Origin of the sequence: Streptomyces sp. NPDC046805, from assembly GCF_040645355.1 — a bacterium.
Taxonomy (GTDB): domain Bacteria; phylum Actinomycetota; class Actinomycetes; order Streptomycetales; family Streptomycetaceae; genus Streptomyces.
The window spans coordinates 57,672-143,842 of record NZ_JBEYYC010000021.1 but is presented as its reverse complement, the minus strand read 5'-3'; the positions used below and the strand labels follow the sequence as shown (position 1 = coordinate 143,842).

Sequence of the window (86,171 nt, the reverse complement as noted above, 5' to 3'; positions counted from 1 at the left end):
TCGATCATCACGACCGGGTCGTTGTGCTTGACCGAGATCTTGATGTCCCGGAAGTCGTGCTCCTCGAAGAGCGACGCCTCCCACAGGGCCGACTCCACCAGCGCCTCAGGGGTCGCCTTGCCGTACTTCTCCAGCAGACGCCGGTCCAGCGAACCCGCGTTGACACCGATGCGGATCGGGGTGCCGTGGTCCTTGGCCGCCCGCGCGATCTCCTTGACCTTGTCGTCGAACTGCTTGATGTTGCCGGGGTTCACCCGCACCGCCGCGCAACCGGCCTCGATCGCCGCGAAGACGTACTTCGGCTGGAAGTGGATGTCCGCGATCACCGGGATCTGCGACTTCCGGGCGATCGTCGCCAGCGCGTCCGCGTCGTCCTGCGTCGGGCACGCCACGCGCACGATCTGGCAGCCGGACGCGGTCAGTTCCGCGATCTGCTGCAACGTGGCACCGATGTCCGACGTACGGGTCGTCGTCATCGACTGCACCGACACCGGCGCCCCGCCCCCGACCGCCACCGGACCGACGTGGATCTGCCGCGACACGCGCCGCTCGGCGAGCGGCCGGGCAGGTACCTCGGGAACTCCCAAGGAGACGGCGGTCATTGAGTCACTCCCGGTTTCCGGAGATCGTCTCGCTCAGGGCGCGCAGCGACTCCTTGAGGGAGCCCATGGTGGCGAGGACGGCGGTGGGCTCGTAGCCGCAGTGCGCCATGCAGTTGGCGCAGCGCGGGTCCTTGCCGCGGCCGTACTTGTCCCAGTCGGTCTTCTCGATGAGCTCGCGGTACGTCGGCACGTATCCGTCGCTCATCAGGTAGCAGGGGCGCTGCCAGCCGAAGAGCGAGTAGTTCGGGATCGCCCATGCGGTGCACGGGAAGTCGACCTTGCCTTCCAGGAAGTCCAGGAAGAGCGGGGAGTGGTTGAGCCGCCAGCGGCGGCGGTTGTTGCCCGCGAAGGCCTTCCGGAACAGCTCGCGGGTCTGCTCGACGCCGAGGAAGTGCTCCTGGTCGGGGGCCTTCTCGTAGGCGTAGGCGGGCGAGATCATCATCTCGTCGACCTTGAGGTCGTCGTTGAGGAAGTTGAGCACCTCGACGACGGTCTGCGGAGTGTCGGTGTTGAAGAAGGTCGAGTTGGTGGTGACCCGGAAACCGCGCCGCTGGGCCTCCTTGATGGCCGCCACCGCCTCGTCGAACACGCCCTCCTTCGCCACGGACTCGTCGTGCCGCTCGCGCAGCCCGTCGATGTGCACCGCGAAGGCGAAGTAGGGTGACGGCTTGAACTCGTGCATCTTCTTGCGCAGCAACAGGGCGTTGGTGCACAGGAAGACGTACTTCCGCTTGGCCACCAGCTGGCGCACGATCTCGTCGATCTGCGGATGCATCAGGGGCTCTCCGCCGGCGATGGACACCATCGGCGCGCCGGACTCGAGCACCGCTCCCACCGCCTGCGCGACCGGCATCCGCTGCTTGAGCACGCCGGCCGGGTGCTGGATCTTGCCGCATCCCTCGCACTTCAGGTTGCAGGCGAAGAGTGGTTCCAACTCGACGATGAGCGGAAACTTGTCCCGCCTGCGCAGCTTCTGTTCAGCCAGGTACGTCGCGACCTTGATGGACTGGCGCAGCGGCATGGCCATCTGGCTCACCTCCGGGGGAGCAGCAAAGAACGGTGCCATTCGAAGAAAGCGGGAAGGACGGAACGAAGGACGCGGAAAGCCGATATTCCACCGCGCACCGTGCCGATCCGGACCAGTTCATGTTCAGGAGCGTCCACGACCACCCGTACGGCCGCAACCGGGCGCGCGCCCGCGCGCACGGCGCTCAGAAGCGTGGCCGCCGACTCCATGTCGACGGCGATCGCGCCGGTCGCCAGCAGATCGGACCGTTCGGTTCCGCGGACGACGTGGTCGGAGCCGGTGAGGGGTCCGGTGTGGACGGTCCGTCCGGGCAGCGTCCGTACGAGTTCCTTGACGAGCAGTTCGGTGCCCACGCACGGGACGTTTCCGCCCGGGTCCCTGGTCTCCTCGGCGACGACCAGATCGCCGGGGTGCATACCGGGGGCGAGGCCCGCGCAGAAACCGGTGGCGAGCACGGCGGCCGAGGCCAGCGCCGGGTCGGCCAGCAGCCGGGTGACGGACCGCTGCGCCGCCTTGGGCCCCATGCCCGTGCGCAGCACGGTGACCGGCCCGCCAGGGCCGCCGCGCTCCCCCGCGCGCAGGGCGAGGTGCTCGATGCCGAGCGCGCAGGCGATCAGCAGCGGGGCCGGAGCGGGCTGTGCGCTCATCAGCTCCCCTCGGCTCCGGCGAGCGGCTTCGCGTCGGGGTTCCCCGCGGGCTTGTCGGCGAAGGGTTCGCCGTGCACGTACCGGCCGAGTGCGGTGAGCGGGAAGACCTGCCGGTAGAGGTGGTAGTTGATGGAGAAGTCCCAGGGGAAGCCGGTGCCGGTGAAGTACGGCTCGTCCCAGGAGCCGTCCTCCCGCTGGGTGGCGGCGAGCCACTCGATGCCGCGCTCCACGGCCTTGGAGTCCTTCTCCCCCGCCGCCAGCAGCGCGAGCAGCGCCCACGCGGTCTGCGAGGCGGTGGAGGCGCCGCGGCCGCTCCACTCCTTGACGTCCTTGTAGGAGCGCAGGTCCTCGCCCCAGCCGCCGTCGTCGTTCTGGACGCTCTCCAGCCAGGTCACCGCGCGCCGGATCGCCGGGTGCGAGCCGGGGAGTCCGGCGGCGGTCAGCGCGGGCACCACCGACCCCGTGCCGTATACGTAGTTGACGCCCCAGCGCCCGAACCACGAGCCGTCCGGCTCCTGTTCGGCGAGCAGCCACTCGATGCCGCGCCGGGTGCGCGGGTCGTGGGACAGGCCCTCGACGGCGAGCATCTCGACGACGTGCGCGGTGACGTCGGCGGACGGCGGGTCGATGACCTCGCCGAAGTCGCAGAACGGCAGCCGGTTGGGGAAGGGGCTGGTGTTGTCGACGTCGAAGGCGCCCCAGGCGCCGTTCTTCGACTGCATCCCGAGGTTCCAGCGCACCGCACGCCCGATCGCCCCCTCCAGGCGCTCGGGGTCGTGGTGGCGGACGCGGCGCAGTGCGAGGGCGACCTCGGCGGTGTCGTCGATGTCGGGGTAGTTGTCGTTGTGGAACTCGAACGCCCAGCCGCCGGGCGGGAGTTGGGGCCGCCGCACGGCCCAGTCGCCGGGCCGGACGATCTCCTCCCCGAGCATCCAGTCGGCCGCCTTGACGAGTTGCGGATGGTCGGCGGGCACGCCCGCGTCGGCGAGCGCGATGGTGGCCAGGCAGGTGTCCCACACCGGCGACTGGCAGGCCTCGATCATCCGGGCCCCGTCCTCGCGCCATACGGCGAAACGGTCCAGCGAGGCGAGGCCCTCGCGCATCACGGGGTGCTGGAGGTCGTAGCCGAGCAGGTGCAGGGCGATCAACGAGTACACGGCCGGCGGCTGAATGCCGCCCCAGCAGCCGTCGTTCTCCTGGCGCTCGATGATCCAGCGGGCGGCGGTGTTCATCGCGGCCCGGCGCAGCCGGCGCGGCATGACCGGGCGCAGGCGGTGCATCGCCTTGTCCAGGCGCTGGAAGACACCGTCCCAACTCGCCACCGGGACGAAGGGCTTGGGCGGGTTGGGCCGAGCCGGGTCGGTGTGCAGTTCGTCGAGCGGGAAGGGCGCCGGCCGGACCGGGCGCTTGGCGGAGACGATCGTCAGGGCCACGATGGTCTGCCGGGCCCAGCACCCGAAGTCGTAGATGTTGAGCGGCATCCACTTCGGGAAGTAGACGAGCTCCGGCGGGAGTTCGGGCAGGTCCTCCCACTTCCACCAGCCGAACAGGGCCAGCCAGATGCGGGTGAACACTCGGGAGGCGGCGATGCCGCCCTGCTCGCGGACCCAGGCGGAGGCCTTCGCCATGTGGGGGGCGTCGGGCGCGTCGCCGGCCAGGCGGAGGGCGACGTATGCCTCGATGGTGGCGGAGAGTTCGCCGGGGCCGCCGTAGAAGGTGGCCCACGTGCCGTCCTCGCGCTGCTCGCCGCGGATGAAGAGGGCGGCGGCGCGGGTCGTCTCCTCGTCGCGGATGCCCAGGAACTGGCGGAGGAGAAGGTCCTCGGCGTCCATCGTGACGTTGGTCTCGAGGTCGCCCTTCCACCAGCCCTCGGTGTCCTGCAGGGCGAGCAGGAAGTCGGTGGCGCGCCGGGTGGCACGTACGGCGGCTTGGCGTACCCCGGCCGCCGCGGGGGTGCTGTCGGCTTCGCTGGCCGCGGTAGCGTGCGGCGGCTTGGTGGCGCCGGTGCTTCCGTCGGTCGTCGCTGTCATGGCTTCCCCTTCGTGCAGTCGTGTCCGTCGTGCTGCTGTGGGTCCGCCGTCGGCCGGTCCGCGGGTCCTGCCCGCGGCACCGGCCGGCGACTACGCGAGAGCTATTCGACCGATGGTGCTCATCTCTTTCGTACGACGACGAAGTCGGCGAGCGCCGCGAACTGGTCGCGGACCCGGTCGGGCATGTCGATGGCGTCGAGGGCTTCGAGGGCGATGCTGTACTGGCGACGTGCCTCCTCGGCGGTCCACTCGCGGCCGCCGGCCTTCTCGATGAGGGCGGCGCGGGCCGCGAACTCCTCCTCCGAGAAGCTCTCGAAGTCGCTGCTCACGGCGTCGGCGGCGAGCATCTCGCCGAGCTGCGCGGAGGCGGAGCCGCCCGCGGCGAGCGCGGCCACGACCGGCAGGGACTTCTTGCGCTGGCGCAGGTCGCTCCAGGTCTGCTTGCCGGTGGACTCCGGGTCGCCCCAGATGCCGAGGAGGTCGTCGACGGCCTGGAAGGCGAGGCCCAGGTGGTAGCCGTACTTCTCCAGTGTGTCGGCGGTCTTGTCGTCCGCGCCGCCGAGCACCGCGCCGATGGAGGAGGCGCAGGCGAGCAGGGCGCCGGTCTTGTTGCCCTCCATCTCCAGGCACTCCTCGACGCTGACGCGGTCGCGGTGCTCGTAGGAGATGTCCTGCGCCTGACCGTCGATCAGGGCGCGGGTGGCGGTGGTCAGGCGGCGGGTCGCGCGGCCGGCCTCGACCGTGCCGAGCTCCAGCAGCAGCTCGTTGGCCAGGGCGAACAGGGCGTCGCCGACGAGGATGGCCTGGGCGGGGCCGTGCACCTTCCAGACCGTGTCGCGGTGCCGGCGCTGCTCGTCGCCGTCCATCAGGTCGTCGTGCAGCAGCGAGAAGTTGTGGACCAGTTCGACGGCGACGGCGCCGGGGACTCCGATCTCGGGTGCGGCGCCGGTGACCTCGGCGGACAGCACGGCGAGGGCGGGGCGCACGGCCTTGCCCCCGTCGCCTGCCATGGGGTTGCCCTGGGCGTCGATCCAGCCGAAGTGGTAGGCGGCGACGGTGTCCATGGGAGGTGCGAGGCGGTCGATGGCCGCCCTCAGTACCGGTGTGGCCAGGGTCCGGCCGCGCTCCAGAAGCGCGGTCACGTCCACCGCGTCGGCAGCCTTCGTGGCCGGGGGCACAGTGGGCACAGTCTCTCCTCTTTCTGCGGTACCGGGGGTGCGGGAGCCTGCCGCCTGCTGATCGATCATCAGGCCGCCTCCTCGAACTCGAAGAGATGGCGGGGGCGGGGCCGGCCCAGGGCGCGCAGGGCGGCGTCCGCCGCACTCACACCACTGCGGACCGCACTCTCCATGGTCGCGGGCCACCCGGTGGCGGTCCACGCTCCGGCCAGGTACAGGCCGGGGGTCTTGGTGCGTGCGCCGGGCCGCAGCCGCCCGACGCCAGGGGTGGGGGCGAACGTCGCCGTGCGCTCCCGGGTCACGAAGAAGTCCTTGATGTCCGCCGCGCGCGTGGCCGGCAGCAGCCGCTGAAGCTCGGGCAGGTAGCGCTCGCGCAGTACGGCGACCGGCGCGTCGATCTCGTCCTGCGCGGCCGACTGGGACAGGGCGAGGTACTGACCGTCGCGCAGTCCCGAGGCCTCGGTGCGGTCGAAGACCCACTGCACGGGGGTGCCGAGGGCCGCGAAGAACGGCTTGGCGAGCACCTTGCGGTCGTAGACGACGTGGACGTTGAGGATCGGTGCGGTGTCGATCTCCAGCAGCTGCCGGGGGGCGTCGAGGGCCCCGGCCGGCAGCAGGTCGTGCGCCTCGCGCTGGGGTACGGCGAGGACGACCGCGTCGGCCGACAGCGTCTCGCCGGGAACCTGAACGCTCCAACTCCCGTTTCCGTTGTGAGAGATGGAGGTGACGCGTGTACGGACCTCGATGCGCACGCCCGCGGAGTCGAGCGCCTTGCGGGCCAGCCGGTCGTGCAGGTCGCCCAGCGGGACGCGCGCCCAGCCGATGTCGGCCGCGCCCGGGTCGGACAGCAGACCGGTCTTGAACACCATCGCGGCGAGCCCCAGCGAGGCGTCGCCCGCGACCGCGTTGAGGGTGGCGACCCCGACCAGGTCCCACAGGGCCTCGATGGCACGCGCGGACTGGCCGTGCGCGGCCAGCCAGCTGCCGAAGTCCTGGGTGTCCAGGGTCGGATCGGCGAGGTCGAGCCCCTTGAGCGCGAGCGCGGCACGCCCGACCGCGGCACGCTCGGCGAGCGAGAGGTGCGGGTAGGTGGCGAGGCTGCGGCCCAGGTGCAGGGGCACGGGCAGCGGGTCGCGCCGCAGCCTGCCGAGCCGCCGTCCCTCGGGCTTGGCAAGGTCGAGAACAGGCACGTCGAGACGTTCCTGCAGTGGTGCCAGCGCGGCGCCCTCGATGCGGTCGAGGAACCAGCGGTAGGCGGTGCAGCAACGCAGGTACACGTGCTGGCCGTTGTCGACGGTCAGCTCGCCGCGCCGGAAGGAGAAGGCGAGGCCGCCCAGCCTCGGCCTGCCTTCGAGCAGGGTGACCTCCATGCCCGCGTCGGCGAGCGCGAGCGCGGCCGTGATCCCGGCCAGACCGCCGCCGACCACGACGGCACTGCGGCCGGCGTGTGCCGGGGTGTCAGCGTGCGGCGCGTCCGGCCGCCTGCCGTCGGTCATCGTGCACCCTTCCGTGCGCGCCCGCTGTGCAGGGAATACGGCGCACGGCAGGCCATGGCAGTCGCAGTCAGGGACGCCGCCACCGAGCGGAGGGTTGCCTGACGCACTTCTCCGACAGTGCCACCTTGGCCCACATTGTCCATCAGGCGCGCCTCCCGACGGTCCGTCGGGACACGTGCCGGGCGTCCAGGCCGGACAGTCCGCGCACGGCGACGTACGCCTTCTCGCGGCCGGGCAGCGAGACGCGGCCGCGCAGCACGGCCTCCGGCTCGCGCTCGATGCGGTCGAGCAGGCGCCGGTAGATCCCGGCCATGGCGGCGACGCACGCGCCGCTGCGCCGGTCGAGCATGGGCAGCAGGCGGTAGCCCTCGGCGAACAGGGCGCGGGCCCGCCGCACCTCGAAGTGCACCAGGCCCGCGAAGTCGGCACCCTTGGGCGGTGTCGGTCCGGCGAAGCCGGCCGAGCAGCCGAATTTCGCGAGGTCGTCGGCGGGCAGATAGACACGGCCGCCCTGCGCGTCCTCGCGGACGTCTCTGAGGATGTTGGTGAGCTGCAGCGCGAGCCCGAGCGTGTCGGCGTACTCGGGTGCGCGCTCGGCGCCGCGCGCCCCCGCTTCCGTACCGAAGACGCCGAGCGAGAGCCGTCCGATGGCGCCGGCCACACAGCGGCAGTAGGCCTTCAGGTCGTCCCAGGTCTCGTAGTGCTCGCCGCGCACGTCCATCTGGACGCCGTCGATGAGCTCGTCCAGGCCGCCGAGCGGGATCGGGTACGCCTGTGCGGCATGCGTGAGCGCGACGGCCACCGGGTCGGTGTCGTCCTCGGCGACCGCTCCCTCGCGGATCCGCGCGAGCAGCGCCCGGGTGGCCTCGAGCCGCGCGACCTTGGCGTCGTCGGCCAGCGCGCCGTCGCCGATGTCGTCGATGCGCCGGGAGAACGCGTAGAGCGCCGACATCGCGCGGCGCTTGGGCGTCGGCAGCAGCCTGATGCCGTACGCGAAGTTGCGGGCCTGCTGCCCGGTGACGGTCTCGCAGTAGCGGTAGGCGGCGAGTACCGGTGCGGACACGTGTGGTGCCGACTCCACGGTCCGGATCACCCCTTTCCTCGCAGGATCACGCCCACCTCGCGCAGCAGCTGGACCTTGCCGGGCTTGGGCGGGCCGGGAAGTACGTCGTAGTCGGCGGCGGCGATCGCGCGGATCGCCGCCCTTCCCCCCGCCACGAACCCTGTGAGCAGCAGCTTCAGTCTGCCGTGGACGCTACCCACCAGGGGGGCGCCTTCATTCAGGAGGTCACGGGCGCGTTGGGCTTCGTGTGCGAGCAGTGCGCGCACCGATGCGCCCGTGGCGGTCGCGGCGAGGTCGGCCTCCTGGACGTGGAAGCGCTTCATGTCGGCGGCGGGCAGGTAGATCCGGTCGCGGCCGAGGTCCTCGGCGACGTCCTGCAGGTGTTCGACGATCTGGAGGCCGGTGCAGATCGAGTCGGAGAGGCGGATCCGCTCGGGGGTCGAGGCGCCGGTGACGGCGAGGACGAGGCGCCCGACGGGGTTGGCGGACAGTTCGCAGTACGCGAGGAGGTCGTCGTAGGTCTCGTACCGCGCGACCAGCTGGTCCTGGCGGTTGGCGGCGATCAGGCCGAGGAAGGGCTCGGGCGTGAGGGAGCAGCGGCCGACGGTGTACTGGAGGCGGCGCAGGAGCGGGTGCCGCGGGGTGGAGTCGAAGACGCGGCGCAGGTCGGCCTCGAAGGCGTCGAGGAGCAGCAGGCGGTCCTCGGCGTCCTCGGGGGACACGCCGAGCAGGCGGGCGTCGGCGCCGCCGGGGGCCAGGTCGCCGTCGCCGATGTCGTCGACGAGGCGCGCGAAGCCGTAGACGGACATGAGGTCGTCGCGCCAGGTCTTGGGCAGGAAGAACGGGGCCACGGGGAAGTTCTCGTGCGCGGCCTTGTCGAGCGTGCCGCGCTCCGGATCACCGGGGCGGGCCGTGTCGGTTCCCGTCACCGCGCGCTACCCGGGGCGGGGACGGCACGTGCTGCGTTGAGCTGGGGAGTTTCCGTAGCCATTGCCGTCACATCTCCCGTTCTACACTGCCGACCCAATACACACTATTTCGGACACGCCGCCTGGCCGTCCGCCGGGCGGCCCGGACGGGGGGTGTCGCGCATTATCGCCCCACTTGCCGCTTTCGCGGGACCGGTACAGCTTACGTTGTACAACGCGGCAAGGAGCGCCCGGGTGTCCCGCACATCACAACAACACACCGATTTGCGACAAGATTCCTACGGCGGGCCGGAGTTGACGTTTCCTTTGCAGACGCCGGGCCCCGCCGGAAAGGCTCCGGCGGGGCCCGGGACAGATCGGGCTATTTCCCCGTGAACTTCTCGTATTCCTTGAGGACCTCTTCGGTCGGGCCGTCCATGCGCAACTCACCGCGCTCCAGCCACAGGACGCGATTGCAGGTGTCGCGGATCGACTTGTTGTTATGGCTGACCAGGAAGACGGTGCCGGCTTCCTTGCGCAGTTCCCGGATGCGTTCTTCAGAGCGCTTCTGGAACTTGCGGTCACCGGTGGCCAGCGCCTCGTCGATCATGAGGACGTCGTGGTCCTTGGCGGCGGCGATGGAGAAGCGGAGCCGGGCCGCCATGCCGGAGGAATAGGTGCGCATCGGGAGGGTGATGAAGTCGCCCTTCTCGTTGATGCCGGAGAAGTCGACGATCTCCTGGTAGCGGTCCTTGATCTCCTCGCGGGACATTCCCATGGCGAGCCCGCCCAGGACGACGTTCCGCTCTCCGGTCAGGTCGTTCATCAGGGCCGCGTTCACACCGAGCAGGGACGGCTGGCCGTCGGTGTAGACCTTGCCGCTCTCGGCGGGCAGCAGTCCGGCGATGGCCCTCAGCAGGGTCGACTTGCCGGAGCCGTTGGAGCCGATCAGGCCGATGGCCTCGCCGCGGTAGGCGACGAAGGAGACGCCGCGTACGGCGTGCACCTTGCGCACCCCGCTCTTGGCGTCGTCGGAGCCTCGCTTGAGTATGCGGCTGAGGGCGGCGGTGGCGCTGCCCTTGCCGGTCTTGGCGCCGTGGACGCGGTAGACGATGTGCAGTTCGTCGGCGACGACGGTGGGGACGCGCTCGCCGGTGTTCCGCTCGGGACTGCTCTCAGCCACGGCCGTACCTCTCCTCCGCCTTCCAGAAGTACACGAAGCCGCCGATCGCGACGAGCGCGGCCCAGCCGCCCGCCACCGCCCAGACGTTGGCGGGCAGGTTCTCGGAGCCGTAGCCGTCGATCAGCGCGAAGCGCATGAGGTCCATGTAGATCGCGGCCGGGTTCCACTGCAGGACGTTCTCCGCCCACTGCGGCTTGTCGGCGAGCATGACCGGGATGGAGAACATCACGCCGGACGCGTACATCCACGTCCGCATCACGAACGGCATCAGCTGGGCCAGGTCCGGGGTCTTGGCGCCCGCCCGGGCCATGATCAGCGCGAGGCCGGTGTTGAAGAGGAACTGCAGGGCCAGGATCGGGACGATCAGCAGCCAGGACAGGTCCGGGTAGCTGCCGAAGGCGACGGCCACGACGAACAGCACCAGCATCGAGAACAGCAGCTGCTGCAGCTGCTGGAGCGCGAAGGAGATCGGCAGGGAGGCGCGCGGGAAGTGCAGGGCGCGGACCAGGCCGAGGTTGCCGGAGATCGCGCGCACGCCCGCCATGACCGAGCTCTGCGTGAAGGTGAAGACGAAGACGCCCGTGACCAGGAACGGGATGTACACCGCGTGCGACATGCCCCGGCTGGCGTTAAGGATCACGCCGAAGATGAAGTAGTACACCGCGGCGTTCAGCAGCGGGGTGGCCACCTGCCAGAGCTGGCCCAGCTTGGCCTGGCTGTACTGGGCGGTCAGCTTCGCCTGGGAGAAGGCCAGGATGAAGTGGCGCCGTCCCCAAAGCCGACGTACGTACGTCCCCAGCGACGGCCGGGCGCCGCTGACGGCCAGCCCGTACTTGGCGGCGAGGTCCGCCGCCGTGAGGCCCTCGTCGGACGGCGGGGCGGCGCTCACCGCGACTCTGCCGTCATGCGTTGTCTCACTCACCAGTGGATACTTTCGTCTTCGAGATGCGCGGCCGGTACCGGCCTGGCCCGTGCCGACCCGATCGGAGCCGGGAGCCCGGGCCGGGCCCGGGTGCTCGCCGCTCCGAGCTTGTCAGATGACGGGAGGGCGGCCCAGTCGGGTCAGCCGCCACACCGTACGCCACTTCATGGGCCGGCGGGGACCGCACGCGGAGGCCCAGCCCTCCTTGAACCCGCCGAGCCAGGCCTTCAGGGCCGGGCGCGAGGGGCGGCGCAGCAGGGTCAGCAGCAGCCACACCCCGAGGTAGACCGGCACCAGGAGGGTGGGGAGGTTGCGGCGGGCCAGCCACACGCGGTTGCGGGCGACCATGCGGTGGTAGACCGCGTGCCGCGAGGGTGCGGTGGTGGGGTGGTACAGCACCATGTCGGACCGGTAGTCGATCATCCAGCCCGCGTCCAGGGCCCGCCAGGCCAGGTCGGTCTCCTCGTGCGCGTAGAAGAACTCGTCCGGCAGGCCGCCGACCTCGGCGAAGACCGCCGTACGGACGGCGTTGGCGCCGCCGAGGAAGGTGGTGACCCGGGAGGAGCGCATCGGGTCGGAGGCCCGCAGGCGCGGCACGTGGCGGCGCTGGGTCTCGCCGGTGTCCGGGTCGGCGATGCGGAAGCTGACGATGCCGAGCTCCGGGTCGGCGGCGAACGCGTCGCGGCACAGCTCGGCGGTGTCGCTTCGCGCGAGGAGGCCGTCGTCGTCGAGGAAGAGCATGATGTCGACCTCGCGGCCGCCCGGGCCGAAGGCCTCGATACCGACGTTGCGGCCACCGGGGATGCCCAGGTTCTCGGACAGTTCGACCGTCCGTACCCCGGCGGGGACGTCCGGGACGGGCGAGCCGTTGCCGACGACGACCACCTCGACCGGGTCGCCGTCCTGCCCCGCGACCGAGTCGAGCAGGGCCCTGAGTTCGTCGGGGCGGTTGCCCATGGTGATGATCACCGCGCCGACCTTCAGCGGCGTCTTCGAGGACTCCACAGCGCTCACCTCAGCCTGCTCGACGCGAGGATGGACACCAGATGCAGCAGGGTCTGCAGCAGTGCGATCCCGGCGAGTACGGCGGTGCCGAGCCGGGTGAAGAACAGGTCGCCCCTGATCTGGTCGACGATCGCGAGGGCCAGGATCAGCAGGGACGCCTCGATCCCGAGGATCAGGCGGTGGAACTTGAGCGCCCCGGCGGCCCGGCGGGCCAGCGCCATGCCGGAGGAGCGGGGCTCGGCCGCGGCCTCCTTGACCGGCGGCAGACCGCCCTGGTGGCGGGCGACGCCGACGAGGTCGGTCTCGGCCTTGATCAGGATCGCGCCGAGCGCGGCGAGCGTGCCGAGGAAGGCCCACAGCCAGTCGATCCGCCCGGGGCCCCACAGGTCGGCGGCGCGCAGGCCGAGGCCCACCAGCACCGCCGCGTCCGTCAGATAGGCGCCGACCCGGTCGAGGTAGACACCGCCGAGCGAGTACTGCTTCTTCCAGCGCGCGATCTCGCCGTCGACGCAGTCCAGCAGCAGGTACAGCTGGACCATCACGACGCCGAGCACGGCGCCCGCGATCCCCGGCACCAGCAGGGCCGGGGCCGCGAGGACACCGAAGACGGTCATCAGATACGTGAGCTGGTTGGGCGTGATCCTGGTGTTCACCAGGTAGCGGTCGACCCGCAGCGACACCTCTCGCATGTAGAGGCGTCCACCCCAGTGCTCACCGCTGCGCCGGTCCTTCACCCCCGGGGGATGGACGACCGGCCGGAGTTCAGCTACCGATGGCCTTGACATAGTCGGCGTAGATGTCCTTGATCTGGTGGGATTTGAGGTCGAGGTGTTCGAGGATCGTGTAACGGCCGGGCCGGGTCTCCGGGGCGAACTCCACGGCTCGCACGAACTCGTCCACGGTGAAGCCGATGTCCTCCGGCAGCACCGGAAGCCCGTGCCGGCGCAGCACCGTCGCCATGTACGCCGACTCCTCGTGCGCGCCGCGCAGGTACATCGCGAAGACGGCGCCGATCCCGCACTGCTCGCCGTGGGCGGCCGCCCGCTGGGGGAAGAGCAGGTCGAAGGCGTGGTTGATCTCGTGGCAGGCACCGGAGGACGGGCGGGAGTCGCCCGACACCGACATGGCGATGCCGCTGAGGACCAGTGCCTCGGCGAGCACCTGGAGGAAGTCGGTGTCCCCGATGCCGCCCGGGTGCCGTAGCACCGCCTCGCCCGCCTGCCGGGCGATCGCGGCGGCGAGGCCGTCGATCTTCTCGCCCTTGACGCGTCCCGCGAGCTCCCAGTCCGCGATGGCCGAGATGTTGGAGACGGCATCACCGATGCCGGCCCGCACGAAACGGGCGGGGGCCTCGCGGATCACGTCCAGGTCGATCACGACCGCGATCGGATTCGGCACGCCGTACGAGCCGCGGCCCGCGTCGTTGTCGAGGGTCGCGACCGGGGAGCACAGGCCGTCGTGCGCGAGATTCGTCGGTACGGCGACCAGCGGCAGGCCCACGCGGGCCGCCGCGAACTTGGCGCAGTCGATGATCTTGCCGCCGCCGAGGCCCACGACCGCGTCGTAGCGACCGGCCTTTATGTCGCCGGCCAGCCGGACCGCGTCGTCGAGGGTGCCGCCGCCGACCTCGTACCAGGTGGCGCCGGGCAGCGAGGGCGCGACGCGCTCACGCAGCCTCGCGCCCGAGCCGCCGCTCACCGCGACGGCGAGCCGGCCGGAGTGCGAGATGCGCTCGTCGGCGAGTACGGCGGCCAGGTCGTCGAGGGCACCCGGGCGGATGTCCAGGACGACCGGCGAGGGGATGAGCCTCGTCAGTACCGGCATGCGATCTCCCGTCCCTTGGCGAGATCGTCGTGGTTGTCGATCTCGACCCAGCTGACGTCGCCGATCGGCGCCGTGTCGATCCTGAAGCCGCGGCCCACGAGCTCCTGGTAGCCGTGCTCGTAGAACTGCTGCGGGTCGGTCTCCCACACCGTCTTGAGCGCGTCGGCCAGTTCGGCGGCGGCGTCGCCCTCGATGAGGGTGACGCCGATGTACTCGCCGGTGGCCTCGGCCGGGTCCATCAGTTTGGTGATCTTCTGGACGCCCTTGGCGGGGTCGACGACGACCTTCATCTCCTCGTCCGCGAGGGACTTCACCGTGTCGAGGGCGAGGATGATCTTCTTGCCGTCGCCGCGGGCGGCGAGCAGCGTCTTCTCGACGGAGACCGGGTGCACGGTGTCGCCGTTGGCGAGGATCACGCCGTCCTTGAGCGCGTCACGCCCGCACCACAGGGAGTAGGCGTTGTTCCACTCCTCGGCCTTGTCGTTGTCGATGAGGGTGAGCTTGAGGCCGTACTTCTGTTCCAGGGCGGCCTTGCGCTCGTACACGGCTTCCTTGCGGTAGCCGACGATGATCGCGACCTCGGTCAGGCCGATCTCGGCGAAGTTGCCGAGGGTGAGGTCCAGGACCGTCGGTTCGCCCTCTATGCCCGCGGGGCCCACCGGCACCAGAGCCTTGGGGAGGCTGTCGGTGTAGGGGCGCAGGCGCCGTCCGGCGCCGGCCGCCAGCACGAGGCCGATCATGCGGGTTCTCCTTCGTCGTGTACTGCGGGCGCCCCTGCGGACACCCAGAAGCGGATGCTCTCGACGAGCACCACGAGGGCGACGACCACGGCGAGGACCGTGAGCGCGACCGTGAACTGCGAGGCGGTGAGCAACGCGGCGAGGACGGTGACGAGCAGCGTCCGTCCTTCCTGCCCCCCGATGGCGCGCGCCAGCCAGGCCGGCGGCGCTCCGGCGTTCCCGCGGATGCGGTACACCGTGTCGTAGTGATGGTAGGCGACGGCGGCCACCAGCCCGAAAGCCGCCGGAAGTGCTCCGTTCACGCCCGCTTTGGCCGCCAGCACCAGGACGGTGCAGTACTCGGCGGCGCGGAAGAGCGGGGGGACGAGCCAGTCGAGGGCGCCCTTGAGGGGATGGGCGAGGGCCTCGGCGGAGAACAGGACGTAGGCACCGGCCAGGAGCACGAGCCACCAGCTCGCCCCCAGCTGCCAGGCGCCGACGACCATGCCGACCGCGCCCAGGGCCGCGCTGAGCGGCGCCAGGTAGGCGAACCGGCCGCGCACGACGCGGGCGAGCAGCCCGCTGAGCGGCCCGTTGTCCGAGAGGTCTGCGAGCGCCTGCGCCGCGCGGTCGGTGCGCCGCGCCTTCCGCGTGACCGAACGCAGCACGCGCCCTGCCGTGGTGTACGTCGCCGCTATGGCGCAGCCGATGATCAGCACGGAGAGGGTGATGCGGGGGGTGGTGAACGCGGTGAGGACGGCGATCATGGCCCAGCGCTCACCGATGGGCAGCACTATCATCCGGCGCACCCAGACCGTCCAGCCGACGCTGTCGAGCTTGCCGGAGAGGGCGGCGGTGGGGCTGGTGTTGGCGGTGGCGTCGTGGTTGGCCTCGTTGAAGGAGAAGTCCACGACATGCCGGCAGGTCTGCAGGATCATCGCGCCGAGCGCCAGGGCCCATACATCGTCGTGGCCGCCGCGGGCCGCGCCGAGGGCGAGGCCGGCGTAGTAGGCGTACTCCTTGGCACGGTCGAAGGTGGCGTCGAGCCAGGCTCCGAGCGTGGAGTACTGCAGGGAGTAGCGGGCGAGCTGGCCGTCCGTGCAGTCCAGGACGAACGAGCAGATCAGCAGGATGCCGGCGGCGACGAAGCCCGTGCGGGTACCGGTGGCCGCGCAGCCGGCCGCGATCAGGGCGGTGAGCAGCGAGGCGGTGGTGACCTGGTTCGGGGTGAGGCCCCGGCGGGCGCACCAGCGGGCTATGTAGCGGGAGTACGGGCTGATGCAGAAGGTCGTGAAGAAGCCGTCGCGGGCCTTCACGGCGGACTTCAGGCGTACGGCCTCGTCGTCGACGGCGGCCACGGCCTGCCGGGCCTCGTTGCGGGCCTGCGGGTCGGCCGGTACGGCGGCGACCAGGCTGCCGAGCTCGGGACGGTGCACGTCGGTGCCGTCGGCGTCGAGTGCGGCGACGATGCGGTCGGCGAGGCTCTCGACGGCGGTGACGGCACCTGCCGTGTCCCGCGGGGCCGAGGGCGTCGTACCACTGTCCGCCGAGGTCTCCCGGGCCATCGCCCGGGTCAGTGCCTGGCGGCCGGCCGGCTGGGCCGTGACGGCGCCGGGGACGGCGGCGAGCGGGAAGCGGGGGTCGGTCAGGCCAAGGCGCAGCGCGTGCACGTGGCCGACGAAGCCGGCGTCCACGACGGCCACGCGCTCGTCACTGGGGACGGCGGCGAGGAGCGTCTCCGTGTCGGATGTGTCGGAGGCCACCCGCACCTCGAAGCCGAGGGACCGCAGATCACTCTCGAGCGAGGATCCGGGTACCGGCTGACCGGTGACGATCACGGTCGACAACCGAAACTCACTCCCTGGGTGCCGACGCGTCCGCGCCGGTCGTCTGCATGTGGGGGCGCCGCTTGGCCTGCGGCGCCCGGACGGCATTCGGCAGAGGCTATCGGATGACCGGAGGACGGTGTTCATCACCCGTTCACGGGCTGGTCGACGCCGTCTGCCCTGGCCTGTGCCGCGATCATCATGGGTGATCCGGGGGTCGGCCCACAAACCGCACCCCCATCCCGGGCATCGGGGACATGGGGCATACCTCCCGCAGCGTCGGCATAGGGTGGGCGACCATGACTTGGCTGATCACCGGCGGAGCCGGATACATCGGGGCTCATGTGGCGCGGGCCATGGCCGACGCCGGGGAGCGCGTCGTGGTGCTGGACGACCTGTCCGCCGGGATCCCGGCGCGGCTGCCGGCCGAGGTGCCGCTCGTCGAGGGGTCGACGATGGACGCGGACCTGGTCAAGCAGGTCCTCACGGAGTACGGCGTGACGGGCGTCGTCCACCTCGCGGCGCGCAAGCAGGTCGCCGAGTCCGTGGCGCAGCCCACCCGCTACTACAGGGAGAACGTGGGCGGTCTCGCCACCCTCCTGGAGGCCGTGGCGGAGGCCGGCGTCGAGCGCTTCCTGTTCTCCTCCTCCGCGGCGGTGTACGGCAACCCGGATGTGGACCTCATCACCGAGGACACCCCGTGCGCGCCGGTGAACCCGTACGGCGAGACAAAGCTCACCGGGGAGTGGCTGGTGCGGGCGGCCGGGCAGGCGCACGGCATGGCGACGGTCTGCCTGCGTTACTTCAACGTGGCGGGGGCGGCCGCGCCCGCGCTGGCCGACACCGGCGTGTTCAACATCGTCCCCATGGTCTTCGACCGGCTGACCCGCGACGAGGCCCCGCGGATCTTCGGCGCCGACTACCCGACGCCGGACGGCACGTGCATCCGTGACTACATCCACGTCGCCGACCTCGCCGAGGCCCACCTCGCGGCGGCCCGGCGGCTCACCGGCGGCGGCCTGACCGGGGATCTGACGGTGAACATCGGCCGCGGTGAGGGGGTGTCGGTGCGCGAGCTGATCTCGGTGATCGGCGAGGTCACCGGCGACCGGCGGGCGCCCGTCGTGGAGGGCCGCCGCCCCGGGGACGCACCGCGCGCGGTCGCCTCGGCACGGCGGGCCGCCGAGACGCTGGGCTGGCAGGCGCGGCGCGGGGTGCGCGAGATGGTCGAGTCGGCGTGGCAGGGCTGGCAGCAGCACCACACCCCGTGACGTCCGAGCCGGCTGAGGGCGCCCTGACCTGCGAAAGTTTCCGCAGGTCAGGGCACATGACAACGGTGTTCAGTGCCGCGTTGCCGGGTACGCCCGACCCGTAGTTCACTGTGATCCCGGGGGACAGTCCACCGCGCCCCCGCGCCGGATCACAGGAGGGCGGTTTTCATGGGGGCTGGGCACGATCACGGTCATGCGCACGCGCATGCGCCCACCACCGGTACGGCCGCCGCGGCGTACCGGGGCAGGCTGCGCGCCGCGCTGTCGATCACGCTCGCCGTCATGGTGGTCGAGATCGTCGGCGGACTGGCCGCCGACTCCCTCGCCCTGATCGCGGACGCGGCACACATGGCCACGGACGCGCTGGGCCTGGGCATGGCGCTGCTCGCCATCCACTTCGCCAACCGCCCGCCGAGCGTCCACCGCACCTTCGGCTTCGCGCGCGCCGAGATCCTCGCCGCCCTCGCCAACTGCTTGCTGCTGCTCGGCGTCGGCGGCTACGTCCTGTTCGAGGCGATCCAGCGGTTCTTCGAGCCGGCCGACACCGCGGGCGGGCTGATGATCGCGTTCGGCGGGTTCGGCCTGGTGGCGAACATGATCTCGCTCACGCTGCTGATGCGCGGCCAGAAGGACAGCCTGAATGTCCGCGCCGCGTTCCTGGAGGTGGCCGCGGACGCGCTGGGCTCGGTGGCGGTGATCATCTCGGCGGCGGTGATCCTGACCACCGGCTGGCAGGCGGCCGACCCGATCGCCTCGCTGGTGATCAGCCTCATGATCGTGCCGCGCACCGTGAAGCTGCTGCGCGAGACCCTCGACGTGCTGCTGGAGGCGGCACCCAAGGACGTCGACATGGCGGAGGTGCGGACACACATCCTGGCGCTGGACGGTGTGGAGGACGTACACGATCTGCATGCCTGGACGATCACTTCCGGACTGCCTGTGTTGTCCGCACATGTGGTCGTGCGCTCGGATGTGCTGACCGCCATCGGCCACGAGAAGATGCTCCACGAGCTGCAGGGGTGCCTCGGCCACCACTTCGACGTGGAGCACTGCACCTTCCAGCTGGAGCCGAGCGGCCACGCGGAGCACGAGGCGCGGCTCTGCCACTGACCCCGCGGCTGCGTCTCTGACTCCGGGGGAACGCCGGCCGCGGTGGCGCGCGCCGTCCGCGCCGGAGCGCACCACCGGTTTGCACCCGCATCCTCCTCCTCACCTGCCCCCCGAAGGTTCTCAGGCCCCCTGACCGGGCATGATCACCTTCCAGGTCCCCTTCCCGGTGACCGTTCGGGAAGTGCGCCGCCCGCGCCGCGCGCGGGACATGCGGACGTACCCGAAGTACCGGGAGTGCCGGATTAGTACGGCAGACTTGGGGTGCGAAGACCGAGGCGAAGGATGGGTATGCCGATCACACCTGCCACCGCGACGCACAGCACGTCGAACGGCACCGCAGACGCGATTTTGCTGGAACTGGTCGACGAGAACGGTGTGACGATCGGCACCGCGGAGAAGCTCGCCGCCCATCAGCCGCCGGGGCAGCTGCATCGCGCTTTCTCCGTGTTCCTCTTCGACAAGCACGGCCGGCTGCTGCTCCAGCAGCGGGCGATCGGCAAGTACCACTCCCCCGGTGTGTGGTCCAACACCTGCTGCGGCCACCCCTACCCCGGTGAGGCGCCCTTCGCGGCGGCGGCCCGGCGGACGTACGAGGAGCTCGGGGTCTCCCCGTCGCTGCTCGCCGAGGCGGGCACGGTGCGCTACAACCACCCGGATCCGGCTTCGGGCCTGGTCGAGCAGGAGTACAACCACCTGTTCGTCGGCCTGGTGCACACCCCGCTCGCGCCGGACCCGCAGGAGATCGGGGCGACCGCGTTCGTGACCCCGGCCGAGCTGGCCGAGCGGCATGCGCGGGACACCTTCTCGTCCTGGTTCATGACCGTCCTGGACGCGGCCCGTCCCGCGATCAGGGAGCTGACGGGTTCGTCCGCGGGCTGGTGAGGCGCCTCGGCCTCACGGCAGCCGTACGGGTTTGAGCGGCAGGGCGGCCCAGATCACCTTGCCGCCGCTCGCCGTGTGTTCCACGTCGACCGCCCCGCCCGCCTCCCGGGCCACCTCGCGGACCAGAAGCAGCCCCCGGCCGCCGGTCTGGCCGCAGTCGGCCTCCAGGGCGGTCGGCCGGTAGGGGTGGTTGTCCTCCACCGAGACCCGCACCCACTCGGCGCCGACGGCGACCTCCACGGCGAGCATCGGCGACAGCAGCGCCGCGTGCTTGACCGCGTTGGTGACCAGTTCGGAGACGATCAGCAACAGGCCGTGGACCAGGTCGTCCGAGACCGGGACGCCCTGGCGCATCAGCAGGTCCCGTACGGCGTGCCGCGCCTGCGGCACCGAGGTGTCCACGGCCGGGGCGGTGAACCGCCACACCCCCTCGTACGGCAGTGGGTCCGACATCCGCCGGCCGCCTACCGCCAGGGCCTCTGGGCGCGGGGCGTCCCCGCGCCCGTGATCTTCCATAGTCCGGTCGCCACCCTTGCGCTCGATTGTCACCACACGTCGAGTGTTGGTAACGATGCGCTCCGCCCCGGATGACTGAACAGAAGTCAGCTGTTATCGAGCGGATCTGACCGTTGGCGTATGACATGGTCAGTTGTAGGGACTGCTCCTGTCCCCACCGCGCCGGATTCGCGAACTCTTCGGGTTGTACGGGTTTGACGGCCCCGCTCGCCCTCGCGCTTCTCCGGCAGATCATGCCGCCGACGGGCCGTACGGCGGGGCCGGATAGCATCCGCCGCATGGAGCCCCAGCTGCAGTACGACGTGACCGACTCGGTCGCCACCGTCGTCGTCCACCACCCGGCGAAGCGCAACGCCATGACCGCCGCGATGTGGCGCTCGCTGCCGCCGCTGCTCGACACGCTGGCCGCCGATCCTGCCGTACGGGCGCTGGTGCTCACCGGTGAAGGCGGTACTTTCTGCGCCGGTGCCGACATCTCCACCCTCCAGGGCTCGCCCGAGGAGGCGCAGCGGCTCGCGGTGCGCGCCGAGGAGGCCCTCGCGGCGTTTCCGAAGCCGACGCTGGCGGCCGTCAGGGGCCACTGCGTGGGCGGTGGGTCTCAGCTCGCGGCGGCCTGTGACCTGCGGTTCGCCGAGGAGGGCGCGCTGTTCGGGGTGACTCCCGCGAAGCTCGGCATCGTCTATCCGGCGTCCTCCACCCGGCGGCTGGTGTCGCTGGTGGGCCCGTCGGCCGCCAAGTACCTGCTGTTCTCGGGAGAGTTGATCGACGCGGAGCGCGCGCTGCGCACGGGGCTGGTCGACGAGGTGCTGCCGGAGGGTGAACTGGGCAAGCGGGTGGCGGAGTTCACCCGGACCCTGGTCTCCCGCTCGCAGCTGACGCAGGCCGCCGCCAAGGAGTTCGCGAACGGCCGCACGGACCGCGACGCCCACTGGACCGAGCAGGCGCGCGGCAGTGACGACACCGCGGAGGGCGTCGCGGCGTTCCTGGAGCGCCGGCGGCCGCGCTTCACCTGGAGCGTGCCCACGTCGGGCTGAAGTGCCGTACGCGACTCGGACGTGAAGCGGGTACCGACCGGTCGGTACCCTGCGTGCCATGACTACTGCCGCCATCGAGCCGCGCGCCGGCCGCCGTTGCCACAACACGCTCAACTCCCTGCACGCCACGCACTACTTCTCGCCCGATCTGGGCAGGGAACTGGCCGCGCTCGGCCTCACGCACCCCAGGGCCGTCAACTTCGCGGTGCGGGGGGCCGCGCTGGGTCCGGTCGGGCCCGGCACGGTGGCGGCGACGTTCTACAACTACAAGTACGACCTGGTGGCCCGGCACGTGCCCGCGGTGTGGGAGACCGCCGCGCCCGAGCAGATCCTCGCGGCACGCGCGCGTGCCGTCGACGCGACGCTGCGGCGCCTGCTGGGCGAGGAGGCCGTGGCCTCCGAGGAGATGGCGGAGGCCGCGCGGCTCGCGCTGCGTGCCGCCGAGGCCTGCGCACGCGGTGGGCGGCCGCTGTACTCCGCACACGCCGACCTGCCGGTCCCCGAGGAGCCGCACCTCGCGTTCTGGCACGCCACGACGCTCCTGCGCGAACACCGCGGCGACGGACACATCGCCGTGCTGCTGTCCGCGGGGCTCGACGGTCTGGAGGCGGTGGTGACCCACACCGCGACCGGCAAGGGGATGGCACCGAAGTGGGTGTTCACCACACGTGGGTGGACCGAGGAGGACTGGGCCGCGGCCGGTGGGCGGCTGCGGGAGCGCGGACTGCTGGACTCGGCGGGCGAGCTGACGGAGCGGGGCGTCGCACTGCGCGAGGAGATCGAGGCGGAGACGGACCGGCTGGACCGGGCTCCGTACGAGCACCTAGGGGCGGCGGGCGTGGACCGTCTGACGGAGCTCGGGACCGGGTTCGCGCATGCCGCGCTCACCGCGGGCGCCTTCCCTGCGGACCTGATCGGAAAGCGCTGACCTGACCGGACGGCGCCCGCGCGCGGGGTGCCTCACCGGCGCGCGCGCCGGGCCGGAAGCCGCCCTGAACCCCGGTTGTCGATGTCACCTGCCACAATTGCCGCGCAACCTCAGTGGAGAAGGCGGTACGGGATCGTGACGACACCCGAGTCCATCGAAGTAGGGTCCATCGAAGGAAGGATCGCCGAGGAGCTCGGCGTACGAGAGCGGCAGGTGAAGGCCGCGGTGGAGCTGCTCGACGGCGGTTCGACGGTGCCCTTCATCGCCCGCTACCGCAAGGAAGCGACCGAGATGCTCGACGACGCGCAGCTGCGCACGCTCGAGGAGCGGCTGCGCTACCTGCGGGAGCTGGAGGAGCGGCGGACGGCGATCCTGGAGTCGGTGCGCGAGCAGGGCAAGCTCACCGAGGAGCTCGAGGCGCGGATCCGCTCCGCCGAGACCAAGGCGCGTCTCGAGGACATCTACCTGCCGTACAAGCCCAAGCGGCGTACGAAGGCGCAGATTGCGCGCGAGGCGGGGCTCGAGCCGCTGGCGGAGGGACTGCTCGGCGACCCGAGCGTCGAACCGCTCGCCGCTGCCGCCGCCTTCGTCGACGCCGACAAGGGAGTCGCCGACCCGCAGGCCGCCCTGGACGGCGCGCGGGCGATCCTCACCGAGCGGTTCTCGGAGGACGCCGACCTGATCGGCGAGCTGCGCGAGCGCATGTGGGTGCGCGGGCGGCTGGCCGCGAAGGTGCGGGAGGGCAAGGAGGAGGCGGGCGCCAAGTTCGCCGACTACTTCGACTTCGCCGAGCCGTTCACCGAGCTGCCCTCGCACCGCGTCCTCGCCATGCTGCGCGGCGAGAAGGAGGAGGTCCTCGACCTCGTCCTGGAGCCGGAGGAGCCGGCCGAGTCGGCATCGGCCCCGTCGTCGTACGAGGGCATCGTGGCGAGCAGGTTCGCGATCGCCGACCGCGGCCGCCCGGCCGACAAGTGGCTGACGGACACGGTCCGCTGGGCCTGGCGCACCCGCATCCTCGTCCACCTCGGCATCGACCTGCGCCTTCGGCTGCGTACGGCCGCCGAGGACGACGCGGTGGGCGTGTTCGCCGCCAACCTCCGTGACCTGCTGCTCGCCGCCCCGGCCGGTACGCGCGCGACGCTCGGCCTGGACCCCGGCTTCCGTACGGGCGTGAAGGTCGCCGTGGTCGACGCGACCGGCAAGGTCGTCGCCACGGACGTGATCCACCCGCACGTACCGGCGAACAAGTGGGACGAGGCGCTCGCCAAACTGGCCCGGCTGGCGAAGGAGCACGCGGTCGATCTGGTCGCGATCGGCAACGGCACGGCGTCCCGGGAGACGGACAAGCTCGCGGGCGAACTCATCGCCAAGCACCCCGAGTTGAACCTCACCAAGGTGATGGTGTCCGAGGCGGGCGCGTCGGTGTACTCGGCGTCGGCGTACGCCTCGCGCGAACTGCCCGACATGGACGTGTCGCTGCGCGGCGCGGTCTCCATCGCCCGCCGGCTGCAGGACCCGCTGGCCGAGCTGGTGAAGATCGACCCGAAGTCGATCGGCGTCGGCCAGTATCAGCACGACCTGGCCGAGGTGAAGCTGTCGCGTTCGCTGGACGCGGTGGTCGAGGACTGTGTGAACGGCGTGGGCGTGGACGTCAACACGGCCTCGGTGCCGCTGCTTTCGCGCGTGTCCGGGATCTCCTCGGGGCTCGCCGAGAACATCGTGGCGCACCGCGACGAGAACGGACCGTTCACGTCCCGCTCGCAGCTGAAGAAGGTGGCGCGGCTGGGTCCGAAGGCCTTCGAGCAGTGCGCGGGCTTCCTGCGCATCCGCGGCGGCGACGACCCGCTGGACTCCTCCAGCGTCCACCCTGAGGCGTACCCGGTCGTGCGCCGCATGGTGAAGACGTCCGGGCAGGAGGTGGCCTCGCTCGTCGGCAACACCGGCGTGCTGCGGTCGTTGAAGCCGTCGGACTTCGTGGACGAGACGTTCGGCCTGCCGACCGTCACCGACATCCTCAAGGAGCTGGAGAAGCCCGGGCGCGACCCGCGGCCCGCCTTCAAGACGGCCACCTTCAAGGAGGGCGTCGAGAAGATCGCCGACCTGTCGTCCGGGATGGTCCTGGAGGGCGTCGTCACGAACGTGGCGGCCTTCGGGGCGTTCGTGGACATCGGCGTCCACCAGGACGGCCTGGTCCACGTCTCCGCGATGTCGAAGACGTTCGTCAAGGACCCGCGGGACGTCGTGAAGCCCGGTGACATCGTCAAGGTGAAGGTCCTCGACGTGGACATCCCGCGCAAGCGCATCTCGCTCACGCTGCGCCTGGACGACGAGGCCGCACCGCAGGAGCGCCAGCAGCGCGGTGGCGGCGGCCGTCCGCCCCAGCAGCGCCGGCAGCGGCAGGGACAGGGGCAGGGGCAGCAGCGCAAGGGGCAGGGCCGCGGCGGCGACCGGGGCGGGCGCCAGGCGCCCCCGCCGGCCAACAGCGCCATGGCGGACGCGCTGCGGCGCGCGGGTCTTCTGGACCCGAAGAGCGGGCGCCGCTGATCCGCTGATCCGCTGAGGCATTCGGGCCCGGTTCCTCCGCCACCGCTGTTCGGTGCCGGAGGAGCCGGGCCCGCCGCGCCCGTACGGTGAGGGCATGACGGTTTCTCGCGTGATCACCTGGGGCGTACTGGCGAGCAGGGGGTACGAGACCGCCTGGGTCGAGTTCGGCGCGGGCGCACTCGGCGCCCACGGCCGCGCGGTCGGGACCCGCCCGGAGCCGTACTGGATCACGTACGTCCTCGTCACCGCCGAGGGCTTCGTGACCCGACGGCTCCAGGTCACGGCCGAGTCGGCGGACGGCACCCGCTCCCTGGACCTGCGGCACGACGGCGAGGGCCGGTGGACCGCGAACGAGGAGCCGCTGCCGGAGATGGACGGCGCGCTCGACTGCGACCTGGGCCGGTGCCCGCTCACCAACACGATGCCCGTCCTCCGGCACGACCTCCATCGGGAGCCCGGCGAGCGGGAGTTCCTGATGGCGTGGGTGTCCGTGCCGGATCTGACCGTACGGCCCTCCCGGCAGACGTACACCCATCTCGGCGGCGCGAGCGGCGGCGGGCGGGTGCGCTACGCCTCGGGCGACTTCAGCAGCGACCTGGAGCTGGACGCGGACGGCTGCGTGGTCCATTACCCGGGGCTGGCCACGCGGATGTGGTGAGACCACGCGCCGCGGTGCGCGCCGGTCCGACGCGTCCAATATTTTAGTCAGCCCTAAAATTTGCCGCACCGAGCCGCCCTATGTTTTAGTCGCCACTGAAACAACCGCCGGATCGCGCTCCGGTTCCCAGAAGCGCCGACCAGCCCGAAGGAACGCCCCCCATGGCCGACATCACCCTGCACACCTCCATCGCCGCGCGACCCGCCGCAGTCCGCGAGGCCGTGGCCACCGCCGAAGGCATCACCGGCTGGTTCACCGACCGCGCCCGCGTCGAGGACGGCATCCAGTACCTGACCTTCCCCGGCTACCCCGGTCCTGCCTGGCAGTTCCGGATCACCGAGGACAGTGCCGAGCGGGTCGCGATGAGCGTCGTCGCGGGCCCGCCCGCCTGGATCGGCACCGAGATCGGCTACGTGATCCGGGCCACTGGACAGGGCAGCGAGCTGCGCTTCGACCACATCGGATTCGCCGACGCCGACGAGGACTTCGCGATGGTCGAGCGCACCTGGGCCGAACTGATGACCGTCCTCAAGCGGTACGTGGAGACCGGCGAGGCTGCTGCGAAGTTCACCGCCGAGACCGCGCCGGCGGAGTTCGCGCGCGTGCTCGCCGAGATCCTGCGCGACCTCCCCGCCGAGGCCCTGGACGCGCCCACCCCGTGCACCGAGTTCACCGTCGCGCAGCTGCTCGGCCACCTCGCCCCGGTACTGGCGAACTCCGCCCGCGCGGCCCGGAAGCAGCCGCCGTCGGACACCGCGGTGGACAGCGCCCCGGCCCATGTGGCCGCCCTCGCCGTCCGGGCCGCCGCGGCCTGGGCGGAGCCGGGCGCGCTGGAGGGCATGACCCACTTCGGCCCGGGTGAGATGCCCGCCGAGTTCGCAGCCGCGATCACGCTGCAGGAGCTGGCCCTGCACGGCTGGGACCTGGCCCGCGCCACCGGCCGCCGGCCGGTGCTCACGGCGGAGGCGGCCGAGTCCGCGCTGGCGGCGGTCGGGCAGCTCGCCGAGCGGGCCCGCTTCACCGGCGCCTACGGCCCGGCCCTGGCCGCCCCGGACGACGCCGACGCCTTCGAGCGCGCGCTGGCGGCAGCCGGCCGCGACGCGAACTGGAAGGCCTGACCTCGACCGGCCTCCCGGCCCGCCTTCCGCACGGCCACCCGCACCACCCCACCCGCCCCGGAGACCCCGCGATGACCCCCGTCGAGCAGCTCGACCGCAACGCCGCCGGCAAAGCGTTCGCCGTCCTGGACGACCAGGGTGTGGCGTTCCGCCTCCTGGCCGGTTCCCCCGCCTTCGACGAGGCGCCGGCGCTGTCGGGCGCCGCCGTCTTCCGGCCCGCACCCGGCCGGGCGATGAAGGACTGGGTTGCCGTGCCCACCGCCCACGCCGAGCGCTACACGCACTTCGCCGACGCCGCCCTCACCGTCCTCGGGTGAACCGGCGCCCCGCCGCCCCGGCGCAGCGGCCGTACCCACCTGCCCCAGCGGCCCGCCGCGAAGACACGGGTCGGTCAGGGGCTCCACTCGGGGTTGCGCCCGCTCGTCGCGAGCGCCCGCTCGAAGGGCGGGGCGTCGGCCGGTACGGGCACGGGCTCGGCGTAGCCTCCCCGGCTGCGGGCGGCCTCGGCGAGCTGGCCGACCACGCCGAGCACGACCCGGCCGGTCGCCTCGTCGATGACGAACGACTGGCCGGTGGCCTGCGCCAGGTCCCAGCCGTGCAGGGCGAGTTCCTGCAGGGTGATCGACGCGGCGAAGAGCGCCGGCATCTCCCCCGGGCCGAACTCGGTGGTGCCGTCGTACGCCGCCGGGCGGGCCCACGCCGCCGCGGCCTGGTCGGCGGCGTCGGCCAGGCCCTTCGGGGACACGGCCGGAGCGGTGGAAGCGTCGCCGGGTTGCGCCTCCTTGCGGGCGGCGCGCGCCGAGGCCTGAAGGGCTCCGCCGAGGTGGTCGACGAGTTGACCGACGGTGTACTCGGCGCAGGGAGTGGGGTTCTCGAGCTGCGTCTCGCCGACGCCGACTGCCGTCGCGGCCAATGCGTCGGCGCACTCGCGGATGGCGACCTGAAGCTCGGTGTGCTGGGCGTTCATCGGCTCTCTCCCCAGTGATCAGTGGAACGCCGCCAAAATTCAAGTGGCAGCTAAAATGAATGCCATGGAAGCGGTACGGGCAGTCGCCGAACCCCGACGTCGCGAGATCCTGCGTCTGGTCTGGGACGCGGAGCTGTCCGCCGGCGAGATCGCCGAGCGCTTCGACGTTACCTTCGGCGCGATCTCGCAGCATCTCAAAGTGCTCAGAGATTCCGGACTCATTACGCTGCGCCAGGACGGCAGGAAACGCTTCTACCGAGCCGACCGCGAGGCCCTGGGCCCGCTGGCCGCCTACCTGCAGTCCATGTGGGCCACCAAGCTGGACACGCTCGCCGAGCTGGCGGAGGCGGCCGAGCGGGCGGAGCAGCACACCGAGCCCGTGAAACGCCACGGAGAGACCTGAGCCTCCGGGTCCACCGGAGGGACGAACGACTGAGGACGGACCATTGAGTACGGACACGGTCACCGTGGAGCGGCTCATCGCGGCTCGCCCCGAGACGGTGTTCTCCTTCTTCACCGACCGGGAGAAGTGGCTGTCCTGGATGGGCGAGGACGGTGAGTTCGGCTTCGAGCCGGGCGGTTCCTACCGGAGCCGGATCACCGGTGAGAACGTCGCGGAGGGCCGCTTCGTCGAGATCGACCCACCCACGCGGCTGGTCTTCACCTGGGGCTGGGCCGAGGGCGGCATGCCCATCCCTCCGGGTTCCACCACCGTCGAGATCACCCTGGAACCGGTCGCCGAGGGAACCTTCCTGCGCCTGGTCCACCGCAACCTGCCGTCCCCCGAGGCGTGCGCCGCGCACGAGGAGGGCTGGAAGCACTACGTCGAGCGGCTCGCCACCGTGGCATCGGGCCGCGATCCGGGGCTCGACGACCGGATGTGAGCCGCCCCCGGCAGCGCTAGGTCACCTTCCCGTCCGCGACGTCCAGGCGGCGCGTGACGTGTACCGCGTCCAGCATGCGGCGGTCGTGCGTGACCAGGAGCAGCGTGCCCTCGTAGGCGTCGAGGGCCGATTCGAGCTGTTCGATGGCGGGCAGGTCGAGGTGGTTCGTGGGCTCGTCGAGGACGAGGAGGTTGACGCCGCGGCCCTGGAGCAACGCGAGGGCGGCGCGGGTGCGTTCGCCCGGGGAGAGGGTCGCGGCCGGGCGCAGGACGTGCTCCTGCTTGAGGCCGAACTTGGCCAGCAGGGTGCGGACTTCGACCGGTTCGGTGTCCGGTACGGCGGCGCAGAAGGCGTCCAGCAGGGACTCCGGGCCGTGGAACAGCTTGCGGGCCTGGTCGACCTCGCCCACCAGGACACCCGAGCCGAGGGCCGCATGGCCCGCGTCCAGCGGGACACGGCCGAGCAGCGCGCCGAGCAGGGTCGACTTGCCCGCACCGTTCGCGCCCGTCACCGCGATCCGGTCGGCCCAGTCGACCTGGAGCGACACCGGTCCGAGGGTGAAGCCGCCGCGCCGTACCTCGGCGTCCCGCAGCGTCGCGACCACCGCGCCCGAGCGCGGTGCGGACGCGATCTCCATGCGCAGGTCCCACTCCTTGCGCGGCTCCTCGACGACGTCGAGGCGTTCGATCATGCGCTGGGTCTGGCGGGCCTTGGCGGCCTGCTTCTCGCTGGCCTCGCTGCGGAACTTGCGGCCGATCTTGTCGTTGTCGCCGCCCGCCTTGCGCCGGGCGTTCTTCACGCCCTTGTCCATCCACGAGCGCTGCATCTGGGCCCGGTCCTGGAGAGCGGCCTTCTTGTCGGCGTACTCCTCGTAGTCCTCACGCGCGTGCCGCCGGGCCACATCCCGCTCCTCCAGGTAGGCCTCGTAGCCGCCGCCGTAGAGGTTGATCTGCCGCTGGGCGAGGTCGAGTTCGAGGACCTTGGTGACGGTGCGGGTGAGGAACTCGCGGTCGTGGCTGACGACGACGGTGCCCGCGCGCAGGCCGGTGACGAAGCGTTCGAGGCGTTCCAGGCCGTCCAGGTCGAGGTCGTTGGTCGGCTCGTCGAGCAGGAAGACGTCGTAGCGGGAGAGCAGGAGCGAGGCGAGGCCGGCCCGGGCGGCCTGACCGCCGGACAGGGAGGTCATCGGCTGGTCCAGGTCCACGGCCAGGCCGAGGGAGTCCGCCACCTCCTCGGCGCGCTCTTCCAGGTCGGCGCCGCCGAGGTCCAGCCAGCGCTCCAGGCTCGTCGCGTAGGCGTCGTCGGCGCCGGGCGCCCCGTCCACCAGCGCCTGCGTGGCCTCGTCCATCACGCGCTGCGCCTCGGCGACGCCGGTGCGCCGGGCGAGGAACTCCCGCACGGTCTCGCCGGGGCGCCGCTCCGGCTCCTGCGGCAGGTGGCCGACGGTGGCGGCCGGCGGGGAGAGGCGCAGCTCGCCCTCCTCGGGCGCGGTCAGCCCGGCGAGCATCCGCAGGAGCGTGGACTTGCCCGCGCCGTTGGCACCGACCAGCCCGATCACGTCCCCGGGCGCGACGACGAGGTCGAGACCGGAGAAGAGCGAGCGGTCGCCGTGGCCGGCGGCGAGGTTCTTGGCGACGAGGGTGGCAGTCATCAGACCGCCGATACTAATGCCGCGCGCCGGACGGCTCAGCCGGGATTCCCTCGTGCCACCGCCTCCGCCAACACGCTTCCGGAGGTCCTGGCCACGACGAAGGACTCGCCCCTGACCGCCTCGGCACCCAGGGCGATCCGGTGGCGGCCCGGTTCCAGGACGCCGTCGAAGACCTCGCGGGTGTGGGTGCGGGAGAGCCGGTCGAGGCGGTACGTGGTGAGGCGGACCCGGCAGGTCGAGGTGACCTCGATGTGCGCGGAGCCGTCCGCCGTGGCCAGGTGGGTGAGGCGCCGCTGCCGGAGCGGGCCGCGGTCGAGGGCGTGCTCGATCTGCGCGACGAGGAGGGGCACGATCGGCGCGAGGCCGGTCACGAAGGGCACGTCGGCTCCGGCGCGCTCGAACGCCCGGCGTACGGCGACCCGTTCGGCCTCGCCGACCGCACGGCCGAAGGCGACGGCGCCGTAGGAGCGCAGTTCGTCCGCGGAGACGTCGGTGGCGTCGCGGTTGATGTCGGCGCCGATGCCGATGCCACGCAGGGCGGCGGCGAGCCGGGCGAGGACACCGGCACGGGCGCCGATCAGCAGGACGCGGCGGGGCGGCACGGTGACGTCGGCGCCGGCCAGCAGGGCGCCCAGGGCCGCACGGTACTCGGGTCCGTCGAAGCGGAACGGCCCTATGCCGTGGTAGCCGTTGAAGTCGAGGTCGGCCACCTCGTCGGTCTGCCAGGCGAAGTCCCGCCAGATGTAGTCGTCGCCGTCCCGCTCGATGACGGCGGTGACCGCGCCGCACGCCAGGTCCTCGCACTCGGGGCAGCCGTAGATGACGTACCGGCCGCCCGGGAGCGGCGCGGCCGTCTCCAGCAGCAGACTGCGCACCTGCGCGGTGAAGATGGCGGGCGGGACGTCGGAGGCCAGCGGGGAGACGGCGTCGAGGTCGGAGAGCCGGAACAGCAGCGGGCGTCCGTCGACGACGAAGTCCAGGAAGTCCCGGTGGAGCCGGTAGCCGCCGTCGGCGTGGACGCCGCCGGCGCGCATCGCCGGTGCGAGGCCGAAGGTCGCGTGTGCGGCAGACATGCTGTGAGTATTCCCAGCACAGGACGATTGTGAGCGCGGCATGACATATTCCGGCGTACAGGCTCTATCGTCCCCGCGTGGAACATACACCGAGTGACGATGTGATCGTGGTCGGCGGCGGGGTCATCGGGCTGACGACGGCGGTGATGCTGGCCGAGGGCGGCCGGCGGGTGCGGGTGTGGACACGGGAGCCCGCCGAGCGGACGACCTCGGCCGTCGCCGGTGCGCTGTGGTGGCCGTACCGCATCGAGCCGGAGCCTCTCGTCGGGGCGTGGGCGCTGGAATCCCTGGGCGTGTACGAGGAGTTGGCGGCGCGGCCGGAGGAGACGGGCGTGCGTCTGGTCGAGGGCGTCCATCTCGGGGCGCGGCTGGGCGAGTTGGGCTCCTGGGCGGCGCGGGTGCCGGGGCTGCGCGACGCGGATGCCGGGGAGGGGGTGTGGGCGCAGCTGCCGTTGATCGACATGCGGGCCCATCTGGCATGGCTGCGGATGCGGTTGCTGAAGGCGGGCGGCACGGTCACCGAGCGGACGGTGACGGATCTCGCCGAGGTGCCTGCCGCCGTGGTGGTCAACTGCACCGGGCTGGGGGCGCGTTCTCTGGTTCCCGATCCGGCGGTGCGTCCGGTGCGCGGGCAGCTGGTCGTCGTGGAGAACCCGGGGATCACGACGTGGCTGACGTCCGTCGACGACGCCTCGGACGGCGCGGGAGGCGCGGAAGGCACGGACACCTCCACGTACTTCTTCCCGCAGCCCGGGGTCCTGATCCTGGGCGGTACGGCGCAGGAGGACGCATGGTCACTGGAGCCCGATCCCTCGATCGCCGCCGGCATCGTCGCGCGGTGCGCGTCCGTCCGGCCGGAGATCGCCGGGGCGCGGGTCCTGGAGCACCGGGTGGGTCTGCGTCCGGCACGGGACGCCGTGCGGGTGGAACGTCAACCCCTGCCGAATGGGCGGGTGTTGGTGCACAACTACGGGCATGGCGGCGCCGGCGTCACCGTCGCGTGGGGCTGCGCGCGTCAGGCGGCCGGGCTGGCGCACCCGGCCGCCTGAACGCGCTGCCGAACTCAGCCGCCCGGCCGCCTGATCCCGATCACCTCATCGGGACGCGCCGCGCGGCGCGAGGCGACCCGGCGCCTTCCAGGGCCGCCGACCCCGATGCGGCGCGCGCCGCGTCCGGGGTGCCCGCCGTGGCGCGGGTGAACGCGGCGGGGCCGCCGAGCAGCGGGACCGTGGCCGCCGTGCGGGACAGGTCCAGCGTCAGCGTCGGGGTGCTGGACGGAGGATCGATGAGGTCCTTGTCCGTGCCCGCGATGATCAGCGCCAGGCGGTGTCCCTTCGGGACGACATGGTCGGTCGCCGCCAGGTCGAGGGTGATCGTGTAGGCCTTGCCCGGGGTGAGCGGGGCGCCCTTGAGGTCGGAGGCGTGGTTGCCGAGGTCGGCCCAGCCGCGGCTGAAGACCGTGAAGTCGACCGGTGTCGTCTTCGCTCGGGTCGCCTTGAAGCAGGCGCTGTCGCCCGCGGTGCTCTCGCCCCAGCAGGTGCGGTCGGTGAGCGTGGTGATGCCCTCGTGGGCGTCGGCGTAGTCGCGGATGGTGTCCTTGCCGAGGTCGACGAGGACGGCGGAGAGATGGGCCGTCGAGGTGGTCGGGGTCGCGGTGACGGTGACCTGGGAGGAGCCGGAGAGGCGCAGGTCACGGCTGAGCGGCCCGGTGACGAAGCCGGCCTTCTCGGGGGTGGACGTGCCGATCCGCGCGGCCCAGTCGGTCTCGCTCAGCCGCGGGTCGTCGGTGAAGGTCTCGGTGCCGGAGCCCTGGCGCACGCCGAGGGTGCCCACACCGGCTCGGGTGCCGGTGGCCGGGCGGAGGGTGGTGGTCCCCGTGCCGCTCGGCGGCCAGGTCTTCGAGGTGACCCACTGGTCGGGGTGGCGCTCGATGTCGGCCGTCGGCTCACGGTCGATGCCGTTGTCGTAGCCGAGGAGTTCGTGGTCGAACCAGCGGTGCAGGGTGTCGACCCAGTCGGTGCGGCGGTAGTCGAAGGGGTCGACGTGCCCGGTCTGGGAGAGCCAGATCTTGCGCTCGACGCCGTGTGCGGCGAGGGCGTCCCACCACTGGCCGAAGTGCTTGGTGCGGACGTTCAGGTCCTGCATCCCGTGCACGAGGAACACGCTGGCCCTGACCTTGCCCGCGTCCTTGACGTAGTCGCGCTCGGTCCACAGGTCGGTCCAGTCGCCGGTGCGCGGGGCGCCGTCGACGAGCTTCTGCTGTACGGCGGCGCAGTGGGCGCGGGCGCCGTCGCTCTCCACGTAGTCGGACAGCCAGTCGGGGCCGGAGTCGTACAGCGGGGCGCCCTTGGCGAAGTAGTAGTCGTACCAGGAGGAGATCGCGCTGATCGGCACGATGGTCTTCAGGCCCTTCACGCCGGTCGCGGCCACGCCGTTGGCGATCGTGCCGTCCCAGCTCTTGCCGATCATGCCCGTCTTGCCGTTGGTCCAGCTCGCCTTGACGGTCGTGATGCCGGTGCGGCTGGTGTAGGCGCGGGCGCGGCCGTTCAGCCAGTCGACGACGGCCTTCGCGGACGTGATGTCGGAGCGTCCGCCGACGTCGACGCATCCGTCGGAGCGGTTGGTGCCGGCGAGGTCGACGCCGACGAAGGCATAACCGCGGGGAACGAAGAAGTTGTCGTAGAAGAGCGGCATCTGGACGACGTCACCGTTCGCGTCGTACGTCTTCAGCTGCGACTCGTTGCCGCGGCCGCAGCAGGAGTAGTACGGGCTGGCGTCCATGATGACGGGGACTTTGCGGCCCTGCTGGGCGGGTTCGCGGGGCCGGACGATGTCGGCCGCGACACGGTCGGTCCTCCCGTCGCCGTCCTCGTCGAGGCCGGTGTCCACCCAGACGGCCTCGCGGACGGCGTTCGTGTACGAGTAGACCGCTTGGCTCTCGCCGCGGGTGGCGGCCTGCGCCGCGACCGGGCTGAGGAATGCGGCCACCAGGGCGGCGACCGCCGCTGTCACGAGCGTTCTCCAAAGGGTGCAGCGCGTGCGAATCGGCATGCGCGGACGGTACCCCGGTGAACTGCCCTGCAGAAGAGGGCACCTGAGTGACAAACAGGGCGCGTGAGGTGGCACGGCCCTGCGGGGCGGACGGGCCGGTGCAGCGGATCGCTTCATGACGGCCGAATGGGTTCATGACGGCCGAATGGCGATCGTGTGACAGCAGGTGCCGTGGACAGCTCTGGGGCCACCGGGTCTGAATAGGCTTCGAACAGACCGTGTGCCCCTACGACTTGGAGCTCTCGTGCACCGCAGAATCTTCGCGCCGGGTGTCCTGGCGGCGGCCTCCCTCCTGCTGGCGATCCCGGCATCGGCCGCAAGCCACACACCCGGCGCTCCGGGCATTGGCGACCCCTACTACCCGTACTACGGCAACGGCGGTTACGACGTCTCCCACTACGACCTCCGGCTCCAGTACCAGCCCGCGACCGACACGTTGGCGGGTACGGCGACGATCCAGGCCAGGACCACGCAGGACCTGTCCCGCTTCGACCTGGACTTCCTGCTGGACGTGAGCGAGGTGCGGGTCAACGGCGCCAAGGCCGCCTTCACCACCTCCGGCCAGCACGAGCTGGAGATCACCCCGAAGAACCCGCTGGCGAAGGGCACGCCCATCACGGTCGTGGTCCGCTACAGCGGGGTGCCGTCGACCAAGAGCGCGTACGGGTTCACGACCTGGCACCGCACGCCCGACGGCGGCGTCGCGGCCGACGAGCCCGAGGCGGCCTGGTGGTGGTTCCCGAGCAACGACCACCCGAGCGACAAGGCGACCTACGACGTGTCGGTGGCCGTGCCGGACGGCACCCAGGCGCTCTCCAACGGCACGCTCCAGTCGACCACGTCGCGGCTCGGTTGGACCCGTTACAACTGGCGTGAGAACAAGCCGCAGGCGACCTATCTGGCCACTCTCGCGGTCGGCAAGTTCGACATCACGACGAGTACGTCCGACGGCGGCGTTCCGGTCGTCAACGCCTACAGCGAGGCTCTCGGCGACAACGACGGGGCCGCGCGGGCGAGCGTGGAGCGGACCGGGGAGCTCGTCGACTGGCTGAGCGGCTACTTCGGGCCGTACCCCTTCAGCTCGGCCGGCGGCTACGTCCCCAACACCACCACCGGCTACGCGCTGGAGACGCAGACGCGGGTGTACTACAGCCCCCGGCAGTTCGCGAACGGCTCCAACACCTCGCTCGTCGTGCACGAGCTGGCGCACCAGTGGTACGGCGACTCCGTGTCCCTGAAGGGCTGGAAGGACATCTGGCTCAACGAGGGCTTCGCGCGGTACGCGCAGTGGCTGTGGTCCGAGCACGAGGGCGAGGGCGCCGCACAGGAACTCGCGGACTACGTGTACGCGTCGCATCCGGCCGACGACGCCTTCTGGACGGTCAAGCCCGGCGACCCGGGCCCTGACCACCAGTTCGACGCCGCCGTGTACGACCGGGGCGCGGTGGCGATCCAGGCGCTGCGCAACGAGGTCGGTGAGGACGCGTTCTTCGCCATCCTGAAGGGCTGGCCGAAGGAGCACGCGTACGGCAACGCGTCGGTGGCCGACTTCCAGAAGTACGCCGAGCAGGTGTCCGGGAAGCCGCTGGGCGCACTGTTCGACACCTGGCTGTTCCAGCCGTCGAAGCCGTCGGCACCCGCGGCGCGCACCGCGTCCGTCGCGCAGTCCCCGACGGCTGCTCCGGTCCGGCCGAAGTCATGGAAGAAGATCGAGGCGACGAACGACGCGCACGCGCACTGACGGGGTCGGGGGTCGGGGATGCGGGCTCGGAGGGGACCCCCGGCCCCTCACCGGCCGACGGTCTCCGTCTCGGCGTGGTCCACGCGGTTCAGGAGTTCCTCGCGGCCGATCGCGGCCGTCTCGGTCGACGGCACCGTGCAGGCGTACGCCCCGGCCACCGCGCCGTACCGGGCGCACCGCACGGGCGGTTCGCCGGTCAGGCGGCCGTAGAGGAACGCGGCGGCGAAGGCGTCACCCGCGCCGTTGGAGTCCACCACCGGCGCGGGGGGCGTGAGCGCCGGTATGCGGGTCACCGCGCCGTCGGCCAGCAGGAGGGCGCCCTCGGCGCCGGCCGTCACGACGACCGCCTCCGCCCGGCCCCGCTCGGCGATACGGCGCATGGTCCGCTCGGGGTCGGTGAGGGCCGTCGCCGACAGGAAGACGACGTCGGCCGCGTGGGCGAAGGGCTCGTGGTACGGGTTCTCGCCGTCCCAGTCGTGCAAGTCGGTGGAGAGGGACACACCGGTTGCGCGCAGGGCGGGCAGGGCGTGGGCGCAGGGGTGGGTGATGGCTACGTGGACGTGTCTGGTCGCCCCGGCCAGGGCCTGGAGCACGGGCTCCGGGAACCGGTCGTCGGCGTGGGCGCGGCTGGTGTCGTAGAGGGACAGCCTGCGCCCGTCGGGGCCGACCAGGTTGACCGCGCGCTTGGTTCCCGCGGGCTGGGGGATCGCGGTGAGCGGGATGCCCCGCTCCCGGTGCAGGGCGCGCACCAGGTCGCCCTCGGGGTCGTCGCCGAGCAGGTCGAGGTGGTGGGTGCGCAGACCGAGGGCGCTCAGCCCCAGCGCGACGAAGTCGCCGGTCTGCCCGGCCCGGGTGCGGATCCCGGAGTCGATCATGTAGCTGTCGGCGTACGGCAGCGGCAGTTGCGGCACGTACACGATGGTGTCCACCCCGGCCCCGCCCAGCACCAGGACGTCCGTCTCCCCCGTCATCCCCCGCCCTCCCCGTGCCCGTACACCGTCACCGCGATGCCCCGCCTGACCAGCCGTTCAGTGATCAGCGGCTCGATCCGGGCCCATGTCCCGCCCGCGAGACCACAGCCTATGCGGGGCATGTGCACGGTGGCACCGGGTTCGATCACATGGGCACGCAAGCCCAACGGAAACGGTGGCGTCACCCCGGATCTATGTGATCCGACATGACGCCACCGTGGGCGCTGCCACTGACAGTGGCTGTGAGCTGCTACTTCGTGAGCTCGCCGAGCTCCTGGTCGGCGTTCCGGGCCACCCGGCGGCGGACGCCGAACCAGCCGGCGACCAGGGCCACCGCGATGACCGGGATGAGCAGGAGGGTCTTGCGGCCGACCTCGGGGTCGTTCCACATCATGCCGAGGCAGACCAGCAGGAAGGCGATCGTGACGATCTCCGTGACGGGGCTGCCCTTCAGGCGGAAGTTCGGCCGGGTGACCAGGCCCTGCTTGGCACGCCGGACGAAGACCATGTGGCAGAGCATGATGATCACCCAGGTGCTGATGATGCCCAGGGAGGCGATCTCCAGCACGATCTCGAAGGCCTGCTCGGGCACCAGGTAGTTCAGGACGACGCCGAGCACGCACACCCCGCAGGTCAGCAGGATGCCGCCGTAGGGGACCTGGCTGCGGTTCATGCGGGCGGTGAACTTCGGCGCCGAGCCGGCCATCGCCATCGAGCGCAGGATGCGGCCCGTGGAGTACAGACCGGAGTTCAGCGACGACATGGCGGCCGTCAGGACCACCAGGTTCATCACGTCGCCGGCCGCCGGAACGCCGATGCTGGACAGCACCGTCACGAACGGGCTCTGGGCCGCCGAGTAGACCGAGCCGGGCAGCAGCAGGGCGAGCAGCACGACCGAGCCGACGTAGAAGAGGCCCACGCGCCACATGATCGAGTTCACCGCGCGCGGGACGACCTTCTGGGGCTCGGCGGTCTCGCCGGCGGCGACGCCGACCAGCTCCAGCGCGGCGTACGCGAAGATCACGCCCTGCATGACCAGGACGGCCGGCATCATGCCGTGCGGGAAGAGCCCGCCGTGGTCGGAGATCACGCTCAAACCGGGGGCATGGGCGCCGACCTTGTGCTGGGTGGCGAGCAGGAAGATGCCGATCGCCATGAAGCCGACGATGGTGGCCACCTTGACGATCGCGAACCAGAACTCCATCTCGCCGAAGATCTTCACCGAGATCAGGTTCACGGCGAGGACCACGGCGAGCGCGATCAGCGCCAGCACCCACTGTGGGATGGGCGTGAACATGCTCCAGTAGTGCGTGTAGAGCGCGATCGCGGTGATGTCGGCGATACCGGTCGTCGACCAGTTCAGGAAGTACATCCAACCGGCGACGTACGCACCCTTCTCACCGAGGAACTCGCGCGCGTACGACACGAAGGACCCGGACGAGGGTCGGTAGAGCACGAGCTCACCGAGGGCCCGTACGACGAAGAAGGCGAACACGCCGCAGACCAGGTAGGCCAGGGCGAGCGCCGGGCCCGCGGTGTGCAGGCGGCCACCGGCGCCCAGGAGGAGGCCGGTGCCGATGGCACCGCCGATGGCGATCATGTTGACGTGTCGGGACTTGAGGTCCTTGCTGTAACCGGCGTCGCCCGCGTCCGCGGGCGTCCCGGTCGCCTGGGGGTGGACTGCAACCTTTGCCGCGTCCACGACGTCCTTGCTCACGGGTGGTTCCACACTTTCGTCCGCCCGAGCGTCGTGCGCGCGGGTGTCCGTTCGTCCGCCCGGGCGTCGTGCGCGCGGGTGTCCGTTTCCTGACCAGGCCCGTGCCGCGTTCGTGTCGCCGCACAGACCGAACCCGCAGTTTCTCAGAGAGATCACCAAATTTGCGGTGGCACACATCACAGAGCGGCGCTTCTCACACGGGTTCCGAGGGTGCGCGCACGGCGTTTCACAGCACCCCCACAGGAGGCTTCACTCGCCTCCACGCGAGGCTTCACCCACGTGCACAAGAGGTTTCACAGCACTGGTGAGACAGCGATACTGCTACACATGACGACCGACACCGAGGAGCCGATCCTCACGATCGACGAGCTGGCCGCCCGGGCGGGCGTCACGGTGCGCACCGTCCGCTTCTACAGCACCCGAGGCCTGCTGCCGCCGCCGGCGATCGGTCCGCGCCGGGTGGGCCACTACGGCCGTGACCACCTCGCGCGCCTCGCCCTGATCGAGGAACTCCAGCACCAGGGCATGACCCTGGCCGCGATCGAGCGGTATCTACGGCAGCTGCCGCCGGACCTGACCGCGGACGACCTGGCCGTGCACCGGGCCGTCGTGTCCTCGTGGGCACCGGAGTCGATGGAGACCATGTCCCGGGAGGAGCTGACGCGGCGGGCGGGGCGGGCCCTTGGCGACGAGGACGTGGCACGGCTGGTGGCGATGGACGTGATCGCACCCGACAACGGCTCCTACCGCGTCGACTCCGGCCTGCTGCGGCTCGGCGTCCAGCTTCTCGACGTACCCCTGTCCCAGGAGGCGATCCTGACGGCCCGCGCCGCACTCCTGCAGCACGCGCGCGCGGCGGCCCACGATCTGTCGCAGCTCCTGCGCGGCGAGGTGGCGGAGCGGGACGCGCAGGACGTGAAGTCGCTGTCCGCCCATATGCAGCCCCTGGTGGTGCAGGCCCTGCTGACGACGTTCCAGCGGTCCCTGCGGGAGGAGCTGCGGGCGTGGATCAAGGACGCGAGGGCGGACGGGCCCGCATGACCCCGTGAACGGGCCCGCGCGACCCGTGGAAACGGATCCGTTCGCCCCGCAGAGAACGGATCCGTTCGCCCCGATGAACGCGCCAGGGGTCCCCGCGACGGGGACCCCTGGCACTCACCGGGTGGCGGTGACGCCGCTCAGCGGGCGTCGGTGAAGATCTCGCCCTTCTCCGCCTTCTCGACGAGCAGCGCGGGCGGCTCGAACCGCTCGCCGTAGCGCTCGGCGAGCTCGCGCGCGCGTGCCACGAATCCGGGCAGGCCGCCCTCGTAGCCGTTGATGTACTGCAGGATGCCGCCGGTCCAGCCCGGGAAGCCGATGCCGAAGATCGAGCCGATGTTGGCATCCGCAACGGAGGTCAGCACGCCCTCCTCCAGCAGCTTGACGGTGTCGACGGCCTCCGAGAAGAGCATGCGCTCCTGCATGTCCCGGAACGGGATCTCGTACCCGGGCTTGGTGAAGTGCTCCCGCAGCCCCGGCCACAGTCCGGCGCGCTTGCCGTCCTCGCCGTACTCGTAGAAGCCGGCACCGCCGCTGCGGCCGGGCCGCTCGAACTCGTCGACCATGCGGTCGATGACGGCCTCGGAGGGGTGCGGGGTGTAGGTGCCGCCCGCCTCCTCGACGGCGCGCTTCGACTCGTTGCGGATCTTGCGCGGGAGCGTGAGCGTCAGCTCGTCCATGAGGGAGAGCACCTTGGCCGGGTAACCGGCCTGGGCCGCCGCCTGCTCGATCGAGGCGGGCTCGATGCCCTCGCCGACCATGGCTACGCCCTCGTTGATGAAGTGCCCGATCACCCGCGAGGTGAAGAAGCCGCGCGAGTCGTTGACGACGATCGGCGTCTTGTTGATCTGCCGGACCAGGTCGAAGGCGCGCGCGAGGGCCTCGTCGCCGGTGCGCTCGCCCTTGATGATCTCGACGAGCGGCATCTTGTCGACGGGCGAGAAGAAGTGCAGCCCGATGAAGTCGGTCTGGCGCTCCACGCCCTCGGCGAGGACCGTGATGGGAAGCGTGGAGGTGTTGGAGCACAGCAGCGCGTCGGGGGCGACGACGCTCTCGACCTCCTGGAAGACCTTGTGCTTGAGCGCCGGGTCCTCGAAGACGGCCTCGATGACCGCGTCGCAGCCCGCGAGGTCCTGCGCGTCCGCGGTGGGCGTGATGCGGGCGAGCAGCGCGTCCGCCTTCTCCTGGGTCGTACGGCCCCGGGAGACGGCCTTGGCGCACAGCTTCTCGGAGTAGCCCTTGCCCTTGACGGCCGCCTCCAGCGAGACGTCCTTGAGGATGACGTCGATACCGGCACGCGCGCACGAGTAGGCGATGCCGGCGCCCATCATGCCGGCGCCGAGCACGGCGACCTTGGTGACCTTGCGCGCCTCGATGCCCTTGGGGCGGTTGGCGCCGGAGTTGACGGCCTGGAGGTCGAAGAAGAAGGCCTGGATCATGTTCTTCGAGGTCTGGCCGGCGGCCAGTTCCACGAAGTAGCGGGCCTCGATGATCTGGGCGGTCTCGAAGTCGACCTGGGCACCCTCGACGGCGGCCGCGAGGATGTTGCGCGGGGCCGGGTAGGGGGCGCCGTTCGTCTGCTTGCGCAGGTTGGCCGGGAAGGCGGGCAGGTTGGCCGCGAACTTCGGGTTGGCGGGCGTCCCGCCGGGGATCCTGTAGCCCGGCTTGTCCCAGGGCTGCTGCGACTCGGGGTTGGCGTCGATGAAGGCGCGGGCCTTGGCGAGCAGTTCCTCGGGCGTGGCGGCGACCTCGTGGACGAGGCCGTTCTCCTGGGCGCGCCGCGCGTTGTACTGCGTGCCCTGGATGAGGACCTTCAGCAGGGCGTCGGCGATGCCCAGCAGACGGACGGTGCGGACGACGCCGCCGCCCCCGGGGAGCAGGCCGAGGGTGACCTCGGGGCAGCCGATCTTCGTGCCGGAGGTGTCGAGGGCGACGCGGTGGTGACAGGCGAGGGCGAGCTCGAAGCCGCCGCCCAGGGCCGCGCCGTTGATCGCGGCGACGACGGGCTTGCCCAGGGTCTCGATGCGGCGCAGGTTGCGCTTGATGGCCATGCCGCCGTCGAGCAGGTCCTGGGCCGTCTCGGGGGTGACCCGGATCAGGTCGCGCAGGTCGCCGCCCGCGAAGAAGGTCTTCTTGGCGGAGGTGAAGATGATGCCGCGGATGGAGTCCTGCTCGGCTTCGAGCCGTTCGGTGATCGCGGCGAGGGAGTCGCGGAACGCCTGGTTCATGGTGTTCGCGGACTGATTGGGGTCGTCGAGGACGAGGGTGACGACACCGGTGTCGTCCTGCTCCCAGCGGATGGTGGTGCTCTCGGTCATGACAGTCGTCTCCGTTGAAGTCTGAAGTCTCGTGGTTCCGCGGGGAGTTCAGATGCGCTCGATGACGGTGGCGACACCCATGCCGCCGCCCACGCACAGCGTGACCAGGCCGTAGCGCTTGTCCTGGCGCTCGAGTTCGTCGACGAGCGTGCCGAGGATCATCGCGCCCGTGGCGCCGAGCGGGTGGCCGAGCGCGATGGCGCCGCCGTTGACGTTGACCTTGTCCAGGGGCAGGCCCATGTCCTTCACGAACCGCAGCACGACCGCCGCGAACGCCTCGTTGATCTCGACGAGGTCGATGTCGTCGATGGTCAGCCCGGCCTTGGCCAGCGCCTTGCGGGTGGCGGGGGCGGGCCCGGTGAGCATGATGGTGGGCTCGGAGCCGGAGACGGCCGCGGAGACGATCCGCGCGCGCGGGGTGAGTCCGTAGCGCTCGCCGACCTCCTTGGAGCCGATCGCGACGAGCGAGGCGCCGTCGACGATGCCGGAGGAGTTGCCCGCGTGGTGGACGTGGTCGATCTTCTCCACCCAGTGGTACTTCTGCAGGGCCACGGCGTCGAACCCGCCGAGCTCGCCGATGTCGGCGAACGACGGCTTCAGCTTGCCGAGCGAGTCGGCGGTGGTGCCGGGGCGCATGTGCTCGTCGTGGTCCAGGACGACGAGGCCGCTGCGGTCCTTCACCTTGACGACGGAGCGGTCGAAGCGGCCCTCCTTCCAGGCCGTGGCCGCGCGCTCCTGCGAGAGCGCCGCGTACTCGTCGACGTCCCGGCGCGTGAAGCCCCCGAGGGTGGCGATGAGGTCGGCGCCGATGCCCTGCGGCACGAAGTTGGTGGCGAGGTTGGTCATCGGGTCGTTGAACCAGGCGCCGCCGTCCGAGGCCATCGGCACCCGGGACATCGACTCGACGCCGCCGGCGAGGACGAGGTCCTCCCAGCCCGAACGGACCTTGGCGGCGGCCAGGTTGACGGCCTCGAGGCCGGACGCACAGAAGCGGTTCTCCTGGACGCCGGCCACCGTGTCCGGCAGTCCGGCGGCGACCGCCGCGATCCGGGCGATGTCGGAGCCCTGGTCGCCCACGGGTCCGACGACACCGAGCACGATGTCGTCGATCGCGGCCGGGTCGAGGTCCGGGAAGCGGTCGCGGAGCTCGTGGATGAGGCCGACGACCAGGTCGATGGGCTTCGTGCCGTGCAGGGCGCCGTTCGCCTTGCCGCGGCCGCGCGGGGTGCGGATCGCGTCGTACACGTACGCTTCGGTGCTCACTGACAAGCCTTTCAACGAGGGTTTTTTCGAGGGTCTGCGGAGCGCTGGGGTTCACGGAACGCGCGGGGAGGGATGACGTCCAGCATGGTCGCCCCGACCTCCCCGCGGAAGGCGGCGACGCGCTCACGGACGTAATCCTTCGGACCGTCGGACGCGAGCGTGAGGGTCATCGGCCGCCCCCCTCGTCGTGAGGGGCGAGCAGCTCGGGTACGTCCCAGTCGCGGGCGACGTCCGCGGTGCCGGCGCCGGGCCGGGCGGGGCCGGTGCGGACGCCGGTGGGGGTCGCGGAGAAGCGCGGGGCGGGGGCGGGCTGGACGATGCCGCCGTGGTCGGTGAAGGTGCCGCGCGCCGCGAGGTGCGGGTGGTGCGGGGCCTCGCGCAGCGACAGCACGGGGGCCACACACGCGTCGGAGTCCTCAAAGACGGCCGTCCACTCGTCCCGGGTACGGGACTTGAAGCGGGCGGCGACCCGCTCGCGCAGCTCGCCCCAGCGGGCCCAGTCCGTGTGGGCGGATGCGAGGTCGTCGAGTCTGAGCAGGCGCAGGAACTCCGCGTAGAACTGCGGCTCCAGGGCGCCGACCGCCATGTACGCGCCGTCGGCGGTCTCGTAGGTGCCGTAGTACGGGCAGCCGCCGTCCAGGAGGTTGGCGGCGCGGCGGTCCTGCCAGCTGCCGGCGGCCAGCATGCCGTGGATCATCGAGGCGAGGTGGCTGGCGCCGTCCACGATGGCGGCGTCGACGACCTGGCCGGTGCCGGTCGCGCGTGCGTGGTGCAGGGCGGCGAGGACGCCGACGACCAGGTAGAGGGAGCCGCCCGCGTAGTCGCCGACCAGGTTGGCGGGGATGGCCGGGGGTTCGCCCGGCTTGCCGATCAGGCCGAGGGTGCCGGTGACGGCGATGTACCCGATGTCGTGGCCGGCCCGCTGCGCGAGGGGGCCTTCCTGGCCCCAGCCGGTCATCCGGCCGTACACCAGCCGCGGGTTGCGGGCGTGGCAGTCCCCGGGGCCGACGCCGAGGCGCTCGGCGACGCCGGGGCGGTAGCCCTCGATCAGGATGTCGGCCCGTTCGGCCAGGTCGAGGACGCGGGCCGCCCCGTCGGGGGCCTTCAGGTCGACGACCACCGAGCGCTTGTTGCGGTTGGTGATGTCGTACGCCGGGTCGATCGCGAGGCCGCCTCCGCCCGGACGGTCCACGCGGACGACGTCCGCGCCCAGGTCGGCGAGGAGCATGGCGGCGAACGGGCCGGGCCCGATACCGGCCAGCTCGACCACGCGCACACCGCTGAGCGGTCCGCCCTCCGGCGCCGTCGTCCCTGCCGCTGCCATGCCGCCCCCAGTCATGTGACACAACTGATGTAACACCAACGATGCTAAGAACGTGTTCCACCGGGCACAAGACCTGACGAGCAAGCGCTCAGCCAAGTTTCCCCGAGTTCGCCCGACCGGCCGGTCGGGGAGGGGGCCGACGCGCGCTCCGGACTCTCCACGCTAGCCTCGGCCACCGACAGCGGCACGGGGCTGCACGAGTGAGGGGTGTCATGAGCAGGCTGAACCGAACGGAACGTCCCTACGACGTCGTGCTCTTCGGAGCCACCGGATTCGTGGGTGCGCTCACCGCGGAGTACCTCGCCGCGCACGCGCCCGCGGATCTGCGCTGGGCCATCGCCGGCCGCGACGAGGCGAAGCTGCACGCGTTGCGGGAGCGGCTGCCGGGCGGGGCGGAGCCGGGTGTGCTCCAGGCGGACGTGTCCGACCCGGCGGCCGTGCGCCGGATCGCCGAGCACGCGCGCGTGGTCGCCTCGACCGTGGGCCCGTACGTCCGTTACGGCGAGGAACTCGTCGCCGCCTGCGCGGACACCGGGACCGACTACCTCGACCTCACCGGCGAGCCCGAGTTCGTGGACCTCATGTACGTCCGCCACGACGCACGCGCGCGGGAGACCGGCGCCCGGCTGGTGCACGCCTGCGGATTCGACTCGGTCCCGCACGACCTCGGGGCGTACTTCACCGTCCGGCAACTGCCCGAGGGCGTGCCGCTGACCGTGGACGGATACGTGACCGCCGACGCGGCCATCTCCGGCGGCACCCTCGCCTCGGCCCTCAACCAGATCGCGCGCGGGCGGCAGATGCTGGCGGCGGCGCGGGACCGCGCCCGCCACGAGCCGCGGCTGGTGGGCCGCCGGGCCAGCGCGCCGACCGGGGCGCCCCGGTTCGCCAGGGAGGTGGGAGCGTGGGCGCTGCCGCTGCCGACCATCGACGCGCAGATCGTGCAGCGGTCGGCGAAGGCCCTGGAGCGGTACGGCCCCGACTTCCGCTACCGGCACTACGCGGCGGTGCGGCGGCTGCCCGTCGCCCTGGGCGGGGTCGCCACCGTGGGCGCGGCTGCCGTGGCCGCCCAACTTCCGCCCGTGCGCCGCTGGTTGTCCGACCGGCTGAGGCCCGGGGACGGGCCGAGCGCGGAGAAGCGCGCCAAGAGCTGGTTCCGGCTCCGCTTCGTCGGCGAGGGCGGCGGCCGGCGCGTGTTCACGGAGGTCAGCGGCGGCGACCCCGGCTACGGCGAGACGGCGAAGATGTTCGCCGAGGCGGCGCTCTCCCTGGCCTTCGACGACCTGCCGCCGACGGCCGGCCAGGTCACGACGGCGGCGGCGATGGGCGACGCCCTGACGGAGCGCCTGCGCGCGGCGGGGATCACCTTCCGGGTGGCGGCCGCCTTCTAGGGGCCATCGCGGACATCTGGCCTCAGGGCCGGGAGACTGCCGGCCTTCAGGCCGGGGGCTTCCGGCCTTCAGAGGGCGTCGCGCAGCGCCTGGCGGCACAGCGCGTCCGCCCTGCGCGTCGTCTCCGGCAGCCGGTGGGCCGGGGTGAGGGCCAGCGTGTGCGCGCAGGCGTTGTCCAGGCTCACCCGGTGGCCGACGGAGACGAAGACCGGCTTGACGGCATCCCGGGTGCGCAGGGCGCGGCCGACTTCCTCGCCGTCCGCGAGGAGCGGGGAGGCGCTCCCGCGCGCGCGGGCCGGTTCGTCGTACGTGAAGGTGAACGGGTTCTTGGCGACGCCGATCGTGGGGAGCCCGGTGAGCACGCCGAGGTGACTGGCGAGGCCGAAGCGGCGGGGGTGGGCGAGCCCGTAGCCGTCGCACACGACCAGGCCGGGCGGGCACGGCAGCGCGCCGAGGGCGGCCAGCACGGTCGGGATCTCCCGGAAGGCGAGCAGCCCCGGCACGTACGGGAACGAGACGTGGCCGACGGCCGTGGTCTCGGCGACGACCTCCAGGGTCGCCGCGTCCAGCACGACGGCCGCGGCGGCGACCAGGTCCCGCGCGTCGTCGTAGGCGACGTCCACGCCCGTGACATGCCCCGATCCGGGCGGCGGCCCGGGCTCGTCCTGCACCACGCGCCCGCGCAGCTCCTCCTGGACAGCGCGGGCCTGTTCCTCCGTCGCGGGCCAGCCCGCGGGAACGTGTACGGTCGGGACGGTCGTCATGGTGGGCACGAGCGTAGGGCCTCGGACCTGGGGCGCGGGCCCGGGGGTCCGGAAGGCGGGGTCAGCTCTTCCTGCGATCCAGTGCGCGTTGCAACTGCTCCTTGTTCATGTCCGAACGGCCGTGGATGCCGCGCTGCTTGGCCTCCTCGTAGAGCTGGTCGTAGGTGGGCCCCTGCGCGCCCCTGTGCGAGCGCTGGCCGCCCCGCTTGCCCGAGGACATGTCCTGCGTCGACGTGCGGCTCGCGGTCTTCGACTCGCCGGCCCGGGCGCGTTCCTTGTTCACCGTCCGGGCGGCGATCTCCTCGGCGCGCTCCGTGCTCTCGCCCCGGTCGAGCGCGCTCTCCTTGATGTGCTCGTACTGGCGTTCCCGCTTAGGGCTGGAACCACGTGGCATGACCGCTCACATCCTTTCGCGTGCGGTGACCGGGTACCCGCGTTCCGGCGGGTTGCCTCAGCCCTTCAGCCGCGCCACGCGCTCCCCGCTCGCCCGCCACCCAGGATGCCGACCGCCCCCCACGGCACCACAGAACCACCGGCCCCTCCCGTGCATGGGCTGGGTGACGGAGGTCACCCGGAATTCATGGGCCTCCCTGCCCACGGAATGGTTCATTCCGTCGTCTCTTCCCGTACCAGCACTCATCCGCCCGGAAGTTCGTCGAATCGATCAGCTGTCCAGCCGTCACAAGGGAGCAGGCGTTGTCCACCGTCATCGAGCAGCCCGTGGAGGCCCGCCTCGTCGCCGCCGCGCCGCGCATGCCGACCATTCCCGCCACGCTGCGCTACGACCGGCGCGACCCGTTCGCCGTCCGGATGTCCTTCCCCGGCCCCGCCACCCTGGAGGGCGTGGAGGTCTGCTGGACCTTCTCCCGCGAGTTGCTCACGGCCGGGCTGGACGCGCCTGAGGGCTACGGCGACGTCCGGGTGCGGCCGTACGCCTACGACCGCACCGTCCTGGAGTTCCGCGCCCCCGAGGGCACGGCCGTCGTCCACGTCCGCTCGGGCGAGATCCGCCAGTTCCTGCAGGCGACCAACGACCTGGTCCCCACCGGCCTGGAACACCTTCAGCACGACCTCGACCAGGGCCTGGCCGAGCTGCTGCGGGACGCCGGCTGACCGGCACCCCGGCACCGGCCGCGCTCGTCGTCGGTGCGTCGATTTAATGCGTTGACAGCCCTCGCGCCCCCTCCGTACGGTTCACAGCGGTTCTGCTGCCGTCGACAGGAGAAGGACGTTGCTCGTCTGAGGTCCGAAGGACACCGCGTCACACACCTGAGGTGTGTGCGTGGCGTGCGACCTCGGCGTCCGAGCCGTCCCCCGGCACAGGGCATCTCCCCTGGCCCTGGCTTCCCGGTTGCCCGCTCGCGGTGTCTCGACACGTGTTCGTCCTGACCGCACCCACGCCACCGCGAGGCCCTTATGTCACGCATGTCCCCCTCCCTCACCTGTACGTCCCTGTCCTTCGCCTGGCCCGACGGCACCCCCGTCCTCACCGGCCTCGACATCGCCTTCAGCCCCGGCAGAACGGGCCTCGTCGGCGCCAACGGAGCCGGAAAGTCCACCCTGTTGAAGCTGATCGCCGGTGAACTCACCCCGTCCGGCGGCACGGTCCGGGTGGCGGGCGAGGTCGGCTACCTCCCGCAGCACGTCACCCTCGACACCTCGCTCCGGGTCGACGAGGCGCTCGGCATCGCCGCCCGGCGGGCCGCGCTGCACGCCATCGAGGCGGGCGACGCGTCCGAGGAGCACTTCGAGGCGGTCGGCGACGACTGGGACGTCGAGGAGCGCGCTCTCGCCACGCTCGGCGAACTCGGCCTCGGCCACATCGGCCTGGACCGCACGGTCGGCGAGCTGTCGGGCGGCGAGTCGGTGCTGCTGCGCCTGGCCACGCTGCTGCTGCGCAGCCCGGACGTCCTGCTGCTCGACGAGCCCACCAACAGCCTCGACCTGTATGCGCGCCGGCGGCTCTACGCGGCCGTCGCGTCCTGGCCGGGCATCCTCGTCGTGGTGAGCCACGACCGTGAACTCCTCGAACTGGTCGACCAGATCGCCGATCTGCGCTCCGGCGAGGTCACCTGGTACGGCGGCACCTTCACCGCCTACGAGGAGGCGCTCGCCACCGAACAGGAGGCCGCCCAGCGCATGGTGCGCGCCGCCGAGGCGGACGTGCGCAAACAGCAGCGCGAACTGGCCGACGCCCAGGTCAAGCTGGCCCGCCGCCAGCGCTACGGCCGGCGGATGTCGGAGGAGAAACGCGAGCCGAAGATCGTCATGGGGGCGCGCAGACGCGCGGCGCAGGAGTCCGCGGGCAAGCACCGCATCCTGCACGAGGAACGGCTCGCCGACGCCCGGGAACGGCTCGACGAGGCGGCGGAGGCCGTGCGGGACGACGACGAGATCCGCGTCGACCTGTCGTACACGGCCGTACCGCCGGGCCGCGACGTCCTCACCCTGCGAGACCTGGAACTGCCGTACGGCGCACGGATCGACGGCGTCCTCGACGTGCGCGGCCCCGAGCGCCTCGCGCTGATCGGGCGCAACGGCGCGGGCAAGACCACGCTGCTGCGCACCATCGCCGGGGAGCTGACGCCCGCGGCCGGCGAGGCGACGGCGCACGTCCCGCTGCGGTTCCTGCCGCAACGACTGGACGTCCTCGACGGCGAGTCGACCGTGGCCGAGAACGTGGCCCGGTTCGCGCCGAAAGCCACCGTCAACCGGGTCCGGGCCCGCCTGGCCCGCTTCCTGTTCCGGGGCGCACGCGCCGACCGGAAGGCCGCGACCCTGTCCGGCGGCGAACGCTTCCGCGCGACCCTGGCCGCACTGATGCTGGCCGAGCCGGCACCCCAGCTACTGATGCTCGACGAGCCGACGAACAATCTCGACATGGCGAGCGTACGGCAGCTGACGACGGCTCTGGAGTCGTACGAGGGAGCGCTGATCGTGGCCTGCCACGACCTGCCGTTCCTCGACTCCCTCGGTATCACACGCTGGTTGCTGCTGGAGAACGGGAAGGTGAAGGAGACCACTCGGGAGGCCCTCGACGGCACCGCCTGACACAACTGCCCCTGCACCAAAGGGGCGAAGCGCCTCCGTGCGGCAACAGGCCGGGCGCCTAGGGTTTTGCCGAAGCGAACCCGCCCTGCATGATGACGGATCGGCGTCGCATGATGGAGCGCCGCACACCACCCCGCCGATACGGAGATCCGCCGTGCCCAGCAAGAAGGCCCTCGTCCGCCGCCCCAGCCCGCGCCTCGCCGAAGGCCTGGTCACGCACATCGAGCGGGGCAAGGTCGACGTGGGGCGCGCGGTCAAGCAGTGGGAGGCGTACGTCGAGGCGCTGCGCAAGCACGACTGGGAGATCATCCAGGTGGACCCGGCCGACGACTGCCCTGACTCGGTGTTCGTCGAGGACACCGTCGTCATGTACAAGAACGTGGCACTGATCACCCGCCCCGGAGCCAAGTCCCGACGCACCGAGACGATCGGGGTCGAGGAGGCCGTGGCCGCCGTCGGCTGCTCGGTGAACTGGGTCTGGGAGCCGGGCACGCTGGACGGCGGTGACGTCCTGAAGGTGGGCGACACGATCTACGTCGGCCGCAGCGGGCGCACCAACGCGGCCGGCGTGCAGCAACTGCGGGCCGCCTTCGAACCGCTGGGCGCGCGCGTGGTCGCCGCGCCGGTCAGCAAGGTGCTGCACCTCAAGTCGGCGGTCACCGCGCTGCCCGACGGGACGGCGCTGGCACACATCCCGAGCATCGACCGGCCGTCCCTGTTCCCGCGCTTCCTGTCGGTGACCGAGGAGGCCGGCTCCTCCGTGGTGCTGCTCGGCGGCAACAAGCTGCTGATGTCGGCGAGCGCGCCGAAGACGAAGGACGTGCTCACCGACCTGGGATACGAGGTGATCACCGTGGACATCAGCGAGTTCGAGAAGGTCGAGGGATGTGTGACGTGCCTCTCGGTGCGGATGCGGGGCCTGTACGCCTGAGCCGGTGACGCGGCTCACCGACAGCCCCGGGACCTGCGAGTCCCGGGGCTGTCCGGCATGTCCGGGTTCGGCACGGGAAAACCAGCACGTCCGTGATCTTTACGCCGTGCTTAGCCTGGGGCTTCGTAGCCTACGGAACCTACGGGTTCGTAACCTACGGCCTCGTAGCCTACGATCACGTAGGTTTTCCGGCACCGCTCGCCGGTTCTCCCCTTTTTTCATGTCGTCCCCCTGTGTTCGCCGTCCTTTTGGAGTCCCCCGTGACGATCACTTCCCCTGACCTCGGCAGCTCGACCGCATGGACCGACGCACGGCTGCTGTACGCGCTGGAGGAAGTGGTCGAGAAGGAACTGAACCGGCACCTGAAGGTCGCCAAGGACTGGATGCCGCACGAGTACGTCCCGTGGAGCGACGGCCGTAACTTCCCCGGCCTCTTCGAGGACGGCGAGGCCTGGGGCAAGGAGCAGTCCAAGGTCACCGAGATCGGCCGCACCGCGCTCGTGGTGAACCTGCTGACCGAGGACAACCTGCCCAGCTACCACCACGAGATAGCCTCGCTCTTCGGCCGGGACGGCGCCTGGGGCACCTGGGTGCACCGCTGGACGGCCGAGGAGGGCCGCCACGGCATCGTGATGCGCGACTACCTGCTCACCTCGCGCGCGGTGGACCCGGACAAGCTCGAGCAGTTCCGCATGGCGCACATGAGCGAGGGCTTCGAGTCCGACAACCGGCACTCGATGCTGCACTCGGTCGCGTACGTCGCCTTCCAGGAGCTCGCCACCCGCATCTCGCACCGCAACGCCGGCCACCAGTCCGGCGATCCGGTCTGCGACCGCATGCTGGCCCGCATCGCGACCGACGAGAACCTGCACATGGTCTTCTACCGGAACCTGCTGAAGGCGGCCTTCGAGCTCGCCCCCGACCTGACGATGCAGGCCGTCCGCGACGTCGTGGTGAACTTCCGCATGCCCGGCCACGGCATCCCCGGCTTCGAGCGCGCCGCCGCCCAGATGGCGATCGGCGAGGTCTACAACCTCCGCATCCACCACGACGACGTCATCCAGCCCGTGCTGCGCTTCCTGAAGGTCCTGGAGATCGACGGGCTCGGCCCGGAGGGCCGGCAGGCGCAGGAGGAGCTGGGCCTGTTCATGGGCGGCCTGGACGCCGAGGCTCTGAAGTTCGACGAGAAGCTGGCCGCGCGCAAGGCGCGCATGGCGGCCCGCGACGGAAAGTAAGCGGTACGACGCGAGGAGTACGGCGCCTCAGCGTGCCGTACGCCTGAGCGCCAGCCGCTCCTTCTCCGACAGACCGCCCCACACGCCGAAGCGCTCGTCGTGATCGAGCGCGTACTCCAGACAGGCCGGGCGGATCGGGCACAGGCCGCAGATCCGCTTCGCCTCCCGTACGGAGCTGCCGGGCTCGGGAAAGAAGAAGTCCGCCCCCGTCTGCGCACACAACGCCTCCGCCTGCCAGGCGAGGTCGGGCGCCGTGATGGTGCCGGTGTGCGCGAGCGTTTCGGTACGCGCGAGCGCTTCGGTGCACGTGACCGGTTCGGTACGCGTGATCGTTTCGGCGCGCGTGATCGTTTCGACGTTCGTGGCCAGGGTGTGCATGGCCATGATCGTGCCGACCGGCGAAAAACGTCTGATCAACGCCGGGTCAACACCCGCGTCCGGCGGCTTCGGGGCAGCGAGTGTCAGTGGGCGGTGCGAGACTCGGCAGAGCAGAGGACGGGCCCCTTCCGAGGAGGGCGATGATGCTCACCACCCGTTTCGTCGACGGCGCTCCGGACTGGATCGATGTCGGCACGCCCGACATCGACGGCGCCCTCGCCTTCTACGGCGGTCTCTTCGGCTGGCAGTTCCGCTCGGCGGGGCCCGACGCCGGAGGCTACGGCTTCTTCCAGCTGGACGGCAGAACCGTCGCCGGGGGCATGCAGATCGGCGCGGAGCAGGGTCCGCCGTCCTGGACCGTGTACTTCCAGAGCGCGGACGCGCAGGCCACCGCCAAGTCCGCCGAGCAGGCGCGCGGCCGGGTGCTGATCCCGCCCACGGACGTCATGGGGGAGGGCCACATGGCCGTCCTCGCCGACCCTGCGGGCGCACGGTTCGGGCTCTGGCAGCCCGGGCGCACCAAGGGCGTGGCGGTGGCCGGGCACCGCGGTTCGCTGAGCTGGGTCGAGCTCTACACGCCGGACATCGCGGCGGCGGCCGCGTTCTATCACCGCACGCTGGGCCTGGAGACCTCCGCGGTGCCCTTCCCCGGCGGCACGTACACCTGCGTCAACCCCGCCGAAGGCGGCGAGGAGGCCATGTTCGGCGGGATGGTCCGGCTGGGAGACGATCCGACGGAGGCGGAGGCCGGCACCGGCGCGTACTGGCTGCCGTACTTCGACGTCGAGGACCCGGACGCCGTGGTGGCCAAGGCGCGAGAGCTGGGCGGCACGGTCCGCATGCCCGCCACCACCCTGGAGGGCGTGGGCCGCATGGCCAAGCTCACCGATCCCTACGGTGCCCGCTTCGCCGTGATCAGGAGCGACCCGCCGCAGGAGTGAGGCGGGGGCTACGAGAGAGATCGCGGGCTAGGGCCTCTCTTCCGGATCTTGCCGGGGTCGCGGGCCCTGGCACGCACATCTGCCTCGTTGTCGTCGGTCGTCGACGCTCCCCCACGCTCGGCTTTGCTCGCGCGGGGGGACCCCCACCGTCGACTCCCTCCCCCGCCTTGCAGCTGCACGCACCAGACCCCGCTCGGGTCGGCCAGGAGGCGTGGTCAATTGGAGCCAGCCTGATCCGGAAGAAAGGCCCTAGGCGGAGGCGCGCCGTACGAGTGTCGTCGGCAGGACGACGCCCGACGGCGCACCCGCCGCGTTCTCGTCCTGATCACTCCGGTCCGGGCCGCTCAGCAGCAGCCGGGCCATCAACCGGCCCATCTCCTCGATGTCCTGACGGATCGTCGTCAGGGGAGGGTCGGTCTGTTCGGCGACGGGCAACATGTCGTCGAAGCCGACCACGGCGACGTCCTCGGGCACCCTCCGTCCGCTCGCGCGCAGCACGCGCAGGGCACCGGAGGCGCTGAGGTCGTTGGCGGCGAACACGGCGTCCAGGTCCGGGCGGCGGTCGAGGAGTTCCCGCATGGCGCGCTCACCGCCGGCCGAGGTGAAGTCGCCCTCCGCGACGAGCTGCGGATCGGCGTCCTGCGTGACGTCCCGGTACCCGTCGCGCCGGTCCACCGCGGACGTCTGGTCGAGAGGGCCGGTGATGTGCGCGATCCGGGTCCGGTCGAGTCCGAGCAGATGCCGTACGGCGTCACGGGCGCCGCCCCGGTTGTCACTGTCGACGAAGACAGGGCCGTGCGTGCCGTCGCTCCATCCGGGCCGCCCGCCGAACACCGTGGGCACACCGGCGCCTTGGATCAGTCCGGGCAGTGGATCGTCCAGGTGCAGGGAGAAGACGAGCGCACCGTCGACATGGCCACCGGCGAGATAGCGGGCCACGCGCACGTGGTCGTCGCGGCCTTCGGTCAGCAGCAGGACGAGCTGGTTGTCGTGGGCCGTCAACTCCTTGCTTATTCCGCGCAGTTGCAGCCCGAAGAAGGGGTCGGCGAAGACACGTGTCTCCGGTTCGGCGACGACGACGGCGACGGCGTCGTGCCGCCTCGTCACCAGGCTGCGCGCCGCCTGGTTGGGCACGTAACCGAGCTCGTCCACGGCCCGCCGAACGCGCTCGGCGAGGGGTTCCCTGACCCCGCCCCCGCCGTTCACCACCCGGGACACGGTGGCCCGCGACACCCCCGCCCGTGCGGCCACGGCCTCCAACGTGGGACGCGACACTGCCTCGGTCACTTCGGGACTCCTCACCGCAGTTGCGCGTCAGGATAGCCCGGGGGCGTGCGGGCCTGTTCCGACCAGACCCTGCGGATCTAGCATCCGCCGTATGACCAAGGGGTGGAGAGCACTGATCGGGGCAGCGGCGGCGAGCGCGTTGTGCTGGGGCGTGGCCGGGGCGGTGCATCTGGGTTTCGTCTACCACGGTCACGGGCGGCACGGCGGCTGGACCCTTCCGGAGGGCGGGGGGCTCTACGAGGCCGCGATGTGGGTGGGGGCCATCGTGACCCTGTACTCCGTTCCCGGGCTGATCCGCCGCAAGGAGTGGTGGGTGGCGCTGAGTCTGAGCCTGGGAACCGCACTGGGCGCGGTGTCCGTACTGCTCCTGGGGCAGGGACCACGGTACTGGGTCACCGCGGCGGCCATGGTCGTGGTCGGGATTGCGGCACCCGTGGTGAGCCTGGCGTGGGGCCGTCATCATCCGATCTAGGCGGATCGGGGCCGGCCTAGTGCGCGTGGAACGCGTGGGACGCGTCGGGCTCTTGGGGCGCAGCGGACTCGTGGGATCCGTGAGGCTCGTACCCAGGGATCGTCCCGTCCGGCTTCTTCACCAGGAACAGGCCCACCATCCCCATGTCGGAGTGGCTCTGGACGTGGCAGTGGTACATCCAGGCACCCGCGCCGACGCCCTCCCCCGCCACCACCTGGAAACCGAAGGAGTCTCCCGGGCCCACGATCCTGTTGTCGATCACCTGACTGGGGTCGTCGGGGCCGATGAGCAGGCCGGTGCGGTTGTCGGCCCAGCGGTGACCGTGCAGGTGGAACGTGTGGTAGTACTCGCCGTGCGTGATCATCACGAACTCGACGCGGTCGCCGACCGTGGCCTCGAAGTCCGGACCGGTGTGCGGCGGGCGGTTGTTGATGGTCATGTCGTTGAAGACGACGGTGTACGTGCGGTCGGGCAGGACGTCGCCCTTGCGGCGGACGATCACCGGGCCGTAGAGGCCCTTGCGGATGCCGCCGGTGCCGTGCTCGGTGCCGACCACGTGGTCGTGGTAGTGCCAGTAGCCCGCGCTGCCCGCCCGCCAGGTGCCGTCGCCCCGCCGGCCGGGGGCGTGGGTGCGCCAGGTGTAGGTGCGGGTGCCACCTGGCTCGACGTCGCTGTGGTTCAACTTGGTTCCGTCGCTGGATACTTCGTAGTCGAGGCCGTGCACGTGCAGGCTCGCGGCGACGTCCATGGTGTTCTCGAACTCGATGTGCAGCGTGTCGCCCTCGGTGAGCTCGATCAGCGGACCGGGCACGCTCGCCTTGCCCTTCTCGAAGCCGTAGCCCATCTGCCCGTCGGCGAGCCTCTCGGCGTACAGCTTGAGGTGTCTGACCTCGCCGCCTGCCGGTGCCGTGCTCGTCCGTCCTTCGGCGCGGGCGGACTCGGGGGCCAACGACAACGATGTCGCGACGGCGACGCCACCGAGTAGTACCCGTCGGTTGAACCCGCGTCTGTCCATGCCGAACTCCCCATCCTCTCAACGGACTTCACGGAGCACATCTGTGATGAACCTGTCAGACGATACCGGGCGCACACCCGTTTATCCACAGTCAGGACAAAGTTCGTGCGATCGCGGTCATAGGTATTGGCGAGTCGCGCAAAGGGGCCTACCTTTCGTGGCGCTGTTGCCGTGACCGAGGAGGTGCCCATGCACTTACGAGGGTTGAGCGCAAGAAGCACGAAGAGACGCGTCTGGGTGGCCACCGTGACCGCCGGAGTCGTCGCGGGGGGACTGCTCTCGGGCCCCGCCGCGCACGCGCGCCCGGCGCCGGAGCCGCCCCTGACAACGATGTCGATCAAGTCGCCGCCGGGCGGCGCGAACGTGCGGGTGCTGATCTTCTACGGTTCCGCCGCGGCCGGGGAGGAGTCGCCGGTGGTGAACGCCGGGATCGAGGCGATCGAGAAGATCGGCCTGTCCGGCCCGGCGAACCGGCGCTTCAAGGCCGAGGCGACCGACGACGCATCGATCTTCACCGACGCCACGAAGCTCGGCCGCTACAACTCGGTGGTCTTCCTGACCGGCGGCGGAGATGTCCTCGACCCGGAGCAGGAAGCGGGACTGGAGTCCTACATGGAGGCGGGCGGCGGCTTCGTCGGCATCCATGACGCGGCCCGCGCCGAGCCGTACTCGGACTGGTTCACCGGTCTCGTCGGCGCCCGCCCGGCCACGGGCAGCCCAACCACCGTGCAGCGGGCCACGGTTGAGGTCGGCGACCGACAGCATCCGGCCACCAAGGACCTGCCGCTCCAGTGGAAGCGCCCCGATCAGTGGCTCAACTGGGTGAAGAACCCGTCCGGGGACGTGCACACCGTGGCACGGGTGCGCGAGTCGACGTACCAGCCGGGCGCTGGCGCCAATGGCTGGGATCACCCGGTGAGTTGGTGCCGGGACTACGACGGCGGCCGGTCCTTCTACACCGGCATGGGGGGCACGGTGTCGTCGTACGACGAGACGGACTTCCGCGACCACCTGCGCGGCGCCCTGCTGTGGACGACCAGGCTGGTGCGGGCCGACTGCAAGGCGACCATCACCGCCAACTACAAGGCCGAACGCCTCACCCCGCCCAACCAGCCCGGCCAGAACGACCAGATCGGCGAACCGCACGGCCTGGTCACCGCGCCCGACGGCCGGGTGCTCTACATCGGCCGCGGCGGCGCCGACTCCTCCCATCCCGTGATCACCGACTGGAACAACCCCGACGTCGGCAAGGGCAACGGGCAGATCCACGTCTACGACCCGAAGACCAAGAAGGTCACGCTGGCGGGCGAGTTGTCGGTGTTCGGCAACAAGGGCGGCGGCGACGAGCTGACCAAGGTCGAGGAGGGACTGCTCGGCATCGAGATCGACCCGCGCTTCGAGCAGAACGGCTGGGTGTACCTGCACTACACGCCCCACTCCCAGCTCGACCGGGACACACAGACGGCCGAGCGCCGCGTCTCCCGCTTCACCCTCGACCTCGCCACGAACAAGCTGGACCTCGGCAGCGAGAAGGTGCTTCTCAAGTGGCCCGTACAGGTGCACAGTTGCTGCCACGCGGGCGGCGGGATGACCTGGGACTCGAAGGGCAACCTGTACATCGCCACGGGTGACAACAACTCCAGCGGCTTCAGCGGCGGTTACTCGGGCAACAACCCGCAGCCCAACTACAAGGGCGTGTCCTTCGCCGACGCGCGCCGCACCGCCGGCAACACCCACAACCTCAACGGCAAGATCCTGCGCATCCATCCGGAGCCGGACGGGACGTACACGCTCCCGGAGGGCAATCTCTTCACCGGCAGGGAGACCGCCGAGGGCGGCGGCAAGACGCGCGGCGAGATCTACGTCATGGGCGTGCGCAACCCGGCGCGCATCTTCGTCGACAAGACCACCGACATCCTGTACGCGGGCTGGGTCGGCCCGGACGCGGGCGAGCCGTCGACGGTCTGGGGGCCGGCCAAGTACGACACGTTCGCCGTCATCACCAAGGCGAGCAACCGAGGTTGGCCGTACTGCATGGGCAACAAGCAGCCCTACCGGGACCGCAACCTGCCCGACCCGTCGCAGCCGCTCGGCTGGTACGACTGCGACCACCCGAAGAACGAGTCGCCGAATAACGACGGCCTCGTCGACCTCCCGCCGGTCACCGGCAACAACATCTGGTACTCGCCGCAGGGCGGCGCCCCGGACTACCCGCGTGACGCGAACGGCATCCCCTCGTACAAGAAGGAGGAGGCCACCTACCGGCTGCCGTGGCTGAAGGGCGGCGGTCAGGCGGCGATGAACGGGCCCGTCTACCGCTACGACACGGCGAGCACCAGCGACGTGAAGTGGCCCTCGTACTGGGACGACAAGTGGTTCGTCGGCGACTTCTACGACGGCAGCCAGCCGCGCAACGCCGTGCTCATGGACCCGAGGACGCAAGGAGACGGCGGGCTGCCGGTGCACTCGGAGTCGCTGAAGAAGATCGTGCCGGTCGGCAACGACGGCATCAAGAACCTCATGGACTGGAAGTTCGGCCCGGACGGCGCGCTGTACGTCCTCGACTACGGCCGGGGCTTCTTCACCTCGGACTCCAAGTCGGCGCTGTGGCGGGTCACCTACACCGGAGGCGGTCCGACGCCGGCCGCCGACCAGCTGGCGAGGGGGGAACAGTGACATACCGACCGTGGATGCGGCGACGTCAACGAAGAGTCTGGACGGTCCTGTTGGCCGCCCTGCTGATGATGCTCGGGCTGCACGTCACGCCCGCCGATGCGCGCCCCGAGGCTCCCGCCCGGGCCGCCGCCGCCCAGGTGCTGACCTGGACGGCCGGCGACGACATCACCAAGTACGCCTCGGCGCCCACGACGGCGGTGGCCGGTGCGGCGACGATCGTCTTCGAGAACAGCGCGGCGACCGGCAACACCATGGGCATGCCGCACACGTTGACCTTCGAGACGTCCGACCCCGAGTACAACAGCGACGTCCAGCTCAACATCCTCGCGGGCCCGTACGACGACCAGGGCGGTCGCCACACGGCCGAGGTCACCCTGACCCCGGGCCGCTACTTCTACCACTGCACGATCCCCGGCCACGGCCAGATGCAGGGCATCCTGGTGGTGACCGAGGGCGGCGGCACGGACACCACGGCGCCCGCGACGTCAGCGAACGTGGACGGCACACGCAACGCTCAGGGCCAGTACGTCGGTTCGGCGAGCGTGACGGTCACGGCGAGCGACGAGGGCGGCTCGGGCGTGGACCGGATCGAGTACGCGGTCGGTGACACGGGCGCCTGGCAGCCGTACACCGCACCCGTGGTGATCGACCAGGTCGGCGACCACAAGGTCCGCTATCGGGCCACCGACAAGGCCGGCAACACCGCCGCGGAGAAGAGCGTGGCGTTCACGGTCGTCGCGCCGCCGTCGGACGACACGACACCGCCGGACACCTCGGCGACGGTCAGCGGCGAACGCAACGCCGACGGGGCCTATCTCGACATGGCCACGGTCACGGTCTCGGCCTCCGACACCGGTTCCGGGGTCAACACCATCGAGTACGCGGTCGACTCCGGCGCCTGGCAGCCTTACACCGCACCGGTGATGGTGCACCAACTCGGCGCGCACACCGTGCACTACCGGGCCACCGACAAGGCGGGCAACACCGCCACCGACAAGAGCGTCGAGTTCACGGTCGTCGCACCGCCCGCACAGGACACCACTCCCCCGGTGACGGGCGTGAGCGTCGACGGCACGCGGAACTCCGACGGGGCGTACGTCGGGAGCGCCAAGGTGACCGTGAGCGCGACGGACGAAGGCGGTTCGGGTGTCGCGGCCGTCGAGTACTCGCTGGACGGCGGTCCCTATCTCGCCTACGGCGGGCCGGTCGTCGTCGACCGCGTCGGCGCGCACACTGTGGCGTACCGGGCGACCGACAAGGCGGGCAACACGGCCGAACCACGGACCGTGAGCTTCACGGTCGTGCCCGGAGGCGGGGTACCCCCGCCCGACTGCCCGGAGTTCGACGAGCGGTTGACGGTCATCGTCGGTACGGTCGACTCGGGCGTGCCCAACCGGGTCACGAACAACCGGTGCCGTATCAACGAGTTGATCGAGGACGAGAAGGAGTGGACGTCCCAGGCGCTGTTCCTGAAGCACGTCAAGACGGTCCTGGACAAGCTGCTTGCGGAAGGGGTCATCGACAAGCGCGAGGACGCGGCGATCCAGAAGGCGGCCCGCCAGTCCGGGATCGGCAAGCCCGGCCAGACCACCGGCTACCGCAAGATCTTCGACGGCAGCTCCGATTCCTTCGCCCAGTGGGAACACGTGGGCGGCGGTTCGTTCGGGCTGAACCCCGACGGGACGGTCACGAGCGGCACCACCACCGGCGGACTGGGCATGCTGTGGTACCCGCAGCGCAAGTACGGCGACTTCTCGCTCAAGCTCCAGTGGCGTGACGACGCCCCGGGCACGGGAAACGCCAACTCGGGTGTGTTCGTGCGCTTCCCCTGGGTCCACGACCACCCGGAGGAGCCGCGGCCGGAGTGGGTCGCCATCAAGTACGGGCACGAGGTGCAGGTGCTCGACCGGCCCGACGGCGACATGTACAAGACGGGCTCGATCTACGGGTTCGACCGGGTCGGGCTCGAGGGCGCCGGCGTCACCCCGAAGGGCACCTGGAACGACTACGAGATCCGCGTGGTCGACCAGCACTACTCGGTGTACCGCAACGGCGTCCTGATCAACGAGTTCGACAACACGGGCGGCCAGGAGTTCTACCCGCCCCGCGCCGACGACCCGGGCACGGACGGCCGGCGGTTCGCCTCCGGCTACATCGGGCTCCAGGTGCACAGCACGACGGATGTGATCTCGTACCGCGACATCAGGATCAAGGAGCTGTAGGTCACGGCGGGGGCGCCTCTTCCCGCGCCTCCTCCTGCGCCTTCTTCTTCGCACGGCTCGGCTGTACCCGCTTGGGTTCCCCCGGCATCTTCGGATACTCGGGCGGGTACGGCAGGTCGCCGAGCCCGTGGTCGTGCTCGTCCTTGCGCGCGAGCTCCAGGAGCGCGTCGAGGGAGTAGGCGTGGTCGTCCATGTCCGCGTGCACATCGCCGAGTTCGGCGAAGCGCGCGGGCATCGTCGCGAGATCGAAGTCGCGGGGGCGTGCCTCGCCGACCTCCTCCCAGCGCAGGGGCGCGGAGACGGTGGCGTACGGCCGCGGTCGTACCGAATAGGCGGACGCGATGGTGCGGTCACGCGCGGTCTGGTTGTAGTCGACGAAGATCCGCTCGCCGCGCTCCTCCTTCCACCACTTGGTCGTGACCCGGTCCGGCATCCGCCGTTCCAGCTCCCGGCCCGCGGCGATCGCGGCACGCCGCACCTGCGTGAAGGTCCAGCGGGGCTCGATGGGCACGAACACGTGCAGGCCGCGGCCGCCGGAGGTCTTGGGCCAGCCGCGCAGCCCGCCGAACTCCTGGAGCACGGCGCGCAGTTCGAAGGCCGCGCGTACGGCGTCGTCGTAGTCGGTGCCGGGCTGCGGGTCGAGGTCGATGCGGAGTTCGTCGGGATGGTCGACGTCGTCGCGCCGCACCGGCCACGGGTGGAAGGTGAGCGTCCCGAACTGCGCGGCCCACAGCACGGCCGCCTCCTCGGTCGGGCACATCTCGTCCGCGCTGCGCCCGCTGGGGAAGGTGATGTGGGCGGTGGGGATCCAGTCGGGCATGTTCTTGGGCGCCCGCTTCTGGAAGAAGGACTCTCCGGTCACCCCGTCCGGATAGCGTTCCAGGGTGGTGGGCCGGTTGCGCAGGGCGCGCAGGATGCCGGGCCCGACCGCGATGTAGTACCGGGCGAGGTCCAGCTTGGTGAATCCGGGCTCCGGGAAGAAGACCTTGCCGGGACTGGACAGCCGTACGGTCCGGCCGCCCGCTTCCAGTTCCACCGCGTCACCCATGCGGCCACGCTAGGCGTACCGCCCAGGGCACGCACCCCGGGCGACATGGACCGAACACGCACAGAATCGGAACATGGACCTCCCGGTGATGCCGCCCGTGAAACCGATGCTCGCCAAGTCGGTGGCGAAGATCCCGCCGGACATGCACTACGAGGCGAAGTGGGACGGTTTCCGGGCGATCGTGTTCCGCGACGGGGACGAGATCGAGCTCGGGAGCCGTACCGGCAAGCCGTTGACCAGGTACTTCCCGGAACTGGTGGCGGCGCTGAAGGAGCGGCTGCCCGAGCGCTGCGTTCTGGACGGCGAGATCGTGATCGCCCGCGAGGGCCGGCTCGACTTCGACGCGCTGACCGAGCGCATCCACCCGGCGGACTCCCGGGTGCGCATGCTGGCCGAGAAGACCCCCGCCTCCTTCGTCGCCTTCGACCTCCTCGCGCTGGACGACGAGTCGCTCCTGGACGTCCCGCTGACGGACCGGCGCGCCCTGCTCACCAGGGCGCTGTCCGGCGTGACGGCACCCGTGCACCTGGCGCCGGCGACCACCGACATCGAGGTGGCCCGGCAGTGGTTCGAGCAGTACGAGGGGGCGGGTCTTGACGGCGTCATCGCCAAGCCGCCCGGCCTGCGCTACCGGCAGGACGAGCGCGCCATGTTCAAGATCAAACACGAGCGCACGGCGGACGTCGTGGTCGCCGGCTACCGCTTCCACAAGAGCGGCCCGGTGGTCGGCTCGCTGCTCCTCGGCCTGTACGACGACCGGGGCGTCCTGCAGCACGTGGGCGTGGCCGCCGCCTTCTCCATGAAGCGGCGCGCCGAGCTGGTCGAGGAGCTGGAGCCGCTGCGCCTGGACGACGCGTCCGAGCACCCGTGGGCGGCCTGGTCGGACGAGGCCGCCCACGAGACGGCCCGACTGCCCGGGGCACCGAGCCGCTGGTCCGGCAAGAAGGACCTGTCGTGGGTCCCGCTCAGGCCGGAGCGGGTGGCGGAGGTGGCGTACGACCACATGGAGAACGGAGCCCGCTTCCGGCACACGGCCCGCTTCCGCCGCTGGCGCCCGGACCGCACACCCGAGAGCTGCACGTACGCCCAGCTGGAGGAGCCGGTGGGCTACGACCTGGCGGAGATCCTGGGTCCACGAAGCGACTGACGTGCCCCCATAAGCAGTGGGGTCTGAGCCGAACGGCCCAGACCCGCTCGCGATCAGAAAGAATCGGGTATAGGCACTGATGGCCTGATAACCGCACAATCAATGACACAGAATTGGCGGCAACGGTGGCAATCGCGGCAATCATGGGTATGGGGCACGGAACGCGCACACGGCGCGCGGCGACGACGGCGGTCCTGCTGGCCGCCACGGTGACGACCTCCCTCATGACGGGCTGTACGACGCACACCGGCGGCGCGTCCGTGGACAACCGCAGCCCTGGCGGCGCCCCGAGCAAGAGACCGGTGCCGAGACACAGCATCGCGCAGGGCGGCCCCAAGGGCACCGGTCCGGTCCTCGCGGTGAAGATCGACAATGCGAGCATGGCCCGCCCGCAGACGGGCCTGGACTCCGCTGACGTCGTCTACGCCGAGCAGGTCGAGGGCGGCCTGAGCCGCCTCGTGGCGGTGTACGCGTCCAAGCTCCCCGACGCCGTCGGACCGGTGCGCAGCGCCCGCGAGTCGGACCTGGAACTCCTGCGCCAGTTCGACAAGCCGACCCTCGCCTTCTCCGGAGCCCAGAGCAAGCTGCTCCCCCTGATCGACAAGGCCCCGCTCCAACCCCGTACACCGGACAACACGTCCGACGCCTTCTTCCGCGCCCCTGATCGCCCCGCGCCCCACAACCTCTACCTGCACCCGAAGGCGCTGCTGCCCTCCACGCCGGGCACAACCGCGCTCACGGCCGGCTTCACCTACGGCGCGGCCCCCTCGGGCGGCCGGCCGCAGAACTCCCTCACCGTGCGCTATCCGGCGGCCGGCTTCACCTTCACCTGGTCCGCGGCCCGGTCCCGCTGGCTGGTCTCCATGGACGGCTCCTCCACCCCCACCGTCACATCCGGCGGACAGCAGGTGGCTCCGGCGACGGTCGTCGTGCAGCACGTCAAGGTGCGCCCGTCCGCGTTCCACGACTTCCTCGGCAACAACACGCCGTACACGGAGACGGTGGGCTCGGGCAAGGCGGAGGTACTGCGCAACGGTCGTGCCTTCGATGCCACTTGGTCGCGCGCCAGGGCCGACGAGGGCACCACGTTCACGACACCGGAGGGCGCGCCGCTGAACTTCGCCCAGGGCCAGGTGTGGGTGGTCTTCGCACCGACTGCGGGCTGATCGCCGGGACGAAAATGCGGAGGGCGGGGCCCCTCGATCGCGTATGGGACGCATAGCTCATCGAGCAACTGCCTTCGAATGGCGGTAGTTTGACGCCGACGAAGGAGAGAGAGCCACATGCAACAGCAGTCGCGACTGAACGCCCCTCGCCTCACGGCCGAGGCCCTCAGGACCGTACGGCTGGACCTGCTGCCGCTTCGTGTCGCGCACGCGGAGGAGATGGCCGCGGTGCTGTCCGATCCGTCCCTGCACACCTTCATCGGCGGCGCCCCGGACACTCCGCAAGCCCTGCACTCCCGCTACCAGCGCATGACCGCAGGCTCACCCGATCCGTCCGTCACCTGGCTGAACTGGGTGATCCGGCACCGCGACGAGGCCTGCTTGACGGGCACGGTCCAGGCGACGATCGGCCCCTCCGGCCCAGGCCCCGGTCTCATCGCCGAGATCGCCTGGGTGGTGGGGACCGCGTGGCAGGGCAGAGGCATCGCCACCGAAGCGGCCCGGGAACTCGTCGCGTGGCTCAGCCGGCAGCCGGTACCGGTGCAGGCCGTCATCGCCCACATCCACCCGGAACATCAGGCATCCGCCGCCGTGGCCACCGCCGCCGGACTCACGCCCACCGACGAGTGGCACGACGGTGAGATCCGATGGTTCCGGCAGATCGGACGTACCAAGTAGCAAGTAGCAAGTAGCAAGTAGCACCTACGGGTTACCGGGCTGACCACGAGTCAGAGAAGGTCCCGCCAGAAGGCGACCGTTGCTCTCGGGTTCCAGCTCTCGTCGACGTCGCCGCGTGCCTCGTCGAACTCCCGGTGCATGTAGTCGACCAGGTCCAGCCCGTAGTAGATGACGTCGGTCTGCCACAGCGAGAGCACCGGATGCCCGTGGCTCCCGCGGCCGGCCGGGAGATACCGATGGCCATACACGGGCACCAACACCGGTGCGTCCGCGAGACGTTGCCGGGCCGTGGCCAGTGCCGCCGCGCGGTCGTCCGGACGCTCACCCCAGCCCTCGTACCAGAAGCCGTTGTGCTCGACGCTCAGGAGGACGCCCTTCACCGGCCGGCCGAGCCGATCGCGCAGCCTGTCCGGATCCCCGCCGCGCCAGTCGGGCCAAGGATCCGACCAGGTCTGTCCCTCCTCTGGAGGGACGTTCACCGGAAGGCCGGCCGCGAGGAACGCACGGTGGTCGTCCGCGAACTCAAAGCCGTACTCGCCCTCGATGCGCGCGAACTCGGCGTCCGACAGCCCCGGTTCGAACTCGTAGAGTCCGGTCCGCGCCAGACGATGTGCGGCTTCCGCACCCAGACGTGCCCCTTGATGAATGATCACCACCGCACGCTACGGCTTGGCAGTGCCGTCCGAGGTCGTTTCGGGCCTCGTGCAGAGGACTTCGCGGGCTTGCTCCGCGGCGCGAATCATGCTTTCGCCGACGAAGTCGACGAAGCGGGCGATGTTCTCGAGGCGAATGGCGGCCGGGGTGTCGGGGCCGAGGATGCTGACGCCCTGTCGTGCGGTCTCGGCGAGCTGGGCGTGGGTTCGGGCGCTGGCGATCATCCCCTGGTACCAGACGTCGTTGTCGGCGACGTAGCGCTCGCGGCGGCGTTCGTCGCGCTCCCGGCGGACGAGGTTCATGCTCTCGAGGAGCCCGATGGTCTTGGAGACGGACGCCGGACTGACCTGGAGGTGCTGGACGAGTTCGGACGCAGTGAGGCTGCCGGAGTCACTGGTGTAGAGGCAGACCAGCACCCGGGACGCCATCTTGGGCAGGCCCTGTTGCATGAGGAGGGTGGTGAACGCCTCCTCGTACTCGCGCAGGGCCTCGCTGTCGCGCCCATGGGCCTCCAGGGGCGCCTTCGACCCCCTTGGCGCGACTTGCCTGCGGCGGTGGGCGCGGCGTTCGGTGGCGCGGTGGGCGAGGTCGGCGCGGTAGGCGGCGGGGCCGCCGTTGCGCATGACCTCGCGCGTGACGGTCGAGGTCGGGCGGTCGAGGCGTCTGGCGATCTCCGCGTAGGCGAGGTCGTCGGCCAGTCCCAGTGCGATCTGCTGGCGTTCCTGCTGGGTGAGCCTGCCTCCCGGCATCGCGGCCTCCTTCATGGTCTGCGGTGTCTGCCAATATAGCGTTCACTTTCGATCCATTGCAACGAAGCCGGGGAGGGGCGTTGCGTTAGATTCAGAACCGTTGCAACGATTTCCCTGAACTCACCTGTGATTATGGTGATTCCGCGCAACGAGTCTGTTGCCGGGACTATGAATGCAACGTAGCTTTTCCGTCATCGGAAACATGAAGACGAAGGAGAGCACGATGCAGAAGTTCGACACCCCGGCCCCGGTCTCGGTCGTCCTCGACATCCCCGCCGGGCGCGTCCAGTTCATCGCCGCCGACCGCGCCGACACCAGGGTCGAGGTCCTGCCCGCCAACCCCTCCAAGATCCGTGACGTGAAGGCGGCGGAGCAGATCGACGTCGCCTACGCCGACGGTATCCTGCGGATCCGGACGCCCGAGCCCAGGAACCAGCTCTTCGGCCCCTCCGGTGCGCTGGAGGTCACCGTCCAACTGCCCGCCGGCTCCCGCGTCGAGGGCAAGGCCGCCGGCACTGAACTGCGCGGCGTCGGCCGCCTCGGCGACGTCGCCTTCGAAGGCGCGTACTGCCGGATCAAGCTCGACGAGACCGCGAGCCTCCGCCTCACCGCGACCGACGGTGACGTCGAGGTCGGCCGGCTGGGCGGCCCCGCGGAGATCAGCACCCCGAGGGGCGACATCCAGATCGCCGAGGCCGTGCGCGGCACGGTCGTGCTCCGCACCCAGTCCGGCGACATCACGGTGGCCGCCGCCCACGGAGTCTCCGCCGCCCTCGACGCCGGCACCGACCACGGCCGCGTCAGCAACTCCCTCAAGAACGACGGCACCGCCGAGCTCGACATCCGCGCCACCACCTCCCACGGCGACATCACCGCCCGAAGCCTCTGAACGCCCTCAGATTCCAAAGGAGTTCATTCATGACCGGCTTGGCCATCGCGGCGAACAGGCTGCGGAAGTCCTACGGCGACCAGACCGTCCTCGACGGCGTCGACCTGGCCGTCGAGGAAGGAACGATCTTCTCCCTGCTCGGCCCGAACGGCGCCGGCAAGACCACCGCCGTCAGGATCCTCTCCACCCTCATCTCCCCCGACCCCGCCTCCGGCCAGGTCCGCGTCGGCGGCCACGATCTCGCCACCAAGGCGCAAGCCGTGCGCGCCGCGATCGGCGTGACGGGGCAGTTCTCCGCCGTCGACGGCCTGATCACCGGCGAGGAGAACCTGCTCCTCATGGCCGACCTGCACCGCCTCTCCCAGCAGGAGGGGCGGCGGGTCACCGCCGAACTGCTGGAGCGCTTCGACCTCACCGAGGCGGCGAAGAAGCCCGCCTCCAGCTACTCCGGCGGCATGAAGCGCCGCCTCGACATCGCCATGACCCTGGTCGGCAGCCCGCGGATCATCTTCCTCGACGAGCCGACCACCGGCCTCGACCCGCGCTCCCGGCACACCATGTGGCAGATCATCCGCGAGCTCGTCACCGGCGGGGTCACCGTCTTCCTCACCACCCAGTACCTGGAGGAGGCCGACGAACTCGCCGACCGCATCGCCGTCCTCCACGACGGCACGATCGCCGCCGAAGGCACCGCCGAGGAGCTCAAGCGGCTCGTCCCCGGCGGACACGTCCGCCTCCGCTTCACCGACCCCGCCGCCTACCGGTCCGCCGCCTCCGCGCTCCGCGAGGCCTCCCGGGACGACGCAGACCTCGCCCTGCGGATCCCCAGCGACGGCAGCCAGCGCGAACTGCGGTCCATCCTCGACCAGTTGGACTCCGTCGGCATCGAGGCCGACGAGCTGACCGTGCACACCCCCGACCTCGACGACGTCTTCTTCGCCCTGACCGACCGTGCCGGCATCCCCAACCAGCCCAAGGAGACCGCCCGATGAGCTCCCTCGCCCTCGCCGTCCGCGACTCCTCCACCATGCTGCGCCGCAACCTCCTGCACGCCCGGCGCTACCCCTCCCTCACCCTGAACCTGCTGCTCACCCCGATCATGCTGCTCCTGCTCTTCGTCTACATCTTCGGCGACGCGATGAGCGCGGGCATCGGCGGCGGAGGTCGCTCCGCCTACATCGCCTACATCGTCCCCGGCATCCTGCTCATGACCATCGGCTCCACCACGATCGGCACCGCGGTCTCCGTCTCCACCGACATGAACGAGGGCATCATCGCCCGCTTCCGCACCATGGCCATCCACCGCGGATCCGTGCTCTTCGGACACGTCGTCGGCAGCGTCCTGCAAACCGTCATCAGCGTCGTCCTCGTCGGCGCCGTCGGTGTCGCCATCGGCTTCCGTTCCACCGACGCCACCCTCCTGGAATGGCTGGCGGCACTCGGACTGCTCGCACTGGTCGCCCTGGCCTTCACCTGGATCGCCGTCGGCATGGGCCTGAGCAGCCCCAACGCCGAAGCCGCAAGCAACAGCGCGATGCCCCTGATCCTCCTGCCCCTCATCTCCAGCACCTTCGTCCCCATCGACGCGATGCCGGGCTGGTTCCAGCCGATCGCCGAGTACCAGCCGTTCACGCCCGCCATCGAGACCCTGCGCGGACTCCTCCTCGGCACCGGGATCGGCAACAACGGATGGCTCGCCGTCGCGTGGTGTCTCGGCCTCACCGTGCTCGGCTACCTCTGGTCCACCTCGCAGTTCAACCGCGACCCGAAGTGAACCCGCCTCGTCCGGGATCACTCGATGTGCCGTGCGTCAGCGGCGTCAGCGCAGGCCTCGGCCCGTCTCCAATACCTGCCTCGCCCGGGTCACCAGACCGTCCGCGCCGCACGAACGGGCCAGTGCCAGGCCCCTGTTGAGGTCGGCGATCGAGCGCGCTGCCGTGCCGTACTCGATGCGGGCGGCCGCGTGTTCGTACTGGCAGGGGGAAGCCTCCAGGTAGGCCACGGCCCGGGCCAGCAGGCGTACGGCGGGCTGGCCTCCTTCCAGGGCCGCCTCGCAGCGCAGGGCCTCGCCGATGGCGGTCTCCGTACCGAAGCGTTCGGCCTGGCGGCGGACGTCGGCGGCGAGTTGGGCCGCGCGGGCCGGGTCCGTCGCGGTGAGGGCCTGGGTCAGGTCGACGGCCCAGGGGGCCGACACCGGGTTGTGGCCGCCCCGGGAGGCCGCAGTCTTCTCGGCGGCCTCGAGTTCTTCGATGCCTTCCTCGGTACGGCCTACCGCGAGCAGCAGACGGCCGCGTACCGAGCGGTGGTCCGGCAGGACGATCGTCGAGGGGTACGGCGGTGCGAAGCCGTACTGGTCGGCGATGGCCGAGGCCTCCTCCACGTGGCCGCGGGCGAGCAGGGTGTCGATCAGGCCGCACGTGGCCGACCAGTACAGCGGCAGGCCGCGGCCGACGCGCTCGGCCAGCCGCAGCGACTCGCGCAGGATGGTCTCGGCGTCGCGGAGGCGGCCCTGCCGGCGGTAGGCGAGGCCGAGGTACGCGTTGGCGAGGGAGAGGTGGCCGCCGCTCCAGCCGGCCGACGTGTAGGCCCGCAGGGCCTCGGAGAAGAGGCTCTCCGCCCGGTCCAGGCGGTCCGTGTAGGCGTAGCAACTGCCCAGCATCATCAGCAGTTCGATGCCCCACTCGGTGTCGGTCCAGCCGAGACCGGGGGGCGAGGCGCCCGTTGACGAGGGCGCGGTCGCACAGGTCGACGACCTCGTCGGCGCTCTCGCCGTGGGCCATGGCGTCGAAGGCGCGCAGGATCAGCAGGGCGCGTTCGGAGTTGTCGCGGCCGGTGCAGGTCCCGGCGAGGCCGGCGAGGCGTCGGGAGCGGTCGGGTGAGGCGCTCTCGCCGTGGATGCCCTCCCACATGAAGTGCACGGCCTGCAGGCGCATCCGGGCGGGGCCCGGCTCGTGCCGGGCGCTCTCGGCCTCGACGACGCGGACGGCCTCCTCCAACTGGTCGTTGTGGAGCAGGGCCTGGGAGAGGCGGAAGACGGCGTCGACGCGTGCGGCGCCGTCGAGGCCGCGCATGCCGAGCGCGGCCTGCAGGTGGTCGATGGTGGTCGCGGGCGCGGTCAGGAGGGTGGCGCAGCCCAGTTCGTAGAGCACGCGCGCGTGGACCTGGGGCAGGGGCGGTTCCAGCAGGGCGCGCTCCAGGCAGCGGCGGGCCGCGTCGGGCGCGCCGACGGCGAGGTGCTCCCGGGCGGCTTCGCGCATCTGCTCGACGAGTTCCTCGTCGTCGTCCGGGTGCACATGGAGGAGGTGGCGGGAGGCCGCGGCGACGCCGCGTCCGGAGTCGGTGACGACCTGGGCGGCGATGCCGTGCATGGCGGTGCGCAGGGCTTCCGGGATCGAGTTGTAGACGGCGGAGGCGATCAGCGGATTGACGAACTCCAGCTCGCCGTCGGCCGCGTGGAAGCCCGCGGGGTCGAGTTCGGTGAGGATGCGGGCGGTGCGCAGCAGTTCGGCGCTGCGCACCGCTTCGTCGGTGTTCAACGTGGCGAGCCGGGCGACCAGGCACAGGGTGATGCCGGTGCCGAGGATGGCGGCCGCCCAGGCGAACCGGGTGGCGTCGATGCCGAGGCCCTCCAGGCGGGCGACGAGTCCGCCGCCGCGTGCCGAGCGGTTGAGTGCGCGCAGTTCGCCGGCGTGGGCCTCGACGGGGTCGAGCCCGCTGTCCCGCACCTTGGCGAGGAGTTCGACGGTCTCGTACGGGTTGCCGCCGGTGACGGCCCACACCTCGCGGCAGAACGGGCCGTCGGCGTGCTCGCCCAGCGTGGCGACGGTGATTCCGGCGGCGGCCTGCGGGGTGAGTTCGCTCAGGTTGCCGACCGGGCCGTCCGCGGCAGCCGCGACCGCCTCGAGGTAGCGGGCGCTGTCGCCGGTCGCCTCGCCGGGCCTGCGGGCGACGACGACCAAGACGGGCAGGTCGTCGAGGCGTTCGGCGAACGCGGCGAGCCAGCGCAGCGTCTCCAGGTCGGCCCAGTGCGCGTCGTCGATCAGCAGGACCAACGGCCAGTCCCGCTTGGCCAGTCGGCGTACGACTGCGACCAGGCCGTCGCACACGCCCTGCGGGTCGGCCTGCCGGCCACCGGGGTCGGCTATGCCGAGCGCGGGGCCCGCGATGTCGTACCAGTCACCGAGGTACTCGCGGGCCTCCTCGGGCATCAGGGAGATCAGCGCGGGCTGCAGCAGCTGCCGCACCACATTGAACGGGACCGACTTGAGCGTCTCGCCGCCGCGGGTGGACCACACGGTGCAGCCGCGCTGTTCGGCCAGGCGGCGCGTCTCGGCGAGGAGCGCGGTCTTGCCGAGTCCCGCCTCGCCGCGGAAGACCAGCAGGTTTCCCGTGGTCGAGCGGTCGGAGCACAGATCGTCGAGTGCTTGCGTGAGGGCGGCGACCTCCAGGTCACGCTCCCACAGGGAAGCCGAGGCGGCCGCGCGGGGCCGTGCCTCCGTCATCCCGTTACCTCCCCAAGTCGCCCGAACGACTTACAGGCCCGAGCCTAGCCGTCCTCCCGGGTAAGCGCAGGCCGGTCGGGGCAGCTATTGCCGTGACGGGTGACCGGGGTTGCGGACGGGCGGCGCGCGCCCACCGCAAACCGGCCGCGAGAATCTGACGGGCAGTCAACGATCCAAGAAGAAGCTGGTGAAGCTGATGAAGCCGAGTGTCGAAGAGAGCGGGAGTGACGGCGGCAGACCGTCCGTGCGGGCGCTGGCCGCGGGGTCGGTGGGGAACTTCATCGAGTGGTACGAGTTCGGTGTCTACGGCTACTTCGCCACGGTCATCGCGGAGCGGTTCTTCACCCCGACCGGCGGCGGCCCGGTCGAGGGACTGGTGAAGACGTACGCCTCCTTCGCACTGGCCTTCTTCTTCCGTCCGGTCGGTGCGGCCCTGTTCGGGCGGCTGGGCGACCGGATCGGGCGGCGGCCGGTGCTGATCCTGGTGGTCGCGCTGATGACGGGGGCGACGGCGCTGATCGGTGCGCTGCCGACGTACGCCGCGGTCGGCGCCCTCGCACCGTGGCTGCTGACGCTCCTGCGGGTCGTCCAAGGCCTTTCCGCGGGAGGTGAGTTCGGGGGTGCGGTCGCGGTGATGACCGAGTTCGCGCCACCGGGCCGGCGCGGGCTGTACGGCGCATGGCAGTCGTTCACCGTGGCACTGGGGCTGCTGGGCGGGGCGGGCGTGGCGGCCGGGCTTGCGACCGTGCTGACCGAGCCCCAACTCACCGCGTGGGGATGGCGGTTGCCCTTCCTGCTCGCGCTGCCGATGGGACTGGGCGCGCTGTGGCTGCGGGTGCGGCTGGACGAGACGCCGCCGTTCCGGGAGCAGAGCGAGCGGAGCGGTGGTGAGCAGGAGGCGGCGGTGGAGCGGCTGCCCGCGCGGGCCGTCCTGCCCGCCATCGCGCTCGGCGCCGGGCGGGTCATGGGGTGGGCCGCGGCCGGGTACACCTTCCTCGTCGTCCTGCCGTCATATCTGCAGACCGCGCTGCACGCCGGCTTCCGGGAGGCGCTGATCGCCACCGTGCTGGCCAACCTGGGGTTCGCGGTCACGATCATCCCGGCGGGGCTGCTCAGCGACCGCGTCGGGCGGCGGCCGGTGATGCTCACGGGGGCGGGACTCGTGGTGCTGCTGGCGGTGCCGCTGCTCAACCTCCTTCAGGACGAGGGGGCTTCCGCCCTGGTGAAGGGCGTGGCCGTGGGCGCCGCGGGCGCGGTCGTCGGGCTGATGGCCGGGCCGGGGCCCGCACTGCTCGCCGAGATGTTCCCCACGCGCGTGCGCTGCACGGGCCTCGGACTCGCCTACTCCCTGTCCAATGCCGTGTTCTCGGGGTGCGCCGGCCTCATCATCACGGAAGCCGTGAAGCGGACCGGGAGCGTGGACGTGCCCGCGTACTACGCGGCCGCCGCGTGCGCGGTCAGCATGCTGGCGCTCTTCAAGAACCCTGCGAGAAAGGCGGGTCGGGCGGATGCTGGTGATCGGGCTGATGTCGGGGACGTCGTACGACGCCGTTGACGCGGCGGCGGCCGAGCTGCGCCTCACGGGTGACGTGCTCGCCCTGAAGCCGCTGGGGATGGTGAGCGAGTCGTACGACGCCGGGTTGCGGGAGTCGCTCGCGGCGGCGCTGCCCCCGGCGGCCGTGCCGCTCGCCGAGGTGTGCCGGCTCGACACCCGGATCGGGCAGGCCTTCGCGGCGGCGGCCGTCCGCGCCGACCGTGAACTGTGCGGCGGGCAGGCCGCGTTGATCGCCTCGCACGGGCAGACGGTCTATCACTGGGTGGACGGCGGCCGGGTGCACGGCACGTTGCAGCTCGGGCAGCCCGCCTGGATCGCCGAAGCGACCGGGCTGCCCGTCGTCGCCGACTTCCGGCCCCGGGACGTGGCCGCCGGGGGCCAGGGCGCGCCGCTGGTCAGCCTGGTCGACCTGCTGTGGCTGCGGGGCAGGCCGGGGACGCCGGTCGCGCTGAACATCGGCGGGATCGCCAACCTCACCGCACCCGACGGAACGGCCTTCGACACCGGGCCCGGGTGCGCGCTGACCGACGCGGCGGCCCGCGAGTTCAGCGGCGGGCGCCTGGCGTACGACACCGACGGCGCGCTGGCCGCCCGCGGGCAGGTGGACGATCGACTGCTGGACCGGCTGCGCGCGGAGCCGTACTACGCGCGGCCCGCACCCAAGACCACCGGCAAGGAGCTGTTCCACGCCGGGTATCTGCGCGCTGCTGGTGTGGCGTCCTGCCTTGAGGGGCCGTCCGCCGAGGACGTGCTGGCGACGCTCACCGCGCTGACGGCCGGCACGGTCGCGGACGCCGTGCGGTCGGTGGGCGCCACGGAGGTCGTCGCCTCCGGCGGCGGCACGCGCAACCCGGTGCTCATGGCGATGCTCCGCGAACGGCTGCCCGGGGTGCCCGTGCGCACCTCCGACAAGCTGGGGCTGCCTTCGGCCGCCAAGGAGGCGTACGCGTTCGCCGTGCTGGGATTCCTGACGGTGCACGGGCTTGCGGGCACCGATCCGGTCAGCACGGGCGCCCGGCATCCGAGCATCCTGGGGTCGGTCACCCCCGGCCGGGACGGGCTGCGGCTGCCGCCTCCCGCGCGCCGGGCCCCGGTGCGGCTGGAGTTGGAGTGAGCCCGGCCGCGGCACGGCGGCGGACCGGCACCACATCGACGCGTCCTCGACTCATCCCCGACGCGACACCGACGCGACACCTGTGCGGGATCCTCCTGTTCCGGTGCCGGGTACGCCTCATACGGTGAGGTCATGACGCAGGCGACACCTCCCGGGTGGCACCCCGACCCCGGTCAGACGATTGACACTCCGCCCACCGAGCGCTGGTGGGACGGCACCGCTTGGACGGACCACACCCGCCCCGCCGGGTCGGCCGCCGCATGGGTCCCTCCGACGCAGCCGTCCGGCGCCGGGGCGTACCCGGCGGCCCCTCTCGAGCAGGCGCCGTACCCCGCCTGTCCGGGCTACGGCGGGTACCCGGGGTATCCCGTCCAGCCGCCGCCCGGTGCCCGGCGTGGCCTGCGTGCGGGAATAGCCGTCGCGATCGCCGCGGCGGTGCTCGCGTGCGTAGGGATCGGCGCGTACGCGATCGCCAAGGGCGCCGGGAGCGACGGCGACCGGGCCGGGCGGCAGCCGTCCCCGGGCCGGTCCGCGCTGCCACGCGTCAAGGGCGGCGGCACCGTGCCGGACCCGGTCAACGGGATCAGTTTCCCCGTGCCGGACGGCTGGACCGGGCAGACGGCGGGCGCGGGCGCGCAGCTGGGGTCCGACGACACCTACAAGTGTCCGGGCGACACCACCAAGAAGTGCACGGCCGGCGGCGCGTACTCGGCGCCCGCGGTGGCGCTGGGCAGCGAGGGCGGCACGCCCGAGGAGGTGGCCAAGGCGGACATCGCCGCGAACGCCAAGGAGTCCTACGGCGGCGCCGCCTACGGCAGGATCACCTCGCACGACGTGCTGGTCTCCAAGGCGGTGACGGTGGCCGGGGAGCGGGGCTACCTGGTCCGCTGGAAGGCCGTCACCAGCAAGGGCGCCGACGGCTACGTCGAGTCGCTGGCCTTCCCGTCGCCCAGGAACACCGAGCGGATGGTCGTGGTGCGCTTCGGCGTCGACGCCGGGCGCGAGGAGTCGGTCATCGACGAGATCACCAAGGGCATCAAGGCGTCGTCCGCCGGTGACGTCGGGCAGAAGGTCTGATCCCTTCGGCGCATGAATCGGCCGGAAGACTCGGCCGCATGAATCGGCCGCATGAATCGGCCGGGTGGGGCGTCCCTCCGCTCATAGGGGAGCCCCACCCGGCCGGGGGTGCGCGCCGCCTCCGTCCCCACGGTGCGACGCGTGCAGGTCACCGTCCAGTCATCCCATGGACGACGACCTGAGTCTCAGCTCAGTCCGAGCGCGGGCAGCACGGCGGCCTCCACGAACCGGACGAGGTATTCGGAGTCGGCGTACTGGCCGCTCAGGACGGGCCGCACGCGCAGGACGCCGAACAGCATCGCGGGGACGTACTCCAGCGCCGGATGGTCGGCGGGCAGCTCGCCCCGCTCGACGCCGCGCCTGAGGATCTCCTGGAGAGCGGCGATCTCGGGGTCGACCAGCGCCTCGCGCAGCGCTTCCTGGAGTTCGGGGTCCGACGTCACCGCGTGTCCCAGCGCCTGGAGCAGCTTGGTGTCCTTGCCGGACCAATGGCCCGAGACCCGCGCGGCCTGGCGGAGGTCCTCGGCGAGCGATCCGGTGTCGATGCCGCCGAAGCGCACCGTGCGGTTGGCGCGCAGCGCCGCGGCGACGAACTGGGGCTTGGTCTTCCACTGCCGGTAGAGCGTGGACTTGCTGCACCGGGTGCTGGACGCGATGCCCTCCATGGTGAGGGACTCGTAGCCGCACTCACGGATCTGCTCGAGCACGGCGTCGAAGAACTCCCGCTCACGCTCGGGCGTGATCTTGGAGCGGCTCGAGGCGGGGACCGTCGACGGTCCTTCCGCTGCCTGCGACGTCATGCGCTCTTCTCCTCACTCATGGCGATTCATACGACTCGTGGCGAGGCGTACGCGGACCGTCCCAGCCGTGTCCGACAGCGGATGCGCCGGCGGATACGAGTCCTGGGCGGGCCCTGGTTCCAGTCTGTCGAAATCCAGTGGTGGCGGCATCTATCGATACGCCAGTGTACCGGTACCGAGCCGTATCGGTACACCCGCGTATCGGTACTCTCCCGTATCGGTACAATGGCGTATCGGTACGCAAACGTATCGATGGATGGATGTCAGGGAGGGACCGGCGGATGACTGCCCGAACCGAGGCCGCCGAGCCCGCGGAAGCGGGGCCCGGCGAGACAGGCCGACCGCCCCTCGCCCGTGAGCTTCTGCTCGTCGCGGGGCTCTTCGTCGTCTACAAGCTCGGCAGGCAGCTGGCCACGGGCCACAGCGGTGAGGCCCTGCACCACGCCCACGCCGTGTGGGACCTGGAACGAGGCCTGCACCTTCCCGGCGAGGGCTCCGTGCAGTCGGCGCTCCTGCGTGACGACGCCGTCGTCCACCTGGCGAACACCTACTACGCGACCGTTCACTTCCCGGCGACCGTGGCCTTCCTGGTCTGGCTGTACCGGCGGCGGCCCGCGCACTACGTCTGGGCCCGCCGGGTCCTGGCCACGGTCACCACGGCCGCCCTGGTGCTGCCGTTCGCGTTCCCCCTGGCCCCGCCGCGCATGCTGAGCGCCGACGGCCTGGTGGACACCGCCCGCGTGTACGGGCCGTCGGTGTACGGCCCGCCCTCCTCCGACCACCTCTCCAACCAGTACGCGGCGATGCCGTCCCTGCACTTCGGCTGGGCCCTGATGGTGGCGGTCGGCCTGATCGCTGCGACCCGGTCCCCCTGGCGCGTCCTTTGGCTGCTGCACCCCCTGGCGACAATGGTGGTGATAGTCGGGACGGCGAACCACTACTGGCTCGACGCGATCGTCGCCACGGCCCTGCTCGGCATATCCCTCGCGGTGATCCACCCGCCGCACCGCACCGCCGGCACGGCGGGACGCGAGGCGCAGGCGCTAGGGCTCGTCCCGACCGTCCCGGGCATGGCCGACGTACCGGAGGAGCGGGCTCTGGCGGGGGCGGGCCGATGAGCGCCTTCATCGTCGCCATCGCCCTGTCGCTGGTCTCGGCCGTCGCCTACGCGGCCGCCGCCGTCGCCCAGGAGCGCCTCGCCTCCCGTGCCGCGGGCGCGGGCCTGCTGCGGCTGCTCGGCACCGGCGCATGGTGGTCGGCGGTCGGGCTGAACGTGGCCGGCGCGCTGCTGCACGTCGTGGCCCTCCGCTACGGCCCCCTCACCGTCGTCCAGCCGCTCGGTGCCCTGACTCTGGTCGCGGCCGTGCCGATGGGGGCGCGGGCGGCCGGGCGGCGGGTCAGCTTCGTCGAGTGGCGGGGCACCGCGCTCACACTGCTCGGGCTCGCGGCGCTGCTCGTGGCCGCGTCCGGACCGGCGCCCGAGCAGGTGCTGAGCGTGCCCGAGGCGCTCGCGGTCGCCGGTACGACCTCGGCGCTGGTCGGCGTCCTGTCCCGGCCCGGCGCCCGGCCGGGGCTGCGGCACGCGACGGCGTCCGGCTTCGCCTCGGGCGTGGCCTCGGCGCTCACCCAGACGCTGGCGGTGGCGGCGTCGAACCACTCCGGCCCGGTGCTCGCCCCGGGGGCGATCGTGGTCGCGGTGCTCGTCGCCACGCTCGCCACCTGCGGACTGCTGCTGTCGCAGACGGCCTATCGCGGCGGCCTCGGCGCACCGCTGGCGGTGGTCACGCTGGCCAACCCGATGGCGGCCGCGGTGATCGGCCTCGTACTGCTCGGACAGGGCCTGCGCGGCGGCACGACGGGTGTCCTGCTGGCCCTGGCCGGGGCGGCGCTGGCGTCCCGGGGCGTGGTGCTGCTGACGCGGGTGACGCCGACCGGCCCCGCACGCCCCGATCCCGAACACCCCGGTCCCGTATACGACGACGAGCACCCGGTGGCGGCGGTCCTGGCACTGGAGCCGGGAACGGCCGCCCCCGAACCGGCGCTGGTGCCACGGCAGTCGAGGCGCCGGCACCTCATCAACCGCTAGGGACTCTCCTGAGGACCGGCGCAGGACCCGCTCGGGCCCTACGTCGGTTCCAGCCCTCTCGCTCACTGCGTCACGATCGCCGGGTCGCTCACGCCCGGCCGCCCGTTCTCGACATGGCCGGCGAACCTCCGTACGAAGCCGGGGTCCGCGTCGGACGTGACGGTGAGGTCGTACCAACGGCTGCTCGCCGCCAGGTCCACGGTCTTCCTTACGGTCGCGCCGGACCGGACCGCGACCGTCGTCGGCCGGCCGCCGTAGCCGTCGGACAGCTTCAGCCGCACCGTTCCCGGGCCCTGGTTGGTGAAGGTGAGCTCGACGTCGTCCCCGGCGTGCCGTGCGGTGACCTCGGGTCCGGCGGTCCTGCCTGGGCCCTTGAAGACGCGCAGGAAGCCGTTGGGCCCGTGCACGGTCAGGTCGTACGAGCCGTTCGAGGAGGCCGAGTTCCAGGTGCCCGTGACGCGCTTGCCGGCCTCGGTGGTGTAACTCCAGGGGCCGTCGGTGCGGTGGGCGGAGGTGACGAGGAAGGCGGCACCGGCCGCGCCGCCGGAGGCGAAGGTGAGGGTCAGCGTGCCGGCCGCCGCGTCCGCCGAGGCGTCCACCAGCGGGGCGTACTTGAGCGGGCGGGTGGGCCGGTGGCCGCGCTCCTGCCGGGGCAGCACGGGGTTCGCGGGCGGGGTCGGCACATAGTCGGGGTGGCGGTCGTGGTCCGGCGGCCGGTAGCCGTCGGTGCCGGGGAGCGCGACGCGGCCGGTGTCTTCGCGGGAGAAGTCGAACGCGGCGGTCAGGTCGCCGCAGATCGCCCGCCGCCAGGGCGAGATGTTCGGCTCGTGGACGCCGAAGCGGCGCTCCATGAACCGGATGACCGAGGTGTGGTCGAAGGTCTCGGAGCAGACGAAACCGCCCCTGCTCCACGGGGAGACGACCAGCATCGGCACCCGCTGGCCGAGGCCGTAGGGGCCGGGGACATGGCCGGCGTCGCCGGTGAAGAGGTCCGGGCCGACGTCGACCGTCGAGCCGCCTTGCGCGTCGGAGGACGGCGGGAACGGCGGGATGACGTGGTCGAAGAAGCCGTCGTTCTCGTCGTACGTGAGGAAGAGGGCCGTCTTCGCCCACACGTCCGGGTCGGAGGTGAGCGCGTCGAGGACCTGGGAGACGTACCAGGCGCCGTAGTTGGCGGGCCAGTTGGGGTGCTCGGTGAAGGCCTCGGGGGCGACGATCCAGGAGATCTGCGGCAGCCTGCCGCCCTTGACGTCGGCCTTGAGCCGGTCGAAGAAGCCCTCGCCGGTGCGGGCGTCGGTGCCGGTGCGGGCCTTGTCGTGGAGGGGGTCGCCGGGCCGGGCGTTCTGGTACTGCGTGAAGTAGAGGAGGGAGTTGTCGCCGTAGTTGCCGCGGTAGGCGTCCGGGATCCAGCCCCAGCCTCCGTTCGCGTCCAGGCCGTTGCCGACGTCCTGGTAGATCCTCCAGGAGATCCCGGCCTTCTCCAGGCGCTCGGGATACGTCGTCCAGCTGTATCCCGCCTCGTCGTTGCCGAGGACGGGGCCGCCTCCTCGGCCGTCGTTGCCGGTGTAACCGGTCCACAGGTAGTAGCGGTTGGGGTCGGTCGAGCCGAGGAACGAGCAGTGGTAGGCGTCACAGATCGTGAAGGCGTCGGCGAGCGCGTGGTGGAACGGGATGTCGTCGCGGGTCAGATAAGCCATCGTCGTGGCCGACTTGGCGGGCACCCACTGGTCGTAGCGGCCCGCGTCGAAGGCCGCGTGGCCGTCGTTCCAGCCGTGCGGGAGGTCCCGGAGGAACGCCATGCCCAGGTCGTCGGCGTCGGGGTGGAACGGCAGGACGTCCCGGGTGCCGTCCGACTGGTGCCAGACCGGCTTGCCGTTCGGGAGCGTCACCGGGCGCGGGTCGCCGAAGCCGCGGACACCGCGCAGCGTGCCGAAGTAGTGGTCGAAGGAGCGGTTCTCCTGCATCAGGACGACGATGTGCTCGACGTCCTCGATCGAGCGCGTGCGCCGGTTCGCGGGCAGGGCGGCGGCACGCGTGATGCTGCTCGACAGCGCCGTGAACCCGGCTGTGGTGCCGGCGAGTTGGAGGAATCGACGCCGGTTGACTTCGGACATGGGTGAGGGACCTCGCATCCTGACGCGGGTGACGCACGGAGGGGCCGGAACATGACGGAATGTACGCGGGCGAGTGTTCCAAGTGCGGCGCACTTCAGGGAAGGTACCGGTGTCGCGGATGTGAAAGTCCGGGGTCGGTGAGGTGTGTTGCGTGCGGCGCATGGGGATGGCCGGAACATGACACAGACGCGCACGGCTCCCCCGCCGACGAAACGGCCCGTAAGACAGCTTCTCGCCGCCTCCGTGGGCAACGCGGTGGAGTGGTACGACTGGTACGCCTACACATTTCTGGCCACCTACATCGCCGCCGCGGTCTTCCCCGAGAGCGCGGGCAACTCCCTGGTCCCGCTGCTCTCGACCTTCGCGGTCTTCGCGGTGGGCTTCTTCATGCGGCCGGTCGGCGGCCTGCTCATGGGCGCGATCGCGGACCGGCGCGGCCGCCGCACGGCCCTCACGGTCACCATCCTGCTGATGGGCGGCAGCAGCCTGCTGGTCGGGCTGACGCCGACCTACACGGCGGCGGGCGTGCTGGGCCCGGTCGTCCTGGTCCTCGCCCGGCTGCTCCAAGGCCTGTCCGTGGGCGGGGAGTTCGCCGCCTCGACGACCTTCCTGGTCGAGTCGGCCCGGCCCGGGCGGCGCGGGCTGTTCTCCAGCTTCCAGTACGTGTCGACGACTGCCGGGCAGCTCGTCGCCTCCGGCATCGCGACGCTGCTCGTGGACACGCTGAGCGACGGGCAGATGGGCGGCTGGGGCTGGCGCGTCCCGTTCGTCCTCGGCGGCGTGCTCAGCCTGGTGGGCTTCTGGATCCGGCAGGGCGCGCAGGAGACCCGCAGCGCCGAGCAGCAACAGGCGCCGCGCCCGGGCCTGTTGGAGGCGCTGCGCCGGCACCCGCGCGAGTCCCTCATGATCTGCGGCATCACGGCGGGCGGCACCATCGCCTACTACACCTGGACGTCGTACCTGCCGACCTACGCGCAGCTCAACGCGGGCATCTCCGCGTCGGACGCCCTCCTCGCGGGCACCCTCTCGCTCGCCTTCTTCGGCCTGCTCCAGCCGCTCGGCGGAATGCTGTCCGACCGCCTCGGCCGGCGACCGGTGCTCCTCTTCTTCGGCCTGGGCTTCGCCCTGCTCGCCGTGCCCCTGCTGCACGCCCTCGACTCGTTCGTGACGCTGCTGCTCGTGCAGTGCGCGGGCATGGTGCTGCTGACCGGCTTCACGTCGATCAGCGCGGCCGTCAACGCGGAGGTGTTCCCGCCCCGGGTGCGCGCGGCCGGCATCGGCTTCCCCTACTCGCTGACGGTCGCCCTCTTCGGCGGCACGGCGCCGTACGTCGGCACGCTCTTCAAGGACCTGGGCCACTCCGGGCTCTTCCCCTGGTACGTCGCCGCGCTCTGCCTGATCTCCTCGCTGGTGTACCTGCGCATGCCGGAGACGGCGCACGCGGAGCTGCGCCGCTGATGCGCAGGGGTGGCCGGGCGCCGGTTCGGCGCCCGGCCACCGCTCGCTACACCCGGCTGCCGCTCGCCGTGTCCGCCGACAGCCGCTGGGCGACGTAGATCGGCACGACCGACAGCAGGACGAGGACGGCGGCCACCACGTTCACCACCGGGGCCTGCTGGGGGCGGGTCATGTTGTCGAAGATCCAGATCGGCAGTGTCTCGATGCCGGGGCCCGCGGTGAAGGTCGTCACCACGATCTCGTCGAAGGAGAGCGCGAAGGCGAGCAGTCCGCCCGCGAACAGCGCCGAACGCACCAGCGGGAAGGTGATGTCGACGAAGGCCCGGAAGGTGTGGGCGCCCAGGTCCATGGCCGCCTCCTCGTACGAGCCGGACGTGCGGCGCAGCCGGGCCACGACGTTGTTGAAGACGACCACGATGCAGAAGGTGGCGTGTCCGATGACGACGGTGAACAGGCCGAGGCCCACGCCGAGCGGCTGCAGGACCGTACCGAACGCGGAGTTGAGCGCGATACCGGTGACGATGCCGGGCAGGGCGATCGGCAGCACGACCACGAACGAGACGACGCCGCGGCCGAAGAAGCGGTGCCGGGCGACCGCGAAGGCGATCAGGGTGCCGAGGACCAGGGCGACGGTGGTGGCGCCGATGCCCGCCTTGACCGAGGTCCACAGGGCGCTGCGGGCCCCGGAGTTGTCCCAGGCGACGGACCACCAGTGCGTGGTCAGCCCGGGCGGGGGCCAGCTCGCACTGCGGTCCGGGTTGAGGGAGTTGACCAGGACGAGCAGCAGCGGCACGTAGATCACGGCGAAGCCGAGACCGGCGGCGGTGCGCAGCGCGATGCGCGCGGAACGGGAGAGTTGCACGGCCGGCTCCTCTACAGGCTGCTCAGGGCGCCCGTACGGCGCATCGCCAGCAGGTACAGCACGATCACGACGACCGGGACCGTGCCGAGCGCGGCGGCCATGGGCAGGTTGAGTTCGATGTTGGAGTAGACGAGGTTGCCGATCAGCTGCGTCTTGCCGCCGACGATCTGCACGGTGATGTAGTCGCCGAGGCTGAGGGAGAAGGTGAAGATCGATCCGGCGGCGACGGACGGCAGCACCATCGGCAGCACGACGGAGCGGAAGGTGCGCCCGGTCCGGGCCCCCAGATCGGCGGACGCGTCGAGCAGGTTGGCGGGCAGCTGCTCCAGCGCGGTGTGGATCGGCAGGATCATGTACGGCAGCCACAGATAGGTCAGGGTGAGGACGGCGGCCGGCAGCCCGAAGCCCGGTCCGCTCAGCCCCAGCGGTTTCAGCATCCAGTCGGCGAGCCCGCCCTCGGACAGGATCAGCCGCCAGGCGTACACCTTGACCAGGTAACTGGCCCACAGCGGGGTGAGGATGGCGACGACGAGCAGCGGACGCCACCTCGGGCGCGCGACCCGGGCGGTGTAGAAGGCGAGCGGGAAGGCGATCACGGCGCACAGGGCGGTGACCGCGAGGGCGACGCCGATGCTGCGCAGCACGACCTCGCGGTAGACGGGCGTCGTGAACAGCTCGTGGAAGTTGTCGGTCGACCAGACCTGCACCACCTGCGAGGTGAAGGAGTCCGTCGTCCAGAACGCGGAGACGAACAGCACGCTCAGCGAGCCGAGATAGAGCACGGCCAGCCACAGCAGCGGTGCGGTGAGCAGAAGGGCGAGCCGGAGCCGGGGACGGCGGTGCAGCAGTCCGGCCAGCCGCCGGACGATGCCGCCGGGGCTTCGTCCGGCGGCCTGCGCGACGACGGTCATGGGTCAGCCCTTGATCTCGGTCCAGGCCTGCACCCACTTGGCGTACGGAACGCACTTGACGTCCCTGCGGCCGTCGAGGCACTGCTCGATGGGCGTGTTCCAGAAGGCGATGCGCTTCCAGTAGGCCGTGTCGGCCGCGTGGTAGGTGGCGCAGAAGTTCTTGTCGCCGGTCTCCTCGCAGGCCTTGGCGTTGGCGGGGGCCTCGCCGAAGTACTCGGCGACCTGGGCGTTGACCTTCGGCGAGACGATCCAGTCGAGCCACTTGTAGGCGCAGTTGGGGTGCTTGGCCTTGGCGGAGACCATCCAGGTGTCCGACCAGCCGGTCGAACCCTCCTTGGGCACGGTGGCCTTGACCTTGGCGCCCTCCTCTGCGGCGAGGTTGGCGATGACCTGCCAGGAGGTGCCGACGACGGAGTCGCCGCTCTTGAAGGCGGAGATCTCCTTCAGGTAGTCGCTCCAGTACTCGCCGACGTTCGCGTTCTGCTTCTTCAGCAGGGCCACGGCCGCGTCGAACTGCTTCTGGTCGAGCGCGTAGGGGTTCTTGATGCCCAACTCGGGCTTCGTGGCCTTGAGATAGAGCGCGGCGTCGGCGATGTAGATCGGCGAGTCGTACGCCGTCACATGGCCCTTGTGCTTCGCGGCGCCGTCGAAGACCGCGGACCAGGACGTCGGAGCGGGCTTCACCTTCTGCGTGTTGTACATCAGCAGGTTGGCGCCGCGCCCGTGCGGGATGCCGTACGCCTTGCCCTTGACGGAGTTCCAGGGCTGCAGCTTGAGGTCGCCGAAGATGTCCTTGTAGTTGGGCACGAGGCTGGTGTTGACGGGCGCCGCGTCACCCGCAGCGATGAGGCGCAGCGAGGCGTCGCCGGAGGCCGAGACGGCGTCGTACTGCCCGGTCTTCATCAGCTTGACCATCTCGTCGGAGCTGGCGGCGACCTTGGAGTGGACCTGGCAGCCCGTCTGCTTCTCGAAGTCGCTGACCCAGTTGGCCTTGGGGTCGTTGGAGCCGTCCTCCACGTAACCGGCCCAGGCGACGAGGTTGACGGCGCCCTCGGTCTTGCCGAGCTTCGAAGGGGCCTTGATGTCGGGCGGGTTGAGGCCGGTGGCCGAGGAGCCGCCGCCGGAGCCGGAGGAGCCGCAGGCGGTGGCGGCCAGGAGTATCGCGGCTGCGGCCGCTACCTGGAGAGTACGGGTGAGGCGCATGGTTCTCCCTGTGTGGGGGGGGGCGGGTTCAGCGGGGGTCGGGGACCTGGACCGTGTGGCGCCGGTGCCAGTGGAGGACGACCCGGGCGCCGCGGTAGGCGGCGACGTCCTCGGCGGAGGTGTCCAGGTTCTGCTGGATCGCGGTGAGGCGGCCGCCGGCGTCGAGGTCGACCAGGAGGCGGGTGGCGTCGCCCAGGTAGACCGCCTCGGCGACGGTGCCGACGGCTGTGGTGTGTTCGGGTTCGTCCGCGAGCGCGGACTCCTTCCGCACACGGATCTTCTCGGGGCGGACGCTGTAGGTGCCCGCGGTGCCGACGACGCGCTGGGCGGCCTCGCCTTCGAGCAGGTTGGAGGTGCCGACGAAGGACGCGACGAACGGCGTCGCGGGGCGTTCGTAGACCTCGGCGGGGGTGCCGACCTGTTCGATGCGGCCCTGGTGGAAGACGGCGATGCGGTCGCTCATCGTCAGGGCCTCCTCCTGGTCGTGAGTGACGAGGACGAAGGTGATGCCCACCTCCCGCTGGATCGCCTTGAGTTCGACCTGCATCTGCTGGCGCAGCTTGAGATCCAGGGCGCCGAGCGGCTCGTCGAGCAGCAGGACGCGGGGGCGGCCGACGAGGGCGCGGGCTAGGGCGACGCGCTGGCGCTGGCCGCCGGACAGCTGGGCCGGGCGCCGGGTGCCGTATCCGTCGAGGCGTACCTCGGCCAGCGCCTTGCGGGCCTGCGTCAGGCGTTCCGCCTTGGGGACCTTGCGGACCTTGAGGGCGTAGGCGACGTTCTGCTCGACCGTCATGTGCGGGAAGAGCGCGTAGTCCTGAAAGACGGTGTGGACATCGCGCTCGAAGGGCGCGAGGCCGGTGACCTCTTGGCCGGCGAGCTCGATCCGGCCCTCCGTCGGTGTCTCGAATCCGGCGATCATGCGGAGCACGGTCGTCTTGCCCGAGCCGGACGGGCCGAGCATCGAGAAGAACTCCCCGTCCCTGATCTCCAGGTCGATGCCGGCCACGGCGGTGGTCTCGCCGAACGACTTCCGCAGTCCGTGCAGCCGGATCGCAACTCCCTCCATGGCGGGAACCTTTCTGGCGTTCTCGATCGTCAGCGGGAAAGATATGAAGTCATAGTTCAAAGCTCAAGAGCATCTTGGGGTAAAGATTCGGCCAACTCGCAAGGTGGTGACGGTGAACCAGGTCAAACAGCAGAGGGACGGCGGCGCCCGAAGAATCGTCTTCGCCCCGGTGGACAGCCGCGCGCGCGTGGACGCGGTGGTTCGCAGGCTCGGCGACGCCATCGAGCTCGGGCTGCTCGC

Annotated in this window: 76 protein-coding genes and 1 pseudogene (1 of these 77 only partly in view); 36 read left to right on the top strand and 41 right to left on the bottom strand. The window is 71.2% G+C overall.

Annotated elements, in window-relative coordinates:
• From ABZ910_RS23005 to ABZ910_RS22930, 16 genes are all read right to left on the bottom strand, one after another.
• Positions 1-602: flavodoxin-dependent (E)-4-hydroxy-3-methylbut-2-enyl-diphosphate synthase (locus tag ABZ910_RS23005; RefSeq protein WP_361368103.1), on the bottom strand; the 602-nt coding region annotated here is incomplete at its 3' end.
• Between the two features lie 4 nt (positions 603-606).
• Positions 607-1,629, bottom strand: a complete 1,023-nt coding sequence (gene hpnH, locus ABZ910_RS23000) for an adenosyl-hopene transferase HpnH (protein WP_361368101.1) — start codon at positions 1,627-1,629, stop codon at positions 607-609.
• Between the two features lie 5 nt (positions 1,630-1,634).
• Positions 1,635-2,276, bottom strand: a complete 642-nt coding sequence (locus tag ABZ910_RS22995; protein ID WP_361368099.1) for a 1-hydroxy-2-methyl-2-butenyl 4-diphosphate reductase — start codon at positions 2,274-2,276, stop codon at positions 1,635-1,637.
• Positions 2,276-4,306: a squalene--hopene cyclase gene (gene shc / locus ABZ910_RS22990; RefSeq protein WP_361368096.1), complete on the bottom strand. Its 2,031-nt coding sequence runs from the start codon at positions 4,304-4,306 to the stop codon at positions 2,276-2,278. Before shc ends, ABZ910_RS22995 begins: the two co-directional genes overlap by 1 nt.
• 119 nt (positions 4,307-4,425) lie before the next feature.
• Entirely contained in the window at positions 4,426-5,553 is a 1,128-nt protein-coding gene (locus tag ABZ910_RS22985) for a polyprenyl synthetase family protein (RefSeq protein WP_361368093.1), read from the bottom strand.
• Positions 5,553-6,980, bottom strand: coding sequence for a hydroxysqualene dehydroxylase HpnE (gene hpnE, locus ABZ910_RS22980; protein ID WP_361368090.1), 1,428 nt, complete (start codon positions 6,978-6,980; stop codon positions 5,553-5,555). The genes ABZ910_RS22985 and hpnE overlap by 1 nt, the downstream gene beginning before the upstream one ends.
• Positions 6,977-7,123, bottom strand: coding sequence for a DUF6380 family protein (locus tag ABZ910_RS22975; protein WP_361368087.1), 147 nt, complete (start codon positions 7,121-7,123; stop codon positions 6,977-6,979). Before ABZ910_RS22975 ends, hpnE begins: the two co-directional genes overlap by 4 nt.
• On the bottom strand, positions 7,123-8,073 hold the full coding sequence (gene hpnD / locus ABZ910_RS22970) for a presqualene diphosphate synthase HpnD (protein WP_361368084.1): 951 nt from the start codon (positions 8,071-8,073) through the stop codon (positions 7,123-7,125). The genes ABZ910_RS22975 and hpnD overlap by 1 nt, the downstream gene beginning before the upstream one ends.
• The gene (gene hpnC, locus ABZ910_RS22965) at positions 8,070-8,972 is read right to left on the bottom strand and encodes a squalene synthase HpnC (RefSeq protein ID WP_361368081.1); all 903 of its coding nucleotides are present in this window, start codon (positions 8,970-8,972) and stop codon (positions 8,070-8,072) included. The genes hpnD and hpnC overlap by 4 nt, the downstream gene beginning before the upstream one ends.
• Before the next feature lie 361 nt (positions 8,973-9,333).
• Positions 9,334-10,134, bottom strand: coding sequence for an ABC transporter ATP-binding protein (locus ABZ910_RS22960; RefSeq protein WP_361368078.1), 801 nt, complete (start codon positions 10,132-10,134; stop codon positions 9,334-9,336).
• Entirely contained in the window at positions 10,127-11,056 is a 930-nt protein-coding gene (locus tag ABZ910_RS22955; RefSeq protein ID WP_361368074.1) for an ABC transporter permease, read from the bottom strand. Before ABZ910_RS22955 ends, ABZ910_RS22960 begins: the two co-directional genes overlap by 8 nt.
• 111 nt (positions 11,057-11,167) lie before the next feature.
• Positions 11,168-12,040 carry a glycosyltransferase family 2 protein gene (locus ABZ910_RS22950; RefSeq protein ID WP_361368137.1) on the bottom strand — a complete coding sequence of 291 codons (873 nt, stop codon included), beginning with the start codon at positions 12,038-12,040 and terminating at the stop codon, positions 11,168-11,170.
• A 26-nt stretch (positions 12,041-12,066) separates the two neighbouring features.
• On the bottom strand, positions 12,067-12,846 hold the full coding sequence (locus ABZ910_RS22945; protein ID WP_361368071.1) for a CDP-alcohol phosphatidyltransferase family protein: 780 nt from the start codon (positions 12,844-12,846) through the stop codon (positions 12,067-12,069).
• Positions 12,824-13,885 (bottom strand): iron-containing alcohol dehydrogenase family protein, encoded by a 1,062-nt coding sequence (locus ABZ910_RS22940; protein ID WP_361368068.1) that lies wholly within the window; start codon positions 13,883-13,885, stop codon positions 12,824-12,826. The genes ABZ910_RS22945 and ABZ910_RS22940 overlap by 23 nt, the downstream gene beginning before the upstream one ends.
• Positions 13,873-14,625: a phosphocholine cytidylyltransferase family protein gene (locus tag ABZ910_RS22935; protein WP_361368065.1), complete on the bottom strand. Its 753-nt coding sequence runs from the start codon at positions 14,623-14,625 to the stop codon at positions 13,873-13,875. The genes ABZ910_RS22940 and ABZ910_RS22935 overlap by 13 nt, the downstream gene beginning before the upstream one ends.
• Positions 14,622-16,451, bottom strand: a complete 1,830-nt coding sequence (locus tag ABZ910_RS22930) for a DUF5941 domain-containing protein (protein ID WP_361368062.1) — start codon at positions 16,449-16,451, stop codon at positions 14,622-14,624. Before ABZ910_RS22930 ends, ABZ910_RS22935 begins: the two co-directional genes overlap by 4 nt.
• A gap of 278 nt (positions 16,452-16,729) precedes the next feature.
• Between ABZ910_RS22930 and galE the strand changes: the two genes are divergently transcribed.
• The 3 genes from galE to idi all read left to right on the top strand — a co-directional run bounded on the left by galE (position 16,730) and on the right by idi (position 19,693).
• Complete coding sequence (galE, locus tag ABZ910_RS22925; RefSeq protein ID WP_361368060.1) at positions 16,730-17,701, top strand: UDP-glucose 4-epimerase GalE; 972 nt, start codon at positions 16,730-16,732, stop codon at positions 17,699-17,701.
• Between the two features lie 168 nt (positions 17,702-17,869).
• Positions 17,870-18,811 (top strand): cation diffusion facilitator family transporter, encoded by a 942-nt coding sequence (locus ABZ910_RS22920; protein WP_361368056.1) that lies wholly within the window; start codon positions 17,870-17,872, stop codon positions 18,809-18,811.
• Between the two features lie 288 nt (positions 18,812-19,099).
• A complete protein-coding gene (idi, locus tag ABZ910_RS22915) occupies positions 19,100-19,693 on the top strand; it encodes an isopentenyl-diphosphate Delta-isomerase (RefSeq protein ID WP_361368053.1) in 594 nt (197 codons plus the stop codon).
• A 12-nt stretch (positions 19,694-19,705) separates the two neighbouring features.
• Here the strand turns inward: idi and ABZ910_RS22910 are convergent, their stop codons facing one another.
• On the bottom strand, positions 19,706-20,209 hold the full coding sequence (locus ABZ910_RS22910) for an ATP-binding protein (RefSeq protein ID WP_361368051.1): 504 nt from the start codon (positions 20,207-20,209) through the stop codon (positions 19,706-19,708).
• 278 nt (positions 20,210-20,487) lie between these two features.
• Between ABZ910_RS22910 and ABZ910_RS22905 the strand changes: the two genes are divergently transcribed.
• The 6 genes from ABZ910_RS22905 (at position 20,488) to ABZ910_RS22880 (ending at position 26,808) form a co-directional block, all read left to right on the top strand.
• Positions 20,488-21,243 (top strand): enoyl-CoA hydratase/isomerase family protein, encoded by a 756-nt coding sequence (locus ABZ910_RS22905; RefSeq protein ID WP_361368048.1) that lies wholly within the window; start codon positions 20,488-20,490, stop codon positions 21,241-21,243.
• Between the two features lie 58 nt (positions 21,244-21,301).
• Entirely contained in the window at positions 21,302-22,171 is an 870-nt protein-coding gene (locus ABZ910_RS22900) for a hypothetical protein (protein ID WP_361368045.1), read from the top strand.
• A gap of 135 nt (positions 22,172-22,306) precedes the next feature.
• On the top strand, positions 22,307-24,715 hold the full coding sequence (locus ABZ910_RS22895; protein WP_361368042.1) for a Tex family protein: 2,409 nt from the start codon (positions 22,307-22,309) through the stop codon (positions 24,713-24,715).
• A gap of 94 nt (positions 24,716-24,809) precedes the next feature.
• On the top strand, positions 24,810-25,373 hold the full coding sequence (locus ABZ910_RS22890; RefSeq protein WP_361368039.1) for a putative glycolipid-binding domain-containing protein: 564 nt from the start codon (positions 24,810-24,812) through the stop codon (positions 25,371-25,373).
• A 161-nt stretch (positions 25,374-25,534) separates the two neighbouring features.
• Positions 25,535-26,491, top strand: coding sequence for a TIGR03086 family metal-binding protein (locus tag ABZ910_RS22885; protein ID WP_361368036.1), 957 nt, complete (start codon positions 25,535-25,537; stop codon positions 26,489-26,491).
• Between the two features lie 71 nt (positions 26,492-26,562).
• Positions 26,563-26,808, top strand: coding sequence for a hypothetical protein (locus ABZ910_RS22880; protein ID WP_361368033.1), 246 nt, complete (start codon positions 26,563-26,565; stop codon positions 26,806-26,808).
• A 74-nt stretch (positions 26,809-26,882) separates the two neighbouring features.
• On the opposite strand, the gene ABZ910_RS22875 is transcribed toward ABZ910_RS22880, so the two are convergent.
• Positions 26,883-27,458, bottom strand: coding sequence for a TIGR03086 family metal-binding protein (locus ABZ910_RS22875; protein ID WP_361368030.1), 576 nt, complete (start codon positions 27,456-27,458; stop codon positions 26,883-26,885).
• Between the two features lie 64 nt (positions 27,459-27,522).
• Between ABZ910_RS22875 and ABZ910_RS22870 the strand changes: the two genes are divergently transcribed.
• Positions 27,523-27,861 carry a metalloregulator ArsR/SmtB family transcription factor gene (locus ABZ910_RS22870; RefSeq protein ID WP_361368027.1) on the top strand — a complete coding sequence of 113 codons (339 nt, stop codon included), beginning with the start codon at positions 27,523-27,525 and terminating at the stop codon, positions 27,859-27,861.
• Between the two features lie 43 nt (positions 27,862-27,904).
• Positions 27,905-28,342, top strand: coding sequence for an SRPBCC domain-containing protein (locus tag ABZ910_RS22865; protein WP_361368024.1), 438 nt, complete (start codon positions 27,905-27,907; stop codon positions 28,340-28,342).
• A 16-nt stretch (positions 28,343-28,358) separates the two neighbouring features.
• Here ABZ910_RS22865 and ABZ910_RS22860 read toward each other — a convergent pair whose 3' ends face one another.
• Together ABZ910_RS22860 and ABZ910_RS22855 are read right to left on the bottom strand one after the other, a co-directional pair.
• A complete protein-coding gene (locus ABZ910_RS22860) occupies positions 28,359-29,993 on the bottom strand; it encodes an ABC-F family ATP-binding cassette domain-containing protein (RefSeq protein ID WP_361368021.1) in 1,635 nt (544 codons plus the stop codon).
• A gap of 35 nt (positions 29,994-30,028) precedes the next feature.
• Positions 30,029-31,066 (bottom strand): oxidoreductase, encoded by a 1,038-nt coding sequence (locus tag ABZ910_RS22855; RefSeq protein WP_361368018.1) that lies wholly within the window; start codon positions 31,064-31,066, stop codon positions 30,029-30,031.
• Positions 31,067-31,212: 146 nt separating this feature from the next.
• On the opposite strand from ABZ910_RS22855, the gene ABZ910_RS22850 reads away from it, so the two are divergent.
• Positions 31,213-32,115 carry an FAD-dependent oxidoreductase gene (locus ABZ910_RS22850; RefSeq protein ID WP_361368134.1) on the top strand — a complete coding sequence of 301 codons (903 nt, stop codon included), beginning with the start codon at positions 31,213-31,215 and terminating at the stop codon, positions 32,113-32,115.
• Positions 32,116-32,155: 40 nt separating this feature from the next.
• Here the strand turns inward: ABZ910_RS22850 and ABZ910_RS22845 are convergent, their stop codons facing one another.
• Positions 32,156-34,117 (bottom strand): Xaa-Pro dipeptidyl-peptidase, encoded by a 1,962-nt coding sequence (locus tag ABZ910_RS22845; RefSeq protein ID WP_361368015.1) that lies wholly within the window; start codon positions 34,115-34,117, stop codon positions 32,156-32,158.
• A 244-nt stretch (positions 34,118-34,361) separates the two neighbouring features.
• Here ABZ910_RS22845 and ABZ910_RS22840 point away from each other — a divergent pair, with 244 nt between their 5' ends.
• Positions 34,362-35,858 (top strand): M1 family metallopeptidase, encoded by a 1,497-nt coding sequence (locus ABZ910_RS22840; RefSeq protein WP_361368012.1) that lies wholly within the window; start codon positions 34,362-34,364, stop codon positions 35,856-35,858.
• A gap of 47 nt (positions 35,859-35,905) precedes the next feature.
• On the opposite strand, the gene ABZ910_RS22835 is transcribed toward ABZ910_RS22840, so the two are convergent.
• Positions 35,906-36,829: an adenosine kinase gene (locus tag ABZ910_RS22835; protein WP_361368009.1), complete on the bottom strand. Its 924-nt coding sequence runs from the start codon at positions 36,827-36,829 to the stop codon at positions 35,906-35,908.
• Between the two features lie 250 nt (positions 36,830-37,079).
• On the bottom strand, positions 37,080-38,546 hold the full coding sequence (locus ABZ910_RS22830; RefSeq protein ID WP_361368006.1) for an amino acid permease: 1,467 nt from the start codon (positions 38,544-38,546) through the stop codon (positions 37,080-37,082).
• A 327-nt stretch (positions 38,547-38,873) separates the two neighbouring features.
• Between ABZ910_RS22830 and ABZ910_RS22825 the strand changes: the two genes are divergently transcribed.
• Positions 38,874-39,587, top strand: a complete 714-nt coding sequence (locus tag ABZ910_RS22825) for a MerR family transcriptional regulator (protein ID WP_361368003.1) — start codon at positions 38,874-38,876, stop codon at positions 39,585-39,587.
• Positions 39,588-39,724: 137 nt separating this feature from the next.
• Here the strand turns inward: ABZ910_RS22825 and ABZ910_RS22820 are convergent, their stop codons facing one another.
• From ABZ910_RS22820 to ABZ910_RS22810, 3 genes are all read right to left on the bottom strand, one after another.
• On the bottom strand, positions 39,725-41,902 hold the full coding sequence (locus ABZ910_RS22820; protein WP_361368001.1) for a 3-hydroxyacyl-CoA dehydrogenase NAD-binding domain-containing protein: 2,178 nt from the start codon (positions 41,900-41,902) through the stop codon (positions 39,725-39,727).
• 48 nt (positions 41,903-41,950) lie between these two features.
• A complete protein-coding gene (locus ABZ910_RS22815; protein WP_361367998.1) occupies positions 41,951-43,165 on the bottom strand; it encodes an acetyl-CoA C-acetyltransferase in 1,215 nt (404 codons plus the stop codon).
• Between the two features lie 166 nt (positions 43,166-43,331).
• Positions 43,332-44,489: a CaiB/BaiF CoA-transferase family protein gene (locus ABZ910_RS22810; RefSeq protein WP_361367995.1), complete on the bottom strand. Its 1,158-nt coding sequence runs from the start codon at positions 44,487-44,489 to the stop codon at positions 43,332-43,334.
• A gap of 212 nt (positions 44,490-44,701) precedes the next feature.
• Here ABZ910_RS22810 and ABZ910_RS22805 point away from each other — a divergent pair, with 212 nt between their 5' ends.
• Positions 44,702-45,880 carry a saccharopine dehydrogenase NADP-binding domain-containing protein gene (locus ABZ910_RS22805; RefSeq protein ID WP_361367992.1) on the top strand — a complete coding sequence of 393 codons (1,179 nt, stop codon included), beginning with the start codon at positions 44,702-44,704 and terminating at the stop codon, positions 45,878-45,880.
• Between the two features lie 68 nt (positions 45,881-45,948).
• Here ABZ910_RS22805 and ABZ910_RS22800 read toward each other — a convergent pair whose 3' ends face one another.
• Positions 45,949-46,644 carry an endonuclease V gene (locus ABZ910_RS22800; RefSeq protein ID WP_361367989.1) on the bottom strand — a complete coding sequence of 232 codons (696 nt, stop codon included), beginning with the start codon at positions 46,642-46,644 and terminating at the stop codon, positions 45,949-45,951.
• 61 nt (positions 46,645-46,705) lie between these two features.
• Positions 46,706-47,038 carry a plasmid stabilization protein gene (locus ABZ910_RS22795; protein ID WP_361367987.1) on the bottom strand — a complete coding sequence of 111 codons (333 nt, stop codon included), beginning with the start codon at positions 47,036-47,038 and terminating at the stop codon, positions 46,706-46,708.
• A gap of 302 nt (positions 47,039-47,340) precedes the next feature.
• Here ABZ910_RS22795 and ABZ910_RS22790 point away from each other — a divergent pair, with 302 nt between their 5' ends.
• From ABZ910_RS22790 to ABZ910_RS22775, 4 genes are all read left to right on the top strand, one after another.
• Positions 47,341-47,757 (top strand): SsgA family sporulation/cell division regulator, encoded by a 417-nt coding sequence (locus ABZ910_RS22790; RefSeq protein ID WP_361367983.1) that lies wholly within the window; start codon positions 47,341-47,343, stop codon positions 47,755-47,757.
• Positions 47,758-48,069: 312 nt separating this feature from the next.
• Positions 48,070-49,695, top strand: coding sequence for an ABC-F family ATP-binding cassette domain-containing protein (locus ABZ910_RS22785; RefSeq protein ID WP_361367980.1), 1,626 nt, complete (start codon positions 48,070-48,072; stop codon positions 49,693-49,695).
• Positions 49,696-49,849: 154 nt separating this feature from the next.
• Positions 49,850-50,626, top strand: a complete 777-nt coding sequence (ddaH, locus tag ABZ910_RS22780) for a dimethylargininase (RefSeq protein ID WP_361367977.1) — start codon at positions 49,850-49,852, stop codon at positions 50,624-50,626.
• A 260-nt stretch (positions 50,627-50,886) separates the two neighbouring features.
• A complete protein-coding gene (locus tag ABZ910_RS22775; RefSeq protein WP_361367974.1) occupies positions 50,887-51,861 on the top strand; it encodes an acyl-ACP desaturase in 975 nt (324 codons plus the stop codon).
• A gap of 27 nt (positions 51,862-51,888) precedes the next feature.
• On the opposite strand, the gene ABZ910_RS22770 is transcribed toward ABZ910_RS22775, so the two are convergent.
• On the bottom strand, positions 51,889-52,119 hold the full coding sequence (locus tag ABZ910_RS22770; protein WP_361368131.1) for a WhiB family transcriptional regulator: 231 nt from the start codon (positions 52,117-52,119) through the stop codon (positions 51,889-51,891).
• A 263-nt stretch (positions 52,120-52,382) separates the two neighbouring features.
• On the opposite strand from ABZ910_RS22770, the gene ABZ910_RS22765 reads away from it, so the two are divergent.
• Positions 52,383-53,180 (top strand): VOC family protein, encoded by a 798-nt coding sequence (locus ABZ910_RS22765; RefSeq protein WP_361368129.1) that lies wholly within the window; start codon positions 52,383-52,385, stop codon positions 53,178-53,180.
• 249 nt (positions 53,181-53,429) lie between these two features.
• Here the strand turns inward: ABZ910_RS22765 and ABZ910_RS22760 are convergent, their stop codons facing one another.
• Entirely contained in the window at positions 53,430-54,467 is a 1,038-nt protein-coding gene (locus ABZ910_RS22760; RefSeq protein ID WP_361367971.1) for a LacI family DNA-binding transcriptional regulator, read from the bottom strand.
• Positions 54,468-54,558: 91 nt separating this feature from the next.
• Between ABZ910_RS22760 and ABZ910_RS22755 the strand changes: the two genes are divergently transcribed.
• Positions 54,559-54,939, top strand: a complete 381-nt coding sequence (locus ABZ910_RS22755; RefSeq protein ID WP_361367968.1) for a hypothetical protein — start codon at positions 54,559-54,561, stop codon at positions 54,937-54,939.
• Between the two features lie 16 nt (positions 54,940-54,955).
• On the opposite strand, the gene ABZ910_RS22750 is transcribed toward ABZ910_RS22755, so the two are convergent.
• Positions 54,956-55,954, bottom strand: a complete 999-nt coding sequence (locus tag ABZ910_RS22750) for a multicopper oxidase domain-containing protein (protein WP_361367965.1) — start codon at positions 55,952-55,954, stop codon at positions 54,956-54,958.
• A gap of 189 nt (positions 55,955-56,143) precedes the next feature.
• Here ABZ910_RS22750 and ABZ910_RS22745 point away from each other — a divergent pair, with 189 nt between their 5' ends.
• Complete coding sequence (locus ABZ910_RS22745) at positions 56,144-58,630, top strand: ThuA domain-containing protein (RefSeq protein WP_361367962.1); 2,487 nt, start codon at positions 56,144-56,146, stop codon at positions 58,628-58,630.
• Between the two features lie 14 nt (positions 58,631-58,644).
• Positions 58,645-60,852 (top strand): family 16 glycoside hydrolase, encoded by a 2,208-nt coding sequence (locus ABZ910_RS22740; protein WP_361367959.1) that lies wholly within the window; start codon positions 58,645-58,647, stop codon positions 60,850-60,852.
• A gap of 1 nt (position 60,853) precedes the next feature.
• Here the strand turns inward: ABZ910_RS22740 and ligD are convergent, their stop codons facing one another.
• The gene (gene ligD / locus ABZ910_RS22735; protein ID WP_361367957.1) at positions 60,854-61,900 is read right to left on the bottom strand and encodes a non-homologous end-joining DNA ligase; all 1,047 of its coding nucleotides are present in this window, start codon (positions 61,898-61,900) and stop codon (positions 60,854-60,856) included.
• A gap of 73 nt (positions 61,901-61,973) precedes the next feature.
• Here ligD and ABZ910_RS22730 point away from each other — a divergent pair, with 73 nt between their 5' ends.
• The 3 genes from ABZ910_RS22730 (at position 61,974) to ABZ910_RS22720 (ending at position 64,891) form a co-directional block, all read left to right on the top strand.
• Complete coding sequence (locus tag ABZ910_RS22730; protein ID WP_361367954.1) at positions 61,974-63,047, top strand: ATP-dependent DNA ligase; 1,074 nt, start codon at positions 61,974-61,976, stop codon at positions 63,045-63,047.
• Positions 63,048-63,196: 149 nt separating this feature from the next.
• Entirely contained in the window at positions 63,197-64,213 is a 1,017-nt protein-coding gene (locus tag ABZ910_RS22725; RefSeq protein ID WP_361367951.1) for a DUF3048 domain-containing protein, read from the top strand.
• Positions 64,214-64,330: 117 nt separating this feature from the next.
• Positions 64,331-64,891 (top strand): GNAT family N-acetyltransferase, encoded by a 561-nt coding sequence (locus ABZ910_RS22720; protein ID WP_361367948.1) that lies wholly within the window; start codon positions 64,331-64,333, stop codon positions 64,889-64,891.
• 50 nt (positions 64,892-64,941) lie between these two features.
• Here ABZ910_RS22720 and ABZ910_RS22715 read toward each other — a convergent pair whose 3' ends face one another.
• Both ABZ910_RS22715 and ABZ910_RS22710 read right to left on the bottom strand, forming a co-directional pair.
• On the bottom strand, positions 64,942-65,544 hold the full coding sequence (locus tag ABZ910_RS22715) for a hypothetical protein (protein WP_361367945.1): 603 nt from the start codon (positions 65,542-65,544) through the stop codon (positions 64,942-64,944).
• Positions 65,545-65,553: 9 nt separating this feature from the next.
• Positions 65,554-66,294, bottom strand: coding sequence for a helix-turn-helix domain-containing protein (locus ABZ910_RS22710; RefSeq protein ID WP_361367942.1), 741 nt, complete (start codon positions 66,292-66,294; stop codon positions 65,554-65,556).
• A 223-nt stretch (positions 66,295-66,517) separates the two neighbouring features.
• On the opposite strand from ABZ910_RS22710, the gene ABZ910_RS22705 reads away from it, so the two are divergent.
• The 3 genes from ABZ910_RS22705 to ABZ910_RS22695 are packed head-to-tail and all read left to right on the top strand — an operon-like array spanning position 66,518 to position 68,957.
• On the top strand, positions 66,518-67,183 hold the full coding sequence (locus tag ABZ910_RS22705; protein ID WP_361367939.1) for a DUF4097 family beta strand repeat-containing protein: 666 nt from the start codon (positions 66,518-66,520) through the stop codon (positions 67,181-67,183).
• A gap of 29 nt (positions 67,184-67,212) precedes the next feature.
• Entirely contained in the window at positions 67,213-68,175 is a 963-nt protein-coding gene (locus ABZ910_RS22700; RefSeq protein WP_361367936.1) for an ATP-binding cassette domain-containing protein, read from the top strand.
• On the top strand, positions 68,172-68,957 hold the full coding sequence (locus tag ABZ910_RS22695; protein WP_361367933.1) for an ABC transporter permease: 786 nt from the start codon (positions 68,172-68,174) through the stop codon (positions 68,955-68,957). Before ABZ910_RS22700 ends, ABZ910_RS22695 begins: the two co-directional genes overlap by 4 nt.
• Positions 68,958-69,002: 45 nt before the next feature.
• On the opposite strand, the pseudogene ABZ910_RS22690 reads toward ABZ910_RS22695, so the two are convergent.
• Positions 69,003-71,685 (bottom strand): annotated as a pseudogene (locus tag ABZ910_RS22690) (AAA family ATPase).
• Between the two features lie 196 nt (positions 71,686-71,881).
• Here ABZ910_RS22690 and ABZ910_RS22685 point away from each other — a divergent pair.
• The 3 genes from ABZ910_RS22685 (at position 71,882) to ABZ910_RS22675 (ending at position 75,431) form a co-directional block, all read left to right on the top strand.
• Positions 71,882-73,240 (top strand): MFS transporter, encoded by a 1,359-nt coding sequence (locus tag ABZ910_RS22685; protein WP_361368126.1) that lies wholly within the window; start codon positions 71,882-71,884, stop codon positions 73,238-73,240.
• A complete protein-coding gene (locus tag ABZ910_RS22680) occupies positions 73,194-74,354 on the top strand; it encodes an anhydro-N-acetylmuramic acid kinase (RefSeq protein WP_361367930.1) in 1,161 nt (386 codons plus the stop codon). The genes ABZ910_RS22685 and ABZ910_RS22680 overlap by 47 nt, the downstream gene beginning before the upstream one ends.
• A 132-nt stretch (positions 74,355-74,486) precedes the next feature.
• On the top strand, positions 74,487-75,431 hold the full coding sequence (locus ABZ910_RS22675; RefSeq protein ID WP_361367927.1) for a DUF2510 domain-containing protein: 945 nt from the start codon (positions 74,487-74,489) through the stop codon (positions 75,429-75,431).
• A gap of 185 nt (positions 75,432-75,616) precedes the next feature.
• On the opposite strand, the gene ABZ910_RS22670 is transcribed toward ABZ910_RS22675, so the two are convergent.
• A complete protein-coding gene (locus ABZ910_RS22670) occupies positions 75,617-76,231 on the bottom strand; it encodes a TetR/AcrR family transcriptional regulator (protein ID WP_361367924.1) in 615 nt (204 codons plus the stop codon).
• A gap of 281 nt (positions 76,232-76,512) precedes the next feature.
• On the opposite strand from ABZ910_RS22670, the gene ABZ910_RS22665 reads away from it, so the two are divergent.
• Both ABZ910_RS22665 and ABZ910_RS22660 read left to right on the top strand, forming a co-directional pair.
• Positions 76,513-77,349 (top strand): phosphatase PAP2 family protein, encoded by an 837-nt coding sequence (locus ABZ910_RS22665; protein ID WP_361367921.1) that lies wholly within the window; start codon positions 76,513-76,515, stop codon positions 77,347-77,349.
• Complete coding sequence (locus ABZ910_RS22660) at positions 77,346-78,317, top strand: hypothetical protein (RefSeq protein ID WP_361367918.1); 972 nt, start codon at positions 77,346-77,348, stop codon at positions 78,315-78,317. Before ABZ910_RS22665 ends, ABZ910_RS22660 begins: the two co-directional genes overlap by 4 nt.
• A gap of 62 nt (positions 78,318-78,379) precedes the next feature.
• On the opposite strand, the gene ABZ910_RS22655 is transcribed toward ABZ910_RS22660, so the two are convergent.
• The gene (locus ABZ910_RS22655; RefSeq protein WP_361367915.1) at positions 78,380-80,431 is read right to left on the bottom strand and encodes a phosphocholine-specific phospholipase C; all 2,052 of its coding nucleotides are present in this window, start codon (positions 80,429-80,431) and stop codon (positions 78,380-78,382) included.
• 177 nt (positions 80,432-80,608) lie between these two features.
• On the opposite strand from ABZ910_RS22655, the gene ABZ910_RS22650 reads away from it, so the two are divergent.
• Complete coding sequence (locus ABZ910_RS22650; RefSeq protein WP_361367912.1) at positions 80,609-81,889, top strand: MFS transporter; 1,281 nt, start codon at positions 80,609-80,611, stop codon at positions 81,887-81,889.
• 46 nt (positions 81,890-81,935) lie between these two features.
• Here the strand turns inward: ABZ910_RS22650 and ABZ910_RS22645 are convergent, their stop codons facing one another.
• Genes ABZ910_RS22645 through ABZ910_RS22630 form a run of 4 tightly spaced genes read right to left on the bottom strand, consistent with a single transcriptional unit; the run spans position 81,936 to position 85,931 of the window.
• On the bottom strand, positions 81,936-82,751 hold the full coding sequence (locus ABZ910_RS22645) for an ABC transporter permease (RefSeq protein WP_361367908.1): 816 nt from the start codon (positions 82,749-82,751) through the stop codon (positions 81,936-81,938).
• A gap of 11 nt (positions 82,752-82,762) precedes the next feature.
• On the bottom strand, positions 82,763-83,662 hold the full coding sequence (locus tag ABZ910_RS22640) for an ABC transporter permease (protein ID WP_361367905.1): 900 nt from the start codon (positions 83,660-83,662) through the stop codon (positions 82,763-82,765).
• A gap of 3 nt (positions 83,663-83,665) precedes the next feature.
• Complete coding sequence (locus ABZ910_RS22635; RefSeq protein WP_361367902.1) at positions 83,666-84,865, bottom strand: ABC transporter substrate-binding protein; 1,200 nt, start codon at positions 84,863-84,865, stop codon at positions 83,666-83,668.
• A 28-nt stretch (positions 84,866-84,893) separates the two neighbouring features.
• The gene (locus tag ABZ910_RS22630) at positions 84,894-85,931 is read right to left on the bottom strand and encodes an ABC transporter ATP-binding protein (RefSeq protein ID WP_361367900.1); all 1,038 of its coding nucleotides are present in this window, start codon (positions 85,929-85,931) and stop codon (positions 84,894-84,896) included.
• A gap of 112 nt (positions 85,932-86,043) precedes the next feature.
• Between ABZ910_RS22630 and ABZ910_RS22625 the strand changes: the two genes are divergently transcribed.
• Positions 86,044-86,171, top strand: the start of a protein-coding gene (locus ABZ910_RS22625) for a GntR family transcriptional regulator (protein ID WP_361367897.1). Its footprint extends 619 nt past the window's final position; only the first 128 of its 747 coding nucleotides appear in the window; its start codon is at positions 86,044-86,046; the stop codon falls past the right edge of the window.

Coding starts and splice junctions, on each gene's coding strand:
- ABZ910_RS22890 (WP_361368039.1), top strand. CDS start 24,810: ATGACGGTTTCTCGCGTGATCACCTGGGGCGTACTGGCGAGCAGGGGG.
- ABZ910_RS22900 (WP_361368045.1), top strand. CDS start 21,302: ATGACTACTGCCGCCATCGAGCCGCGCGCCGGCCGCCGTTGCCACAAC.
- ABZ910_RS22670 (WP_361367924.1), bottom strand. CDS start 76,231: ATGACGTCGCAGGCAGCGGAAGGACCGTCGACGGTCCCCGCCTCGAGC.
- ligD (WP_361367957.1), bottom strand. CDS start 61,900: ATGGGTGACGCGGTGGAACTGGAAGCGGGCGGCCGGACCGTACGGCTG.
- ABZ910_RS22705 (WP_361367939.1), top strand. CDS start 66,518: ATGCAGAAGTTCGACACCCCGGCCCCGGTCTCGGTCGTCCTCGACATC.
- ABZ910_RS22935 (WP_361368065.1), bottom strand. CDS start 14,625: ATGATCGGCCTCGTGCTGGCGGCCGGCGCCGGACGGCGCCTGCGCCCC.
- ABZ910_RS22675 (WP_361367927.1), top strand. CDS start 74,487: ATGACGCAGGCGACACCTCCCGGGTGGCACCCCGACCCCGGTCAGACG.
- ABZ910_RS22995 (WP_361368099.1), bottom strand. CDS start 2,276: ATGAGCGCACAGCCCGCTCCGGCCCCGCTGCTGATCGCCTGCGCGCTC.
- ABZ910_RS22685 (WP_361368126.1), top strand. CDS start 71,882: ATGAAGCCGAGTGTCGAAGAGAGCGGGAGTGACGGCGGCAGACCGTCC.
- ABZ910_RS22655 (WP_361367915.1), bottom strand. CDS start 80,431: ATGTCCGAAGTCAACCGGCGTCGATTCCTCCAACTCGCCGGCACCACA.
- ABZ910_RS22630 (WP_361367900.1), bottom strand. CDS start 85,931: ATGGAGGGAGTTGCGATCCGGCTGCACGGACTGCGGAAGTCGTTCGGC.
- ABZ910_RS22810 (WP_361367995.1), bottom strand. CDS start 44,489: ATGGCAGCGGCAGGGACGACGGCGCCGGAGGGCGGACCGCTCAGCGGT.
- ABZ910_RS22660 (WP_361367918.1), top strand. CDS start 77,346: ATGAGCGCCTTCATCGTCGCCATCGCCCTGTCGCTGGTCTCGGCCGTC.
- shc (WP_361368096.1), bottom strand. CDS start 4,306: ATGACAGCGACGACCGACGGAAGCACCGGCGCCACCAAGCCGCCGCAC.
- ABZ910_RS22945 (WP_361368071.1), bottom strand. CDS start 12,846: ATGTCAAGGCCATCGGTAGCTGAACTCCGGCCGGTCGTCCATCCCCCG.
- ABZ910_RS22880 (WP_361368033.1), top strand. CDS start 26,563: ATGACCCCCGTCGAGCAGCTCGACCGCAACGCCGCCGGCAAAGCGTTC.
- ABZ910_RS22650 (WP_361367912.1), top strand. CDS start 80,609: ATGACACAGACGCGCACGGCTCCCCCGCCGACGAAACGGCCCGTAAGA.
- ABZ910_RS22740 (WP_361367959.1), top strand. CDS start 58,645: ATGCGGCGACGTCAACGAAGAGTCTGGACGGTCCTGTTGGCCGCCCTG.
- ABZ910_RS22835 (WP_361368009.1), bottom strand. CDS start 36,829: ATGACGGGGGAGACGGACGTCCTGGTGCTGGGCGGGGCCGGGGTGGAC.
- ABZ910_RS22825 (WP_361368003.1), top strand. CDS start 38,874: ATGACGACCGACACCGAGGAGCCGATCCTCACGATCGACGAGCTGGCC.
- ABZ910_RS22720 (WP_361367948.1), top strand. CDS start 64,331: ATGCAACAGCAGTCGCGACTGAACGCCCCTCGCCTCACGGCCGAGGCC.
- ABZ910_RS22785 (WP_361367980.1), top strand. CDS start 48,070: ATGTCCCCCTCCCTCACCTGTACGTCCCTGTCCTTCGCCTGGCCCGAC.
- ABZ910_RS22905 (WP_361368048.1), top strand. CDS start 20,488: ATGGAGCCCCAGCTGCAGTACGACGTGACCGACTCGGTCGCCACCGTC.
- ABZ910_RS22845 (WP_361368015.1), bottom strand. CDS start 34,117: ATGCCGATTCGCACGCGCTGCACCCTTTGGAGAACGCTCGTGACAGCG.
- idi (WP_361368053.1), top strand. CDS start 19,100: ATGCCGATCACACCTGCCACCGCGACGCACAGCACGTCGAACGGCACC.
- ABZ910_RS22755 (WP_361367968.1), top strand. CDS start 54,559: ATGACCAAGGGGTGGAGAGCACTGATCGGGGCAGCGGCGGCGAGCGCG.
- ABZ910_RS22765 (WP_361368129.1), top strand. CDS start 52,383: ATGCTCACCACCCGTTTCGTCGACGGCGCTCCGGACTGGATCGATGTC.
- ABZ910_RS22695 (WP_361367933.1), top strand. CDS start 68,172: ATGAGCTCCCTCGCCCTCGCCGTCCGCGACTCCTCCACCATGCTGCGC.
- ABZ910_RS22635 (WP_361367902.1), bottom strand. CDS start 84,865: ATGCGCCTCACCCGTACTCTCCAGGTAGCGGCCGCAGCCGCGATACTC.
- ABZ910_RS22940 (WP_361368068.1), bottom strand. CDS start 13,885: ATGCCGGTACTGACGAGGCTCATCCCCTCGCCGGTCGTCCTGGACATC.
- ABZ910_RS22700 (WP_361367936.1), top strand. CDS start 67,213: ATGACCGGCTTGGCCATCGCGGCGAACAGGCTGCGGAAGTCCTACGGC.
- ABZ910_RS22730 (WP_361367954.1), top strand. CDS start 61,974: ATGGACCTCCCGGTGATGCCGCCCGTGAAACCGATGCTCGCCAAGTCG.
- ABZ910_RS22820 (WP_361368001.1), bottom strand. CDS start 41,902: ATGACCGAGAGCACCACCATCCGCTGGGAGCAGGACGACACCGGTGTC.
- ABZ910_RS22910 (WP_361368051.1), bottom strand. CDS start 20,209: ATGGAAGATCACGGGCGCGGGGACGCCCCGCGCCCAGAGGCCCTGGCG.
- ABZ910_RS22920 (WP_361368056.1), top strand. CDS start 17,870: ATGGGGGCTGGGCACGATCACGGTCATGCGCACGCGCATGCGCCCACC.
- ABZ910_RS22750 (WP_361367965.1), bottom strand. CDS start 55,954: ATGGACAGACGCGGGTTCAACCGACGGGTACTACTCGGTGGCGTCGCC.
- ABZ910_RS22800 (WP_361367989.1), bottom strand. CDS start 46,644: ATGACGACCGTCCCGACCGTACACGTTCCCGCGGGCTGGCCCGCGACG.
- ABZ910_RS22745 (WP_361367962.1), top strand. CDS start 56,144: ATGCACTTACGAGGGTTGAGCGCAAGAAGCACGAAGAGACGCGTCTGG.
- ABZ910_RS22680 (WP_361367930.1), top strand. CDS start 73,194: ATGCTGGTGATCGGGCTGATGTCGGGGACGTCGTACGACGCCGTTGAC.
- hpnE (WP_361368090.1), bottom strand. CDS start 6,980: ATGACCGACGGCAGGCGGCCGGACGCGCCGCACGCTGACACCCCGGCA.
- ABZ910_RS22885 (WP_361368036.1), top strand. CDS start 25,535: ATGGCCGACATCACCCTGCACACCTCCATCGCCGCGCGACCCGCCGCA.
- ABZ910_RS22985 (WP_361368093.1), bottom strand. CDS start 5,553: ATGATCGATCAGCAGGCGGCAGGCTCCCGCACCCCCGGTACCGCAGAA.
- ABZ910_RS22855 (WP_361368018.1), bottom strand. CDS start 31,066: ATGTCTGCCGCACACGCGACCTTCGGCCTCGCACCGGCGATGCGCGCC.
- ABZ910_RS22860 (WP_361368021.1), bottom strand. CDS start 29,993: ATGACTGCCACCCTCGTCGCCAAGAACCTCGCCGCCGGCCACGGCGAC.
- ABZ910_RS22710 (WP_361367942.1), bottom strand. CDS start 66,294: ATGCCGGGAGGCAGGCTCACCCAGCAGGAACGCCAGCAGATCGCACTG.
- galE (WP_361368060.1), top strand. CDS start 16,730: ATGACTTGGCTGATCACCGGCGGAGCCGGATACATCGGGGCTCATGTG.
- ABZ910_RS22870 (WP_361368027.1), top strand. CDS start 27,523: ATGGAAGCGGTACGGGCAGTCGCCGAACCCCGACGTCGCGAGATCCTG.
- hpnH (WP_361368101.1), bottom strand. CDS start 1,629: ATGGCCATGCCGCTGCGCCAGTCCATCAAGGTCGCGACGTACCTGGCT.
- ABZ910_RS22640 (WP_361367905.1), bottom strand. CDS start 83,662: ATGACCGTCGTCGCGCAGGCCGCCGGACGAAGCCCCGGCGGCATCGTC.
- ABZ910_RS22850 (WP_361368134.1), top strand. CDS start 31,213: ATGCTGGCCGAGGGCGGCCGGCGGGTGCGGGTGTGGACACGGGAGCCC.
- ABZ910_RS22805 (WP_361367992.1), top strand. CDS start 44,702: ATGAGCAGGCTGAACCGAACGGAACGTCCCTACGACGTCGTGCTCTTC.
- ABZ910_RS22795 (WP_361367987.1), bottom strand. CDS start 47,038: ATGCCACGTGGTTCCAGCCCTAAGCGGGAACGCCAGTACGAGCACATC.
- ABZ910_RS22665 (WP_361367921.1), top strand. CDS start 76,513: ATGACTGCCCGAACCGAGGCCGCCGAGCCCGCGGAAGCGGGGCCCGGC.
- ABZ910_RS22725 (WP_361367951.1), top strand. CDS start 63,197: ATGGGGCACGGAACGCGCACACGGCGCGCGGCGACGACGGCGGTCCTG.
- ABZ910_RS22875 (WP_361368030.1), bottom strand. CDS start 27,458: ATGAACGCCCAGCACACCGAGCTTCAGGTCGCCATCCGCGAGTGCGCC.
- ABZ910_RS22975 (WP_361368087.1), bottom strand. CDS start 7,123: ATGGACAATGTGGGCCAAGGTGGCACTGTCGGAGAAGTGCGTCAGGCA.